Below are 104,202 nucleotides of genomic sequence, written 5' to 3'. Positions count from 1 at the left end.
AGCTCAAGCATTGGAAGCGAGGCGGGACCATCTACCGGGAACTCAAGGCGCGGGGGGCGACGCATGACGTTGCAAAGCAAGTGGCGGTCAACGGCCGTCGCTGGTGGCGCAACAGCAATGGGGTCATCAAGATCGTGCTGACGATTGCGTACTTTGACCGGCTGGGAGTGCCAAGATTGTCTTGACCTCAAGCTCTCGAACCGCCCGGTGCGGATCCGCATGCCGGGTGATGTGGCAGGGGTGCCTCCAAGAATGGAGGCCCCCTATGCCGATCCTATGGTTGGCGTGGACCGCGCCTGGGGGCATATCTACTGCCCGTACAACGATAAGGAGCTTCGCGATTCACGCATTTATTTGCTCTCTTCTAGCACTTTTTAGGCGTCGATACAAATGCGGTTGACGTGTTTGCAAAGCTGAAAAACCAAGTTCTCATCTGCGAGGGGGCTGCGCAGAATCTCGTCCTTAACGCTGCACCAGGGAGTTTGGGCTGCACATCCGGGATGTGCGGACGCCTTGGGAGAGCAAATTTTTGAGGATTTGGATATGGGTCTGCGCGGATTGGGGAAAGCAAGCTTGGTCAGCATGGTTGTGGGTCTTTTGGGCAGTGCGGCAGCGTATGCCGCCACCCCGGCAGCGGCGCCTATTCGTATTGGTTTGCTCGCGCCGCTGACCGGTAGCGGTGGCCCTTATGGCAAGGAAGAGGAAACCGCTGCGAAGTCTGCCGCGGCTTATATCAACGCCAACGGTGGTGTGCTGGGTCGCCAGCTGGAGATCGTGGTTGCGGACGATGAAACGACGCCGACTGCCGGTGTCTCTGCGGCGCGCAAGCTCATTGATGTGGATGGCGTGGTCGCCATCACCGGGGTCTGGAGCAGCGCCGTGGCGCTGGCGGTGCGTCCTGTCGCGCTGGAGAAGAATGTGGCCTTGCTTCCGGTGGGCTCGGCCGACGAGTTGACCGAAGGCGACAACAAGGGCCTGGTCTGGCGCTTCCAGACCAATGGCAAGAACTGGGGACAGGCCTTCGCCAATGTGGCGGCGAAGGATGGCGCCAAGACGGCATCCATCCTGGTGCTGCAGACGCCTTTCACGCTCAGCACCGTCAAGCCCTTTGCCGAGCGCTTCCAGAAGCTGGGCGGCAAGGTGATTGACACCATCTACTTCAATCCCAATCAGCCGTCGTACCGCGCAGAGGTGGAGAAGATCTTCAGCAAGAAGCCGGACGCCGTCTTCCTGCCGAGCTACATCCCCGAGTTCAGCGCAATCGTTCGCGAGATCTATCGCAGTGGCCACGAAAGCAAGCTCTACACATTCAGCCATGCCGCAGACAGCGGCGGCAAGTTCGTGCAGAACGTGGGCAAGGCCGCCGCCGAAGGCGTGAACCATGTGCAGGCCACGCCCGTGGGCAACAGTGATGCCTACAAGCTTTACCTCAAGCAGACGCAGCAGCCCGAGGGCACGATCGTGGCCTTTGGTGCCAACGTGTTCGATGAGATCAACGTGCTGGCGCTGGCCATAGAAAAGGCCAAGAGCGCCAAGGCCGTGGACTTCACCAAGGAAATTGCCAACGTCGTCAACGCCCAGGGCCCGAACGTGCATGACCCCGTGCAGGGTCTGAAGCTCATCCGTGAAGGCAAGCCTTTCCGTTACTCGGGCGCGACTTCCGATTTCCGCTTTGCGCCCAATGGCGACCAGGTGGATCTGGACTACGGTCACTACCGCGTGCTCAATGGGGTGAGCAAGCTGGTGGGAACCACCAAATGACACTGCAGACAGATGATTTACTCACTGTCCAGGATGTCAACGTAGGTTTCGGCGAATTCGTAGCGCTCGACGGTGCCCACCTGCGCATTGCGCGTGGCGGTATCACCGGCATTGTCGGGCCCAATGGCGCGGGAAAATCCACCCTGTTCAACGTCCTGGGCGGCCAGCAGGCCCACCAGGGCGGCAGGGTGATATTCGATGGGCGTGACATCACCCGCTTGTCGGTGCACCGCCGCGCCCAGGCCGGGCTGACCCGCACGTTCCAGATCTCGCGCGAGCTCGGTGCGCTCACCGTTCTGGAAAACCTGCTGCTGGCTGCGGCCGACCAGCCCGGTGAAAAGCTCTGGCATGCGTTGCTCAACAGTTCGGCATCTCGCCGCTGCGAAGAGCAGGCCATGGTGCATGCCCAGTCGCTGCTGGAGCGCGTAGGCCTGTGGCGCCTGGCGCATGACCGGGCCGACAGCCTGTCGGGCGGCCAGAAAAAACTGCTGGAGCTGTGCCGCGCCCTGATGCTCAAGCCGCGGCTGGTGCTGCTCGATGAACCCGCCGCCGGGGTGAACCCCGTGCTGGTGGGCGAGATTGCGCAGTTCATTCGCAGTCTGCAGGCCGATGGCATGAGCTTTGCGATCGTGGAGCACAACATGGACATGATTGCCGCGCTGTGCGACCCGGTGTATGTGCTTGCGCAGGGCAGCGTGCTCACGCATGGCAGCTTTGCCGAGGTGGCGGCCAACGCGCAGGTGGTCGAGGCGTATCTGGGGGGCGTGCAATGACGGGTGAACTTCGCCTCGAAGAGGTCGTCGCGGGCTATGGCGCGCGCGCCGTGCTGCATGGCGTGAGTCTGGATGTGGCGCCCAGCGCCAGCCTGGTGGTGGTGGGGCCCAACGGTTCCGGCAAGTCCACGTTGATGCGTGTGGTGACCGGGTTGATCCGCCCGCAATCGGGCCGGGTGCTGTGGGAAGGCCGTGACATCACGGCTGTCGATGCACCGGGCCGGGCGCGCCTTGGCATAGGCTACGTGCCGCAGGAGGCCAATGTGTTTCGCAACCTCTCGGTGCTGGACAACCTCAAGCTGGGCCATGAGTTCATCGCGCGTGGCGGCGCCAAGGCCTTGCGTGAGCGGCTCGATGCCGTGCTGGCGCTGTTCCCTGAAATCGAGCCCAAGCTGAAGGTGGCGGCTGGACTGCTCAGCGGCGGTCAGCGACAGATGGTGGCCATGGGCGCAGCACTCATGCCTTCACCGCGCCTGCTGGCGCTGGACGAGCCCTCGGCAGGGCTGTCGCCATTGAACGCATCGCGTCTGTTCGATGTGGTGCAGCGGGTGGCGCAGACCGGCGTCACGCTGTTCATGATCGAGCAGAACACCCGCCTGGGCCTGGATGCTGCCGACCAGGGACTGGTGCTGGTGGCAGGGCAGGTGCGTGCCCGTGCCGCGAGCCAGGAGCTGCTGGCGGACGGACAACTTCAAAGTCTTTATCTGGGGGCGCACTGATGCTGGCGCAGCTAATTTTCAATGGCCTGGTGTCAGGCCTTCTCATTGCCTTGCCGGCCTTGTCGGTGGCCTTGGTTTTCAGCGTGCTCAGATTCGCCAACTACGCCATCGGTGCCATGGTGACCATGGGCGCATATCTGGTCTACGTTTTCAACGTACCGCTCAACTGGCCCTTGCCCGCAGCGATGCTCGCGGGCATGGCGCTGAGCATTGGGCTGGCGCTGCTGCTGGACCTCCTGGTGTTCTCTCCCTTGCGCGGGCGCTCGGGCGTCACGCTGCTGGTGGCATCCATGGGCGTGGGCCTGATCCTGGAGAATGTCGTGCGCCTGGTGGCGGGCAATTCGCCGCGCGGCTTTGGCGTGGAAATAGCCCGCCCGTCGCGCCTGCTGGGCTTGCGCGTCAACCAGGAGCAATTCACGACGCTGGTGTGCGTGATCGCGGCGCTGGCCGTCGTGTGGCTGATCTTTCGCTGCACACGCCTCGGACGTGCGATGCAGGCCGTGGCGGACAACCCCGACCTGGCGGATGTGCGCGGCATCTCGCGCAAGAAGGTGAGGGCTGCCGTCTGGGCGCTGGCGGCTGCCATGGCATCGCTTTCCGGTGTGCTGATCGGGCTGGATTCGAATGTGGACCCGCAGATGGGCTGGAACTATCTGCTGCCCGTCTTCACGGCCGCCATTCTTGGCGGCATCGCCAGTCCGATGGCCGCAGTGGCCGGCGCCCTGTTGCTGGGCGTGACGGAGGAACTGGCGACGCTGATTCTTGCGCCGAACTACCGCACCATCGTGGCCTTTGTGGTCATGGCGTTGCTGTTGCTGCTGCGTCCGCACGGCTTGTTTGGCGCCAAGTGGGTGAGCAAATGACGAGTTACCTGATTGCAACCCTGGTGCTGGTGGTCATCGCGACCCTTTCGGGCCTGGCATTGAACCTGCAGTGGGGCCTGGGCGGCCTGGTCAATTTCGGCCTGTTCGGCTTCTACATGCTGGGAGCCTACGTCTGCAGTCTGCTGGAGAAGCAGGGCGTTGCGCCCCTGGCCGCCATGCTGCTGGCGATCGCGGTGACCGCGGCGGTGAGTGCGCTGGTCAGCCTGATCTCGGTACGGTTGAGTGAAGACTACCTGGCCATCGTCACCCTGGGTTTTGCCGAATCCCTGCGGCTGTTCATCAGTTACGAGGAATGGCTGACCCGTGGCACGCTGGGGATTCCGAACATCGCGCGGCCGTTTGCCCTGCTGGTGCCGCAGGCCTGGCGCGATGTATTCTTCCTGGGATTCTGTCTGCTCTGGCTGGCCATCGTGTTCGTGGTGCTGCAGCGCCTGGCACGCTCGCCCTTTGGCCGCATGCTGCGCGCCACGCGAGAAGACTCCGGCGTGGCCGAAGCCCTGGGCAAGAACCTGCTGTGCGTGCGCGCCAAGACGTTTGCCCTGGGCGGCGCCATATTGGGCGTGGCGGGCAGCCTGCACGCCTTCTATTACACCTACATCGATCCCACGCAGTTCACGAGCATCCTGACGGCCTATGCCTTCATGGCCGTCATTCTGGGCGGGCGCGGAAGCAATGCCGGCGTGGTCGTGGCGGGCTTCACGGTGATTCTTCTGCTGGAAGGAAGCCGCATGCTCGCGGGTGTAGTGCCCTGGCTCGATGGCTCGCAACTGGCCGCCATTCGCCTGTCGCTGGTGGGCGTGGTGCTGCTGGCGATGCTGATCTTCAAACCCAACGGGCTGCTGCCGGAATACCGGCTGGGCGCCCCTTCCAGGAGAACATGAAAATGTCCAGAATTACCCGCAAATCACGTGACGATCTGCCGCTCGCGCTGCAACCCCTGTGGGACCGCATGCTGGTGGCTGGAGACTATGCGGACCAGTCCGGCGTCATGGCACAACGGCTTCCCATCTTCTCGCATATCTGGAGCCTGCTGCTGCAACTGGGCGAGGAGGGCGTGCTGCCCAGGCGTTACCAGGAGCTGGCCATCGTGACCGTTTCGCTGCTCAATGAGTGCGAATACTGCGTCGATCACCACGCGCCCAAGCTGAAGGTGGAAGGCCTGTCGGAGCAAGGAATTCATGGCCTGCTGGACTATGCCCAACACCCCGAACTGGACGATGTGGACCGCCTGGTCGTGGAGTACGCCATTGCCGTGACCCGGAGCTGGAACCGCACGCGCGACGAAATCTTCGAGCGCCTGCACCAGCATTTCAGCGAAGAGCAGATCGTGGAGCTGACCTGGCGCACCGCACTGTGCGGCGCGTTCAATCGCTTCAATGACATCCTGCAGGTGGAAACCGCTGCGCTGAAGACAGCGGCACAAGTCTGATGGCCCAGGCTGCCAACGTGGCGGGTGACAGACAGGCATGAGCCGACAGTCCAGGCGCGAGCTGCGCCTCAATACTTTTCAAATGGCCGCGCCTTCCCACAATTGGGCAGGCCTGTGGAAGCACCCGCGCGACAACCAGGTGAACTACCACCAGCTCGCCTATTGGGCCGATATGGCCCGAACGGCAGAGCGCGGCTTGCTCGATGGGATTTTCATCGCCGATGTCTTTGGCATCTATGACGTGTATGGAGGCAATGCCGATGCGGCGCTGGCCGCGGGCGCGCAAGCGCCGCAGATGGATCCGAGCATGCTCGTCTCCGCGATGGCGCTGGTGACGCAGCACATAGGCTTCGGCGTGACCGCCAGCCTGAGCAATGACCATCCCTTTTCCTTTGCCCGGCGCTTCACCACGCTCGACCATCTCACCAATGGCCGCCTGGGCTGGAACATCGTGACCGGCTACCTGGAAAGCGGTGCCCGCGGCCTGGGCCAGCAGGCCCTGCGTGCCCACGATGAGCGCTATGACGTCGCCGAAGACTACATGGCTGCGCTCTACAAGTTATGGGAAGGCAGCTGGGAAGAAGGGGCGGCGGTGCGCGACAAGGCCGCAGGCATTTTCGCCAGGCCAGAGCGCGTACACGCAGTGGACCATGACGGTCCCTATTTCCGCGTGCATGGCAGGGCACTGGCCGAGCCCTCGCCCCAGCGCACGCCGCTGCTCTACCAGGCCGGCACTTCCGAGCGCGGCAGGGTCTTTGCGGGACGGCACGCCGAAGCCTGCTTCATCAATGGTCCCACGCCCGCATCGGCGGCACGGGCCGTACAGGCGCTGCGCGCGTGCGCGCTTGCGGCCGGGCGCGATCCCTATGACGTGCTGGCCTTGCTGGGCGCTACCGTCATCGTCGCGCCCACCGGCGCGCAAGCCCATGACTTGCGCGCGGAGTACCACCGCTATCTGGACACCGCGGGGCAACTGGCCCTGGTCTCGGGCTGGACCGGCATGGATCTGTCTCCATTGGATCTGGATGATGTTCTTCCATTCGCCAAAACCAACGCCATCCAGTCCACCGTGGAGCACCTCACGCGTAATATCCCGCAGCCACCCAAAGTGCGTGACCTTGTTGACTTCACTTCCGCGGGCGCCAGGGCCCCGGTCTTCATCGGCTCGGCGGTGGACGTGGCCGACCAGATGGAGCACTGGGTGCGCGAAACTGATATCGACGGCTTCAACCTCGTGCGCACCGTGATGCCCGAGAGTCTTGAGGCGATCGTGGACCTGCTGGTTCCCGAGCTGCAAAACCGGGGCCTGTTCAAGACGAGTTACCGGCAGGGCACATTGCGGGAAAAACTGTTCCCCGCCAGAGGGCGGCTTCTTGCGGGGGATCACCCGGGTGCGTCTTTCCGGCTGCAAGCGGGGATGACTTGACGCCGTTCCCGGGCACAGGCATCAAGAAGGATTGCACAACCCGCGCGGGTGTGCAGCGATCCCATGGCTGCATCGATGTCCGCGAGACGGGGAGTCGTTCTTGCGCCATCGGCGATGTCACCTGGGCCGTGCGCAGATAGGTGAACGATTGCCACGCACCGACGGAACAGATGAATTAGTTGTTAAGAATTGATTTTTTAGTTGTTTGTCTTTTAAGGTGTCGCTCCTACATTGAGGTCTATCGCCACCAATGGCGACAGCAAGATCAAGGAGAAGACGACATGTCAGTGGGAGTCGAAGAGATCAGTGTGCCGGCAGCGCTGGAGCAGGCGCAGGCCGAAGCCGCAGAGGCCGGGTGGTCGTATGCCGGCGGTGTTACGCCGCCCGTCGCCTGGCAACTGGTGCAGCAGGGCAGTGCGCTGCTGGTCGATGTGCGTTCGGGCGAGGAGCGCAAGTTCGTCGGCCATGTGCCGGGCAGCCTGCACGTGGCCTGGGCCTCGGGCACCGCGCTCACGCGCAACCCGCGCTTTGTGCGCGAACTCGAAGCCAAGGCGGCAGCGGCCGGCGGCAAGGAGGCGGTGGTGCTGCTGCTGTGCCGCAGCGGCAAGCGCTCGGCGCTCGCCGCCGAGGCGGCCGCCAAGGCGGGTTTCACGCATGTGTTCAATGTGCTCGAAGGCTTCGAGGGCGAGATCGACGCAAGCCAGCACCGCGGCGGCTCGGACGGCTGGCGTTTCCATGGACTGCCCTGGGTGCAGGACTGATCCGCGCCAGAACCGAAGCATCGCAGGAACCAACAGGGGAAGCCGAATGGCGAATTTCGAAGTGGGCGAGATCGTGCGCGCGCTGCGCGGCGTGCGTGACGAATGGCGCGATCTGCAAAAGCGCTCGCGCGAACCGGGCGGACGGGAGTTTCCGTCGCGCGATGCGCTGGGGCGCATTGTCGAAGGGCTCAAGGGCGCGTTGTTTCCCATGCGCCTGGGGCCGACCGACCTGCGCCACGAGAGCGAAGACTTCTATGTGGGCCATACGCTGGACGCCGCGCTGCAGGAGCTGCTGGGCCAGGCGCGGCTGGAGCTGAATTTCAACGCCCGGCATGCGTCGGTGCCGGCGCACGAGATCGAGGCCCAGGCCACCGAGGCCGTGCGCCAGTTTGCCAACGCGCTGCCCGCGCTGCGCCGCCTGCTCGACTCCGATGTGCTTGCCGCCTACCAGGGCGATCCGGCCGCACGCAGCGTCGATGAAGTGCTGCTGTGCTACCCGGGCGTGCTGGCGATGATCCATCACCGCCTCGCACATGCGCTCTACCAGCTTGGACTGCCGCTGCTGGCGCGCATCGTGGCCGAGCTGTCGCACGCGCAGACCGGCATAGACATCCATCCGGGAGCGGTGATAGGCGCGAGCTTCTTCATTGACCACGGCACGGGCGTCGTGATCGGCGAGACCGCGGTGATAGGCGAGCGCGTGCGCGTCTACCAGGCGGTGACGCTGGGCGCCAAGCGCTTCCCGACCGACAGCGACGGGCAGCTGAAAAAGGGCTTGCCGCGCCACCCGGTGGTGGAAGACGACGTGGTCATCTACGCGGGCGCGACGATTCTGGGCCGCGTGACGCTGGGCCGGGGCGCGACCATAGGCGGCAATGTCTGGATCACGGACGATGTGGCGCCCGGTGCCAGCGTGACGCAGGCCAGCCTGCAGAAAGCACCACGGGGCAGTACATGAAGGCCTTTGTTCAGGATTTCGGTCTGGCCGTGCGCCAACTGCGCGAAGCGCGTGGCTGGTCGCAGGAGCAATTGGCCGAGCGCTCCGACCTCAACCGTTCCTACGTGGGCGAAGTGGAGCGCGGCAGCGTGGTGCCGTCCATCGTCACCGCGCAAAAGCTCGCGCTGGCGCTGGGCGTGGACGGCGCCGGGCTGCTGGCGCACTGCGAACAGCTCGAGCAGTCGCGCGCGGCGCAGCGCATCCGTTTGGCGTCTATAGCCTGTTGAAGCAAAACCCCGGGTCGTCGGACACTGCGTGCCAGTCCCTTTCCTTTCCTGATACCCGGAGTTCTCCATGACCGCAACCGTCGGTGGTACCACCGCCCTGGGCGACCACGCCGCCCGCCAGCTAGCCAACGCCACCAAGACCGTCCCGCAACTCGAGACCATCAGCCCGCGCTGGCTGACGCATCTGCTGCAATGGGTGCCGGTGGAAGCGGGCATCTACCGCGTCAACAAGGTCAAGAATCCCGAGTCCATCCAGGTGGTCTGCACCGCCAAGGAAAGCGAAAACCAGCTGCCGCGCACCTTCGTCGATTACGAAGAGAATCCGCGCGAGTACTTCCTGAACGCCGTCAGCACCGTGCTCGACGTGCACACCCGCATCTCCGACCTGTACAGCAGCCCGCACGACCAGATCAAGGAGCAGCTGCGCCTGACCATCGAGACGATCAAGGAAAACCAGGAAAGCGAACTCATCAACAACCCGGACTACGGCCTGCTGGCCCAGGTGACCGACGAGCAGCGCATCTTCCCGCTGACCGGCGCGCCCACGCCCGATGACCTGGACGAGCTGCTGACCAAGGTCTGGAAAGAGCCTGCCTTCTTCCTGGCCCACCCGCTGGCCATCGCTGCATTTGGCCGCGAAGCCACGCGCCGCGGCACGCCGCCGCCCACGGTGAGCCTGTTCGGCTCGCAGTTCATCACCTGGCGCGGCATTCCGCTGATCCCGTCGAACAAGGTGCCGGTGGCCGACGGCAAGAGCAAGATCCTGCTGCTGCGCGTGGGCGACAAGCGCCAGGGCGTGGTCGGACTGTTCCAGCCGGGTCTTTCGGGCGAGCAGGGCCCTGGCCTGTCGGTGCGCTTCATGGGCATCAACAACCACGCGATCGCGTCGTACCTGATCTCGCTGTACTGCTCGCTCGCGGTGCTCACCACCGATGCGCTGGCCGTGCTCGACGATGTCGAGATCGGCAAGTACCACGACTATCCCGACACCTACAAGTAAGAAGCCGCGGTGAGCACACTACCCATACCGTCGTCGCTGGCGGGCGAGGCACCGTTCGATCCCCAGGTCCTCGCGCGCATGGCCAGCGCCATGTTCTCCGCTCTGCCGGGCACGCCGCCGTCGTCCATCCCGGGCGTGGCCAGCGCCCTGGTGCCGGGCGCGCAGTTCCCGTCCAACATCGCGCCGCCGGGCTCGCCGCTGGCCAGCCCGGCCGGCTTCGGGCCCGGCGTGCCGGGCACGCCCATTGCGCAGGGGCAGATCCCGGGAGCCAACCTGGTGCCCGCATCGCCCACCCAGCTGCCCTCGCTGGCCAATCGCGCGCCGGCCCTGCTGCCCCACGCTGTCGCAGGCAATGGCGTGCCGGATACGGTGTATTCCGTGGCGCCGGCCTTCGAGCCGCGTTCGGGCAGCTCCGTGCTGGGCGTGCCCCAGCAGGTGAATGCGCCGCTGGCGCCGCAGTCTGCCGCCGCCGCATCGCCGTTTTATTTCCTGAACAGCGGCTACGGCCATCCGTCGGCTTCGGCGTCGGTGCCTGCGGCATTGCCTGTGGAGCAGCCTTCGCTGCCGGCAGCGCTGCCTGTGCAGCAGGCCGCCGCGCCTTCGGCCGACCCGAAGTTCTACTTCGTCGATGCCGTGGTGCTGCCCAGCGGCTATGTCACGCCGGCCAAGCTGTCGCCCCATGGCGCTGCGCCCCTGGCCACCGAAGGCCAGCGCCAGCCCTTCGATGTCAACGCCGTGCGCCGCGACTTCCCCATCCTGCAGGAGCGCGTGAACGGCAAGCCGCTGGTCTGGTTCGACAATGCCGCCACGACGCACAAGCCGCAGTCGGTGATCGACCGCATCGCACACTTCTACGCGCACGAGAACTCGAACATCCACCGCGCGGCGCACGAACTCGCGGCGCGCGCCACCGATGCCTACGAAGGCGCACGCGAGCGCGTCAGGAAGTTCATCAACGCGCCCGACGTGAATGAAGTGATCTTCGTGCGCGGCACGACCGAGGCCATCAATCTGGTGGCCAAGAGCTGGGGCGGCCAGCATGTGGGCGAGGGCGACGAGATCATCGTCAGCAACCTGGAGCACCACGCCAACATCGTGCCCTGGCAGCAGCTCGCTGCCGCCAAGGGCGCGAAGCTGCGCGTGATCCCGGTCGACGATTCGGGCCAGGTGCTGCTCGATGAATACCGCAAGCTGCTCAACGACCGCACCAAGATCGTCGCCGTCACGCAGGTATCGAACGCGCTGGGCACCGTGGTGCCCGTCAAGCAGATCGTCGAACTCGCCCACCGCGCGGGCGCGAAGGCCCTGGTCGACGGCGCGCAATCGATTTCGCACATGCGGGTCGACGTGCAGGACATAGGCGCCGACTTCTTCGTGTTCTCCGGCCACAAGGTGTTCGGCCCGACCGGCATAGGCGTGGTCTGGGGCAGGCGCGAAGTGCTCGAGGACATGCCGCCCTGGCAGGGCGGCGGCAACATGATTGCCGATGTGACCTTCGAGAAGACCGTGTTCCAGCCGATTCCGAACAAGTTCGAAGCCGGCACCGGCAACATCGCCGACGCGGTGGGGCTGGGCGCGGCGATCGACTACGTCAACAAGATCGGCATAGAGAACATCGCGCGCTACGAGCACGAACTGCTGGTCTACGGCATGGCGCAGCTGCGCACCATCCCTGGGGTGCGCCTGATCGGCACGGCCGACGACAAGGCCAGCGTGATGTCCTTCGTGCTTGACGGCTACAGCACCGAAGAGGTGGGCCACGCGCTGAACGACGAAGGCATCGCCGTGCGCACCGGCCACCACTGCGCCCAGCCTATCCTGCGCCGCTTCGGCGTGGAGACCACGGTGCGGCCTTCACTGGCGTTCTACAACACTTTCGACGAAATCGATCGTCTGGTGGCCGTGGTGCGCGGGCTGGCGGGGCAGAGGCGAGTGGCGTAGGGGGCTGCGCCGGGCGCTTCAAGCGGGGAGTGCTTGGAGCGCCCCGGGGGGGGGAGGCTGATCGCCTGCTGATGATGAAGTGGGCTGGTATCCACCGCTATTCCTCCCAGCTAGGTCGTTCCTATCAGGCTGCCGGTGGTGCTCGAGGGGGGTGAAATCAGGCACTCTGGAAAGAACGCAGCTGTGCTGCTTCGCGTTCTGGGATGCGCTGGGGCGGCAGGAGATCCATGACGTCGCAAAACAGCGAGCGATTCTGCCAGTCGCTTCTATCGCCGATCACGTAGAAGCGTCGCTTGGCCCGCGTTGCCGCCACGTTCAAAAGGTTGGGCTCCGACACTGCCCAATCGCGCGCGCCCGAATCTTCCGTATTGCCGCCCAGCACCATGATGACGACCGGGGCCTCCTTGCCCTGCATGGTGTGGATGGTCCCGCAGACCATCTTGTTGCCTAACAGGCGCTTGAGATTCTCCTGTACGGCCTTGAAGGGGGTGATGACCGAAATGTCGCAGGCCTGCACTCCGTTCTCGCTCAGCAGCGAGAGCAGTGCCATCAGCGCTTTTTCTTCGGCCGGTACCCAGTTCCCTTCGGACGGTCCACTGGCGTGAATCCAGCCTGTTGGCAGACTGGCACGCGTTTCTTTGTCGGCGCGCGGTGCAATTGTTCCAAACACCATGGCGCCGTCGTAGGCGATACGGTTGGAAAGTTCATACATCGGCCTGTCACAACGCCGATGTACCGCCAAGGGCAACCCCACCCATGTCTTGCTGCCAGCCGGTCCTGCCATGTATCCCCACGGCGTGGCCTGGTCCGCCAGGGTCTGTGCGGACTGCCGGTTGGGAAGCCAATGCGCATCGACGCGGTAGTGCGTGCGCATGTGCTCCAGTACCGCATCGGATACGGTGACGATGGGCTTGAGTTGCAGGGGGTCACCGACCAGCAGCGCACGCCGGGAGCGCCATAGGGCGCCGACCGCCGCCTGGGGAGGCGCCTGCCCGGCTTCATCCACCAGCAGCCAGCCGATTTCGCTTGGACCTAATGAGCGGAACGAGCGGGAGAACGAGGCGAAGGTACTGCTGAGTACCGGAACGACCATGAACAGCGAGGCCCAGGCCGAGCGGATCGCATCGCGCGAGAACCCCTGCAAGTGGGTGTCGGTCAACAGCGCGTTGACCAGGAACAGGTTTGACCGCATCCGGAAGGCTTCCAGTTCCAAAAACGTCCGGTGCAGCTTCAGCGCCTGAATGAAAACGCGTGCGCGGGCCTGCCGCCAGCCGTCGATGCGCCATGGCTCCGCCAGTTCGATGGCATCACCGCGGCCGATGACCCCGCCGCCCAGCCATGCCAGCAGGTGGCCGGCTCGGCAGGCGCTGGCCAGTTCTGTGACTTCTTGTGTCTGGGCCTGATCTTTCGCCCGCCATTGCTGCAGGGGGTGGTGCGCATCAACGATCTGTTGTTCCAGCTTTTGGTTGACGGCCTCTAACTGCTTGGTGAGGCGTACGACCCGATCAAACTCGGCCTTGGTTTGATCGCGCTCGTCCTCCAATCGCTTCAGCGCAGTGTTCCAGGCGCGCGAAGCCCCCCATAGGCTGAGCATATTGGTCCAGAAACCAGGCTTGCCGACTTGATGCTGCCGGAGTGCGTCCAGGGCATGTTTGAACCCGGCATTGGAGCGCTGGCCTTCTTCGGCATCCAGTCGAGCCAGTTGTTCTGCTGTGTCTGCCAGGTGCTGTTCCAGCGCCTGCACTGCTGTGACAGCCTCCGCGACTTTCTTGCGCGTGTCTTGCAGGGGCTGCATCAGTCCGCGCAGGCGGTTGGCATCGGCGCATGCCGCGCGCGCCTGCACCTTGGCCACCTCATAGTCAGCGACAGCCTGTTGCCATAGTGCTTGACGTTGCTCCGGCGTGCGTTCCTTGTTGAGCTCGCTGTGTCGGCCAAGCCATGCCATCAAGCCTTCCGGCTCTTTCTCCTGCTGCGCCGTGGCTTTGTCGCCATCCATCTCAGCCGTGGTGACCGGGTTGGCGAACAGCGCATCGACGACACCCACATCGTCCTCATCCGGTTCTCCGTCGCCGTTCTCCTCCCCGTTCGTGTCTGCCTTGTCCTGGCTGGCGAAGGGACGTTGCCCGTAGAAATAGCGTTTTACGAACTTGCTGCGTCGCGCCTTGCTGCCCAGCGCCCCGGAAATCAGTCCCCAGGCCGGCTTTGTCGTGATGAGCTCGCCCAGGTCGGCGAAATACTCGGCCTCGGGCAGCCAGCTTTCGTCAATCTTGTCGCGCTGGGGCAGTTCGAGCGTGACGTTCTCCACGGCGCCGTTGTTGCTCGAAGCAATCACGATCTCGAACCCATAGAGCGCCGGATTGAGCTTGAAGGCTCCCTGCTCCTTGCCGCCATAGTTGCCGGCTTCGCGCGCATTGCTGGCGAAGCCGTCGGAGGCACGGCGCAGCGTGGCAAGAACATCGGCCCGGTTGGTGACGATGGCGGCGATCAAGTCGCGCAGCAGGGTGGTCTTGCCCGTGCCCGGCGGGCCGTTGACTCCGAGCAGCCCCTGTCCATCGGCAAGCGTGGACAGGATGGTGTTTACGGCCAGTTGCTGGGAATGCACCAGCCCCATGTGCCGTTCGGAAGGCCAGCAAGCATAAGGATAGGCCCCGGGCATCAGTCGGTCGATGATCGGCAGCGAAGCGGCGTCGGCGTCAATATGCAGATGCTTTTGCGGATCGTGGCGGCGCAGGTACTGGTTCAGCGGTTCGCTGCTCACCCCTTTGCCCAGACTGTTGGTGACGGTGGTCAGATCCTCGAGCAGAAAGCTGTTGAGGGGATCGTCTTCCGGCTCGGGCTTATTGGGTTTGACGGGCTGGGAACGAAAACGCAGCGACATGCGTTTCACATGGGCAAAGAAATCCGCCACGCCGAGAAATTGCAGCACCCACAGGGTCAGGTCACGCAGGGCATCGCCGGACACCTGTCCGTGGAGCAGCGTTTGCGCCTGCTCGGCGGCGGCCCGCTGATCTTCCTCGAATCCGCAGGTAAGGTCCTTTCCCGCCAGTACACGACCGAGAAACCAGGCCTCGCTGGAGAGAACGAAACTTCTCTCGATCAGCAGTCCTTCCATGCTGAACTTCGCGGCGAACAGTGCCGACTCCCGGTACTGTGGCTCCTGATAGCCCTGATCGGCACCATAAACCTCCTTGAGCTTGTCAGCGATGAGCCGGCTGTCGTACAGGTGGGCATAGAGCGTATGGCTCCACACGCGTTTGGGGGGCAATTCCTGCTTGCCGGCGATGCTTTCGGGTGCCCAGGGAGGAATCGGGCGCGCGATGGGCGTGTCGTGAAGGAACGCCCCATATATGTTGCTGCGCTTCTTGAGCTTGGGTGCCGGTTGCGGCTGTAGTAGCTCGACAGCATGCCAGTAGCGGACGATGTCCTCTTGCTCCATCTGATTTTTCGACACTTTGATCGTCACTTTTCTCTTGATTCGTTTCGCTGTGGCAGGCCTGAATTTCCATTCGCTTGCCTGGATTGCGAAAGTGATTTCGGCTTTGCATCCATCCGTGATGATGCGCAGTTCCTAATGATGGCATGCTGTGGCCGGACAATGGATGCGGTGATTCGCCATCACTTGCATCAGCGATGCAGTGTCCATGCAGCGTGTCAGGGCCATGCGCCGCCTGGGGCAATGAAGACAGGCGGCGTACCATGGCGCCATGTACCGCATCAAGGGTGCAACCCATCCCTTGCTGGGCAGCCAGCGCATTCATTTCATCGTTCCCGAGGCAGGCGCATCATGGCAGCACTGAATTTTCAACTGGAAAAATTCTCCACCCCGATAGGCCAGATGCTGCTGGTCAGCGACGAACAGCAGTGCGTGCGTGCCGTGGACTGGCATGACTATGAGGAGCGCATGCTGCTGTTGATGCGGCGCCAGTACAAGGGGGCCGCCCTGTCGCTGCGCGATGTCACCCAGGCGTCGCCGGCGCGTCACATCCTGCAAGCCTATTTCGAAGGCGAGCTGAACGGCATAGACGACATCCAGGTGGCCTTGGGTGGAACCGATTTCCAGCGCCAGGTATGGACGGGGTTGCGCGAGATCCCTGCGGGCCAGGTGCTCAGTTATCGGGATTTCGCGCTGCGTCTGGGCCGGCCTTCGGCCACCCGCGCGGTGGGATTGGCCAACGGCGCGAATCCCGTCAGCATCGTGCTGCCATGCCATCGCGTCATTGGCAGCAACGCCGCGCTGACCGGCTATGGCGGCGGGCTGCAGCGCAAGCGCTGGCTGCTCGAACATGAAAAAGCCATTCAACCGCTCTCGCTCACTCTGCCGGGATTCTGAAAGGGGCCTGCTGCGCAGCCAAACGCAAAAAAGCCCCGGCAAGCAGGGCTCGCCGGGGCTTTGTCATGTGCATGCCCTGCAGGCGCAGGGCATTTCGCTTTACATCGCCGAGATGTTCTTGTCCTTGGCGATCTTGCTCCAACGTGCGTAGTCGGCCGCCAGGCGCTTGCGCATGGTTTCGGAGTCCTGGTAGCTGGCCACGGCGCCGGCGCCGATCAGCTTCTTTTGCAGTTCGGGGTCGGCCAGGATGATCTTCAATTCGGCGTTCAGGCGGTCCAGGATGGCGCGGGGCGTGCCCAGGGGGGCGACCAGGCCGCCCCAGGTGTCGGCATCAAAGCCGGCAAAGCCCTGCTCGGCCACGGACTTGATGCCCGGCAGCAGCAGCTTGGCCTTGTTGGAGCTGCCAGCGATGGCGCGCAGCTTGCCGGCCTGGATGTGGGGCAGGGCGGCAACCACATCGGCGAACATCACGGGAATCTGGCCGCCGATCAGGTCGGTCACGGCCGGGGCGCTGCCGCGGTAGGGGATGTGCTGCATCTGGAAGCCGCCCAGGTCCTTGAGCTGCTCCATCGACAGGTGACCGAAGCTGCCGGTGCCCGAGCTGGTGTAGTTCAGCGGCGTTTCCGATGCCTTGGCGTGGGCGATCAGCTGCTGCAGGTTGGTCACGTCGGGCAGCACGCGCGGGTTGATGACGATGGCCATGGGCAGGTCATAGACCGTGGCCACGGGCAGGAAGTCCTTGCGCACGTCGTAGGCGTTGTTGTTGAACAGCAGGGGCGCAAGCAGCGCGGGCATGCCGAACATCGACAGGTTGTAGCCATCGGCGGGCGACTTGATGAACGCGGCCGTGCCGATCGAGCCCGAAGCGCCGGGGCGGTTTTCGACGATCATGGTCTGGCCCAGGCGCTCGCCGAGCTTTTGCGCGACGATGCGCGCTGCGGTGTCGGTGGGGCCGCCGGGCGGGAAGGCAACAACGATCTTCACCAGCTTGTTCGGCCAGGCCGGGTCGGCGGCGAAGCTGGTGCCGGTGGCGAGGGTCAGCGCGCCGGCGGCGCCAGCGGTCAGCAGGTGGCGGCGATTGAGGGAAGCTTGTGACTTTTGCATATCTTGTCTCCGGTAAAAAGTAATACTTAAATGATGTTGCTGGCGCGCAGTGCAGCAATGGCCTCGGGGGCCATGCCCAACTGCTCGCTCAGCACGGCGTCGGTATGTTCGCCCAGGTGGGGCGGGGGCATGCGCACTGGAAGGCGTTCGCCATCCATGGCGTAAGGGGGAGCGAGCACGGCTTGTGCGCCGGCTTCGGTGTCGTCATAGCGGTGCAGCAGGCCGGCGGCCTGCGTGCGCTCGGACTGCAGCGCGTCGAGCAGGCCCAGCACTTCGCCGCAGGGAATCTGCGCGGCCGTGAGCTGGGCGAGCAGCTGGGCACGGGGCTTTTGGCGCAGCGCCTCGTGGATCAGCGGCATGAGGATATGGCGGTGGGCCGAGCGCGCGGTGTTGGTCGCGAAGCGCTCGTCGGTCGCCCATTCGGGGTGGCCGATGATCTCGCTGCAAAAGCGCTGGAACTGGCCGTTGTTGCCCACGGTGATCACCAGCGGGCCGTCGGCGGCTTCGAACACGCCGTAGGGCACGATGGACGGGTGGGCATTGCCGAACTTCGGTGGGTCGCCGTCCTTGAGCAGGGCTTCCATGCCGTAGTAGCTGGTGATCATCAGGCCGCAGTCGTAGAGCGCCATCTGCACATGGCGTCCCTGGCCGGTGGTGTGGCGCTCGTACAGCGCGGCGAGGATGGCCTGGGCCGAATACATGCCGGTGAACATGTCCACCGCGGCCACGCCGAATTTGAGCGGGCCCTGGCCTTCGTCGCCGTTCATGGCCATCAGGCCGGCTTCGCCTTGCACCACCAGGTCGTAGCCCGGGCGCCTGGCTTCCGCGCCGGTGCGCGAATAGCCTGAAATCGAGCAATACACGAGGCGCGGGTTGAGGGCGCTGAGCTGCTCGTAGCCCAGGCCCAGCTTTTCGGCGCCGCCGACCTTGAAGTTCTGTATCACCACGTCGCTTTTCGCGGCCAGTTGCAGCGCGATCTCCTGGCCCTTGGGCGACTGCAGGTCCAGGCTGATCGAGCGCTTGTTGCGGTTGGCGCTGTTGAAGTACGAGGTGTTGCGGCTGCCCACGCGCACGCCCCAGTCGCGCGTGTCATCACCGCGGCTCGGGTGCTCGACCTTGATCACGTCGGCGCCCAGGTCGGCGAGCGACATGGCGCACATGGGCCCGGCGAGCACGCGCGAAAGATCGAGAACACGCAGACCAGCCAGCGGCTGGATGGGAAAAGAAGCGCTCATGGAAGAAGGGCCTTGTCCAACAAATCAACAACGAGGCACAAAGACCCCTCTATTCGACGGCGCGCGCAATCGCGCCCCAATCAGGTGCGTATTTTGATATGTTTAGAAAATTTAGCAATTGTGATAAAAATTGAACATTGTGTATCTGAGAATTTGACAATGAATTTGGTCACTCTGTCCCTGCTGGTGGACATCATCGACGCGGGCAATCTCAGCAAGGCCGCGGCGCGCCTGGGCGTGAGCCGGGCCAGCGTGAGCCAGCGGCTCAACCAGTTCGAGCGCGAGCTCGACCAGCAACTGCTGCGGCGCACCACGCGCCAGATCGAGCCCACCGAACTGGGCTGGAAGCTGTATGAACACGGCCGCACGATCCGCCAGGAGCTGCTGGCGGCCAACGAATCGGTGAGCAGCCTGGGCCAGAGCCTGCAGGGCACGGTGCGCCTTTCGGTGCCCAGCGGCTATGGCCAGCTGGCGATGTCGTCCTGGCTCACGGAATTCATGCAGCTGTACCCGGGCGTCACGCTGGAGGTGGTCTTCGACAACGACATAGAGGACCTGCTCGAAGGCGAGGTGGATTTCGCCATGCGGGTGATGACCGAACCGCCGGCCCATCTGGTCGCGCGCAACATGGGGCCGGTGCACTATGTGGTCTGCGCGGCGCCGGCCCTGGTGCAGGCCCATGGCATGCCGCGCAGCCTGGCGGACCTGCACCAGGTGCCGCTCATCACCTCGAACCTCACGGGCCAGAAGCTGCGCCTGGCCGGCTACCAGGTGGGGGGCAGCGGCGAACTGCGCATCAAGCCGCGGCTGATGTCGGCCAACTTCTACTTTCTGCGCGACGCCATTCTGAAAGGCCTGGGCGTGGGCGTCGTGCCCGACTACATGGTGCAAGAGCCGCTGCAGCGCGGCGACCTTGTGCGCCTGCCGTTCGCGCCGGGCAGCCTGGACTTCCTGGCAACGAACAAGTACCTGCTGTACATGCCCACGCGCTACCAGACCAAGGCGATTGCTACGTTGATCGACTTTTTGCTGGGCAAGGCGGCGCAGCAGGGCGAGGTCTTCTAGCGCCTAACACTTCTCTGGAGAGGTCGTCGCGCGTATGCGCGAACTTGTGCCTCCATCGCGTCCACAGTTCATCACCGTGCATCAGTAAGCGGCCCGCTAACGACCTTACAGTCAGTCTTGCGCCTAACGCGCCGACTGCCTTGGCTTTGCCCGCTGCTTGAACTTGGCCTTTTTTCGCATGCCAATCATGGAGTTCTGCATGGAGCATTAAAGCCCTCGTCCGAATTCATGGCGTCGTTGCAGCTAAAGTAATGATATGTCACAAAATGAAAATTTACTCCCCTCTCCGCCCAAGTCGTATTTTAGTGCAGCCACAGTACTCAGCTTATTCACTGCACTGATTGCATTAAGCACTGTAACCCTGCGCCTAATAGGAGACATTCGGCACAGGCAGTATCTTAACTACTGGGGTTTAGATGCTGATTTGTTCCCCAAGCCGACAGATTGGCTTGTAATTAATGGTTACTACGGTCTTTTTGAGCATTTTTTGCGATTTTTCTTTGCGTTGGTGGAAGAATCGCTTTGGTTCGGCGGTGCGATTGTAATCCTGAGTTTTGTCGTGTCTTTTTTCCGTTCACCCATGGGTATTATATGGGAGGAGTCAGCATGGTTTCAGAGGCGAACCGAATGGTTTAAACGACTGCTTCGAAATTTTTTTCTCACGACTATATTTTTATTTATAATTCTTTCTGCGATGTTTTTCTTGGCGGGGTTCATGGTGCTCCCGGCTGCGCTGGGTGACGCGTCGGGCAAAGCGGTAGCAGAAAGCGAGTTGGAGCACTACCGGAAAGGCTGCGCGGCCTCAAAAAAGCCATGTGTTGAGCTTAAAAGAGATGGTGAACTCATCGCAACTGGCTTCCTGTTAGACAGTTCACCGTCATACATCGCCATCCTCGATGAGCAATCGAAAAAAGCACGGGTCATTCCGTTTGACAAGATAGAGTTGGTTTCTGCCCGTTCGATGGAAGCCATCCGCAGTGGCTCTTCCAACTGAGCGAGGTAAGCGAGACGAAGTCTCGCCATGCATTATAAAAAAACAGCTAGAAATAGAGTTGCTGCTTCATTGAAGGCAGGTCGCTCATGGTGCGACGGGCGCGCCGAGCGAGGCTCACCACGAACGGTTTTCCACACTCGCCCTTTCTTGAAGTTTGGTTGATGGAGACCAAACCATACAAGCTTGTCGAAGGGTCGGTATTCTGAGAGAAGACCATTCATCGCCGCTGTTTTCTCAAATCGAGTGCTTTCCAGGCCATTGATTTACTTGATAAAAATCTGTTTCTTGAGAGCGTTGGTAAACAGCCACGGCCAATTAACCATCAGATTTCCTCACCATCCGCAGCAGCCCCATCTTGTCCGTGAGGAAATCGATAAAGGTGATGGTGGCGCGCGACTGGTAGCGGTTGGGCATGTACATCAGGTACATGTGGTTGCGGTTGATGCTGAACTGGTATTGGGCAAGCACGGCCACCAGCTCGCCGGCCTGGATGCGCGGCCGTGTCATGTAGTCGGGCAACAGGCCCACGCCCAGGCCGTTCAGAATGCAATCGAGCACAAAGGGGTAGCTGCGTGACATCAGCGTGGGAACGAATTCGATTTCTTCCTCTTGGTCATTCTGAGTGGCTGTCATGCGCACCCGGCCGCTGACCCCGCCCGAGGTAATGATGGGCGTGCGCCTGAGCTCGGTCAGCGTTTGCGGCACACGGTGCTGGGCAGCCCATTCGGCGGATGCGCACAAGGCATAGTGCACAGGCCCCAGATCCCGCGCCACGACCATGGGCGGCGGCTCCTGGGTGACGCGGATGGCGACGTCCACGCCGTCCTTGACCAGGTTGTCGATGAAGTTCTCCAGCCGCACTTCCAGAATGATGCCGGGGTACTTCTTCTTGAACTCTATGAGCCAGGGCCCCATGACCAGTTGCCCGAAACCGGTGGGCGCGCTCAGGCCGATTTTTCCTGTCAGTTGCTCTTCGTTGGCGCTCGCGCTCACGGCCTCGCGCATCAGCGCAGACTCGTGCACGATGTTGCGCGCATGCGCGTAGACCTGCTGGCCCATGCTGGTCAGCTCTATGCCCTGCGGCGTGCGGCGCAGCAGCTCGGCGTCCAGGGATTTCTCCAGCTGGGCGACGTGGTAGCTGACATTGGCGCGCGACATGTTCAACGCGCGCGCCGCCTGGCTCAGGTTTCCGCCGTCGACGATTTCCACAAAGATGGTCAATGCCTGCAGGTCCATCGGGGCGGGGTTCTTTCATGTCAAATATTCTTGACCATGATGTACATGGATGCCGTCGTTGTCAACGACCCTCTTGTTTGCAACAATGAACCAAAGCCCAGTCAATGGGATACGAAAAATGCACAAGCAAGGAGACAAAATGGCCATCACACGTTCAAAATTCTTACGCACCCCTGCGCTTGTCGCCGTGGGCCTGCTCATGGCTTTTCCCAGCCTGCAGGCGTCGGCCGCGGGCTGGCCCGACAGGCCCATCAAGCTGGTGGTGCCGTTCCCCGCGGGTGGCCCGACCGACTCCGCGGCGCGTGTCTATGCCGAGGCGCTGGGCAAGCGGCTGGGCCAAGCCATCGTGGTGGACAACAAGCCCGGCGCCTCGGGCGCGGTCGCGGCGGGCCAGTTCGTGAGCGCGCCGGCCGATGGCTACACGTTCATGATGATGGTCACGCCCACCATCCTCGCGCCGCATTTCTTCAAGACGGCGACGTTCAATCCCGCGACCAGTTTTGCGCCGGTCACCAAGATCTACGACCTGCCCAACGTGATCGCGGTCAACAGGAACTCGCTGCCCGACGTGACCGATCTGAAGTCGCTGTTCGCCCAATCCAAGGCCAGTGCGCAGGCGCTGATGTACACCAGCTCGGGCGCGGGCAGCTCGGGCCACCTGAGCATGGAGCTGATGAAGTCCAAGGGCTTCACCAATATGCAGCATGTGGCCTACAAGGGCAGCGCACCCGCGATGAATGACACACTGGGTGGCGTGGTGCCGGTGATCTATGCCGACATGGTCACGGCCCTGCCGCAGATCAAGGGCGGGCGGCTCAAGGCCGTGGCCGTGGGCACGCCCCAGCGCGTGAAGTCGCTGCCCGATGTGCCCACCATGGCCGAGCAGGGCTTTGGCGGCAACGAGGCATCGTCGTGGGGCGGCCTGGTGGCGCCGAAAAGCACGCCGCAGGCCATCATCGACCGCGTGAGCGAAGAATCCCGGCAGATCCTGGCCAGCGACGAGATCAACCAGCGCTTCGAGCAGATCGGCGTGCTTGCCGCCTACCTCCCTGCGGCGAAGACGCAGGCGCTGCTGCAGTCCGACTTCACGGGCTGGGGCAAGGTGGTCAGGGACAACCAGCTGACTCCCGAGTAAACCGTTTCACCTTCCGACAAAAATCAGCCCGCATGCGCGGGCGCGGGACAGCCGCGCCCGCGCATGGCGAACAACACCCCCGCACCATGAAGACACGTATCACAGAGCTGCTCGGCATCCGCTATCCCATCATTCAGGGCGGCATGCAGTGGGTGGCGCGCAGCCCGCTGGTGGCCGCGGTATCGAACGCCGGCGGCCTGGGCGTGCTCACGGCGCTGACCCAGCCCACGCCCGAAGACCTGCGCCAGGAAATTCTCACCACCCAGGCGCTCACGCGCGCGCCTTTCGCGGTGAATCTGACTTTCCTGCCAGCACAGAACAAGCCGCCGTATGACGCATTCATCGACGTCATCCTCGAAAGCGGCATACGCATCGTGGAGACCGCGGGCAACAACCCCAGGCAATACATTGGCCGGCTGCACCAGGCCGGCGTCAAGGTGATCCACAAGTGCACTTCGGTGCGGCATGCGCTTTCGGCGCAGAAGATCGGCGTCGATGCGGTGTCTATCGACGGCTTCGAGTGCGCGGGCCATCCGGGCGAGGACGATGTTCCTGGCCTGGTGCTGATTCCCGCCGCCGTGAAGGTGCTCGACATTCCCGTCGTTGCCTCGGGCGGCATCGCCACGGGCGCGGGCATGGCGGCTGCGCTGGCGCTGGGCGCCGAAGGCGTGAACATGGGCACGCGGTTCCTGGCCACGGTCGAATCGCCCGTGCACGATGCGCTCAAGCAGGCGCTGGTCAACGCCAGGGAAACCGATACCCAACTGGTGCTGCGCAGCCTGAACAACACCTCGCGCGCGCTCAGAAGCACCGTGACGCAGGAGGTGGTGGCGCTAGAGCGCCGCCCTGGCGGCAGCCCGTTCGAAGACTTGCGCCACCTCGTCACCGGACAGCGCGGCAAGGCGGCGCTGCAGTCGGGCGACATCGACGACGCCGTGATCGCCGCGGGCCAGTGCGTGGGCCTGATCGATGACGTTCCCACCTGCGAGGAACTGATAGACCGCATGTTGCGCGATTGCCGCGCGGCCTTTGCGCGCGGCTGCGGGCTGTTCCTTTCCTGAAGTCTCTGTCCATGTTTCAACCCCTAGGTCCCATACGCAGTCTCGCGGATATCGAAGCCATAGAGCAGACGCCGCTGGCTGCATTGATCGCGCCTCAGTCCACCCATGCGCTGTTCGAGGCTTCGGCCCGCGGCCATGGCGCAGGCGCGGCGCTGACTTTTCTCAAGACCGCCGATGGCTATGCCGACACCGAGCGCTATACCTACGCGCAGTTGCTGGGCAAGATCAACCAGACCGCCAATGCGCTGCATCGCCTGGGCCTGGGCAGCCAGGACACCGTGGCCATCATGCTGCCGGGCTGTGCCGAGTACCATTTCGCGCTGTGGGGCGGCGAGGCCGCGGCCATCGTGCAGCCCATCAACCCTTTGCTCACGGCAGAGAAAATTTCGTCGCTGCTCAACGCCACGCGTGCCAAGGTGCTGATTGCCTGGGCCGACGCCGACGATGCGGGCATCTGGCGCAAGGTGGCGCAGCTGGCCTGCGGCATAGAGCATGTGCTGTATGTGAGCCATGCAGGTGTCGCGCCGGATACGGCGGGCATAGGCGCACGCGTTCTGGGCTTTGCCGAGCGGATTGCGCGCGAGCCCGTGGACCGGCTGGTCTCGGGCCGCGTGATCCAGCCGGGCGATGTCGCCGCCTATTTCCATACCGGCGGCACCACCGGTTCGCCCAAGCTCGCGGCGCAGACGCATGGCGCCCAGGTCTATACCGCCTGGGCCAGCGTGCAGATGCAGGGGCTGACTTCGGGCGACCGCACCATCAACGGCTATCCGCTGTTCCATGTGGCCGGCGTGCTGCCGGGTTCGCTGGCCTGCTTTTCCGCGGGCGCGGAAGTCATCATTCCGACCACGGAGCTGTTTCGCAACAAGGGCGTGATCGCCAATTTCTGGCGGCTGGTCGAGCGCCACCGGCCCACGGTCATGTCCGCCGTGCCCACGGTGCTGTCCATGCTCTCGGACATCGATCTGGCGGGCGCCGACATCTCCTCGATACGCTATTTCCGCACCGGCGCCGCGCCGCTGAGCGAGGAAACCGCGCGCCGCTTCAAGCAGCACACGGGCCTGCATGTGCACGAAAGCCTGGGCATGACCGAGATGACCGGCATTTCGACGATCACGCCGCAAGGCGTGCATGCGGGCGTGGGCCATGTGGGTTTCAGGACGCCGCATGCGCGCATCCGCATAGGCAAGCTGGGCGCCAGCGGCAATCTCACGGCGGGTGATGCCGCGCCCGGCGAAGTCGGCATGGTGCTGTTCCAGTCGCCGAATCTGTTTGCGGGCTACCTGGGCGCGATAGAACGAGACAGCTACTTCACCCAGGACGGCTGGCTGATCTCGGGCGATCTGGGTTCGCTGTCGGCCGATGGCCTGCTCAAGCTGCAGGGGCGCTCTAAAGACCTGATCATTCGCAGCGGCCACAACGTGGATCCGCAGGTGATAGAACAGGCGCTGGAAAGACACCCGGCCGTCAAGGCCTGCGCCGCGGTGGGCGCGCCCGACCCCCATGCGGGCGAAGTGCCTGTGGCCTATGTGACGCTCAAGGAGGGGCAGACGGCGGATGTCGAATCGTTGCGCGCGTTCGCCGCGCGCAATGTCGATGAACCGCCCGCGCGTCCCCGATACGTTGAAATCCTGAGCGTGCTGCCGACCACCAATGTGGGCAAGGTCTTCAAGCCCGAGTTGCGCGCCATGGCCAGGCAGCGCTATCTGGAGAATGCGCTGGCGGCGGTCATGCAGCGCCTGCCGCAGCCCGCTTGCGTCTGGCCGCAAGTGCGTTTTGACGAGGCGCAGGGCTTTGTTCTGCGCGATCCGCATGGCTGTCTTTCGCACGCGCACCGGCAGGCGCTTGTGCAGCAGGTGCGGCTCATAGGCGCAGAACTGCGCGTCGAGGCCTGATGCGGCCCCGGCGCGGCCCTGTCAGAACTTGCCGCGCAGCGTCACCATCACGTTGCGCGGCTCGCCGTAGTAATTGCCCGATGCGGAGCTGCCCACGGTGCGGTAGTACGTCTTGTCAAACAGATTGTTGACGTTCAGCGTCATGGTCCACTTCGGATCGATGCGGTACTCGACCATGGCATTCCAGACCGCATAGCCGGACTGGCTGTAGTTGAAGGGAATGGCGGGGCCGTTGTAGAGACCGGTCTGCGTGTTCAGGCTGGCCGCCGTGCCCTTGACGTACTGCGTGCTCTGAATGGTGGCGCCGCCGCCTATCTTCCACTGCGAAGCTGCATCCGGCAGTTGCCAGGTGCTCCAGAGTTTGACCGAATGCCTGGGCGTGATGGTGCTGAACGCGGCGTTGACGGTCTTGTCCTGGTTGTTGTTGTAGGTGTAGCCCGCATAGACATTCACGCCGCGTGCGATTTCGCCATTGACCTCCACGTCCAGACCTTGGCTGATGACCTTGCCTGACCCCAGGTAGCAGCAGCTGCCCGCGTAGAGAATGGTCTGGAATTCGTAGCGTGGGTCGCGAATTGCCTTGCCTTCCTGCACGATGCGGTAAAGCGCAAGGGCGGTGTTGAGCTTGCCGTTGAGCAGTTCGCCCTTGAGCCCCAGTTCCGCGTTGGAGCCGCGCATGGGGGCCAGGCCCGTTCCCGGTTTCGGGCCGGCCTTCAGATTGGCCTGGGGCTTGTAGATTTCGGCGTAGCTCGCATAGGCCGACCATTCATGGTTGATGTCGTAGATCAGGCCGGCAAACGGCGTGACTTTCGTCGGTTCGCTGTAGCTGGTGGCCGAGGCCAGGCTCCAGGGGGCGGAGTAGTCGAAGTCGTCGTTGGCATCGACGCGTTCGCGGTAGACCTGGTCGTACTTGAAGCGGTTGACGCGCGCGCCCACGATCAGCTTGGTGTTGTCGGCAACTTCCATGCGCAAGGTGCCGTAGGCACCGACCTGCTTTTGCCTGTTGGGGTTGTAGTCGCGCACCCAGTTGGGCATGTCCGGACGCTCCCACAAGCCGGGATTGGGGGAGAAGATGTCGATGGGCAGCCCCGGCGGATTGACCGAATAGACCGAGCCCAGCCACTGGCTGGTCATGTCCTGGGTGTCTGCGCCGAACAAGGCCTCGTGGGTGCGTCCGAACAGGTCGAAGGCGCCGCTGATGTTCACGTCCAGCATGGTTTGCTGGTTCGAGCTGGTCGAGGGCGTGCCTATCCACGTGTGGCCTTGCAAGGTGGTCGGGTCCACCGCACCGAATCCCAGTGCGCCGATTCCCGTGGAATTTTGCCGGGCGTGGGTGGCGTTGGCCCGCAGTGTCCAGCGGTCGGCCAGCCGCCAGGTGAGTTTGCCGAAGACTTCCCTGGAGGTGCTGTCGAAATGCGCCCAGTCGGTGGTCAGGCCGGTATTGCGCGGCAAGCCCAGGTCGGCGCCATTGCTGTAGCGCGGCACCGAGGTGTTGGAGCCGCGTTCCTTGGTCTGCTCTTCCCGGGCACCGACGGCCAACACCGCATGCGGGCCCAGATCGGCTTCGAGCACGCCATAGAGCAGCGGCTTTTGTGTGGCGCGGCGGTCGGTGAAGTAGTTGCGGTCCACGTAGGCGGCAACCACCCGGCCGCGCAACTTTCCGTCAAAGGCCAGCGGGCCGGAGGCGTCCAGCTCCGTGCGGTAGTTGTTCCATCGGCCGGCCGACAGCTGCACATTGAGCTGGGGCGTGGAGGTGGGCATCTTGCGCACCAGGTTGACGGCGCCGCCGGGGTTGCCGGTGCCGTTGACCAGCCCGGCCGCACCGCGCATCAGTTCCACTCGGTCGTACTCGGCCAGGTCGAACACGATGCCGCTGTAAAAGCCCAGGCCCACGAACATCGGTGCCCCGCCATCGAGCTGCACGCTGTCGATCTCGAAGCCGCGCGAATAGATGGCCGACAGCCGGCTGTTGGTGTCCTGGACGGTGATGCCCACCGCCTGCGCGGCGGCCTCGTCCAGGCTGGTGAGTTTCTGGTCGTCCAGGCGCTGGCGCGTGACGACCGACACCGACTGGGGCAGTTCGCGCAGGGCCTGCGCCGTCTTGCCGATGGTGATGGCCTCGGTGGTGTACGAGTCGGTGCCTTCTGTTTCTCCGTCGCGCTTTCCGGTGACACGCACTTCGCGCAGCGTGTAGTTGCCGGCGGTCTCGGCGGCTGCCGTGTTGGCCGGTGCCTGGGCTGCCTTGCGCAGCGTGTAGCCGCCGCCTTCGCGGGGTACGGCTTGCAGGCCGCTGCCCGCCAGCAACTGGCTGAACCCGCTGCTCAAGGTGTGGCTGCCTCGCAGGCCCGCGGTGGTGTGGCCGTCCGTGAGGGCGGGGTCGAACGACAAGGTGATGCCTGCGGCTGCCGCGAAACGCAGCAGCGCGGCGCTGAGGGGGCCGGGCGGAATTTCCTGCGCAATCGTGCGCGCAGCGCTTGCGGGATCTTGCGTCGCAGGTGCCTGCTGCGCCATGGCAGCGCCGGCCGCGGCAAGTGCCAGTCCCAGGCACAGACCCCGGGTCGCCAGCGCCGCGGCGCTCAATTGCAGCGGCGCTGCGCAGTTCGGCAGGCGGCGGTCAAAAAAATCAAGCGCACGCGCAGGGCGCGTGCGGGGAGTACGTTCGAATGCCATGGATTTCCTCTGTTGTCGTTGCCGCACTCACAGCACGGCTCCATGGTCTGCCCGACGAGATGCAAAAAGGGGACACGGTTTACGGACTTTTTTTGCGCTGTGTCTTGTGGCCGTTGCTATGCCGGCACCACGGTGACCCAGAACCGGGTGCGCAGCACCACCTGCACCGGCAGCGTGGTGGCCAGCATGGTCAAGGCGTAGTCCGTGTCGCGCAGCTGGAACATGCCGGAGATGCGCAACTGCGCCACTTCGGGAGCGCAGCGGATCACGCCGGCCCGGTAACGCGCCAGCTCGGCGCAGAAGTCGTCCAGGCGCATGCCGTCGGCATGCAGGACGCCCTGGGTCCAGCCCTGTGCGGCGATGTCCACGGGCTGCGGCGCCTGCGCGCCCTCTGCGCTCAGCACCGTCTGCCGACCCGCGGGCAGTACCAGCGCCGGGCGGCTCGCACCCCATGGCGTGACTTCCACCGCACCCTCGATGACCGCCACATGAATGGGGCCGGGCTGGTGCGCATCGCCGTCCTGGCGCACGCTGAAACGCGTGCCCAGCGCCCGCAGCTGGCCCTGCGCGGTGTGCACGGTAAACGGCCGCTGCAGCGCAGGGGCAGATTGCGTGTCAGCTGCGGTGGTGGCCAGAATGGCGCCCTGGCGCAGCTGTACCTTGCGCTGATGGCTGTCGAACGTGATGTTGATGGCGCTGGCGGTGTCGAGCAGGATGGTGCTGCCGTCGGCCAAGGTGACCTCGCGGCGCTCGCCCACGGCGGTGCTGTAGTCTGCGGTCCAGACCTGCCAGGGTGCATGGCGCCAGCCCAGCCACGCCGTTGGCGCGGCCGTTGCCAGCAGCGCCAGCGTTCGCAGGGCCGCACGCCGGTTGGTGCGCTGGGTCTGCGGCCTGCCCAGTACCGGCACGCCGATGGCGGAGGGCACGGCGCCGAACTTCGCCGCCATGCGCTCGGCGCGTTGCCAGGCGTGCTCGTGCGCCGGGTGCTGGCTGCGCCAATGGGCGCAGGCCGCATGGTCCTGCGGCCCGGCTTCGCCCGAATGCAGGCGCACCAGCCACTGGGCGGCCTGGCGCAACACGCTGCGGTCGATGGAGGGTGTCGTGTTCATTCGACGAGAGCCAGGCAATGTTCGAAGCCCTGCGCCATGTAGCGCTTGACCGTGCGCTCGCTGATGCCGAGTTGGCCGGCAATCTGGGTGTAGGTGAGGCCTTCGAGCTGCGACAGCAGGAATGCCTCGCGTGCCTTGGGGGCCAGGCCATCGAGCATGGCGTCGATTTCGTCCAGCGTCTGCAGCAGTTCCAGCCGTTCCTCGGGCGACAGCGCCAGTGCCTCGGGGATCAGGGCCAAGGCTTCCAGGTACGCACGCTCCAGGGCCTGGCGGCGCCAGTGCTCGCTCACCACGCCCTTTGCCAGCGTGGTCAGGTAGGCCCGGGGTTCACGCAGCGTGGGCAGCACCTGCGGGCGCAGCAGCACCCGCAGGTAGGTGTCATGCGCCAGGTCGGCGGCGCTGTGGCTGCAGCCCAGCCGCCGACGCAGCCACGCCTGCAGCCAGCCATGGTGCTCGGCATACAGCGTCTGCACCGAATGGTGGGGGCTTGGGTTGGCGGAAGGCATGGCGTCGGGCCGGGTGGATGCAAGAAGAGGCAGGGCAGGTGTCGGCCCGGCAACATATTGCTGCAGTTGCGAATGAATCGCATTCTATAGCGAGTGCTGTTGCCGTTTGCTTCTGCTGCCCCGTTCTTCTCCGGTGCCATGCCTTGCCTGCCTTATCCATCCTCCGGTCTGGCATGCCCGGCCTGCGGCATGCGCGCGCCTCGCCGTCTGCCGGTGCTTGGGCGGTATGCCGCTATCACTCGGCCTGGATATTGGCTTCCTTGACCACCTTGGCCCACATGTCCCAATCGTGCTTGACCATGGCCCCCAGCGCCTTGCTGTCCTTGAAGTCGGCGGTCGCGCCCTGGTCCAGCGCCTTCTTCTGAAACGCGGGATCCCCCAGCATGTTGCGCACATCGGCTTCGAGCTTGCGCACAATGTCATTGGGCGTCTTGGCAGGCGCGAACAGCGCGAACCACGAGGTCGCGTTGACGCCCGGCAGGCCCGTTTCGGCCGTGGTCGGTACCTTGGCCAGGCTGGGCAGTCGCTCCTTGCCGGTCACGGCCAGCACCTTGAGCTTGCCCGACTGGATATGGGCCATGAACGGCGGCGCCGTGCCGAAAGTCAGGTCCACCTGGCCGCCCAGCAAGTCCTGCAATGCCGGGCCCGTGCCCTTGTACGGCACGTGCACCATGCGGATTCCCGCGGCTTGCTCGAGCTGCACGCCGGTCACATGCTGCAGCGAGCCATTGCCCGAAGATGCGTAGTTGAGTTTTGCCGGATTGGCCTTGGCATAGGCCACGAGCTCCTGCATGGTGTTCACGGGCAGATCGCTGCGTACCACGACGATCTGCGGTGCGGACAGCACGTTGGCCACGGGTACGAAGTCGGCCAGTTCCCAGGCGCTCTTGCCCAGGTGGGGCGAGATCACATGAAAGCCCGAGTACTGCATCAGCAGGTTATAGCCGTCGGCTTCGGCGCGCTTGGCCTGGGCCGCAGCGATATTGCCGTTGCCGCCGCCCTTGTTCTCGACGACGATCGATTGCCCCAGCACCGGGCCCAGGGCCTGGGCCGTCATGCGCGCGGCCAGGTCGGTCGTGCCGCCGGCGGCGGCCGGCACCACCATGTTGATGGGCTTGCTGGGGTAGTCGGAGCGCGCTGCCGCGGGGCCGGCGAAAGCGAGAGCCAGGCCGGTTGCGAGTGCGAACTGGCCGAATTGTTTACGGGTCATTGCCATTGGGAGTCTCCTGGGTTTTTGTAATGCGGGCTTCAAAGCCCTGGTTCCGCGGCCTGCAGCCGCTCCTGCGCGCGTGCGCGAACTTCTTGCAGCGATGCGGGAGCGGGGTGCAACTGGTGTACCGGTCCCGCTTTCACGATCGCACTTGGAATATCGTGGCCGATCTGCGCCGGCAAGGCAGCCGCCACCTGCGTCAGTGCCGCCAGATCCACGCCGGTGTCATAGCCCATGAGCTGCAGCGCGTGCACCAGTTCCTCGGTGCAGGCATTGCCGCTTGCGCCGGGCGCGTAGGGGCAGCCGCCCATGCCGCCCACCGACGCATCGAAGCGGTCCGCGCCAGCGTCTATGGCCGCAAGCACATTGGCCAGCGCCATGGCGCGCGTGTCGTGGAAATGCAGGGTCAACGTGGTCCGCGGCCAGCGGGTCTTGAACGCGGTCACCAGCGCATGCACCTGCGCCGGATGGGCCATGCCCGTGGTGTCGCACAAGGTGATGCCCTGCACGCCCAGATCGATGAAGCGCTGCGCCCAGTCGAGCACGACCTGCTCAGGCACATCGCCTTCCATGGGGCAGCCGAAGCTGCACGACAGCGAGACATTGACGGCCACCTGGCCCTGTTGTGCAACCGCAATCACTTCCTGCAAGCCGGCAAACGACTGCACTCGCAGCATGCGCAGGTTGCCGAGGTTATGCGTTTCGCTGACCGACATCACCAGGTTCAGCTCGTCCGCGCCCGCGCCCATGGCACGCTCGGCACCCTTGACGTTGGGCACCAGGCAGGTCATCACGGTGCCCGGTGGGCGCGCTATGCCGCGCAGCACCTGCTCGGCATCCGCGAGCGCGGGAATGGCCTTGGGCGAGACGAAGGCCGTCACTTCCACCTTGGCCATGCCGGCTGCCGACAGCGCGTCGACCATGGCGATCTTCTGCGCCGTGGGCACAAACACTTTTTCCATTTGCAGGCCATCGCGCGGGCCCACTTCCTGGATGTAGATGCGCCGGCCCGCGCCGTGCCAGACCTTGGGGGCGCTCACTGGATCACTCCCTGTTCGCGCAGCGCGGCAATCTGCGCGGGGCCCAGGCCCATGCCGGCGAGCACCGCGTCGGTGTCGTCACCGAGCCTGGGCGCGCTGGAGCGCACCGTGCCCGGCGTCGCCGACAGCTTGGGCACGATGCCGGGCACTTCGACGCTGTAGCCATCGCGCGTTTGCTGCTGCAGGATCATGTCGCGCGCACGGTAGTGGGGGTCTTCGCAAATGTCTTTCGCGGTGTAGACGCGGCCCGCGGGCACGCGCGCCGCGCCCAGTTGCTCGAGCACTTCGTTGATGCTGCGGGCCTGCGTCCACGCGGCAATCGCGGCATCGATTTCCTGCACGCGCGCCACGCGGCCGGCGTTGCTCGCGAAGTCAGGCGCATTGGCCAGGTCTTCACGCCCTATGGTCTGCATCAGGCGCTTGAAGATGCTGTCGCCATTGCCCGCGACCAGCACCCAGCCGTCGGCGCAGGGGTAGGCGTTCGACGGCGCAATGCCCGGCAAGGCGCTGCCCGCGGCTTCGCGCACCGCGCCAAACGCGCTGTATTCGGGCACCAGGCTTTCCATGACGTTGAACACCGCTTCGTGCAGCGCGACATCGATCACCTGGCCCTTGCCGCCATGGGCCTTGCGGTGATAGAGCGCCGTGAGCACGCCGATGGTGCCGTGCAGCGCCGCGAGCGTGTCGCCAATCGACACGCCCACGCGCACCGGCACGCGTCCGGGCTCGCCCGTGAGATGGCGCAGCCCGCCCATGGCCTCGCCTACGACGCCAAAGCCGGGCAGATCGCGGTAGGGGCCGGTCTGGCCGTAGCCGGAGATGCGCAGGATGATCAGACCGGGGTTGATCGCATGCAGCTCCTCGGGCGACATGCCCCAGCCTTCGAGCGTGCCGGGCCGGAAGTTCTCGATCAGCACGTCGGCTTCCTTGAGCAGCTGGCGCGCCAGGTCCTGGCCCTGGGGCTTGCGCAGATCGAGCGCCACCGATTTCTTGTTGCGCGACTGCACCTGCCACCATACCGAAGTGCCGTCCTTGATCATGCGCCAGTTGCGCAAGGGGTCGCCCATGCCGGGCGCTTCGATCTTGATGACATCGGCGCCGAATTCACCCAGGGTCTTGCCCGCAAAAGGGCCGGCGATGAGTTGCCCCATCTCGATCACGCGTACGCCCGTGAGTGCGCCAGCGTCCAGGGCCGGCATGTGTTCCAGAGTTTCCTGCATTCGTTTGTTCTCTCTTTGCCGCTCAGATATCGCAGCGTGATGCCGGCCATGATGCAAAAGAGTGGGCGTGGCGTAAAACGCTTTTTTGCGTCCATGCCATCGCGTTTTGGCATGGCCAAGTAAAAAATCAGTATTTACCCTTGGAAAAGTTGTTGAAGATTACGTAGCCTTGCCGTTTTGGCAAAGCAAAATGCGGGCATGCGATTGGACCCCCTCTCTTTGCGCCTGTTCGTTGCCGTCATGGAAGAGCAGGCGATCGCGCGCGCCGCGCTGCGTGAAAACATCGCCACTTCCGCCGCCAGCCGCCGCCTTGCCGAGCTCGAGGTCCAGCTCAAGGTGCAATTGTTCGAGCGCAGCAACCGCGGCATTGCGCCCACGCCGGCGGCCTACACCTTGCTGGGCCTGGCGCGCAGCGTGCTCGGCGAAATCGACGGCATTGCGCGGCAAATGCGCGAGTACGGCAGCGGCATGCGCGGCCATGTGCGCATGGTGGCCAACATCTCGGCGATCACGCAGTTCCTGCCGGCGCAGTTGCAGGGCTTCATGACGCAGCACCCCGAGGTGCAGGTGCATCTGCAGGAAAAAATCAGCAGCGAGATTGCACTGGCTGTCGCGCAGAACACGGCCGACTTCGGCATCCTGAATGCCGGCCGCTATGGGGGGGATCTGTCCTACCTGCCTTACCGCCAGGACGAGCTGATCCTGATTGCCCCGCATGGCCACCCGCTCACGCAGCTGGACCAGGTGGAGATGCAGCAGGCGCTCGCCTATGACTTTGTGGGTGCGCACCCCGGCAGCGCGATCAACGCCATGCTGACGCGCAGCGCCGCCCAGCTGGAAATGCCGTTGCGCCTGCGCATCCAGGTGACCAGTTACGACGCCATGTGCCTGATGGTCGCCGCCGGCCTGGGCGTGGGCGTGCTGCCGCGCCAGAGCGCGGCCTTGTATGCGGGCACGCTGGCCATCACCGCTGTGCGTTTGAACGAGCCGTGGGCACAGCGCCAGTTGGTGCTGTGCATGCGCTCGTTGGAAGCCTTGCCACCGGTTGCGCGTGCATTGGTCGAGCATCTGGTGCGGCCCTGACTTCGATGGGGCCCCTGCTGGGTATTTCGGCGCAACGTGACCACCCGTTTCGGCATCGTGACCACCCACTGATCTGAGTGGTATGCGGCCGGCCACTGGGCCCCATGCGCCTCAAAGCGCCAGCATCTCCTTGGCCACCATATGCATGCCCAGCACGATCAGGCTGGCCAGAAAGATTTTCCTGAACAGAACGGGAGAAAGCCTGTGGCGCAAATACTGCCCCGCCGCCATGCCCGCGAGCGCGGGCAGCAGCAACAATGCCGAGGCTCCCAGGCTGGCGCTGGAATACTGCGCGTTGAAGTAAAGCCCTGCCGCGAGTGCCGCGGTGGAGACCGTGAACGAAATGCCCATGGCCTGTATCAACCCATCGCGCTGCAGACCCAGGGCCTGCAGATAGGGCACGGCGGGAATCACGAACACGCCCGTGGCCGCGGTCACGAGGCCCGTCGCTGCGCCGATCAGCGGGCCCAGCCATGGTTCGCTCGATGGGCGAACGCACAGCCGCGCGCCCATGAGGCCCCAGGCCGCGTAGCCGATCAGCGCCACGCCCAGGCAGGCCGTGGCCCAGGCGCCCGCGGGCGCGCCGAGTGCCCAGGCACCGGCCAGCGTTCCCAGGCACACGCCGACTTGCATGGGCGCCAGGCGCCGCAGCAGGGGCACTAGCGCCGACCAGGGCCTGATCTGCCAGACATTGGTGACCAGCGATGGCACGATCAGCAGGGCCGCGGCCTGGGCGGGCGTCATCAGCAGCGCGAGCAGCGCCATGGCGATGGTGGGCAGCCCCAGGCCGACCACGCCCTTGACGAGGCCGGCGAGCACGAATACCAGCGTGACCAGCAGCGGCCCGACGGCATCGGAAAGAGCAAGGGATGGGGGCAAAGTCATGCCGCGATTCTGGGGACGACCGGGGCGGTGCGAAATGCGGAACTTGCGTAGCCAGCCTCAGGCGTTTCCTGAGCCTGGCTGTGGTACCTTGGCGCCCATGCGCCTTGACCTGACCGATCTGCGGCTGTTCCTGAACGTCCACGAGGCGGGGACGATCACGGGCGGCGCCGGGCGCAGCCATATGACGCTGGCTTCGGCGAGCGAGCGCATCCGCGGCATGGAAGATGCGCTGGGCGTGGCGCTGCTGCTGCGCGCGCGCCGCGGCGTGCAGGTCACGCCTGCGGGGCGCACGCTGGTGCACCATGCGCGCCTCGTGCTGCAGCAGATGGACCGCCTGCAGGGCGAACTCGCCGAATATGGTGGGGGGCTCAAGGGCCATGTGCGCCTGCTGTGCAATACCTCGGCGTTGAGCGAGCATCTGCCGCAGGTGCTGGGCAGTTTTCTCGCCCGGCATCCAGGCATCAGCGTTGATCTCGAGGAGCGGCCCAGCGGCGAGATTGTCGATGCGCTGCGCAACGCGGTCTGCGACATCGGCATGGTTTCCGACTCGGTGGACCTTGCCGGTCTGGAAACGTTCGCTTTCCGCGCCGACCCGCTGGTGCTGGTCGTGCCGCGCGCGCATGCGCTGGCACAACGCACGGCCATCGGTTTGTCCGAAGTCGTGGATATGGCGTTTGTCGGCCTGGTCGACGGCAGCGCGCTGCAGGCGCATATCACGCAGCATGCGCGCCGGCTGGGCAAGCGGCTGAGCTATCGCATACGGCTGCGCAGCTTCGAGTCCGTGTGCCGCATGGTGGGCGAGGGCATTGGCGTGGGCATTGTTCCGCAAGCGGTGGCGGCGCGCAGTGCGCGCGCGGCGAAGGTCAAGCGCATTGCCTTGACGGATGCCTGGGCCGCGAGAAATCTGGTGCTGTGCGTGCGCGATCTCGAGGCGCTGCCGGCCCCGGCGCAGCAACTGGTGCAGCACCTGCTGGCTGCGGCGCAGCGCACTCCACGGGCCAGGCCACGTTGATGTCACGATAGCCGGCGGTACTTGCGCACGAAGAAAAGCCCGCACGAGGCGGGCTTGGGTGGATCAGGCGCGTGTCAGGTGAGCAGCGCAATCAGGATGATGATGGGAATGGGAATGCCCAGCAGGAGCAGGAGAATGGAGCGCATAAGGTAGTCCTTCAAGTGGGTGGGCCAGCCGTCTTCGGCCGGTGGTGGGCAAAACAGTTCAGTAGGCGTCGCGTTGGCGGCCACCCCAGGTCGCGCTCAGGCTTGCGACGAAGGCACCGACCAGCAGCGCAACGAACAGCCACAGCAGCGAGTGCGCCGCCGCCTTGCGGGCGGTCTCGGCGGCTTGCTTGGCACTGTCTTCGGCTTCCTGGAGCTTGGCCTTGGCCTGTTCGATCTGCTGCTTTGTCTGCTCGAAGGACTTCTGCACGCGCTCCTGGGCCTGGGCCTGGGTCAGGCCCGTGCGTTCGGCGATCAGTTGCGCGACGTAGCGGGCATCCTCCTCAGGCAGTGTGCCGGTTTGCAGTGCGTGGGCGTAGATGCCCGTCACTTCCTTGGCCACATCGGCGGGCGAGCGCTGGCCTTGCGGCGCGGCGGCCGTCGAAGCATCTGCCGCCTCGGCAGGGCGGAACAGGCTGTCGACCCAATAGCCGAAGCGGTTGGCAGAAGCGCCCTGGCTGCCGTTGCTGCCTTCGGACGCTTCGGCCGCGCCGACTGCTAGCGCTGCCTGGCCCATGGCACTCACGCCGCCGCCGACAACCGTCGCGGCGCTCGATGCGACGGCGCCCGCGGCCTTGGCGGTACCGGAAATCGCGCTGCCCGCGACCGAGCCCATCAGGGCGACCATCATCAGTGTCGCGAGCGACCAGGCCAGGAAGCCATGGGCGGTGTCGCGAAAATAGACTTCGTCGACCTGCACGCCAAGCCAGCGCGTGCGCAGGCGGCCCGCAATGTAGCCGCCGACGCCTGCGGACGCGAGCTGGGTGAACGCAAACCAGGCGACTGCCGTCCAGCCAAAGGTTTCACCTTCGACGCCGCGGCCCGACCAGACAGAGATCGACGAAAGACCCAGGCCTATGCCGAGAATGAAGAGCAAAAGGGACAGGGCAGCCGCCGCGAGCGCGCCCGCGAAGATTGCGGCCCAGGAAACTCCAGCCCCCTCAATGGCCCGGGGGAGGGCGGAAGGCGCATTGGGATCGGACTGGGCGTATGTGGATGCCGTCATGGAGAGCCTTCCTGGAAGTTGCAAAGTCCCATTCTTGGTGCAGTGTTCTTGTATCGTGTGTAAGAAAAAGGGAGCAAACGACGCTCATCCAGGCTTCTTTCGCTGAAGGATTTCCTGCCCCTGCTTTGTGGGCGAGGATCAGGCTGGAGGATGAGGGCGCAATGCGCCTTTGGCTTACACGGCGTTGTGCGGCTTTGCCCAATGGTGAGGGTGGATGAACAAATACCAGCCACCCACCACTTGAGGCCCGCGATGAACAGAACCGCCAGCGAGGTAAAGACCACCAGGACGATTGCGCCCATGCAGGCCAGGCGCGCTGCGATCGCCAAGGCCAAGGCGATCGCCGTGAACGTGCCCGCGAATATCGGCAGCACGCCGGCAACGCGTTTTCGCGGCGACGCCGACATCTTCGGGCGGCTTGTCGAAGACCATGACCACCACCGCGCGCTGCTCGCCATGCTCAGTGCCACGCATGGCCATTCACCGGAGCGCGAGCGCCTGTTCGTCGAGCTGGTCAAGGAAATCAAGGGCCATGCGGCGGCCGAGGAGCAGGCCTTGTGGTCCAGCGTCATGCGCAACCCCGAGACCACCGAAGACGCGCGCCACGCGGTCGGCGAGCACAAGGAGATGGACAAGATGATGGCCGATCTGGCTGCGCGCGACATGGCTTCGCCAGGCTGGCTGCGGCGTTTCGCCAAGCTGCGCGACGAATACCTGCACCATATCCGCGAGGAAGAGCAGGAACAGTTCGTCGCGGCGCAAAAGCACCTGTCCGGCAGCGACATCCGCTACATGCGCCAGGTGTTCAATCGCCGCAAGAAGCAAGAGAAGGCGGGCGCCACGATCGAGAAGAAACTGAGCCGATAAGGCACCGGCTGCTCCCACGGTGGGAGCGCCTGTCTGGCCTGGCGCCCCCCTGTGCTGACCGCCAGCGCAGGGTCTGTTTTCCTGGCCCGCCGGACATCCTGTGCAGGGCCTTGCCCCTGTCACCCCTGTTCAGCCGCCGTCGCGTGACCCCTGTCGAGGTCAGCGCGAAGGCGGTTTTTTTCGTCTGTCGGAAACCCGATGTTCTTGGGTGTTTACCCTGAATATGATTGATAACTCATCAATGAATATTGACTCATTATTCATTGAGTCCTAATCTGGACCCACGTGCAAAAAATGTGGGAGATCCAGTGGATTACGCCAATACGCCTGAAACGACGCAGCTGCGAGACATGCTGCGCCGGTTTGTCGAAAAGGAAATGCCGCGTGAAGCGGCGCAGCGCTGGGACGCAGAGAATGTGTTTCCGCGCGACGTGTTCGAGCGGCTCGCGGCACTGGGCGTCATGGCCTTGACCGTGCCCGAGGAGTACGGCGGAGCCGGCCGCGACATCGTCTCGACCATGGTCGTGATCGAGGAGCTGTCGCGCCGTTCGTTGGCCGTGGCCGTGCCTTTCATCATGTCGGCCTGCTATGCGGGCATGAACCTCGCGGAGTTCGGTTCCGAAGCGCAAAAGCGCGAGTTGCTGCCGCGGGTCGTCGATGGCTCGCTGATGTTCGCCTATGGCTGGACCGAGCCCGACGTAGGTGCCGACCTGGCGAGCGTCAAGACGCGGGCCGAGCGCGTGGGCGACAAGGTCGTGGTCAACGGCTCCAAGCGCTTTTGCTCGGGCGCCGAAATCTGCGATTTCATCTTTGCGCTGGTGCGCAGCGGCCCCGAAGGCGAGCGCTACAGGAACCTGTCGATGGTGCTGATTCCTAAGGACGCGCCGGGCGTGACCATCACGCGCATCAACAGCATGGGCATGAAGGGCGCGGCCACGACCGATGTCGTGCTCGACAACGTCGAGATTCCCGCAGCCCATATTTTCGGCGGCGAAGCCGGCTGGAACCGCGGCTGGGAGATGCTGGTCGGCGCGGGGCTCGATGTGGAAAAGCTCGAAGTCGCGGCCGTGGCCGTAGGCGTCGCGACAGGCGCCTTCGAGGACGCCTGGACCTATGCGCACGAACGCCAGCAGTTCGGCAAGCCGATTGCCCATTACCAGTCCATACAGCACAAGCTGGCCGACATGAAGACCCAGCTGCATGCGTCCAAGCTGATGCTCTACCACGCTTCGGAGATGGCCACGCGGCACGAGCGCTGCGCGGTGGAAACCTCGATGACCAAGCTGTTCGCGGCCGAGGCCGCGAAGAACATCGCCCTCGAGTGCCAGACCATTTTTGGTGCCTATGGCTATGTGAAGGAAGTCGATACCGAGCGCTATGTGCGCGACGCGCTGCTGATTCCCATCATGGGCGGCTCGTCTGCCATCCAGCGCAACAACATCTACAAGTGGACCAACGCCGGCCTCTGACCCGCCTGCCTTTCAACGGAGAACACCATGCATTTCGAAGAGTACAAGACCATCCAGTTCCATCGTCGCGAGCGCGTGCTGTACGTGACGTTCAACCGTCCCGAGGTGCTCAACGCCGTCAACGAACTGATGCACGAAGAGCTCGCGCAGGTCTTTCATGACTGCTCCAAGGACCCGCACTCCGATGTCGTGGTGGTCACGGGCGCAGGGCGCGCTTTCTGTGCGGGCGGGGACATCGAATGGATGCAGGACGCGATCGACGTGCCCAGCCGTTTCGAGAAGACCGCGCGCGAAGCCAAGCAGATCGTTTATTCGCTGCTGGACTGCGAGAAGCCGGTGATTGCCAAGGTCAACGGCCACGCGACGGGCCTGGGCGCAACCATTGCGCTGTTCTGCGACGTGATCTTTGCTTCTGCCAAGGCCAAGATCGGCGATCCGCATGTGAGCGTGGGCTTTGTCGCCGGCGATGGCGGGGCGGTGATCTGGCCTCAACTGATCGGCTATGCGCGTGCCAAGGAGTACCTGCTGACCGGCGACCTGATGAGCGCCGAGAAGGCGGCGAGCATCGGGCTGATCAACCATGCATTGGCGCCCGAGGAACTCGATGCGGCGGTGGATGCCTTCGCCGATCGCCTGAACCAGGGCGCGATCAAGTCCATCCGCTGGACGAAGATGGCCACCAACATCGAACTCAAGAAAATCGCGCATTCGGCCATGGATGCATGCCTGGCCTACGAGTCGCTGTCGAATGTGACCAAGGACCACCAGGAAGCGGTGAATGCGTTCCGCGAAAAGCGCGCGCCGGTCTTCACCGGCGAATGAGCTGCGCCGAAAGCCGTACATGAAGGACACCGAAGACCTTCTCGCCCTGCGCCAGACGCTGGTGCGTTTCCTCGACAACGAGGTGCCGCGCGCGCTGGCGGCGCAGTGGGACCGGGACAATCACTTTCCCCGGGAAACGTTTCTCAAGCTTGCCGAACTGGGCGTGCTCGGGCTCACCATTCCCCAGGATTTCGGTGGACTGGGCCGTGATATCGTCGCGACCATGGCGGTGATAGAGGAACTCGCGAGCCGCAGTCTGGCTCTGGCGATTCCCTACATCAACGCCGCCTGCTACGCGGGCATGAACATCGTCGAGTGCGGCACCGAGGCGCAAAAAGCGCAGATTTTGCCGCGCGTCGTCGAGGGCCGGATGATCTTTGCCTACGGCTGGACCGAACCCGACTCGGGCTCGGACCTGGCCAGCATGCGCACCCGGGCACAGCGCGTGGGTGACACGGTGGTGGTCAACGGCGCCAAGCGCTTTTGCACGGGGGCGGGCGAGAGCGACTACATCTACACGCTGGTGCGCACCGGCCCCGAGCAGGAGCGCTACCGGAACCTGACGCTGCTGCTGATCCCGCCGAACCATCCCGGCGTGCATATCGAAGGCATCAACGGTCTGGGACTCAAGGGCTTTCCCACGACGGATGTGCGCTTCGACAACGTGGAGTTGCCGCTGACGGCCATCGTGGGCGGCGAGCAGGCGTGGAACCAGGCCTGGCCGATGGTGGTCGGGCCGGGGCTGGATGTCGAGAAGCTCGAGGTCGCGGCGATGGCGCTGGGCGTCGCCCGCGCGGCGCTCGAGGACGCCTGGAGCTATGCGGGCGAACGCCGCCAGTTCGGCAAGACCATAGGCAGCTACCAGTCCATCCAGCACAAGCTTGCCGACATGAAGACCCGGCTGCATGCGGCCCGCCTCGTGCTCTACCACGCCGCGCAACTGGCCAACGATGGCAGGCCCTGCACGGGTGAGACGTCCATGGCCAAGCTGTTTGCCACGGAAGCCTGCAAATACATCGCCCTCGAGTGCCAGACCATCTTTGGCGCCTATGGGTATGTCAAGGAGTTCGCGGTCGAGCGCTATGTGCGCGACGCCCTGGGCCTTCCCATCATCGGCGGATCTTCCGCCATCCAGCGCAACAACATCTACAAGTGGATGAAACGGCAATGACAAACACCAGCAACACAGTTTCCCTGGTTGGCAAGACCGCATTGGTCACGGGGGGCGCCAGCGGCATCGGCCTGGCGGCGGCGCAGCGCTTCAAGCAACTGGGCGCGCGCGTGCTGGTCGCCGATCTGGCCGAGAAGGCGCCCGCGGGCTTCGAGGACAGCTATGTGCGCACCGACGTCTGCGATGCGCAGCAGGTCGGGGAGATGGTGCGGCGTGCGGCGCCCGAAGGCCGGCTTGATGTCGTCATGTGCTGCGCGGGCATTGCGGACCAGATGATTTCGACGCTCGACCAGGACATCGACGTCTGGCAGCGCGTGATGGATGTGAGCCTGCGCGGCACCTACCTCACGTGCCGCGAGGCTGGCCGGGCGATGCTGGCGCACAAGGGCGGCTCGATCATCACCATTGCCTCGGTCACGGCGCTGGGTGGTTTCCCGCGGCGCAACGCCTATGGCGCGGCCAAGGCCGGCGTGGCGCTGATGACAAAGAACCTGGCCTGCGAATGGGGCGGCAGCGGTGTGCGTGTGAACTGTATCGCGCCGGGCTACATCGCCACGCCCATGGTCGAGCAGGTGTTCGAGCGCAGCAAGCTCAGCCATGAGCGCGTGACCCAGCGCACGCCCATGCTGCGCCTGGGCCAGCCCCAGGAAATTGCCAACGCCGCGGCCTTTCTGGCTTCGGACTGGGCGTCGTTCGTCACGGGCGTGGTGTTGCCCGTCGACGGCGGCTGGACGGCATTCGGCGGCGCCGGGGAGATCGCCACGGCGTGACCGGAGCGGGTGTGCGAGCACCCGGCAACTTGTGTAGAGAAAAAAGCTAACCAGATGGAGACAAATATGCAAGTCAATCGTAGACAGTGGGTCAAGTGGGCCGGTGCCGGCGCGGCGCTGGCGGGATCGGGCACGATGCTGGGCGGCATGGCGCAGGCCCAGGACAAGGGGCTGATCAAGCTCGGCTTCATCTCTTCCCTCACCGGCGCCCAGGCGCCGCTGGGCCAGCCCATGCTGCTCGGCGCCCAGATTGCCGTCGACCAGATCAACCAGGCCGGCGGCGTCAACGGCCGCAAGCTCGAGCTGGTGGTGCGCGATGACAAGGCCAAGCCCGCGGACGCCACCGTGGCCGCGCGCGAACTCGCGGGCAGCGGCGTCAATCTGCAGCTGGGCGTGGTGTCGAGCGCGGTCGCGTTGGCGCTGACCGCGATGCTGGAGCAGGAAAAGGCCGTGCTGATCACCTGCGCGGCCCATTCGGACAAGCTGACCAAGGAAAACTTCAACCGCCATTACTTCCGCGTGACCGATAACCCCTACATGAAGCTGCGTTTCATGTCCAAGGCGCTGGCGGAAAAATACAGCAATGTGACGGCATGGGGTGGACTGATTCCTGACCATGAATACGGGCGCACGACCTGGAACTGCTTCGAGGAAGGCCTGCGCGAGTACTACGAGGTGGTCAGCAAGAAGCAGCCCACGATTGCGCCGGCGATCAAGACCCAGTACGGCGCGACCGACTACCGCAATGTGATCGGCGCGGCGATGGGGCTGCCGGCCGAAGGCTTCTTTGTTTCGGTCTACGGCGGCGATGCCGTCACGCTGTTCAAGCAAGCCAGGCCCTACGGGTTCTTCGACAAGGCCAAGGTGATCGCCGATTCGGCCAACGAATTCATCGTCGCCAAGGCCATGAAGAGCGAATTGCCGGACATGTGGGTGGGCACCCACTGGTATTCGGGTGCTTTCACCGATGTGCCGATGAGCAACAAGGTGTTCGAGGAATACAAGAAGCGCAGCAAGGGTGACGAGTACGCCAATGGCTGGGTCGGCGAAGGACATGCGGCCGTGATGGCCTATGCCAAGGCGATCCAGGAAGCGGGCTCGACCGATACCCAGGCGGTGATCAACGCGCTGGAGTCGGTCAAGTTCGAGACCGTCTGCGGCACGCGCTACTTCCGCAAGGAAGACCACCAGGCGATGAAGCCGCTGCAGATGTACCGGCTGCGCGGCACGAAGAAGAACGCGGTCGGCTTCGAAGTGCTCGAGTACATCAAGATGCCCGCCGAGGACTTCGCCGATCCGGCCACGCCCGGCAAGCCATTGGCGTTCAAGTACGTCAAAGCCTGACAACGGACGCCATCCATGGACCAGTTGCTTCTTACCACGCTGAACGGCCTGTCCTGGGGAATGACCGTATTCCTCACGGCGGCCGGGTTGTCCCTGGTCTTCGGAATCCTCCATGTGCTGAATTTCTCGCATGGAGGCTTTCTGATGATCGGCTCCTACCTGTCCTACACCATCGGGAACCATCTGCAGGCCGACTCGATCTGGGTGTTTTTGTTGATTGCGGTTGCTTGCGCCGTCGTTGTGGGCGGGCTCGGGGCCGTGGTGGAGCGGCTGGTGTTTCGCCGGCTCAAGGGCGTGAGCGAAGCCTATTCGCTGATCGCCACCTACGCGCTGCTGATCCTGTGCCAGGGCGTGGTCAAGCTGATCTGGGGCATCGATGTGCTGAGCGTCGCGCCGCCCGAGGAGCTTGCCGGGGCCGCGCGTTTCGGCAGCTTCATCGCGCCGAGCTTCATCCTGTTCGTGATCGGCTGCGGGCTGGCGGTGTTCCTGGTGATGGACTATTTCCTGCACCGCACCGGCATCGGCAAGCGCGTGCAGTCGGTGGCCATAGACCCGACGATGTCCAACTGGGTGGGCATCAATGTGAACGCGGTGTTCATCTGGACGGTGATCGCGGGTTTTGCGCTCGCCGGCCTGGCCGGAGGGCTGCTTTCGGTGAACCAGAGCCTGTCGCCCGAAATGGGCAGCGCGCTGATCATCCAGGCGTTCGGCGCGCTGATCGTCGGCGGGCTGGGCAATATCCGCGGTGCTTTCCTGGCGTCCATCCTGCTGGGGCTGATCACCTCGTTCGGTGACCGCTTCGTGCCTGACGTGCCGGGGCTGTTCTTCTTTGTCGCATTGGCGGTGATCCTGCTGGTGCGTCCTCAAGGTCTGATGAAGGGGCTGCGATGAGCCAAGTGAACGATACGCGTGGCAGGAGCGTGGACCTGCTGCTGGGAGGGCTGCTGATCGCGGGATTCATCAGCGTGCCTTTCTGGGCCGACAAGGGGCTGGTGTTTCTCGCCAGTGTGGCGCTGGTGCACATCGTGTTCGCGCTGAGCTTCAACACCATCTTCGGGCTCTGCGGCATGGTGAGCTTCGGCCACGCGGCCTACTTCGCCTGCGGCGCCTACGCGTCGGGCCTGCTGCTGCGCAACTGGGAGGGCGTGTCCATCTTCACGGTGCTCGCCGCCGGCGGGCTCGCGGGCGGGCTGCTCGCGGTGTTGATCGCGCTGCTGGCGCTGCGCCGCGCGAGCGGCAACTACTTCGCGATCCTGACGCTGGCCTTTGCCGAGCTGCTGCATATCGTGATCGCCAAGTCCGAATGGTTCGGGCGCGAGGACGGGCTCACCGGCATCAAGCGCCCGACGCTCGAGTTGCCCGGCATGATGCCGATCGACCTGGGGCAAGGCCAGAACATGTTCCATTTCATCCTGGCCGTGTCCTGTGTGCTGGTGCTCGGCGCCTGGGTGGTCTGGCACAGCGGCTTCGGCCGGCAACTGGCGGCGATACGCCAGGAGCCCGATCGTGCGGCCTTCCTCGGTCTGAACATCCACCGCGCGCGGCTCTCGGCGTTCGCGCTCAGCGGCATAGGCGCAGGCTTTGCGGGTGCGATGTATGCGCCGCTGGCCCAGCTGCTCACGCCCGAGGTGGCCCACTGGAGCTTCTCGGCGCTGCCCATCCTGTTCTGTCTGCTCGGCGGCACGGCTATTTTCTGGGGGCCGGTCGCGGGTGTGCTGGTGTTCCTCGGGCTCGAGTATTCGACGCGAAACATCCTCGGGCTGTCGGAAGTGGTGATCGGCTGCACGCTGCTGCTGGTGGTGCTGGTCTTCCCCGGCGGGCTCGCCGGTGGCGTGGTCCGCATCCGCGACCTGCTGTGCAAGCCATCGGCGCGCCACGCCGCGCCGGCCCTGAATGCCGAAGTCCAAGGAGTGCGCCCATGAACATGACTACAGCCACCGCCATACCGGCGCTGCAGGCCCGGGCCGTCTACAAGAATTACGGCGAGATCAAGGTGCTCAAGGACGTCTCGCTCGACGTCGTGGCCGGCACCACGCACGCCGTCATCGGCCCCAACGGGGCGGGCAAGACCACCTTGTTCAAGGTGCTCAGCGGCGAAGTCTTCGCGAACGCGGGCGCGGTGCATCTCGAGGGCCGCGATGTGAGCCGCGTGCCCGGCCATGCGCGCGTTCGCCAGGGCATAGGGCGCACGTTCCAGGTGGCGCGGGTGTTCGCCGAAGACGATGTCATGGCCAACATGGCCATCGCCATCGAAAGCCGCAATGCGGGCCGCGACCGGCGCTTCTGGCGCAGCTTCAAGGTGCCGCTGGATTCCGGCGTGCAGGACGAAGCCGTGGAAATTCTCGCCACGGTCGGTCTTGCGCACCGCGTGCGCGAGCAGGCCGGCGTGCTCGCCTATGGCGAGCGCAAGCGGCTGGAGCTGGCCATGACGCTGGCGCTCAAGCCGCGGATGCTGCTGCTCGACGAACCCATGGCCGGCATGTCGCCCGGTGACCGGCAGGCCGCGGTCGAACTGCTCAAGCGCATCGCGCAGGAACTCAATATGTCCATCCTGCTGACCGAGCATGACATGAGCGTCGTGTTCGCGCTCGCCGACCATGTGACCGTGCTCAATTACGGCGAAGTGATTGCCAGCGGCACACCCGATGAAGTCAAGGCCTCGCCGCTGGTGCGCGAAGTCTATCTGGGACATTGACATGCTGGAACTCAAAAAAGTGAGCGCCTATTACGGCGATTGCCTGGCCTTGAACGACGTCAGCCTGCGGGTCAGGCCACGGCAGGGTGTCGCGGTGCTGGGCCGCAACGGCGCGGGCAAGAGCACCATGATGAAAAGCGTGGTCGGCGGCGGGCCGTCGGTCAGGGGCGAGGTCTGCCTGCATGGGCAGCCGCTGGCGAAGCGGCCTACCCATGAGCGCATTCGCGCCGGGCTGGCGTTCGTGCCCGAAGACCGGCGCATCTTCCCGCATCTGAGCGTGGCGGAAAATCTCGAGATCGCTGCGCACGGCGTGCGGCCTGGGCACGCCCCGCTGAGCGTGGCGCAAAGCTGCGCGCTGTTTCCGCTGCTCAAGGACCTGCTGGACCGCAAGGGCACCCAGCTCAGCGGCGGGCAGCAGCAGATCCTGGCCGTGGCGCGCGGCATGGTGGCCAAGCCGCAATACCTGCTGCTCGACGAACCCACCGAAGGCGTGGCGCCGCTGATCGTCGCGCAGATGGCCGAGCAGATCCGCGAGGCCTGCGCCCAGCAGGGCATTGCGCTGCTGGTGGCGGAGCAAAATGTCTGGTTCGCGCGCTACTGCAGCGATTATGTGTATGTGATGGATACGGGCCAGGTGGTGTTCGGCGGCACATGGGCGGAGTACGACGCCCAGCCCGAGATCGCCGAGAAGTACCTGGCCATCTGATCAACCCGATGGAACCCTCTTTGCATGAATCTCGTCGAACCGAAACTCCCTAAGGCCGCCACCAAGGCCGTTGCCAAGGCGCCGATCGCGCGCCGCAGCACCCGCCAGGAGCGGGCAGAGTCCCTGCGCCTGAAGATCCTCGCGGCCGCCGCCAAGGTGGTGGGCGAACACGGTTATGCGGAAGCGTCGATCGGCCGCATCACCGAGTCCGCCGATATCGCCCAGGGCACGTTCTATCTGTACTTCGAGTCGCGCCAGGCGCTGTTCGATGTGCTGCTGCCCCATGTCGGCCTGGACATGGTCCATTTCATCGGCCGCAAGGTCAAGGGCGCGGGCAGTTTCTACGCCGTGGAAGAGCAGGGCTTTCGCGCTTTCTTCGAGTACCTGCGGCTGAACCCCGGTTTCTTTCGCGTGCTCAACGAAGCCGAAGTCGCCGCACCCGTCGCCCATGCCGCCCACATGAAGCTGCTGGCCGAGCGCCACGTCAAATCGTTGCAGCGCAGCATCGACCAGGGCGATATCCGCAATTTCGAGCCGCAGGAACTCGAGACGCTGGCCTACCTTCTGCAGGCCGCGCGCAGCTATCTCTATCTGTGCCACATCAAGGGAAAGAGCCTCAAGAAGCTGCCCGACTGGGTGGTGCAAACGTACATGAAAGTGGTGCGTGGTGGCGTGAACTGAAGCCCGGTGCCCGGCCCGATCGCGTGATCAGTGAGAGGAGACAAGACAATGACCCCCGCAGAGTGGAAAAAGAGAACCGACAGCCCCGCGGCTCGCGACTACAAGGCGCGCGGCCTATGGGCCGGATTGACCACGGCCGACAAGGCGCAGCACTGCGTGCAGCAGTTCCCGCAGCGCACGGCGGTCGTGGACGGCGCGCACCGGCTGAGCTTTGCCCAGGTCTGGGCGCATGCGCGGCGCGTCGCCGCGGGCCTGCGTGACCTGGGCCTGCAGCCCGGGGATGTGATCAGTTTCCAGTTGCCCAACTGGTGGGAAACGGCCGTGATCAATCTGGCGGCAAGCCTGGGTGGCTGGGCAATCAATCCCATCGTGCCGATCTACCGCGACGCCGAAGTCGGCGCCATCCTCGCCGACTGCCGGGCAAAGGTGGTGATCGTTCCGGACCAGTTCCGCAGCATCGACTACCTCGAAATGCTCGGGCGATTGCGCGCGCAACTGCCCGAGCTGGCGAATCTTCAGGTGCTGACCGTGCGCGGCGAGGGAGCGGGCACGGCAAAGACGTTTGAAACCCTGGGCCGCGACAGCGCGCCCTGGCAGGACCCGCCGCGCGATGCCGACGCGCTCAAGCTGGTGCTCTACACCAGCGGCACCACGGGCCGGCCCAAGGGGGTGCTGCACAGCGCGAACACCATGCTCAGTGAACTGCAGGCCGTCGTCGATTTCTGGCGCATCGGTGCGCAGGACGTGTTCCTCATGCCGTCGCCCGTGACCCATATCACCGGCTACAGCTACGCGCTGGAAATGATGTTCCACGCAGGCATCAAGGTGGTGCTGATGGACCGCTGGGATGCGCACCAGGCGATGGACCTGATCGTGCAGGAACAGGCGACCATGACCGTGGGCGCAACCCCGTTCCTCGCGGAACTGACCGCGGCGGTCGAGTCCAGCGGCCGCAGTCTGGGTGGCTTTCGGCTGTTCGCGAGTGGCGGCGCCCCCGTGCCGCCGGACCTGGTGCGCCGCGCTGCTGCGGCCATGCCGCAGTGCCTTGTCTGCCGGGTCTATGGCAGCAGCGAATCGCCCACGGTGACGCTGGGCATCGACGGGCCGCAAGACCAGGAAAAGGGCGCAGTCACCGATGGCAAGGTCTGGAACAACGAAGTGCGCATTGTCGACCCGGTCACCGGCGCACCCCTGCCTGCGGGCGCGCAGGGCGAGATCGTGGTGCGTGGGCCCGAAGTGATGCTCGGCTATTCGCGTGAGCAAGATACCCGTGATGCGTTCAATGCCGAGGGCTATTTTCTGACCGGCGATCTCGGAACGCTGTCGGCCGACGGCTTCATCACGGTGACCGGCCGCAAGAAGGATCTGATCATTCGCGGTGGCGAGAACCTCAGCCCCAAGGAAATCGAGGATGTGCTGCATGCCCATCCCGATGTGCTCGAGGCCGCCGTCGTCGCGATGCCGCATGCACGGCTCGGGGAGACTCCCTGTGCCTATGTGGTGCTCAGGCCGGATGCTGCCATGGATTTCGCGGGCATGAGCGCCTATCTCGAATCGCGGCGGCTCGCGCGCCAGAAATTCCCGGAAAAGCTGGTGCTGGTCGACGCCATGCCCAAGACGGCTTCGGGCAAGATCCTCAAGCATGTGCTGCGCGCGCAGCTGCTGCAGGCTTGGGCCGCAGAGCCCGTCGCCTGCGGCAGGGAGGTTGCATGAGCAGCGCACTGTTTTCCCCGCTGACCCAGCGCGGCATCTCGCTGCGCAACCGGATTGCCGCCAGCCCGATGAGCCAGTACTCGGCCGTGGATGGCATGGCCAATGACTGGCATCTGGTCACGTTCGGCAAACTGGCGCAGGGCGGCGCAGGGCTGGTGATGATAGAGACTGCGGCGGTGAGCCCCGAAGGGCGCGGCACCCATGGTGATCTCGGCCTGTGGAACGATGCGCAGATCGCACCGCTGGCGCGCATCGTGGCCTTCATCGCGGCCCAGGGCGCCGTGCCGGCGCTGCAGATCGGCCATGCGGGGCGCAAGGCGTCGCTGCAGCGGCCCTGGGAAGGTTATGGGCGTCTGGGCGAGAAAGAGGCGGCCAGGGGCGAACTCCCCTGGCCCACGCTAGCGCCTTCGGCGGTGCCGATGTCGCCCGAGGACGCCGTGCCCGGCGCGCTGGACGAAGCGGGCATCGCGCAGCTTTTGCAGCAGTTCGAAACCACGGCCGCGCGCGCCGCACAGGCCGGTGTGCAGGTGCTCGAAGTGCATGCGGCCCATGGCTATCTGCTGCACCAGTTTCTTTCGCCCCTGTCGAACCTGCGCGATGACGCCTGGGGCGGTGACGCCCGGCGACGCATGGCTTTTCCTTTGGCGGTGCTGCGCCGCGTGCGCGCAGCGTGGCCGCAGGAGCGCCCGCTGTGGCTGCGTGTGTCGGCCGTGGATGGCGCTGAAGGTGGCCGAACGCTCGACGATACGTTGGCGCTGGCGCGCGCCGCGAAGGCCGAAGGCGTGGACCTGGTCGACTGTTCCTCGGGCGGCATTGCCGGGCTGGCGACGGCCGGCAGCCGCATTCCCCGCAGGCTTGGTTTCCAGGTGCCGTTTGCCCAGGCCGTTCGGGCGCAGGCCGGCATCGCCTCGATGGCCGTGGGCCTGATACTCACGCCGCAGCAGGCCGAGGACATCGTGCGCTCGGGCCAGGCCGACGTGGTCGCGCTGGGGCGCGAGCTGCTGAACAACCCCAACTGGCCCCTGCATGCGCGCCAGGCGCTGGTGCAGCCCGGGTTTGCGCAATGGCCGCCGCAGTATGGCTGGTGGCTGGAAAAACGTGCGGCCATTCTGCAGCAGCTCGATGGTGCCGCTGCGGCACAGCGGTAGCCGCCTATGCACATAGCAAGCATTGCTTCGACGGTGCCGCCGGGCTTTCGCGAAGTGCGCGGCGAAGCGTTCATGGAGACCGTCGGGCCGATCCACGCGCGCGACGCGGGCGACGGCACCTGGGACATAGGCTGCCGCGCGGGCCCGCAGCATGCGAACCGCTTCGGTGGTGTGCATGGCGGCATGCTGGCCACGCTGGTCGACTATGCGCTGGGCTTCAATCTGCTGGGAGAAGGCCATGAAGAAGCGCCGGCCATCCTGCTCAGCACGGTCAGCCTGAACATCGATTTTGTCAGCGGCGCGCGCATGGGCGAGTGGCTGGTGGTGAGCACGCGCATCGACAAGGCGCAGGGGCGCATTCGCTTTTGCCATTGCGAGATGCGCGCCGACGCAGGTCGCCTGGTGCTGCGCGCCAGCGGAGTGCTGTCGGCGGCGCCGTTGAAATCTGCGGCCTGAAGCCACCGGCCACCGGCCACAGACCACTTGAAAGGGGATGCGATGGACCTGTTTCACCGCCTGCATGGCAAGACCATTCCTGCCTGGCTGCATGCGCAGGCCAGGCGCTACCGGTTTCGCCTCGCGGCCTCATTGCCTTCGTGGCGCGGCCACCGGGATAGGCTCAGCTATGCCCAACTGGTGCGGCGCATGGACACACTCGCGGCCGCGCTGCATGCGCTTGGCCTGGCGCCGGGCCAGCGGGTGGCGCTGCTGCTGCCCAACCGCGCGGCGCGCGAAGGCGTGCTCACTGCGCTGGCGTGCTGGCGCCTGGGCGCGCTGGTGGCGCCGCTGAACTGCCGCAGCGCCGATCCCGAACTGCTGCATGCGATCGACCTGGTCGAGCCTGCGTGGATCGTGGTGACCGATGGGGCCGCTGCGCAGCGCCTGCGCGATCTGGGGCGTGGCGATGCGCGGGTGCTGCGTCTGGACGGCGCACCCGGCGCCGTCGACACCTGGCCAGAGCCCGAAGATAGCGGCGGCGTCGCGCAGCTTCCCGCAGGCCCGCTGTCGGCCCAGGAGCCGAGCTGCCTGCTGTTCACTTCGGGCACCACGGCGCACGCCAAGGCGGTGCTGCATACCCATTCATCCCAGTTGCATGCGGGAGCGGCCGTGGGCGGTGCGCTAGGCCTGACCGACGACGACACCTACCAGGGCGCGTTTCCGCTCTATACCAGCTCGGCGCTGAATCTGGCCTGCATGTCCGCCTGGGTGCACGGTGCGGGCGTGGTGCTGGAGGAGGACGGTCTGGACAATGCCCAGCGTCTGGCCCTGATCGCTGCCGAATGCACAAGTGTCTACCACGGCGTGCCGACGATACTGCACTATCTGGTCGATGCCTACGCCCAGGGCGGGCACGATCTGTCTTGCCTGCGGCGCATAGGCTACGGCGGCGCGCCCATGCCCGTGGAAGTCATCGCCAAATTCTCGCGCCATTGGCCGCATGTCGACCAGGTGCATATCTGGGGCATGACGGAAACCGGCCCCGCGGGCGTGGCCTTGCCGCCCTGGATGCTGCCGCGCAAGGCCGGCGCCATCGGCCTGCCCCAGCCGGGCTGCAGCATCCGCGTGCTGGCAGAAGGCGCCAGGGATGTGGCGTTGCGCGATGCGGCGCCGGGTGAGGTCGGCGAGATAGCGTTTGCCGGCCCCAGCGCTGCCCTCGGCTACTTCCGTCAGCCGCAGGCCACGGCGCAGACCTTCGTCGATGGCTGGGTGCTGACGGGCGATCTGGGGCAATTCGATGCGCAAGGCGTGCTGCATTACGTCGATCGCCGCAAGGATGTGATCAATCGCGGTGGCCTGAAGATCGCTTCCGCCGCGGTCGAAGCCGTGCTCCATCGCTGCGCGGGTGTTGCCGACGTGGCCGTGGTGGCCGTGCCGCATGACAAGCTCGGCGAGGATGTCGCCGCCTGCGTCGTGGCGCGCGCAGGCCAGGCGCTGGACTGGGTAGCGCTGCGCGCGGCATGCCGGGCCGAGCTCGCCGAACATGCCGTACCCCGGCATTGGTTTGCCGTGGAAAGCATGCCCCACAACGCGATGGGAAAGCTGCTCAAGAACGTGCTGCGTGCACAGCTGCAGCAGGGCGACTGGCCGGAAGTTCGCGTACCGTAAGCGGCGGGTCTGCGCCGCCCATAGGGAACGCCGAGGCATGAAAAATGGCCCCCACGCTCCCCTTGCTGCGCAAGGTCCGCTGCCCCCCAAGGGGGCTGCTTTTCATCTTGGGGCGGCCCGGCGATGAAAAATGGCCCCCACGCTCCCCACTGCGTGTGGTCGCGCTGGGGGGCTAAGCCCCCCAGACGCTTTTCATCTTGGGGCGGCCCGGCGATGAAATATGGCCCCCACGGTCCCCACTGCGTGTGGTCGCTGCCCCTAAAGGGGCGCTTTTCATCTTGGGGCGGCCCGGCGATGAAAAAAGCCACGCCCATCGATCGATGGCGTGGCTTTCAGCGATCGGCTGGCGCCTGATCAGTTCTTGTCGTTGCCCAGCTGCGGCAGCGCCGAGCCGCTGCCCATGGACAGCAGGCCGGTCTTGGCGTAGATGGCGAGCTTGTCGCGCGTGTCCATCAGGTCGAGGTTGCGCATGGTCAGCTGGCCGATGCGGTCGGCGGGCGAGAACGGTGCGTCCTCGACCTTTTCCATCGACAGGCGCTCGGGCTGGTACGTCAGGTTGGCCGACTCGGTGTTGAGCAGCGAGTAGTCGTTGCCGCGGCGCAGCTCCAGCGTCACGGTGCCGGTGATGGCGCGTGCGACCCAGCGCTGGGCGGTTTCGCGCAGCATGATGGCCTGGGGATCGAACCAGCGGCCCTGGTACAGCAGACGGCCCAGGCGCAGGCCGTTGATGCGGTACTGCTCGATGGTGTCTTCATTGTGGATGCCGGTCACCAGGCGCTCGTAGGCGATGTGCAGCAGCGCCATGCCCGGGGCTTCGTAGATGCCGCGGCTCTTGGCTTCGATGATGCGGTTCTCGATCTGGTCGCTCATGCCCAGGCCGTGGCGCCCGCCGATGCGGTTGGCTTCGAGGAACAGTTCGACGGGGTCGTCGATGCGCTTGCCGTTCAGGGCGACCGGGCGGCCTTCCTCGAAGGTCACCGAGACTTCTTCGGCCAAGACCTCTACTTCAGGCTTCCAGAATGCCACGCCCATGATGGGGTTGACGATGTGCATGCCGCTCGACAGCAGTTCCAGGTCCTTGGCTTCGTGGGTTGCGCCCAGCATGTTGGAGTCGGTCGAGTAGGCCTTTTCGGCGCTCATCTTGTAGCCGAAACCTTCCTTGGTCATGAAGGCCGACATTTCGGCGCGGCCGCCGAGTTCGTCGATGAAGGCCTGGTCCAGCCAGGGCTTGTAGATGCGCAGCGCGGGGTTGGTGAGCAGACCGTAGCGGTAGAAGCGCTCGATGTCGTTGCCCTTGAAGGTCGAGCCGTCGCCCCAGATGTGGACGTCGTCTTCCTTCATCGCGGCGACCAGCATGGTGCCGGTCACGGCACGGCCCAGCGGCGTAGTGTTGAAGTAGGTGATGCCACCGGTGGAGATGTGGAAGGCGCCGGCCTGGATGGCGGCAATGCCTTCGTTGGCCAGCTGCGTGCGGCAGTCGATCAGGCGTGCCTTCTCGGCGCCGTATTCCATCGCCTTGCGCGGGATTTCGTCGTAATCCGCTTCGTCGGGCTGGCCCAGGTTGGCGGTGTAGGCGTAGGGTACGGCACCCTTGTTCTTCATCCAGCGCAGCGCGGCGCTGGTGTCCAGCCCACCGGAGAAGGCAATGCCGACTTTGTCGCCGACGGGGAGGTTTTTGAGGATGGTTTCCATATCAGTGCACTCTGGGTAAGAGAAAGGGGGCGGGGGCGGTCTGGCGCGCCCGCCGCGGGGCTCACGCGTAGTGGCAGATGTAGTGGTAGGCCTCGGTCACGCGGATGTCGAACTTCGAATTCGCAGGGACATGAAACGAGTCGCCGGCCTGGGCGCTAAGCCATTGGTCGGTGCCGTCGAGGCGGTATTCGCATGCACCGCCCACGCACTCCATGATCTCGGCCGCAGCCGTGCCAAAGGTCAGCGTGGCGGGCAGGACCACGCCCACCGATTTCTTGGTGCCGTCGGCGAGGGTGAAGCTATGGCTCACGCACTTGCCGTCAAAGTAGACGTTGGCTTTGGTGGTGAGGGTAACGCCGGCGAAGGTTTCGGTGGTCATGGAAGAACGCGGTCCGTGAAAGTGGGCAAAGCATGGATTTTAGGCCAGCCAGCCAGCCCCGCGTTGCGCGCAGGGGCGTCGCCATGCAAAGCGCCCCTGAAACCGCAGCTTCAGGGGCGTATAAGGCATTGGCAACCAGATCAGCGGCTGCCCTGGCACCTAGAGCGGCTAACAAAACCCAGCAAATCGCAGATTTGCGGTTGAGGCTAGGCGCTGCGCCGCAGGCAGTGCGAGTAGCACGACAAGGCGAAGCAACGACGCCTCAAGGGTTGTGTTATGTCGCTCTTAACGGCGCCAGCCGCCGTGGTGGTGGCGTGGACGCTCGTAATAGCGCGGGCCGTTCCAGCGATCCCGGGGCCGCAGCACATAGTGCGCGCCGGCGGCAATCGTCGCACCCAGCAGTATGGGCGCGACATAGTCGGCGGCGCTGTAGCCCCGGTCTTCCGGAACGGTATGGACCTGCTGCGGCGTGGAATAGGTCACGGGCGGGTAGGACGGGCTGGAGTAGACATCCTGCGTGCCGTAGTAGCCCTGCGCCTGGGCCGGTTGCACGCTCAGCGCAATCCAGTCGCCCGGAGGGCTGGCGGTGCGCGTCGTGTACTGGCGGCCTGCATACTCGTAGACCACGTCGTAGCCGACGGCCTGGTTGCGGTAGAAGTTCTGCGTGGTGCAGCGGCGCACGGTCTGGTACTCGGCGGCACCATTGCCTTCGAGCTGGTTGCCCAGCATCGCGCCGCCGACCAGGCCTGCGCCGGTCGCTGCCGCACGGCCCGAGCCGCCGCCGATCGCGTTGCCCGCGAGCCCGCCGACCACGGCGCCCAGCACCGCGCCCGCGCCCGAACTGCGCTGGCGCACGGGAACGCTTTCATCGTGGCATACCTGCTGGGGCACGCTCACCTGCTGATGCACGGGGGAGACGGACAGCACGCGGCCTTGCTCCTGGGCCATTGCAGCGCCTGTCGACAGCGCGGCTGCGGCTCCGATCCAGATCATTCTTTTCATGGCTAAAGCTCCTTGGCTGACCGCGGCACTCATGCCCCGGCAATACCCGAAATTTTAGGCTCGGTCGGTGAAGCGCGTACTCCAGGGGGGTAAACGCCGGTAAGTGTTTGTATGCGGATCAGGCGCTTTCGCCCAGCCGCGCCGCCCAGGCGTCGGCCTGGAAGCCGACGCTGATGCTGCCGTCGGGCCACTCGACGACCGGGCGCTTGATGAGGCTGGGCTGGGCCTGCACCAGGGCGCTGGCGCTGGCCGCGTCCTGCACGCCGGCCTGGGCCGAGGCGTCGAGCTTGCGCCAGGTCGTTCCCTGGCGGTTGACGATCTTCTCCCAGCCCAGGGCGGCTATCCAGCGCGTCAGATGCTCGGGCGGTACGCCGAGCTTCTTGAAATCATGGAACGCATGTGCCTGGCCATGGGACGCAAGCCATAGCCGGGCTTTTTTGACGGTGTCGCAGTTGGGAATGCCGTAAACGATCATGAAGGGGATACTCCGGGTGAAGACAATCGAGCTGCCGCCGCTGGGCGACAATGCGCGCAGTATGCACACCACATTCCCCAATCTGGAAGCCTGGCTCTCTTATTGCGAGCGCCTGCACCCCCAAAACATCGCCATGGGCCTGGAGCGCGTGCGCGAAGTGGCCCAGCGCCTGGCGCTGCGTTTCGACTGCCCGGTGATCACCGTGGCCGGCACCAATGGCAAGGGCTCGACCTGCGCCATGCTCGAGGCCGTGGCCCTGCAGTCCGGCTACAAGCCCGGCGTCTATACCTCGCCGCATCTCGTGCACTTCGAGGAGCGTTGCCGCATCGGCGGTGAAATCGCCAGCGCCGAGCAACTGATGGGCAGCTTCGAAGCTGTCGAGGCCGCGCGCGTGCGCGGCGGCGATGAAGTCCAGCTGACCTATTTCGAGTTCACCACGCTGGGCATCATGCATCTGCTGAGCCAATCGGGCCTGGACGTGGCGATTCTCGAAGTCGGCCTGGGCGGGCGCCTGGATGCTACGAACGTGATCGACACCGACTGCGCGATCATCACCAGCATAGACATCGACCATACCGAGCTGCTGGGCAAGGACCGCGAAGCCATAGGCCGCGAAAAGGCCGGCATCATGCGCCCGGGACGGCCGGTGATCGTCAGCGACCCGGTCGCGCCGCAAAGCGTGATCGACCATGCGCATGCAATCGGCGCGCAGCTGTGGCAGTTCGGCCAGGATTTCAATTTCTCCGGCGACAAGCAGCAGTGGGGCTGGGCGGGCCGCGGGCGCCGCTATGCGGGCCTGGCCTATCCGGCGCTGCGCGGAGCGAACCAGCTGGTCAATGCCGCCGGCGCGCTTGCCGCGTTCGAGGCCTTGCGCGATCGCCTGCCGGTCACGGCCCAGGCCGTGCGCACCGGCATGGCCATGGTCGAGCTGCCGGGGCGTTTCCAGATCGTTCCGGGCCAGCCCACGCTGGTGCTCGATGTCGCGCACAACCCGCATTCGGTCGCGGCCTTGACAGCCAACCTCGATGCCATGGGCTTTTTCCCCACGACCCATGCGGTTTTTGGCGCAATGTCCGACAAGGACCTCGCGCCGATGTTCGCCAAGGTAGGCCCGCTGATCGACCGCTGGTACTTCTGCGACCTGCCCACGCCACGTGCCGATACGGCCGCGGGCCTGCAGCAGAAATGGAATGCGGTGCAGATGGTCGCCGGCGGACGGCGTGAAGTGGCCACCAGCCTGCACGCGACTCCCGAGTTGGCCTTGCAGGCCGCCGTCGCCGCAGCGGACCCCGCTGATAGAATCGTGGTCTTTGGCTCGTTTTATACGGTGGGCGGTGTGCTGCTTCATGGCACGCCGCGTCTGCAAGCCAAGCATCTGGGCGAATAAGCCTGAACGAGTCTGCACTTCATGGCATTTTTCAAGTTCTCTTGGCCTGGCAAAAAAGAGGCTGCTGACAAGTCCGTACCACGTTCGCGCGCTGCCCAAGTGGAAAGCGTGGACGTGATGCGCAGTCGCGCGCGCCATCGGCTGATCGGCGCGGCGGTGCTGGTGCTGGTCGGCGTGGTAGGTTTCCCGCTGCTGTTCGACACCCAGCCCCGGCCGATTCCGGTCGATATTCCGATTGAAATTCCCGACCGTGGCCATGTCGCGCCGTTGATGGTGCCGGGCGAAACCGCGGCGCAGGCGGGCCAGACCGGCACTTCGAGTTCCGTGGCGACGCATGCGTCGCTGGACCAGGGGGAAGAGATTTTCGAGCCCCAGCCTTCGACGCCAGTGGCGCCGCCGCGTGCGGCAGTCTCCCCCGTGCCCATGCCGCCGGTGCCGCCCCAGATCGCCCCGGCCGCGCCCAAGCCGCCCGCCAAGGTCGAGCCTGCCGCGCCCAAGCCGCCGGTCAAGACCGAGCCGCCCAAGCCTCAGCCCGTGCCCAAGGTGGAAGCGCCGGCCAGGCCCAAGCCTGAACCGAAACCCGAAGCCAAGCCCGACGAGGCGGCGCGCGCGCGCGCGCTGCTCGAAGGCCGTTCGACGGCCGACGCCGGCAACGAGCGCGTCGTGGTCCAGGTGGGCGCGTTTGGCGATGCGGACAAGGCGCGTGAAGTGCGCGCCAGGCTCGAAGCCGCGGGCCTCAAGGCCTTTACCCAGACGGTGACGACCAAGGATGGCCAGCGCACCCGGGTGCGCGTAGGCCCGTTCAACAGCCGGGCCGAAGCCGACAAGGCCGCGGCGCGCGTCAAGGGTCTGGGCTTGCCGGCCTCGGTGATCAAGCCCTGATGCGGATCATGGCTGTGTGACCATGGGCGCTGTCGACTGGATTTTTCTGGCCGTGGTGCTGGGTTCGCTGCTGCTGGGGGCCTGGCGTGGCCTGGTGTATGAACTGCTGTCGCTGGTAGGGTGGCTCGTGGCCTTCGTGGCGGCGCGCCTGTGGGCTGAGAAAATAGGCGAGTGGCTGCCGCTGGCCAACAGCGATGTGTCCCTGCGCTATGCAGCAGGGTTTATCGTGGTGTTTATCGCGGTGGCGTTTATCTGGGGCCTGGTCTCCGGGCTCGCCAAGCGACTGATTGATGGCGTGGGTCTGCGGCCTGTGGACCGCACGCTGGGTGCGGTATTTGGTCTGCTGCGTGGCGGTCTGCTGCTGGTCGTCGTGACCCTGGTGGTGGCTTACACGCCTTTGCAGCAGTCCGAGTGGTGGCGGCAATCGCTGATTGCGCCGCAGCTCGGCGGCCTGTTGCTGGACTGGATGCCGGCGCTGCCGCAGGAATTGGGAAGGTATTTGCCTTCAAGATGAGGGCAGGGCGGCCCTACCCGGGCGGCCTTGCAAGAATGGCGGGACTTTTCCCGCGGATGGATGGAACGCAACTATGTGTGGAATCGTCGGTGTAGTCAGCACTGCACCCGTGAATCAGCTGATCTATGACGCGCTGCTGCTGCTGCAGCACCGCGGCCAGGATGCGGCAGGCATCGTGACCCAACAGGAACGCAAGTTCTACATGCACAAGGCCAAGGGCATGGTGCGCGATGTTTTCCGTACGCGCAACATGCGCGCGCTGCCGGGCAATATCGGCCTGGGGCAGGTGCGCTACCCCACGGCCGGCAATGCAGCCAGCGAAGAAGAGGCCCAGCCTTTCTACGTCAATGCGCCGTTCGGCATCGTCATGGTGCACAACGGCAACCTGACCAACGCCAAGCAGCTGCGTGCCGAACTCGCCGATACCGACCATCGCCACACCAATACGGACAGCGATTCGGAAGTGCTGCTCAACGTGCTGGCCCACGAACTGGCCCGTGCCACGAGCGGCGCGCCGCTGCAGAGCGCGGACGTGTTCAAGGCCGTGCGCGCGGTGCACAAGCGCGTGCGCGGCTCGTACGCGGTGATCGCGCTGATCGCCGGCTACGGCCTGCTGGCCTTCCGTGACCCCTACGGCATCCGTCCGCTGTGCATGGGCCGCGGCGCCGACGGCAGCGTCATGCTGGGCAGCGAATCGGTGGCCCTCGAAGGCAACCTGTACTCGCTCGAGCGCGATGTCGCTCCGGGCGAAGCGGTCTACATCGGCACCGACGGCAGCGTGCGCGCCGAGCAATGCGCCGAGAAGAGCGAACTGCACCCCTGCATTTTCGAATACGTCTACCTGGCCCGGCCCGACTCGGTCATGGACGGCATTTCCGTCTACCAGGCGCGTCTGAACCTGGGTGAATCGCTGGCCAAGCGCGTGATCTCCACGGTGCCGCCCAACGAGATCGACGTGATCATCCCGATTCCCGAATCGAGCCGCCCGAGCGCCATGCAGCTCGCCCAACTGCTGGGCCTGCCCTACCGCGAAGGCTTCGTGAAGAACCGCTACGTGGGCCGCACCTTCATCATGCCCGGTCAGGGCGCGCGCAAGAAATCGGTGCGCCAGAAGCTCAATGCCATCGGCAGCGAGTTCAAGGGCCGCAATGTGCTGCTGGTCGACGACTCCATCGTGCGCGGCACGACGTCCAAGGAAATCGTGCAGATGGCGCGTGATGCCGGTGCCAACAAGGTCTACCTGGCGAGCGCCGCACCGCCGGTGCGCTTTCCCAATGTCTACGGCATCGACATGCCGACCAAGAGCGAGCTGGTCGCGCACGACCGCACGGTAGAGGAAATCCGCCAGGTGATCGGTTGCGACGCGCTGATCTACCAGGACGTCGACGGCATGAAGAAAGCCATTGGCGCGCTCAACCCTGACGTGCACGGCTTCGAGGCCTCGTGCTTTGACGGCGTCTATGTGACCGGTGACATTTCCGAAGGCGATATCGCGGCGCTCAACGCGGGCCGCACTGGCGCCGCGGAAGAGGGCGATGTCGATACCTCGCGCCTGTCGCTGCCCAACGCCCAGGACGCCTGAGAGCGGCGAACACAACCCTTGATGCGTCGTTGCGTTGCCTTGCCGTGCTACTCGCACTGTCTGCGGCACCGCGCCTAGCCGGCCGCGCCTCGCCTCAACCGCAAATCTTCGATTTGCTGGGTCGTGTTAACCGCTCTAAGAGCGTTACAGTAAGAACGATTGCAAGCAATGAAGCGGGGCGCAGCGTGCGCCACCGGCTTGGCTGTCATGGAAAAGAGCTAAAAACGCGGAAGGTCAGGTCTTGCAACCTGTCTGACCCAGCGGGTTTGGCTCATTTTTCTTTGCGCCGCCAGCACCGGCCTGCCTCCGCTGGACAACCAGGAATTCCACCGTGACCGAACGAACCCTTCCCGCCGGCCTGCACCCCGATACCCTCGCGGTGCGCGAATCCGTTGAACGCAGCCAGTGGGGCGAGCACAGCGAAGCGCTGTATCTCACCAGCAGCTTTGTGCAGCCCGACGCGGCCACGGCCGCGCGCCGTTTCGCCAACGAGGAACCGGGCTATACCTACAGCCGCACCTCGAACCCTACCGTGACCAGCTTCGAGCGCCGCCTGGCCGCGATGGAAGGCACCGAAGCCGCGGTCGCGACGTCCACCGGCATGGCCGCCATCCTGCTGGTGGCCATGACCATGCTCAAGGCCGGCGACCACATCATCTGCTCGCAGTCGATGTTCGGCTCGACGATCAAGCTGCTGGGCAGCGAGATGGCGCGCTTTGGCGTGAGCACCAGCTTTGTCTCGCAGACCGATGTCGCCGCCTGGAAGGCCGCGATCCGCCCCGAGACGCGCCTGCTGTTCGCCGAAACCCCGACCAACCCGCTGGGCGACCTGTGCGACATCGCGGCGCTGGCCGAACTGGCCCATGCGCATGGCGCCTTGCTCGCGGTCGACAACAGCTTCGCGTCGCCGGTGCTGCAGCGTCCCGTGGAATTCGGCGCCGACCTGATCGTGCATTCGGGCACCAAGCTGCTCGACGGCCAGGGCCGGGTGATGGCGGGGGCGGTCTGCGGCCCCAAGGCGCTGGTCGAAGACAAGATGGGCGCCTTCATGCGCACCGCCGGCCTCAACCTCGCGCCGTTCAACGCCTGGGTCGTGCTCAAGGGCATGGAAACGCTGTCGCTGCGCGTCAAGGCGATGAGCGCGGCCGCGCTCGAGATGGCGCATTGGCTCGAAGCCCACCCCAAGGTCGCGCGCGTGCACTACCCCGGCCTGCCCACGCACCCCCAGCATGCGCTGGCCATGCGCCAGCAGTCGAGCATGGGCGGCGGCGTGCTGGCCTTCGACGTGATCGGCGACACACCCGAAGCGCTGCGCGCCAACGCGTTCGCGGTCATCGACAGCACGCGCGTGTGCAGCATCACCGCCAACCTGGGCGACGTGAAGACCACCATCACCCACCCGGCCAGCACTTCGCATGGCCGCCTTTCCGAAGACCAGCGCCAGGCCGCCGGCATAGGCCAGGGCCTGATCCGACTGTCGGTCGGCCTCGAACATCTTGAAGACATCAAGGCAGATCTCTGCCGTGGACTGGACACCCTGTCATGAGCACCAAAGTACGTACCCGTTTCGCCCCTTCGCCCACGGGCTTCATCCACCTGGGCAACATCCGCTCGGCGCTCTACCCCTGGGCGTTTGCGCGTGCCAATGGCGGCGACTTCATACTGCGCATCGAAGACACCGACCTCGAGCGCTCGACCCAGGCGTCGGTCGACGTCATCCTCGAAGGCATGGAGTGGCTGCAGCTCACGCCCGACGAAGGCCCGTTCTATCAGATGCAACGCATTGACCGCTACAAAGAGGTGCTGGCGCAGTTGCAGGAAAAGGGAATGGTCTATCCCTGCTATATGAGCATGCAGGAGCTGGACGCGCTGCGCGAGCAGCAGATGGTCAGCAAGGAAAAGCCGCGCTACGACGGCACCTGGCGCCCCGAGCCGGGCAAGCAACTGCCGCCCGTGCCCGAAGGCGTGCAGCCCGTGCTGCGCTTCAAGACCCCGCAGGGCGGGGTCGTGGCCTGGGAAGACAAGTGCAAGGGCCGCATCGAATTCCAGAACAGCGAACTCGACGACCTGGTGATCGCGCGCCCTGACGGCACGCCCACCTACAACTTCTGCGTCTGCGTAGACGACATGGACATGCAGATCACCCATGTGATCCGTGGCGACGACCATATCAACAACACGCCGCGCCAGATCCATATCTTCGAAGCGCTGGGCGCCCAGGTGCCGGTGTTTGCCCACCTGCCCACGGTGCTCAACGAACAGGGCGAGAAGATGAGCAAGCGCAACGGCGCCAAGGCCGTGACGCAGTACCGTGACGAAGGCTATCTGGCCGACGCCATGGTCAACTACCTCGCGCGCCTGGGCTGGAGCCACGGTGACGACGAAATCTTCAGCCGTGCGCAGTTCCTCGAATGGTTCAACCTCGACCACCTGGGTCGCAGCGCGGGCCAGTTCGACGAAGCCAAGCTGCGCTGGGTCAATGCCCAGCACCTCAAGGCCATGGACGACCAGGCGCTGGCCGCGCAGGTCAAGCCTTTCCTGGAGAAGCGCGGCATCTCGGCCGCCGAACTCGATGCGGGCGACCAGCTGGTGCGCATCTGCGGTCTGTTCAAGGACCGCTGCGACACGCTGGTGGCGCTGGCCGACTGGGCCCAGGTCTTCTACCGTGACGTCACGCCCAATGCCGAAGAGCATGCCAAGCATGTGACCGAAGCCGTGCAGCCCGCGATTGCCGCACTGGCCGCGGCGCTGGCGACCTGCGACTGGACGCGTGAAGCGATCTCGGCGGCCTTCAAGGAAGTGCTCAAGGCCCAGGGCCTGAAGATGCCCCAGCTGGCCATGCCGGTGCGCGTGCTGACGGTGGGCTCGGCGCACACGCCATCGGTCGATGCAGTGCTTGAATTGCTCGGTCGTGAAAAAATTGCTGCGAGATTGCAAAACGTCTAAAAACCTGTCTATAATTCGAGTCTTCAACGACACACAGCAAGAAATTGATTGTGTTGTCAAGAGGGGGTATAGCTCAGCTGGGAGAGCGCTTGCATGGCATGCAAGAGGTCATCGGTTCGATCCCGTTTACCTCCACCAAATGTTGAAGCGCGCCGAAAGGCGCGTGAGTTGAGGCGCTCTGAAAAGAGCAGAGTTAGAGAACGGAAGTTCCAAGGTTTTGACCCTATCGTCTAGAGGCCTAGGACATCACCCTTTCACGGTGAGTACCGGGGTTCGAATCCCCGTAGGGTCGCCAAGTTTGAAGCACTTGGGTTTGGCAAAAATATTTGCCGAATTACAAAGCTTTCTGCCAGGAGTGGTAGTTCAGTTGGTTAGAATACCGGCCTGTCACGCCGGGGGTCGCGGGTTCGAGTCCCGTCCACTCCGCCACAGTTTACGGGTTCATGCCTTATAGCACGAATCCATTGGGGGTATAGCTCAGCTGGGAGAGCGCTTGCATGGCATGCAAGAGGTCATCGGTTCGATCCCGTTTACCTCCACCAAGAAATCAGAACGGAAGTTCCGTAGGTTACGACCCTATCGTCTAGAGGCCTAGGACATCACCCTTTCACGGTGAGTACCGGGGTTCGAATCCCCGTAGGGTCGCCAAGTTTGAAGCACTTGGGTATGGCAGATTTATTTGCCGCACCACAAAGCTTTCTGCCAGGAGTGGTAGTTCAGTTGGTTAGAATACCGGCCTGTCACGCCGGGGGTCGCGGGTTCGAGTCCCGTCCACTCCGCCACAGTTCATGGAAGTGTGCATTTGCATGGCTCCAATTGGGGGTATAGCTCAGCTGGGAGAGCGCTTGCATGGCATGCAAGAGGTCATCGGTTCGATCCCGTTTACCTCCACCAAAAAATTGAGAACGGAAGTTCCAAGGCTACGACCCTATCGTCTAGAGGCCTAGGACATCACCCTTTCACGGTGAGTACCGGGGTTCGAATCCCCGTAGGGTCGCCAAGTTGAGCGCTTGGCCTGTATCAAGTACAGGCAAAAAGCTTGTCTACCAGGAGTGGTAGTTCAGTTGGTTAGAATACCGGCCTGTCACGCCGGGGGTCGCGGGTTCGAGTCCCGTCCACTCCGCCATAGTTTGTGAATTGACGTTTGCGTTGATTTCGCTTATTACGAAAAAGGCACTGTGTTTTGCACAGTGCCTTTTTTCGTTGATCAATTGAAACGCCCGCTGCGCGGCCTGGGCCGGCCCTTGCGCGGGTGAACCGGATCCGTTCGGGCTGGGCTTCCCTCGGCGGGCCCGTTGAAGCCCTGGTATCCCACAGATTCAGTGCGAACGGTCTGAGCGAAGAGCCGGTTTGCAATTTCTCGAACGGCATCTGCACGCCGGGCGATTTGGCCGAGCGCGCAATCTCTTCCGGAATCAATGTGCCACCGCGGCCATGCGCCGCGCAGCGCCCGCCGAGTGCGGCCAACGCGACGACCGCAGACCATCGCGGTCAACGCCTGCGAAAGAGGCCTTACGGCCCGACCAAGGGCTTTGAAGCGGCCGGTTGGATGCGTGGTGTGCCCCGGGCGTCCTGATCACCCCGCTGAAAGCGGCAGGCGGCTGCCATTTTTCTTCGTTTGGCGCAAAACTGCGGGTGGCGCCGGGCGCACCGCAGGAGTTCTCGGCGCTGATCCAGCCGGAGATCACGCTGTGCAGGGGCAGCATCGAACACATGAAGTTCGAAAAAATCCGCCAGTAAAGAAGCGCGCCTGGCAACTACGGGTTCGAGTGCATCCACCATTTTGTTCTGCGCCATGAACCCGGGAGAACGGCTGCCGGGGAGAGCAGCCATGCGTGGTCACACGCAGCATTGCGTCGACTGTCTGCAGTAGTGCCCGGGCTGCGGTGGGCGTAGTGTCTGGACAGGTGGTGTTCGACCCGAGCGGGCCGACAGACAGGGGCCATGGACGACATGGTTCGTCGCAGTCCGCTCGGGCGTCATGGGCGCCCGCAGGTGCTGCTGCCGGACAGGTCGTTTTGTACTGATTTTTAAAGTGTATAGACTTGAATTTTGGATGGGCTGGAGGTAATTGCATCGATCGTGACTGCATCTTCTGTCAAAAAAGTGGGTTGCAATGATCTGGATATCGGGCTAGTCTAAAAAAGGACAAGGCATTGAGACCTTGTTCTGTCGGTTTGCTGTGACGGCTTTCACGCCTTTTTGCAGCGAAGCCGATGATCGTTCAACGGCCTGTGGGTCGCTTGAGTTCTTTTGTAGGCCTGTGCATGCACAGGCCGGCCAGCCGCGGTGCCCGCCCTTGTGGCGTTGACGTGGTGTGGCATGTTCAAGTGCGATGTGCGCACGGGAGCGTGTCACCAAGACAACCCAGTGCATGACCAATATGCCCGTCGAGAACACGACAGCACCTGCTATTTCCATTCACTTTCGCGCAGCCCAGCCCCATGACGGCGCCGACCTGTGGCGCTTGGCACAGGCCACGCGCACCCTGGAAGTCAACTCGGCGTACTTCTACCTGGTATTTGCCACCGACTTCGCAGGCACCTGTCTGGTGGCCGAGCATGCCGGGCGGGTGGTCGGCATGGTGCTCGGCTACCAACCTCCCCAGGATCCTCGCTCGGCTTTCGTCTGGCAGGTCGGCCTGTTGCCCAAGTACCAGGGGCGGGGCCTGGGTCTGCAGTTGCTCGAACACTGGCGTGCGTTGCCGGCGCTTTGCCACTGCGCTTTCGTGACCGCCACCGTGGCGGACGACAACATCGCATCGCAGGCGCTTTTCCGGCGGCTTGCGCGCACGCATGGCGTGGCTTGCGAAGTGCGCCCCCATTTCACGGCCGAAATGTTTCCCGATGGACATTCACCGGAACCTTTGTTCCGGGTTGGCCCTTTTCAGCGCGGCGACTCGTCGCCCGCTTGATTCAAAGGCGCCGGTCGGCGCTCTTTTCCGTGCGTGTTGTCGAGCGGCCCCAGGCCGCGGCGCGCAGCCCCATCCAATAATCAGGAGGACAACAAGATGAATACGTTTGAACGACTCGAATCCGAAGTGCGAGGCTATTGCCGCAGCTTTCCGGCCGTCTTCAGCAGCGCCAAGGGCGCGTGGATGACCGATACGTCGGGAGAGCGGTATCTGGACTTCTTTGCGGGCGCAGGCGTTCTCAACTACGGACATAACCCTGACGGCATCAAGCAGGCCCTGTTGAATTACCTGATGCGCGACGGCATCACCCACACGCTGGACATGTACAGCGAGGCCAAGCAGCACTTCATCGAACGCTTCCAGCAAGTGATTCTCGAGCCCCGTGGGCTCAGCTACAAGTTCCAGTTTCCCGGCCCCACGGGCACGAACGCGGTCGAAGCGGCACTCAAGCTGGCGCGCAAGGTCACGGGCCGCGAGCAAGCGGTGGGTTTCACCAATGCTTTCCACGGCATGACGCTCGGTGCGCTGGCAGTGACCGGCAACAGTTTCAAGCGCGCTGGTGCGGGTGTGCCGCTGGGCCACAGCGCTTCCGTGCCTTTCGACGGCTACCTGGGCCAGGATGTCGACACCCTGGACTACTTCGAAGCCATGCTGCACGACGGCGGCAGTGGCATGGACAAGCCGGCTGCGGTGATCGTCGAAACGGTGCAGGCCGAAGGCGGTGTCAACGTGGCCAGCAATGACTGGCTGCGGCGCCTGCGCCAGATAACGACCGAGCATGGAATCGTGCTGATCGTCGATGACATTCAGGTCGGCTGTGGCCGCACCGGCGCGTTCTTCAGCTTCGAGGAAGCGGGCATCGTGCCGGACATCATCACGCTGTCGAAGTCCTTGTCGGGGTATGGACTGCCGCTGGCGCTGGTGCTGATCAAACCGGAGCTTGACCAGTGGGCACCGGGCGAGCACAACGGCACTTTCCGCGGCCACTGCCCGGCGTTCGTCACCGGGGCCGCCGCGCTGAAGTTCTGGGAAGACGGGCAACTGCAACAGACCGTGGCCCGCAGCGGGCGCCTGGTGCAGCAGCACCTGGAGAAGATGATTGCCAAACGCGTGCCCTGCGCCAGGCTGCGCGGGCGCGGCCTGATCTGGGGCGTCGAGTTCAGTGACAGCACCCTGGCCACCCGCGTCTCCAAGGCCTGCTTCGCGCGCGGACTGATCATCGAGACCGCTGGCATCGACGACCAGGTGCTCAAGATCCTTCCCAGCCTGACCATCACCGAAGAGGAGCTGCGCCAGGGCCTCGAAGTGATCGATGCAAGCCTGTGCGCGGTGTTGAGCGGCGTGGACGAACTGCCCAGCGAAGAAGCTTGCGCGCTGGCCGAGGCCGCCTGAGCGCATCCCGCCCCTCGCATTTTCTGAAAAAAAAGGAGATTTTTGAATGATCGTGAAACACCTCGATGATGTTCTCGGCACCGCAGCCGATGTGGACGCCGAAGGCTGGACCAGCCGCCGCCTGATCTACAAGGACGCGGGCATGGGCTATTCGGTCAATGACACCATCATCAAGCAAGGCGCTGAACTGGTGATGGAGTACAAGAACCATCTGGAAACGGTGTATTGCATCGAAGGCGCGGGCGAGATCACCGACCTGGCCACCGGCGTGACGCATCCCATCCGCACGGGCACGCTGTACGCGCTCAACCAGCACGACCGCCATGTGCTGCGCGCCAACCAGGGAACGCACATGCGCATGGTGTGCGTGTTCAATCCGCCGTTGACGGGCCGTGAAGTGCACGATGCGACCGGCGCATACGCGCTGACGCAATGATGGCGGGGGAGGGCATGACTGGCATGGGCGCGACGGCCCAACCCGTTCTTTCGTCGCCGCGCGCGGACGATCGCTACCCTTCGCGCTTCGGTGCGAGGGGCCTGATCAAGGACAGGCACGACCCGGTGGTGTGGGGCACGCCCGAACAAGGCCCCTTGTGCGACAGCCAGCTGCTTTTCTATGCGGGCAACGGCTATCTGCACTTCGACGCCTTGCTCGCGCCCGCCGAAGTGCAATCCTGTCTGGAGGCACTTTCACAGTTGCGCGCCGACGAGGCGCTCAAGCAGGCCGATGAAGCGGTGATCGAGCCTGGCAGCCGTGAGCTGCGTTCGCTGTTTGCGGTGCACCAGAGCAACGCGGCGCTGAAGGCGCTGTGCCAGCACCCCAAGCTGGTGGCGATTGCGCAGCAGCTGTTGGGCAGCGAAGTCTATATCCACCAGTCGCGCATCAACTACAAGGGTGGATTTCGCGGCAAGGAGTTCTATTGGCATTCGGATTTCGAAACCTGGCACGTCGAGGACGGTGTGCCAGCCATGCGCCTGTTGAGCTGCTCCATCGCGCTGACTGCCAACACGCCCTACAACGGACCGCTGATGCTGCTGCCTGGATCGCACCAGCGCTATGTGCCGTGCGCAGGTGTCACGCCCCAGGACCATTACCGGGCCTCGCTCAAACAGCAGGAGCTGGGCGTGCCCGACGATGACGCGTTGGCGCGGCTGGTGCAGGACTTCGGCATCACGGCGCCCACGGGGCTGGCAGGCTCGGTCACGTTCTTCGATTGCAACGTGATGCACGGCTCCAGCTCCAACATCACGCCACTGCCGCGCAGCAATGTGTTTGTGGTCTACAACAGTCTGCACAACACACCGGTTGCGCCTTTCTGCGGACTGCCCCCACGCCCCAATTTCATCGCAGAGCGGCGCGATTTCACGCCTGTCGCGCTGCGCTGAGCCTGGCGGCCAGACGCGCGGTGCCCGCCCGCCGCATGGCTGGCGGGCACTGCCTTGTCCGTCAGCGCGGCGCGAGGCGGATTGCGCCGTCGAGGCGAATGACTTCGCCGTTGAGCATGTCGTTCTCGAAAATATGGCGTGCCAGCTTGGCATAGTCCTCGGGCGTGCCCAGGCGGCTGGGGAAGGGCACGCCGGCGGCCAGCGCGTCCTGCACTTCCTGGGGCATGCCAAACAGCATGGGCGTGCCGAAGATGCCGGGGGCAATGGTCATGTTGCGAATGCCGTTGCGCGCCAGATCGCGGGCGATCGGCAGCGTCATGCCGACGATGCCGCCCTTGGACGCCGCATACGCGGCCTGGCCGATTTGGCCGTCATAGGCGGCGACGCTGGCCGTGGAAATCATCACGCCGCGCTCGCCCGTGGCTTCGGGCTCGTTCTTGCTCATGGCTTCGGCGGCCAGGCGGATCATGTTGAAGCTGCCGATCAGGTTGACGCTGATGGTCTTGCTGAACACCGACAGCGCATGTGCGCCGTTCTTGCCCACGGTCTTTTCGGCGGGCGCGATGCCCGCGCAGTTGACCAGGCCCATGAGCTTGCCCAGCTGGGTGGCCTGATCGACGACGGCCTGGGCATCGGCTTCGTTGCTCACATCGCAGTGCACAAAGGCGCCGCCGATGTCCTGGGCCACCGCACGGCCCTTGTCGTCCTGCATGTCGGCGATCACCACCGTGGCGCCCTGGGCCGCGAGCATGCGCGCCGTGCCTTCGCCCAGGCCCGATGCGCCGCCCGTCACAATGAATACCTTGCCTGCGATGTCCATGGTTTGTCTCCTTGATTGACGTTGACGTAAACGTCCATTATGGCGAGAAACCCTGGGTACGGACTGTCGCTGGCGCTACCCAGGTGCGGATTGCAGGCAAAAAAAGCCCGGCCAGGAGGCCGGGCGTTTGTGGCGAGCGCTCAGCGATCAGTTGAAGCCAGCACGGTCAAGCATCTGCTGGACCTTGGTCATGTTGGCACCGACAGCGCTGATGGGAATGGTTTCGCTCTTGAACGGCTTGTCATTGGTCATGGCCTTGAGCGCCGGGTTGTCGATCTGCACGCCCTTGGCCGCGGGCCACTCGTTGTTGCCGCTGGCGAAGTAGTTCTGCGCCGCAGGGCTGGCGAGGTACTCGAGGAACTTGACCGCGTTGGCCTGGTTCTTGGTGTGGCGGGCGATGGCGCCGCCGGCGATGTTCATGTGCGTGCCCCAGGATTGCTGGTTGGGGAACACCACGCCGACCTTGTTGGCCACGGCCTGGTCTTCGGGCTTGCTCGAGCGGATCATGCGCGCCAGGTAGTAACTGTTGGTCACGGCGATATCGCATTCGCCCGAAGCCACGGCCTTGATCTGGTCGGTGTCGCCGCCCTTGGGGGCGCGCGCCAGATTGCCGGCCACGCCCTTGAGCCAGGTTTCCGCCTGCTGCTCGCCCATGTGCTCGGTGACCGCACCGAACAGGCTCAGGTTGTAGGGGTGCGAGCCCGAGCGGATGCACAGCTTGCCCTTGAACTTGGGGTCGGCGAGCGACTCGTAGTTCTGCACGTCCTGGGGGTTGACCTTGACCTTGTTGTAGACGATCACGCGCGCCCGGGTGGACAGCCCAAACCAGGAAATGCCGCCATCCGCCTCAGGCTTGCTGCGCAAGTTGGCAGGAATGGCGTCTTCGAGCACTTTCGAGCGGATCGGCAGGAACAGGCCGTCGACTTCGCCGCGGTACAGGCGCGCTGCATCCACGAGCAGAATCACGTCGGCGGGCGAGGCCGTGCCTTCGGCCTTGAGGCGGGCCAGAATGCCGGCGTCATCCGCATCGACGCGGTTGACCTTGATGCCCGTGGCCTTGGTGAAGCCGTCGTACAGCGCTTCGTCCGTGCTGTAGTGGCGCGCGGAGTACAGGTTGACGACGCCATCGGCATAGGCCGCGCCGGCAGCTGCCACAGCGCAGGCGGCGATCAAGGTGTGAAGAATCTTGGTCATGGCAAATCAGTGTGAAATGGGATCTGCCGATAATACGCCAAACGCGAATTGTTCTTAATATTGCCCTTGCATAATCGCATGCCACCGCCTGCAGGCGGGCAAAAAAAAGCCCGGTCGAGACCGGGCTTGAAAGGATCCAGGAAACGGGGGTTTCGAGAGGATCCAAGGAGACAACTGGTGATTTTGGCTTTCACCAAAACAATGAAGTCATTATGCGGGTATTCCCTGGATTAGGGAATACCTCAGGCAAAAAACTTTGGCCTATCAGCCTTGTTGCGTGCTGCTCTTGACTGCATCGGCCACATTCTTCGAGGCGGTCTGCAGGTTGGCTTGCGCCAGGTCGGACGCTTGCTTCACGGCTTTTTGCACCGATTCGGCGGCGTTGTTGGCGGCGGAGAACGAGTTCTTCAGCACGGCCACTGCGGCTTCCGTGCCCGGAGGCGCATTCTTGGTGGCGCTGTCGATCAGGTCGGTCAGGTTCTTCTGGGCTTCGGCGGCGCGCGCTTCGACGGTCTGGGCAATTGCCGAACCCGTGCCGTTGGCGATGTCGTACAGGCTGCGGCTGTAGGCGGCAGTCTTTTCGGCCAGGGGCTGGAACCACTGGGCTTGCAGTGCCAGCAGTTGCTGCGCATCCTTGACGCTCAGCAGTTGCTGGCTGTGGTTGGCGGCATCCGACAGCGCGGCACGCGAGGCCGACACGTTGAGTTCCACCAGCTTTTCCACGCCGTCAAAGGCTTTCTGGGTCAGGCCGAACAGGGTTTCCAGGTGGGTCTTTTGGGCGTTCAGGATGGTTTCGGGGGTCAGCGTCATATGATTTCTCCTTGAGTAGCGTTATGGAATGAACCAGGCTTGCGAGATATCTGCGCTGAGGGCCCCAAGGCCATGTTGCAGTGCAGCATAAGTTGAATTCTAAGCCTTTCGTGCAGCGATGCAAGTCTTTTGTTGCAATGCAACAAATTTCCCCTGGATGCTGGTCCGACATCGCGCTGACATCTGTGTGGCGCTGGGGAATACGGGTTCGCAGGGAGCGACAGCCATACGCGGGGTCGGCACAATCGCGCCCTATGTCTGAAGCCGCTTCTTCCCCTGCCGTCCCTTCCACCGGCGCTGCCCCGCGTGCCGCGCCGCAGCCGCGATCGTCCTATCGTGCCTTTCGCAGCATTTCCACCCGCTGGTCCGACAACGACGTCTATGGCCATGTGAACAACGTCGTCTATTACAGCTGGTTCGACACCTCCGTGAATGCCCACCTGATGGAGCAGGGCGCGCTCGATATCGAGCACGGGGAGACCATAGGCCTGGTGATAGAGACCCAGTGCAATTACTTTGCGCCGCTGGCGTTTCCGCAGACCGTCGAGGCCGGCATCCGCGTGGCGCGCGTGGGCAGCTCCAGCGTGCGCTACGAAGTGGGGCTGTTCGCGCAGGGCGAGGCGATGACGGCCGCGGCCGGGCACTTCATTCATGTCTACGTGGACCGTGCCACGCGCCGGCCTTGTGCCTTGCCCGCGCGGCTGCGTGAAGTGCTGCAGGCCCTGGCCGTGGCCTGACACCGTCTGCAGCGGCACACGCTGGCCGGCAATGGCAAGGGGATCGCCTACACTGTAGGACGCCAGCCACTGCCGGCTCGGGCCCCGTCCCCTGTCTTGCCCATGATCATCACCAGTTTGCTCGACACCGACCTGTACAAGTTCACCATGATGCAGGTGGTGTTGCACCAGTTTCCGAGTGCGCAGGTCGAATACCGCTTCAAGTGCCGCAATCCGGGCGTGCAACTGGCGCCCTATGTGAACGAGATCCGCGAGGAAATCCGCTGCCTTTGCGATCTGCAGTTCCGCGACGCGGAGCTCGCCTATCTCAGCGGCCTGCGCTTCATCAAGAGCGACTTCGTCGATTTCCTGGGCCTGTTTCGCCTCAATGAGAAATACATTGAAGTGACCGGCCTGCCCAATGGCGAGATCGACATCACGATACGCGGGCCCTGGCTGCACACCATCCTGTTCGAGATTCCGGTGCTGGCCATCGTCAACGAGGTGTATTTCCGCAATACGCAGAAAGTGCCCGACTTCCCCGAAGGCCGCCGGCGCCTCGAGGAGAAGGTATTGCAGTTGCAGGCGCCGGGGCTCGAGCCGCTGAAGATCGCCGATTACGGCACGCGCCGGCGCTTCAGCCGCGCCTGGCACGAGGAAGTGCTGCGCGTGCTGTGCGCGCGCCTGGGCACGGGCGAGCGCAGCGCGGGCTCGAGCCGCCTCGAAGGCCAGTTCGCCGGCACCAGCAATGTGCTCTATGCGATGAAGCTGGGCGTGACGCCGCTGGGCACCATGGCCCATGAATACCTGCAGGCCTGCCAGGCGCTGGGCCCGCGGCTGCGCGACAGCCAGGTCTTCGGCTTTGAATCCTGGGCGCGCGAATACCGCGGCGATCTGGGCATTGCGCTGTCGGACGTCTACGGCATGAGCGCCTTTCTGCGCGACTTCGACCTGTATTTCTGCAAGCTGTTCGATGGCGCGCGCCACGACAGCGGCGATCCGTTCAGCTGGGGTGAGCGCCTGCTCGAGCATTACCGCATCAACCGTGTCGACCCGCTGACCAAGACGCTGATCTTCAGCGACGCGCTGACCATTCCGCGCACCATCGCGCTGTTCGAGCGCTTTCGCGGGCGCTGTCTGCTGGCCTTCGGCATAGGCACCAATCTGACCAACGACCTGGGCTACGAGCCCTTGCAGGTGGTGATCAAGATGAAGCGCTGCGCAGGCCAGCCCGTGGCCAAGCTGTCGGACTCGCCGGGCAAGAGCATGTGCGATGACGAGAAGTACCTGGCCTACCTGCGCCAGGTGTTTGAAATCGCTCCGTCAAACTGAACCAGGACTTTTTCCATGAAACTCGTGCGTGCTGCAGCCCTGGCTGCATTGGCGGCCCTGCCGGGCTGGGCGTTGGCGGCGGACATCGACGGCAGCGCGCTGTCTGTATGGTGGGGCGTGCCGTTTGCCGGGCTGCTGCTGTCGATCGCGCTGATGCCGCTGTTCGCGCCGTTTTTCTGGCACCACCACTTCGGCAAGCTCACGGCGGGCTGGGCGCTGGCGTTTGTGCTGCCGTTCGGGGCGCTGTTCGGTGTGGGCGCCGTGGGCGTGAGCCTGGTGCATGCGCTGCTGGCCGAATACCTGCCGTTCGTGATCTTGCTGCTGGCGCTGTTCACGGTTGCGGGCGGCATCTACATCCGCGGCAACCTGCGCGGCACGCCGGCGCTCAATGCGGGCATCCTGGCCACGGGCGCGGTGCTCGCGAGCTTCATGGGCACGACCGGCGCGTCGATGCTGCTGATCCGGCCGCTGATCCGCGCCAATGAAGGGCGCAAGCACACGGCGCACATCGTGGTGTTCTTCATCTTCATCGTCTCCAACGCGGGTGGCTCGCTCACGCCGCTGGGTGATCCACCGCTGTTCCTGGGCTTTCTCAAGGGCGTGGATTTCTTCTGGACGCTGCAGCAGATCTTGCCGCAGACGCTGTTCCTCGTGGGCACGCTGCTGGTGCTGTTCTTCGCGCTCGACAGCTGGTTCATGCGCAGCCCCGGCGAATGCACGCTGCCCGTGACGGCAGCCGCCGACAGCACCGAGCGTTTCGGCTTCGACGGCAAGGCGAATTTCGCGCTGCTGGGCGTGGTCGTCGCGCTGGTGCTGCTCAGCGGTTTCTGGAAATCGGACGTGGCGTTCGACATCGCCGGCACGGCCGTGGGCCTGCCGGGCCTGGTGCGCGATCTGGGGCTGCTGGCCGTGGTCTGGGTGTCGTTGCGCATCACGCCCGTGGATGTGCATCGGCGCAACCAGTTCGGCTGGGCGCCGATGGCCGAAGTCGCCAAGCTGTTCGCCGGCATTTTCCTGACCATCATTCCCGTGATCGCCATGCTCAAGGCCGGCGTCGACGGGCCGTTCGGCGCCATCGTGCGCGCGGTCACGCGCGCCGACGGCTCGCCCGACCCGGCGATGTACTTCTGGGCCACGGGCGCGCTGTCGTCGTTCCTCGACAATGCGCCGACCTATCTGGTGTTCTTCAACACCGCGGGCGGCGACCCGCAGCAGCTCATGACCACGCTGGCGCCTACGCTGGCGGCGGTTTCCGCCGGGGCGGTGTTCATGGGCGCGAACACTTACATCGGCAATGCACCCAACCTGATGGTCAAGGCGATTGCCGAGGACCGCGGCGTGAAGATGCCCAGCTTCTTTGGCTACATGCTGTGGTCGGGCGGCATCCTGCTGCCGCTGTTCGTGCTCATGACATGGATCTGGTTTCTGTGACGGCACTGGATGCAGTGACGCCACAGAGCGCAGATAATCTGCGGGCATCGTGCGCAAGCACGCACGGGCACGCACTATGGCGTGGCGGGCGGCCGGGCTGACCGGGTGCCCGTCCTTGGCGTTCCGGAGCGCTGCGCGGCGCCCCTCTTTTTTTGAAGCATCACTTTGTCCCTCGAATCCCTTGTCGTGCTCGCAGCCCTGGCGCTGGTGGTGGTTTTGCAAATCCTGGCCTTGCTGCGCCGCCAGGACAACGGCGCGCAAGATCTCGCGGATCTGCAAAGCCAGCTACAGGCGCTGGAGCGCAGCATGCAGGCCACGCAGCTGGCGATTGCGAGAAACGATGGCGCGCTCGAAAGCATGGGGCAGCAACTGCGTGCGCAACTGGCCCAGGCCCGCGTCGATGCCGATGCGACGCGCGCCACGCTGGGCGAGGCGCTTGCGGGCTTTCGCAGCGAACTGACGGCGACCACGGCCGCGCTCACGGGTGAAAGCACGCGCTCACGCCAGGCCATGGCCGACAGCGCAAGCCTGTTCGAGCAGCGCATACAGCAGCGCTTCGAGGCCCTGGCTGAAGCCACGCGCGGCACGCTCGACTCGCTCAAGGGCGATGTGCAAAGCCAGCTCACGGCCATGTCGACGGCGCTCAGGGACCAGCTCGAGGGCAATGGCCACCAGATCCGCCACCAGTTCGGTGTGCTGCAGGACGCCGTGACGCAGCAGCTCTCGGGCCTGGTGCAGGGCAGCCAGAGCAGCGCCGAGCAGCTGCGCAGCGCGCTCAACGAGCGGCTCGCGGCCATCCAGGCCGACAACTCGGCCAAGCTCGAGGAAATGCGCCGCACCGTGGACGAAAAACTGCATGCAACGCTGGAGCAGCGCCTGGGCGAATCCTTCAAGCTGGTCAGCGACCGGCTCGAGCAGGTGCACAAGGGCCTGGGCGAGATGCAGACGCTGGCCGGCAGCGTGGGCGACCTCAAGCGCGTGATGACCAATGTGAAGTCGCGCGGCACCTGGGGCGAAATGCAGCTGGGCGCGATCATCGAGAACGTGCTCACGCCCGCGCAGTACGCGCGCAACGTCAAGACCGTGCCGGGCAGCGACGAACTCGTGGAGTTCGCGATCCGGCTGCCGGGCCAGGCCGACGACCAGCCGGTCTGGCTGCCCATCGACGCCAAGTACCCGGTCGAGCATTACCAGCGGCTCATGGACGCGCAGGACGCGGCCGACAAGGCGCTGATGCAAAGCGCGGGCCTGGCCTTCGAGACCTCGATGAAGTTCGAGGCGAAGAAGATCTACGCCAAGTACGTGTCGCCGCCGCACACCACCGATTTCGCCATCCTGTACCTGCCTACCGAAGGCCTGTTCGCCGAAGTCATGCGCCGTCCCGGCCTGGTCGAAGCAATCCAGAACGACTGCCGCGTGATGATCACCGGGCCGGCCAATCTCGCGGCCATGCTCAACAGCCTGCAGATGGGCTTCAAGACGCTGGCCATCGAGCAGCGCTCTTCGGAAGTCTGGGGGCTGCTGGGCGCGGTCAAGACCGAGTTCGCGAAGTTCGGCGAAGTGGTCGCCGCGACCAAGAAATCGATCGATGCCGCGGCGCGCAAGTTCGATGAAGTGGGCGTGCGCACGCGCGCCATCCAGCGCAAGCTGCGCGACGTGCAGGACCTGCCCGTGCCCCAGGCCCCGACCATCGCGGTGCTGGGCCTGTCCGACACGGACGATATCGAGACCGACGCCGAGCTGCCGGGCAGCTCGCAATGAACGCTGCGCTGTTCAAGGTCATCGGGTCGCAGGTCCTGGTGCACGCCACCATGGCCGGCGTGCGGCTGGCCGCGCCGCTGCTCGCGCTCAAGCAGGGCTATAGCGCACCCGCAGTCGGCGTGCTGCTGGCGCTGTTCGCGCTGACCCAGGTGTTTCTCGCGCTGCCCGCGGGCCGGTTTGCCGACCGCCACGGCCTGCGCCGGCCGTTCTTCATCGGCATGCTGATGGCCAGCGCCGGCTGCGCGGCGGCCATGCTGTTTCCAAGCTTTCCCGTGCTGTGCTTCGCGGCGCTGTGCACCGGCGGCGGTTCGGGCATTGTGGTGATCGCCGTGCAGCGCCATGTGGGCCGCGCCACGCACGAGCCCGCGCAGCTCAAGAGGGTCTTCAGCTGGCTGGCCATAGGGCCGGCGTTCGCCAACTTCGTCGGGCCGTTCTTCACGGGCCTGATGATCGACCATGCGACATTCGGGGACAGCCCGATCTCGGGGTATCGCGTGGCCTTCGGCCTGCTCGCCCTGAGCCCGATCTGTGCCTGGTTCTGGATCCGCAAGACCGCGGAAACGCCGCGCATGCCCGCGCCCGCGCAGCCCAGCGGCCAGCGCGCCTGGGACCTGCTCAACGACCCGGCATTCCGTACCGTGCTGGTCGTCAACTGGGTGCAGTCCGCGAGTTGGGATGTGCACACTTTCGTGCTGCCGCTGCTGGGCCACGAACGCGGCATGAGCGCCTCGGTCATCGGCACGCTGCTGGGCCTGTTCGCCGTGGCGGCCGCTGCCGTGCGCCTGCTGATGCCGCTGATTGCCGACCGCCTGCGCGAAGGCGCGGTGATCGCGTCGGCGATGGCGGCCACGGCCTGCATCTTCGTGATCTACCCGTTCATGCAAAGTCCGCTGACCATGGGCGTGTGCTCGGTGCTGCTGGGCTTTTCGCTGGGCTCGGTCCAGCCCATGGTGATGAGCATGCTGCACCAGATCACGCCCCAGCATCGCCAGGGCGAGGCGCTGGGGCTGCGGCTGATGGTGATCAATGCCTCGAGCGTGGCCATGCCCATGCTGTTTGGTGCGGCCGGTGGCGTGATCGGCATCTCGGCGCTGTTCTGGACCGTGGGCGCGGGCGTATGCTGCGGCGTGCGCGCGGCCTGGCGCATGGGTACGCCGTCCCTCGTGGACGACACGCCGCCACAATTGCCGCGCTAGTGTTTCGCGCGCAGCCATGAAACTGGCGTGCCCCAGCGCGGGGACAGCGAGCAAGGGCCGCCCCGCAGCGAGGCTGTCGCCCCTAGCCAGGCGCCCCCCTCCACCGAAGGGTGAGAGGGGGAAGCCGGGGCCCGCCCAGGGCGAAGCGGCTCAGGGGGGGGTTACGTTTTCTCGCCGATCTCGTAGTGCTTCTTGATCAGCGCCCAGGCTTCGGCCGGGTCGTCCGTGTAGTGGAACAGGGCCAGGTCCTTTCTGGAGATCGTGCCCTCCTCGATCAGCAGTTCGAAGTTGATCAGCTTCTTCCAGAACTCGCTGCCGAACAGGATCACGGGCACGCCCCGGCTCTTGCTGGTCTGCACCAGCGTGAGCACCTCGAACAGCTCGTCGAGCGTGCCAAAGCCGCCGGGGAAGGCGACCAGCGCCTTGGCGCGCATCATGAAATGCATCTTGCGCAGCGCAAAGTAGTGGAACTTGAAGCTCAGGTCGGGCGTGATGAAGCGGTTGCCGTTCTGCTCGTGGGGCAGGGCGATGTTCATGCCGATGTTGGGCACGCCGACGTCGTGGGCGCCGCGGTTCGCGGCTTCCATGATGCCCGGGCCGCCGCCGGTGCAGATGTACAGGCGTTCCTGCGGCAGCTGCTTGAGGCTGTCGGTGGCGACAATGCGCGCGAACTGTCGCGCCTGGTCGTAGCGCTGGGCGTTGCGCACGGCCTGGCGGGCCTGGGCAATGCGCTCGGCGTCGCCGCTGGCCTGCGCCTCCTCGAGCTGGCTTGCGGCCTGTTCGGGATCGACGAAGCGAGCGCTGCCGTAGACCACAATCGTGTGTTCTATGCCGCGCTCTTGCTGCGCGACGTCGGGCTTGAGCAGTTCGAGCTGCATGCGGATGCCGCGGGTTTCGCGCCGGAACATGAATTCCGGGTCGGCAAAGGCCAGCCGATGGGAGTTGGCTTGCAGGACCGCACCGTTGTGCGCCTGGTCATGCAGCTGGGCCCAGGCATCGGCGAGGTCGGTTTCAGACAGGGGATTGGAAATTTGCATGTAGCCTCGAGCGAAGTAAAAGCGCGGGTGGCGTCGGACACCACGATGAAGTCCGCAGCGTGCATGCTGCTGGATCCACTATACGCTCACAAACTCATAGCTTTGGGCTGGCTGCAGCAATCAGGCAGCGCGCGGCCACAGTGCCTGGGCGCTGGCCAGGCCGGCCACCGTCATTGCCAGCGAACCGAGCATGTGCAGGCTGGTCCAGCCCAGTGCCGCGCCATAGCGCTGGTGCTGCAGCATGGCGACGACTTCGGCCGAGAAACTCGAGAAAGTGGTCAGCGCGCCAAGGAAGCCGGTCACCAGGGCCAGCCGCCAGGCCGGATCGAGGTGCGGCAGTGCATCGAAGGCGGCGATGCACACGCCTATCAGGTAGCCGCCGATGAGGTTGGCGGCCAGCGTGCCCCAGGGCAGGCCATGCGGCACACTGAGCCACAGGCCCAGACGCCAGCGGGCCAGTGCGCCTAGGCAGGCGCCGATGCAGATCGCAAGAACAGGCAGCATGGCCGCAAATCTGCCGGGCAGAATCAATAACGGTTTTCGACGTTGTCGGCCGGGTCGCTGGAGACCACGCGGCTCACGGCCGGCGGCACGTTCTGGGCGGTGCGGCGCGCGCGAAACAGCGCAGCGCGCATCAGGAAAATCGTCGTGATCGGCACGGTCACCGAAATGAACACGGCGATCAGCAGTGCGTGCAGCGCCAGGCGCTGCTCCATCACCGAGAAGAACAGCACCGTCGCGTGCATGATGCACCAGCAGGCCAGCGTGGCGATGATGGACGGCGAGTGCACGCGCTCGAAATAGCTCTTGAGCCGCACCAGCCCGAGCGCGCCGAGCAGCGCGATCATGGCGCCGGCGACCACCAGCACGCCGACGATGGCCTGGGCCCACAGCGGAATCATCACTTCGTTCATTCGATGACTTCCCCACGCAGCAGGAACTTGGCCATGGCCGTCGAGCTGATGCAGCCGAACAGCGCGATCAGCAATGCGGCCTCGAAGTAATCGGTGCTGCTGTACATGATGCCCAGCACCAGCATGGCGAGCATGCCTATGGTGTACATGCAGTCGAGCGCGAGCACGCGATCCTGGGCCGCGGGCCCCTTGAGCAGGCGGTACAGCGCACAGAGCATGGCCGTGACCAGCAAAAACAGCGCCAGGGAAAGCGCCCAGACGAAATACGGGCTCATTCAAAAATCTCCATCAGGGGGCGCTCGTAGCGGGTCTTGATGTGGTCGATGATTTCCTGGGCATCACCGACTTCGAGCGCATGCAGCAGCAATACCGAGCGATCGCGCGACAGCTCGGCCCAGGACGTTCCGGGCGTGATGCAGACGATCATCGCCAGCACGGCCAGCGCGTTCGGGTCGCGCAGCTCGAGCGGAATGTGCACGAAATCCGCGCTGTGCTTGCGAAACGACGGAAACAGCAAAAAGCGCACCACCGTGAGATTGGACACCGAAGTGTCATAGACCACGGTGAAGGCCAGCCGCAGAATGGTCAGCGGATGGCGGATGCGCACCGGCAGGGGCCGCAGGCCGCGCAGCAGCACGGGAATCAGCAGCCCGAGAATGGCGCCCAGCAGGATATGGCCTGCACCGAGCGACTGGTTGAGCAGCAGCCAGAGCAGGAACAGTGCCACGGACAGCAGTGGCGCGGGCAGCAGGCGTTTCATGGCTGCTCCTTGGGCAGAATGGGCGCGGGATTGGGCACGGGCGGCTGCGTGAGCACGCCGTGGATATAGGTGCCCGGCGAATGCAGCGCATCGGCCGCGTTTTGCATGTAGCGCATCACCGGGCCGGCCTGCACCGTCATGGCAACGCAGCACAGCAGCAGCGCGGCGATCGGCAGGCCTTCGGCCACGCGCAGTTGCGGCGTGTTGCGGTCGTGGCTGGCCCAGAAATGGCGCATGCCTACGCGGATCAGTGCGATCGAGCCCACAAGGCCGGTGGCTATCAGCAGCGTCAGCAGGGTCCAGCCCCAGACGTCCGGCTGGTAGCCTGCGGAGGAGCCTACGCCCAGCGGGTTCAGCAAGGCATTGAGCATCGCGATCTTGCCGACGAAGCCCGACAGCGGCGGCAGGCCGGTGATGACCAGCGTACAGACCATGAATGCCAGGCCCAGGAAAGCCGCGGCCGCGGGAATGACCCGGCCGATCAGCACTTCCTCGTCCTCGTCGAGGTTCAGGCCGGTGGTCGGCACCAGTTCGGCGTTGAGGAACGGCGCTTCGTCATCCTCATAGGGCGCGGTGCGCGCGCCCGCATTGCGCCAGCGGTCGATCAGGTCGGCGAGCAGGAACAGTGCAGCCACGGCCAGCGTCGAGCTGGGCAGGTAGTAGAGCACTCCGGCCGTCAGCAGGTTCTGGCCAAAGCCCGCTGCCGCGAGCAGGGTACCCGAGGACAGAATGGCGGCATAGCCGGCCAGATTCGTCAGCCGCTGCGAGCCCAGCATGCCGATGGCGCCGAAGACCATGGTCAGCATGCCGCCGCACATCAGCCAGACGCTGCCAAACAGCGCGGAATCACCGGCCTGGCTGCTGAACATCAAAGTCCACAGACGCAGCACCGTGTAGACGCCGAGCTTGGTCATCAGCGCAAACAGTGCGCCCACGGGGGCGGTGGCCGCGCTGTATGCCGGCACCAGCCAGAAGTTCAGCGGCCACATCGCGGCCTTGATCAGGAACGCCATCGCCAGAATCGACGCAGCTGCGTGCAGCAGCCCGCGATCGGCGGCATCGACATGCGGAATGGCGCTGGCCAGGTCGGCCATGTTGAGCGTGCCGGTGATGCCGTAAAGCATGGACACGCCGATCAGCAGCAGCGACGACGCGGCGAGGTTGATCGCGATGTAGTGCAGGCCCGACTGGATGCGCGCGCGGCCCGAGCCGTGCAGCAGCAAGCCATAGGAGGCTGCGAGCGTGATCTCGAAAAACACGAACAGGTTGAACAGGTCGGCCGTGAGGAACGCGCCTGCGAGACCCATCAGCTGGAACTGGAACAGCGGGTGGAAGTGCACGCCGGCGCGGTGCCAGCGCACGGCGGCGAAGACGATGGAGGCCAGCGCGACGATGCTGGTCACCAGCAGCATCATCGCCGACAGCCGGTCGAGCGCCAGCGAAATGCCGAACGGCGCGGGCCAGTTGCCCGGCAGGTACACGCCCATGGTCACCGGCGCGCCGGCCTGGTCGGTCCAGCCGAGCAGGGCGATGGCGATCAGCAGTCCGACCAGGGTCGACAGGATATTGAGGCCGAGCTTGAGGCGCTGCTGTTCTTCGCGCATCAGCAGCATTACCGCTGCGGTCAGCATGGGCAGCGCAATGGGGGCCAGCATCAGGTGCGGCATGAGCAGGCTGGCGATGTCCGTCATGGCATCTCCTGCACGTCACGCGAATGCGCACCATCCACATGGTCGTTGCCCGCGGTGCCGCGCAATGCGAGCAGCACCACCAGGAACAGCGCGGTCGAGGCAAAGCCGATCACGATGGCCGTGAGCACCAGGGCCTGGGGCAGGGGATCGGCGTAGTTCACCAGATCCGGGGGGATGCCGGGCTTGAGCACCGGCTCCTTGTCGATGGCCAGCCCCTGGCGGCCCATGCTGAAGATGAACAGGTTGACGGCATAGGCCATCAGCGACAGCCCCATGATGATCTGGTAGGTCCGCGGGCGCAGCAGCAGCCAGACGCCCGAACCGGTGAGAACGCCGATGGCAATGGCAAGTACGATTTCCATCAGTGCGCCCCCTCGTTTTCGTCGAGATGCTCGTCATCAAGCAGGCGCGCGTGGTAGCGGTGGCCGCGTACGGATTGGTGGGCAATGGCTGTCAGTATCAACATCGTGGAACCTACGACCAGCGCGAACACGCCCAGGTCGAAGAAGGTGGCGCTGGCCAGGTGGATTTCTCCCACCAGTGGCAATGTGAAGTGGAAGCTATGGCTGGTCAGGAAGGGGTAGCCGACGGCGATCGAGCCAAAGCCGGTGAACAGTGCGAGCAGCAGGCCGGCCGCAATCCAGCGGCGCGGGAACAGCGCGAAGTGGGCTTCGACCCACTGGGTGCCGGAAATGATGTACTGCAGCAGCAGCGCGACCGAGAACACCAGGCCGGCGATGAAGCCGCCGCCGGGTTCGTTGTGGCCGCGCATGAACAGATAGATGGAGACCAGCGTGGCAAACGGCAGCAGCAGTCGCACCAGCACCGCGGGCACCATCAGGTAGCCCACCGCGGTATCGCTTGCATGGCGGGGATTGAGCAGGTCGGTTTGCAGGTCGCCCGGCACAAAGCGCTGCTGTTCGGGCAGATCCATGGTTTCGCGCGCCGGGCGGAAGCGCCGCAGCAGCGCATACACGGTCAAGGCGACGATGCCCAGCACCACGATTTCGCCGAATGTATCGAAGCCGCGGAAGTCGACGAGCATCACGTTCACCACGTTGGTGCCGCCGCCAGCGGTCAGCGCATTCTCGAGGAAGAACGTCGAGGTGCTGTCGTGGAATGGCCGGCTCATCATCGCAAACGCCAGCCAGGCCATGCCGCCACCCGCGGCCACGGCCAGGCCGAGGTCGCGCAGCCGGCGCGCGCGTGCCCGGCCCTGTGTCGACAGCGCGGGAATGCGCATGTTCTTGTCGCGCTTGGGCAGCCAGCGCAGGCCCAGCATGATCAGCACCGTGGTCACGACCTCCACCACCAGCTGCGTCAGTGCCAGATCGGGCGCCGAGAACCAGAGGAAGGTGATGCACACGCACAGGCCGCTGACGCCGAGCATGATCAGCGCGGCCATCCGGTGGTACTTGGCTTTCCAGGCCGCGGCCAGCGCGCAGGTGCAGCCCAGCACCCACAGCAGCACGAATGCGGGCGACAGCGGCAGCGTGCCGCGGTTGCCCAGCTGCAGGTCACGCGACCACAGCGGCAGGATGCCCGCCGCCAGCGCCAGGCACACCAGCCACAGCATCTGCCACTGCAGGCGCATGGTGCTGAGCAGGCGGCGGCCGCTGCGCGCGCCGGCTTGCAGCCGTGCCAGCAGGACTTCGAAGAAGCGGCGGCCATCGAAGTGGCGCGCGATCGGCGCGGCTTCGGCATGGCCGGCATTGCGCAGCCAGCGCAGCAGGCAATGGATGGCAATGCCGCCGAGCAGCGCCAGGATACTCATGATGAGCGGCGCGTTCACGCCATGCCAGACGGCCAGGCTGAACGCGGGCAGCGTGCCGCCGACGACCGGCGTGGCCGCGGCGCGCAGGAAGTCGCCCATCGCCCAGGCCGGGAAAATGCCGACCACGAGGCAGGCCAGCACCAGCAATTCGACGGGCACGCGCATCCAGTGCGGCGGCTCGTGCGGCGTCAGCGGCAGGTCGGTGGCCGGCGGGCCGAAAAACACATCGGCCGTGAAGCGCAGCGAATAGGCCACGCTGAACATGCCGGCGAGCGTCGCCGCGACCGGCAGCCAGGAGCGCACCCAGGGCGCGGCATCGAGGTAGACGGTCTCGGCAAAGAACATTTCCTTGGAGAGAAAGCCATTGAGCAGCGGCACGCCGGCCATGGCCGCGCTCGCCACCATGGCCAGCGTGGCGGTCACGGGCATCATGCTGCGCAGTCCCGACAGACGCCGGATATCGCGCGTGCCGCTTTCGTGGTCGACAATGCCCACGGCCATGAACAGCGAGGCCTTGAAGGTCGCATGGTTCATGATGTGGAACACCGCAGCCACCGCAGCCAGCGGGCTGTTGAGGCCCAGCAGCAGGGTGATCAGGCCCAGGTGCGAAATCGTCGAATACGCGAGCAGCGCCTTGAGGTCGTTCTGGAACATCGCCAGATAACCGCCGAGCAGCAGCGTGCACAGGCCGGCGCCGCCGACCAGCCAGAACCAGGCTTCGGTGTCGCCGAGCACGGGCCACATGCGCGCCAGCAGGAATACGCCGGCCTTGACCATGGTCGCCGAGTGCAGATAGGCCGAGACGGGCGTGGGCGCCGCCATCGCGTGGGGCAGCCAGAAGTGGAACGGGAACTGCGCGCTCTTGCTCAGCGCGCCGAGCAGGATCAGCACCAGTGCCGTGAGGTAGAGGTGGTGGTCGCGGATCTGCTGGCCCGCGGCGAGGATATGGTCGAGGTCATAGCTGCCCACGATGTGGCCCAGCACCAGCATGCCGGCGAGCATGCACAGCCCGCCCGTGCCCGTGACCGTCATCGCCATGCGCGCACCCTGGCGCGCGTCCTTGCGGTGGTGCCAGTAGCCGATCAGCAGGAACGAGAACAGGCTGGTCAGTTCCCAGAAAAAAGCCAGCTGGATGACATTGCCCGAGAGCACCACGCCCATCATCGCGCCCATGAACGCGAGGAAGAACGAGAAGAAGCGCGGCACGGGATCGGCGGGCGACATGTAGTAGCGCGCATAGAGCACCACCAGCGAGCCTATGCCCAGCACCAGCATGCAGAACATCCAGGCGAAACCGTCCATGCGCACGATGAGGTTCATTCCCAGCGCGGGAATCCACTCTATTTCCTGGCGCAGCACGCCGCCATCGGCGACCTCCGGAAACAGCATCGCCACCTGGATGGCGCAGCCCAGCGCAATCAAGCCGGCCAGCGTGGACTCGGTATTGCGGGCATTGGTCGGCAATACGGCAGCCAGAAGGCTGCCGAGGAAAGGCAGAATAATGAGGAAGATCAAGGGCATGTGCGGTGCATTTTACGGGCAAGCTGCGCGATTTCGCTATGAAAATCTGAGCATGTTTTCAATTAGGGTTATGGGGCGGCCATAAAAAAAGCCGCCTAAGCGCTAGTGGCTGAGGCGGCGGTTTGGGCCAATGCTCAGGGAGAGGCCGGCGGCGGGGCTTTGAGCGCCGGCCCGGGCGGCGCGATGCGGCCCTGGAGCGCAGGCCCGCCCTGGTAGTTCTTGCCGTTGACCGTGAGGCCCTCGGCGGAGAGCTTGGCCGCGGAGGCGTTGCCTATGCCATGCACCCGGTTGATCAGGTCCGCCCAGTCGACGAAAGCCGCTTTCTGGCGCTGGGAGACGATGCGTTGCGAAAGCGCGGGCCCTATGCCCTTGACCGTATCGAGTTCGCTTTGCGTGGCATGGTTGGCTTCTACACCCGCAAAGGCACAGGCAGCGTAAAGCAAAGCGGAAATGGTCAGAATTTTCTTCAGCATTGCGCCTTCCTTGGGTCCGGTCGTACTTTTCACGCCAGTGTGAACAGGCGTGAGCCGCGCCAGTCGTGGCGCTTCGATTGCAAGCCCTGTTCAGTGAATCGTACGGTAGGGCGATGCATCGCATGAATCAGGGTAAACCCTGGTCATTGTGATGCTGCGCCGCTTGTCCACGGCGCTTGGCGCCGTTCACCGCCCATGGCACTGGCGGGGGCCAGCGCAGGGGGGGGCTCAAAGTTCCTCGACGCGGCGCGCGGGATAGCTGTCCCAGCTCTGGCAGCCCGGGCAATGCCAGAAATGCTGGCGTGCCTCGAAACCGCAGGCCGCGCAGCGGTAGCGCGTCAGCGGCTTGCTCGCATGCTCGAGCGCGCGCTGCACCGCGGGGTGGTGCTGCTCTTCGGCGAAAGCTTCGTCGGCGAGCCAGCGCGTCGCCGCAACCAGTGACGGCTCCTTGCCCAGATGGGCGACATAGCGCTGCCGCCCGGGTGCCTGGGTTTCGCCGCTGTCGGCATCGAGTGCGACCAGCGCCTGCAGCAGATCCAGCGAAGGCGTGCGCAGGTATTGGGCTTCGAGCCAGGGCTGGATAGGCGCGCCATCGAGCTTTTTGGCGATCTCGGGCAGCAGGGCCGCGGCCAGGGGTAGGGCGCTGGGGCTTTTTTCGGCCAGTGCCTGCAGTGTGCTCCAGGCCTGCGCGGGCTGGCCCAGGCGCAGTTGCAGCCGGGCGAGATCAATCTGCGCGCGCGCGGCGTTTGGCGCGATCAGCAGCGCCTGCTGGTGTTGCGCCATGGCGGCTTCGAGCTGGCCGCTCGCGGCAAGCACGTCGGCTTCTTCGCAGAGGTAATGCGCCAGACGCACGCTGAAATCGCCTTGCTGCGCAGTCTGCATGCGCTGGGCGATTTCGCCCGCCTGCTTCCAGTCGCGCGAGCGCTCGTAGATGGCCAGCAGGGCCAGCCGGGCCTCGGCCTCGAAATGCGTGCCTTCGAGGCGGCGCAGCGCGTCTTCGGCGCGGTCGAGCAGGCCGGCCTTGAGAAAGTCGAGCGCGAGCGCGTGCTGTGCGCGGTCGCGGTCCGGACGGCTCAGATCGCCGCGCGACAGCAGGTGTTCGTGCACCCGCACCGCGCGGTTGTATTCGCCGCGGCGGCGGAACAGGTTGCCCAGCGCAAAGTGCAGCTCCGAGGTGTCGGGGTCGTTCTGCACGGCTTCGATGAAGGCATCGATGGCCTTGTCCTGCTGCTCGTTGAGCAGGAAATTGAGGCCTTTGAAATAGGCTTTCGGGGCGCTGCGGTTTTCCGCGCGCATCTGCCGGGCATCGAAACGTGAAGCCAGCCAGCCCAGCACGAACGCCAGTGGCAAGCCCAGCAAAATCCAGTTGAGATCAAATTCCATGAAGGTCGTGTGGAGGCAGGGAAGGTGCGGGCGGCGCCGAATCCGGCGCTGCGCCAGTCGCTGGCGCGGGGGCAGCGGCTGCTTCAGGCTGGGCCGCGCGCTGGGCGGCGCTGCGGTGCTTGAGCCAGCGCGGCACCATGCCGAGCACGCCCACGACCAGGCCGGCGGCAAAGGCCGTGAGTACGACCAGCACCAGTGGCGCCGTCCATTGGGTGCCAAAGAAGAAGTGCACCGTGGCGTTTTGCTGGTTGTTCAGCGCAAAGGCGAACAGCGTAAAAAAAATGGCCGCCTTGAGCAGCCACAGGATGTATTTCATGCGACCCCTTGTGTGACCGCCTGATTCTATAGGCCTTGATTCACCCGCGGAGCGTGTCGGCTCAAGGCTGGGGGCGTTGTCCCGGGGCAATCGTTCGACTGGCCCGGGGTGAAGCGAGTGAACGCGGCGCTGTTATTTCTTTTCGGCCAGCAGCAGTGCCTGTGCGCCGCCGAGTTCGGCCGTGCGCTGGTCCACGGCTTCGCGCAGGGCCTTGCCGGGCTTGAAGTGGGGGACGCGTTTTTGCGGAATGTGTACGGCTTCGCCACTGCGCGGGTTGCGGCCCATGCGTGCGAGGCGGTGGTTGACGGAAAAGCTGCCAAAGCCGCGGATTTCAATGCGTTGCCCGCGCACCAGGGCATCGCCCACGGCATCCAGAATGGTTTTGACAGCGAGCTCGGCGTCGCGTTGCGTCAATTGACCGAAGCGGGCGGCCAGTTCTTCGACAAGATCAGAACGGGTCATCGAAAGCGAATCCAGTTAGAACGGGTAAAAACCAGTTTTGAAGAAAAAACGGCGGGCGCCTGAAGCGCCCGCCGCATCCAACTCAAGCCAAGCGGGTCAGCTTACTTGTCGGAGTTGTCCAGCTTGGCGCGCAGCAGGGCGCCCAGGCTGGTCGTGCCGGCGCTTTCGCGCGACGATTGTGCCGACAGCGAAGCCATGGCTTCCTGTTGGTCGACCATGTCCTTTTGCTTGATGGACAGCTGGATGTTGCGGGTCTTGCGATCCACGTTCAGCACCACGGCAGTGACTTCGTCGCCTTCCTTGAGCACCGAGCGGGCATCTTCCACGCGGTCGCGGGAGATTTCCGAAACGCGCAGGTAGCCCAGGATGTCTTCGCCGAGGTCGATTTCAGCGCCACGGGCGTCCACGGTCTTGACCTTGCCGGTCACGATCTGGCCCTTGTCGTTGACAGTCGCGAAGGTGGTGAAGGGATCGCTGTCCAGCTGCTTGATGCCCAGGCTGATACGTTCGCGTTCCACGTCCACGGCCAACACGATGGCTTCGACTTCCTGGCCCTTCTTGTAGTTACGAACCGCGGCTTCGCCGGTTTCGTTCCACGACAGGTCGGACAGGTGAACCAGGCCGTCGATGCCGGCAGCCAGGCCGACGAACACGCCGAAGTCGGTGATCGACTTGATCGGACCCTTGACGCGGTCACCGCGCTTGGTGTTCTGCGCGAATTCTTGCCATGGGTTGGCCTTGCATTGCTTCATGCCCAGGGAGATGCGACGCTTGTCTTCGTCGATTTCCAGAACCATGACTTCGACTTCGTCGCCCAGCGACACCAGCTTCGAAGGCGCAATGTTCTTGTTGGTCCAGTCCATTTCGGAAACGTGCACCAGGCCTTCGATGCCGGGTTCCAGTTCCACGAATGCGCCGTAGTCGGCGATGTTGGTGACCTTGCCGAACAGGCGGGTGGCCGAAGGATAGCGGCGCGAAACGCCCATCCACGGGTCGTCGCCCATTTGCTTCAGGCCCAGGGACACGCGGTTCTTTTCGGTGTCGAACTTCAGGATCTTGGCCGTGATTTCCTGGCCAGCCGTCACCACTTCCGAAGGGTGACGCACGCGACGCCATGCCATGTCGGTGATGTGCAGCAGACCGTCGATGCCGCCCAGGTCAACGAACGCACCGTATTCGGTGATGTTCTTGACCACGCCTTGAACGATGGCGCCTTCCTTGAGCGTTTCCATCAGCTTGGCGCGCTCTTCGCCCATCGAGGCTTCCACGACAGCGCGGCGGCTCAGCACCACGTTGTTGCGCTTGCGGTCGAGCTTGATGACCTTGAATTCCAGGGTCTTGTTTTCGTAAGGCGTCAGATCCTTGATCGGGCGCGTGTCGATCAGCGAACCGGGCAGGAATGCGCGGATGCCGTTGACCAGAACCGTCAGACCGCCCTTGACCTTGCCCGAAGTGGTGCCGGTCACGAATTCGCCGGATTCCAGGGCCTTTTCCAGGGCCAGCCAGGAAGCCAGACGCTTGGCGGTGTCGCGCGACAGGATGGTGTCGCCGTAGCCGTTTTCGATGGAGCCAATGGCCACCGACACGAAGTCACCGACTTGGACTTCGACTTCGCCCTGATCGTTCTTGAACTCGTCGAGCGGCACGTAGGCTTCGGACTTCAGACCAGCGTTGACCACCACGAAGTTGTGTTCGACGCGAACGACTTCAGCGGTGATGACTTCGCCAGGACGCATTTCCGTGCGTTGCAACGATTCTTCAAAAAGGGCGGCAAAAGATTCAGACATGTATTTCCTTGGCCGCAAACAGGTTTCCGAAAGCACTATTGCTGACGTTTTTAAGGCTGCTTGCGGAGGTTTCTTGCGGACGAATCCGCGGGCTATAGTTCAATAACCCTCTGCCATTCGCTAGCCAGGGCGAAAAACAGGCAGAGGGACCGGTGTCAGCCCTTCAGGACGGACTTGAAGGGCTGTCGCTCTTGCCACCAGTGAAGCACCTGCGTGACCACCTGTTCGATGGAGAGCGTGGAGCTATCGAGGGACAAAGCGTCTGGTGCGGGCTTGAGCGGCGCCACGCTGCGCGACATGTCGCGGGCGTCACGGGCTTCAAGGTCTGCACGAAGCGCCGTGATATTAGCTGAAATCCCGTTGGAAATCAATTGTTTATACCTTCTCTCAGCACGGCATTCGGCCGATGCGATCAGGTAGACCTTGAGCGGCGCGTCGGGAAAGATCACCGTGCCCATGTCGCGGCCGTCGGCCACGAGGCCCGGCAGGCGCTGAAATCCGAGCTGCAGCGCGACCAGCGCTTCGCGTACCGCGGGCAGGGCGGAAACGCGTGAAGCATCCATGCCGGCTTCCTCGCTGCGTATCGCCTGGCTGATGTCTTCATCGTCGAGCAGGATCTGCTGCGTGGCGGTGAAGCGGATCGGCAGCGCGCGCACCAGCGCGGCAATTTCCCCCTCGTGCGCAGGGTCGATGGCAATGCCGGCGCGGTGCGCGGCCAGGCCGGCAATGCGGTAGAGCGCGCCCGAGTCGAGGATGCCATAGCCCAGACGGCGCGCGACTTCGGCGGCGATCGTGCCCTTGCCCGACGCGGTCGGGCCGTCGATGCAGATCACCGGAATCCGTTCGCGCGGTGTCTCGCAGACGGAAAACAGCGCTTCGAAATAGTCCGGGAAGGTCTTGGCCACGCACTGCGGGTCTTCGATGCGCACCGGCAGTTGCTGGGGGTTGAACGCGGCGAGCGAAAAGCACATCGCCACGCGGTGGTCGTCATAGGTGTGGATGCTCGCCGCGCGCCAGTCGGCGGGCCGGGCCGGCGGCGTGACGCGCAGGTAGTCCGCGCCTTCTTCCACGGTGGCACCGAGCTTGCGCAGCTCGCAGGCCATGGCCGTGATGCGGTCGGTTTCCTTGACACGCCAGCTCGCGATATTGCGCAGCGTGGTCGTGCCTTCGGCGTACAGCGCCATCACGGCCAGCGTCATCGCTGCGTCCGGAATGTGGTTGCAGTCGAGGTCTATGGCTTGCAGCGGCCAGCGGCCGCGCCGCACCTGCAGCCAGTTCGGCCCGCTGTCGACCTGCGCACCCATGGCCTGCGCGGCTTCGACAAAGCGGATATCGCCCTGGATGGACTGCGCGCCCACGCCCTGGATGCGCACGCCCGCGGCGCCTTCGGCCGCGATTGCGCCCAGCGCAATGAAATAGCTCGCCGACGACGCGTCGGCCTCGACGTGGATGTCGCCCGGCGAGCGGTAGCGGCTGCCCGCGGCAATCGTGAAGCGCTGCCAGTTGTCGTTGTGCACCGCGATGCCGAAGCGCGCGAGCAGCTCCAGCGTGATGTGGATGTAGGGCTTGGAGATCAGTTCACCGACGACTTCGATGTGGATGTCCTGCTGCGCGGCGCGCAGCGGCAGCGCCATCAGCAGCGAAGTCAGGAACTGGCTGGAGACATCGCCGCGCACCTGGATCGGTGCCTGTGCTTCGGAGGAAACATCGGCGGGCGTGATGCGCAGCGGCGGAAAGCCCGCATTGCCCAGATAGTCGATGCGGCAGCCGATCTGGCGCAGGCCGTCGACCAGATCGCCTATGGGCCGCTCGTACATGCGCGGCACGCCCAGCATGGTGAACTCGCCGCCGAGCAGCGAAAGCGCAGCGGTGAGCGGGCGCATGGCCGTGCCCGCATTGCCCAGGAACAGTTCGGCCGCCGTGCCCGCGGGCAAGGCACCGGCAATGCCCGTGATGCGCAGGGTGCTGGCGCCGCGTTCCAGCACGCAGCCGATCTGCTCGAGCGCGGTCAGCATGACGCGCGTGTCGTCCGAGTCGAGCAGGTCGTGCACCGTGGTCGTGCCTTCGCTGAGCGCGGCCAGCAGCAGAACACGGTTGGAAATGCTTTTCGAGCCGGGCAGGCGGACTTCGCCACCGGCGGTGGCGAGTGCGGGAATGTCGAGGAATTCGGTCTGGAACATGGCGCGGTTTCAGCGTGCGGGCTCAGGCGCCCTGGAGGTCTGGAGGAGTGGCGCTGGCGCGCGCCGCAGTGGGGGTGGGACCCTGGCGCCAGTGGGCGCGGGCGGCGCTGGCGAGCGTGATCCGGTCCTGCAGGCCCTGGCCGTCGCCCTGGACAAGCAGTTCTTCGAGGTTTTCCAGGGCCTGGCGGAACTGGCGCGACTGCGCGAGCACCTGTTCGCGGTTGGCAAGCAGGATGTCGCGCCAGATCTGCGGGTTGCTGGCCGCGATGCGCGTGAAGTCGCGAAACCCCGGGCCCGCCAGCGCGAGCGTGGCGTCGGCGTCGGGCTGGGACAGCACGCTTTGCATCATCGCGAACGCCAGCAGATGGGGCAGGTGGCTCACCGTGGCGAGCGTCGCGTCATGCGCTTCGGGCGACATGCTGTGCACCTCGCAGCCCAGCGCCTGCCAGATCTGGCGCGCCTGCTCGAGCTGCACCGTGAGCGTGCGTTCGGTGGGCGTGAGCACCACATGGCTGCCCACATACAGATTGGCGTCGGCGTGCTCGACGCCCGCGACTTCCTTGCCCGTGATGGGGTGGGCCGGCACGAAGGAGCCTATCCTGTCGCGCAGCCCCGAGCGCGCGGCCTGCACCACGTCGGTCTTGGTCGAGCCCACGTCCATGATCAGCATGCCCGGCGTGACCAGGTGCTTGATGGATTTGAGCGTCGCTTCGGTCGCGGCCACGGGCACGGCCAGCAGCACGATGTCGGCACCTGCCGCGGCGAGCAGCGCCGACGGCGCCTCGACATCGATCACGCCCAACTGGCGCGCGCGTTCGGTGGTGGAAGGGGACTTGCTGTAGCCGACCACGCGCTTGACCAGGCCGGCTTTTTTCAGCGCCAGCGCAAACGATCCGCCCATCAGGCCGCAGCCTATGAGCCCCAGTTGTTCAAACATCCACAGACTCCGACGGCAGAAAAAGACCAGGTATTGCAGGCATCAGGCAGGTATTACGCAGATATCACGCAGGCGTGGGGTAGGCGCCCAGCACCTTGTAGAAGGCGCACAGGCCTTGCAGCTCTTCGAGTGCCTTGGCCACATGGGGCTCGGACGGGTGGCCTGCGAGGTCGATGTAGAAGTAATACTCCCACTGGCCGGTGCGCGCGGGGCGCGACTCGAAGCGCGTCATCGACACGCCATGGGTCTTGAGCGGCACCAGCAGGTCGTGCACGGCGCCGGGGCGGTTGGGCACGGAAATGATCAGGCTGGTCGAATCCTTGCCGGTGGCCTGGGGCATGGCCAGCGTCTGCGGCAGGCAGATGATCGCAAAGCGCGTGCGGTTGTAGGCCTCGTCCTGGATTGCATGGGCGACGGTGTGCAGGCCGAACTGCTGGGCTGCGCGGTCGCCGGCCAGGCCAGCCCAGGTCGGGTTGATCGACGCCAGGCGCGCGCCTTCGGCGTTGCTGTCGACCGGCCGGCGCTCGGCATGCGGCAGGTGCTTGGACAGCCAGCCCTGGCACTGGGCCAGCGCCTGCGGGTGGGCCGCGACCACTTCGATGTTGTCCAGCGAATCGCTCAGGCGCAGCAGGTTGTGGCGGATCAGCAGGCTGACTTCGCCGACCACATGGCAGGGCGTGTGCAGGAACATGTCGAGCGAGCGCGTGACCACGCCTTCGGTCGAGTTTTCCACGCCGACCACGCCGTACTGGGCGCTGCCCGCGGCCGTCGCATGGAACACTTCGTCGAAGTTGGCGCAGTACATCAGGTCGGCCGCACCGCCGAAGTAATCGACCGCGGCCTGCTCGCAGAACGTGCCCGCGGGGCCGAGCACGGCCACGCGCTGGGGCGACTCGAGCGCCAGGCAGGCCGACATGATTTCGCGCCAGATCGCCGACACATGGGTGTTGCGCAGCGGGCCGGGGTTGGCGGCTTCGATCTTCTGGATCACCTGGGCCACGCGGTCGGGCCGGAAAAACGGCGTGCCTTCGCGTTTCTTGACCTCCCCGACCTGCTCGGCAACCCGGGCGCGCTGATTGACCAGCGACAGCAACTGCTGGTCGATGCTGTCGATCTGTTGGCGCAGGTCCGAAAGATCAGGCGAAGCTTGGGGCTTGTTCATGGCGGAAAGTCTCTCAGGCGTGTTGTTGTTCGAAAGCGTGCAGGTAGTCGACCAGCGCCTGGACTCCGGCCAGCGGCATGGCGTTGTAGAGGCTCGCGCGCATGCCGCCCACCGACTTGTGGCCCTTGAGCTGCAGCAGGCCGCGCTCCTTGGCGCCGGTCAGGAAGGCGTCGTTGAGCGCCTCGTTGCGCAGGAAGAACGGAATGTTCATGCGCGAACGGCAGTTCGGCGCGACCTTGTTGAGGTACAGCTGCGACTGGTCGATGCTGCGGTAGAGCAGTTCGGCCTTGGCGATGTTGCGCTGCTCCATCGCGGCGATGCCCGTGAGCTCGCCTTCGCGCTGGCGCTTGAGCCACTGGAACGTCAGGCCGGCGATGTAGATGCCCCAGGTCGGCGGCGTGTTGAACATCGACTGGTTGTCGGCGACGATCTTGTAGTCGAAAGCGCTGGGGCAGGCCGGCAGCGCATGGCCCAGCAGGTCTTCGCGCACGATGACGATGGTCAGTCCGGCCGGGCCGATGTTCTTTTGCGCGCCGCCAAAGGCCAGGCCTACGCGGCTCCAGTCGACCGAGCGTGATGCCACATGCGACGAGAAGTCGATGACCAGCGGTGCGTCGCTGCCCAGCGCCTTCAGGTCGGGCAGTTCATGGAATTCGACGCCATGGATGGTTTCGTTGCTGCAGATGTGCAGATAGCTCGCGCCCCGGCTCAGCTCCCAGCTGGCCGCGGGCGGCAGGCTGGTGAACTGGCCGCTTTCGCCGCTGGCCGCGACATGCGCCTGCGCCGCATACTTGCGCGCTTCCTTGAGCGACTTCTGGCTCCAGCTGCCCGTGAGCACGAAGTCCACCGTGCCGGCATGCGACAGGTTCAGCGGCACGATGGCGTTTTCCGCCAGGCCGCCGCCCTGCATGAACAGGATCTTGAAGTGCGCGGGCACGGCTAGCAGCTCGCGCAGGTCGGCTTCGGCTTGCTCGTAAATCGAGATGAACTCCTTGCCGCGGTGGCTCATTTCCATCACCCCCATGCCGCTGCCATGCCAGTCCAGCATTTCGGCCGCAGCCTGTTCCAGAACCTCGGCAGGGATGGCCGCAGGGCCGGCGGAGAAGTTGTAGGGGCGATTCATGGTGTCTACCGGAAGGGGAAAGGGGCAGGGCGGCCTCGGCCGCGCGTTGGGTGGAACTGTAAACGAGCACGCCGGCATTGCCGGCGTGCTCGGAAGGGGCGGGGCTCAGGCCTGGGGCGCTGCGTCGCTGCCGTCGGCCGCGGTCAGGTCGGCGGACTCGGCGTCGTCGGCCACTGCCTGGGCATCGTTTTCGGCGATGCGCTGCAGGCCGCTGAGCTGGGAGCCGTCGTCGAGCGCGATCAGCGTCACGCCCTGGGTGGCACGGCCGAGTTCGCGGATTTCCGCAACCCGCGTGCGCACCAGCACACCCTTGTCGGTGATCAGCATGATCTCGTCATCGGCGCGCACCAGCGTGGCGGCAACGACCTTGCCGTTGCGCTCGGATTGCTGGATGGCGATCATGCCCTTGGTGCCGCGGCCGTGGCGCGTGTACTCGGCAATGCTGGTGCGTTTGCCGTAGCCGTTTTGCGTCGCCGTGAGCACGCTTTGCGGGTTGGTGTCGGAGTCCTCGGCCACCAGCATCGCGATCACGCTCTGGCCATCTTCCAGCATCATGCCGCGCACGCCGCGTGCCTGGCGGCCCAGCGGACGCACGTCGTTCTCGTCGAAGCGCACGGCCTTGCCGCCGTCGCTGAACAGCATCACGTCGTGCGCGCCATCCGTGAGCGCGGCGCCGATCAGGTAGTCGCCGTCGTCGAGGTTGACGGCAATGATGCCGGCCTTGCGCGGGTTGCTGAATTCGTTGAGCGCGGTCTTCTTCACCGTGCCCATGCTCGTGCCCATGAACACATAGCGGTCTTCAGGGAAGGTGCGCATGTCGCCGGTGAGCGCGAGCACGACGTTGATCTTCTCGCCTTCCTGCAGCGGGAACATGTTGACGATGGGGCGGCCGCGCGAGCCGCGCGAGCCCGCGGGCACTTCCCAGACCTTGAGCCAGTACAGGCGGCCGCGGTTGGAGAAGCACAGCAGGTAGTCGTGCGTGTTGGCGATGAACAGCTGGTCGATCCAGTCGTCTTCCTTCGTCGCCGTGGCCTGCTTGCCGCGGCCGCCGCGCTTTTGCGCACGGTATTCGGACAGCGGCTGGCTCTTGATGTAGCCGGTGTGGCTCAGCGTGACCACCATGTCGGTGGGCGTGATCAGGTCTTCGGTGGACAGGTCTTGCGCGCTGTATTCGACGCTGCTGCGGCGCGCGCCTATCTTGCTCTGGCCGAACTCGGTCTTGAGGGCCGTGAGCTCTTCGCCAATGATCACCGAGACGCGGCCGGGCTTGGCCAGGATGTCGAGCAGGTCCTCGATCACCGCCATCACGTCCTTGTACTCGGCGACGATCTTGTCCTGCTCCAGTCCGGTCAGGCGCTGCAGGCGCATCTGCAGGATTTCCTGGGCCTGGGTTTCGGACAGGCGGTAGAGGCCGTCCTGGCCCATGCCGAACTCGACTTCCAGGCCTTCGGGGCGGTAGTCGTCGGCGCTCACAACGCCGCCATCTTCGCGGGTGCGGGTGAGCATCTCGCGCACCAGCTTGCTGTCCCAGGCGCGCGTCATCAGCTCGGCCTTGGCCACGGGTGGCGTGGGGGCGTTGCGGATGATGGCGATGAAGTCGTCGATGTTGGCCAGCGCCACGGCCAGGCCTTCGAGCACATGGCCGCGGTCGCGCGCCTTGCGCAGCTCGAACACCGTGCGGCGCGTGATCACTTCACGGCGGTGCTGCAGGAAGACCGCGATCAGTTCCTTCAGGTTGCACAGGCGGGGCTGACCGTCGATCAGCGCCACCATGTTCATGCCGAAGGTGTCCTGCAGCTGGGTCTGCTTGTACAGGTTGTTGAGCACCACTTCGGGCACTTCGCCGCGCTTGAGCTCGATCACCAGGCGCATGCCGGACTTGTCCGATTCGTCCTGGATGTGGCTGATGCCTTCGATCTTCTTCTCGTGCACCAGCTCGGCCATGCGCTCCTGCAGCGTCTTCTTGTTGACCTGGTAGGGCAGCTCGTCGACGATGATCGCCTGGCGCTGGCCGCGGTCGATGTCCTCGAAATGGCACTTGGCGCGCATTACGACGCGGCCACGGCCCGTGCGGTAGCCGTCCTTCACGCCGTTGATGCCGTAGATGATGCCGGCCGTGGGGAAGTCGGGCGCGGGCACGATTTCCATCAGCTCGTCTATCGTCGCGTCGGGGCTTTGCAGCAGGTGCAGGCAGGCGTCGACGACTTCGCCCAGGTTGTGCGGCGGAATGTTGGTCGCCATGCCCACGGCAATGCCCGAGGAGCCGTTGACCAGCAGGTTGGGCAGGCGGCTGGGCATGACCAGCGGCTCGCGTTCGCTGCCGTCGTAGTTGGGCCCGAAATCAACGGTTTCCTTGTCGATGTCGGCAATCATTTCATGCGCGATCTTGGCCAGGCGGATTTCGGTGTAACGCATCGCCGCGGCGCTGTCGCCGTCGACGGAGCCGAAGTTGCCCTGGCCATCGACCAGCATGTGGCGCAGGGAAAAATCCTGGGCCATGCGAACGATGGTGTCGTACACAGCGGAATCGCCGTGCGGGTGGTATTTACCAATCACGTCACCGACGATACGTGCGGACTTCTTGTAGGGGCGGTTCCAGTCGTTGTTCAACTCATGCATGGCATAGAGGACACGACGGTGCACCGGCTTGAGGCCATCGCGTGCATCGGGCAGCGCGCGGCCCACGATCACGCTCATGGCGTAATCGAGATAACTGCGACGCATCTCCTCTTCAAGGCTGATGGGCAGAGTTTCTTTGGCAAACTGGGTCATGGACTGCGACTTTGACGGCAAGGGAGGCTCATTTTAGAGTCATTGGGCTGTAGTTGCTGCGCAACATATCCCGTGAATTACGCTTTTGTCGTGCCGACCCCACCGCAGGGCCCGGGTCATTCGCATGTTACGTATGGCACAATCATTTCCAACGTTCTTGGTGATGGCCACTAATGACGTCCACAAATTCGCAGCGCGGCTGCGGCTTTTTCCCCAAGAGGAGAACCATGAAGAAACTGAACAAAGTTGCGATGTTGTTTGCCTGCGCCGCACTGGCTACGGCTGCCGGCGCTCAAGTCAAGGCTGCCAATGGCGGCAACGTGATCGACAACTGGAAAAACGGTACCAACGAGCTGGTCTGGAAGAACGGCACGAACGAACTGTGCTGGCGCGATGCCAACTGGACCCCCGCAACGGCTGCTGCCGATTGCGACGGTGCCCTGAAGCCCGCACCCGTGGCTGTTGCTCCCGCTCCTGCAGTGGTCGCTCCCGCACCTGCACCTGCACCCGCTCCTGCTCCTGCAGTCGCGACCAAGGTGACCTACGCTGCCGACGCGTTCTTTGACTTCGACAAGTCCGTTCTGAAGCCAGCTGGCAAGGAAAAGCTTGACGACCTGGTCTCCAAGGTCCAAGGCGTGAACCTGGAAGTCATCATTGCCGTGGGTCACACTGACTCCATCGGCTCCGATGCCTACAACCAGAAGCTGTCGGTGCGTCGTTCGGAAGCCGTCAAGGCTTACCTGGTGTCCAAGGGCATCGAAAAGAACCGCGTCTACACTGAAGGCAAGGGCGAAAAGCAACCCGTCGCCGACAACAAGACGGCCGAAGGCCGCGCGAAGAACCGTCGCGTGGAAATCGAAGTGGTGGGCACCCGCGCCGCTCAGTAATCTCCGGATTACCCTGAAAAGCCCCGGAGACGGGGCTTTTTTTATGCCCTATCCATTTCAGCGTGAAGGAAAAGCACCGATGCAAGACGCCATCAACGTCGACCCGGCCGAACTGGCCAAGTTCTCCGATCTGGCCCACCACTGGTGGGATACGGAAAGCGAATTCAAGCCGCTGCACCAGATCAACCCGCTGCGCCTGGAATGGATCAACGGCATTGCCCCGCTGCATGACTGCGACGTGCTCGACGTGGGCTGCGGCGGCGGCATCCTGGCTGACTCGATGGCGCGCAAAGGCGCCGTGGTGACCGGCATCGACCTGGCGACGAAGTCGCTGCGCGTGGCCCAGTTGCATGCGCTCGAGGCCGAAACCCCGCGCATACGCTACGAGGAAGTGGCCGTCGAAGCGCTCGCCGAACGCCAGCCCGCGAGCTTCGATGTGGTGACTTGCATGGAGATGCTCGAGCATGTTCCCGACCCCGAATCGGTGGTCAGGGCCTGCGCAGAGCTCGTAAAACCCGGTGGATGGGTCTTTTTTTCGACCCTGAATAGAAACGTTAAATCTTTTGCGCAAGCAATTGTTGCAGCCGAATACTTGCTCAACCTGCTGCCACGTGGTACGCACGAATACGCAAAAATGATACGCCCTAGCGAACTCGCCGGTTTTTGCCGCGCCGCCGGCCTCAACGTGCTGCACGCCAGGGGCCTGCAGCACAACCCGCTCACGGGCCGTTATTGGCTCAGCGCCGACACCAGCGTCAACTACATGATCGCCACGCAAAGGCCCGAGGAATGAGCATGGCGTTCAAAGGCATCCAGGCTGTATTGTTCGACCTCGACGGCACGCTGATCGACAGCGCTCCCGACCTCGGCGCCGCCGCCGACCAGATGCGCACCGCGCGCGGCCTGCCGTCGCTGCCCGCCGAGCACTACCGCCCCATGGCGGGTGCGGGCGCACGTGGCATGCTGGGCGTGGCATTCGGCATCACGCCCGAAACGCCCGACTACGACACGCTGCGCGAAGAGTTCTTCCGCAACTACGAAGCGCGCATGACGCAGACCACCTACGCCTTCGACGGCGTCGCCCAGTTGCTGGCCGACATCGAAGCGCGTGGCCTGCTCTGGGGCATCGTGACCAACAAGTCGTCGCGCTTCACCGACCCGCTGACGCGCGCCATGCCCTTGTTCAGCGGCGCCCGGGCCGTGGTCAGCGGTGACACCACGCCGCACCCCAAGCCGCACCCCGCGCCGCTGTTCGAAGCCGCCAGCCGCCTGGGCCTGCCGCCGCAAGCCTGCATCTACGTCGGCGACGACGAACGCGACATCGTCGCCGGCCGCGCAGCCGGCATGAAAACCGTCGCCGCCCTCTACGGCTACCTCGGCGCCGTCGACGCCACCGCGCACTGGGGAGCCGACGCTGCAATTAAATACCCACATGAGCTCTTGCAATGGCTCGATGTAGCCTAAAATGTGCTTCATGGGGCTGTCCTGGTTTCGACGTGGGTTCGGAGCCGGTGTGGTGCATGTCGAGCTTGAGTGACGCTCGTAAATCTCCATTCAACAAAACTAACTGCAAACGACGAACGTTTCGCACTCGCCGCTTAATCCGGTGAGCTTTGCAACAGCACGTTGATGGGCTGGGCAAGGGGGTCGCAAGACTTCCAGGCTGCAAAGGAATCTTCATCAACTGGTTCTGTGCCGGGTACCTTGGTATGGAACAAGAAAATAGGGTACTGGCTTTGTTCACAGCGTGTGCCTGCGCGGTGACCGAGGCGAGATTCAAATCAGAGCACTAAACATGTAGATCTGCCCGGTAAAGGCTTGCGGACGCGGGTTCAATTCCCGCCAGCTCCACCACCCAACCACCGCCCTGCACTAGGTAAAGCCCAGTGCAGGGCGGTTTTTTTTGTGCCCAGATGGTGTGGATTGGTGCACAGGAATGCACGGGAAATGCACCGAAAATGCACCGATGCATTTCAGGTCACGGCATGCAGCACGGCCTTGGGCTTCTGGTAGTCCTCACGGATGAACTTGCCATAGGTGCGAAACACCATCTCCACGTCCTCATGGCCCAACTGCTGGGCGACATACCAGGGGTTGCCGCCTGCGGTCAGCAGGGTAGAGGCATAGGTGTGCCGGATTTGGTACGGGTTGCGGTAATCGAGGCCTGACCTGGCCATGATCGGCAGCCAAGCCGTCTTGCGCACCTGGGCATCTGTAGCCCACGGCAGCAGCGTTCGCGGGTTGAGCCAGATCCGCTGCCCGCGCAGCTGGCTCATGGGCTTTTGCGCGCGCAGTGCTTCCATGGCTTCGGGGTTGAGGTCTAGCGTCCGGATACCCGCAGCAGTCTTTGGCGCCTTGAGTACCCCAACCACCTGATTCTGCTCAATGCGAGCGGTCGCCTTTTCCCAGTCGATGTGTCGCCACTCCAGAGCCTGAAGCTCGCCAGGTCGCAGGCCGGTGTTGAGCCAGAACTGAAACATGGGGCGCTCATCAAGCCGGCAGGCCTGCAGAAGGGTCTCGCGCTCCGCCTGTGTGAAGGGCTGGATCACGTAATCGCTGGCCTTGCTGGTCTGTCGGATCAGCTTCACCAGGGCGATGCGGTCAAAGGGGTTGAACTCGATGAGGTCATCATTCAGGGCGTCTTCCATGACCGATCGGAGTGGAATCAGCATGTTGCGGATTGCCTTGCTAGTGCAGTCCATCTCGCCCACCCAGTCGCGCAGGGCGCTGGGCGTGACCTCATCTAGCCTCCAACCATACCAGTGACGCATGCGCTCGCCGGTGATGCTCTTGGCGTAGCCACGGTAGGTGGCCGGGCTCATCTTGCCGTTGGCGACCTGTTTTTCGTACAAGGCCAGCTGCTTGGCCAGCATGTCCTCCATGAGGGATGTGCCCGGGGCGGGGCGCTTTGCCTTGGGGCTGTCGGGAAAATAGCTGCCATATTCAAACGTGCCATCGGCAATCTTGCGCCGAATTTCATTGCGCAGATTGGCCGCATATTGGATGGCATTCTTGGTAACTTGGCCTTCAGGCATGAGTTCGCGGCATTGCTCACCACCATAGGTGAAAAATATCTGCAGCCGCGGTCCTGACTTCATTTCCCGGATGGTTACCCCCGGTGGGGTTGTGTGGCCTGTCTTGCGATCCATGCGTCTGCTTCCTTAATATTGACGTGCAACCGATTTGCGACGGTGGCAATGTGTTTCCCAGCCAGCCACCAACCTTTCTTGCGGTAGTGACGGACGGTTTCGACGGGCGTGCCGGTCAGCTCGAAATACTTCTCGGCGCGCACCCAAACTGGTTCGATAGCCTGCACGGTAGTGCCCGCAGGTGCTTGCTATGTAACTTTGTGTTTCATGATTTGGGCCTAAAAAAGCCCGCTTGCTGGGCGGGCTGGTCAAAGTCGGGGGTGGGGGCGCGGCGCTGGCGCTGCGTGCGCTTGCGCCGGCTCATGGGGTGGCCTGGCGGTTGTGGATGCGCTTGAAGTCGATCACCCACACCCAGGGGCTGGCGGCCCAGTCGCCACCGGTGGATTCCCAGAGGAGCTGGAAAGCGTTTCGCGGCGTGCGTCCGTGCAGTGCTGCGCCGGCTGCAACATTGCCGGTCCACCAGCACCCGCGCTCTGCCGCCTGATGTGGCAACTCGCTGATGCCCTCTGCAATGCAGTCGGCTTCGCTGATGTCCTGCAGGCGCTCCACGCGCACGCCGGTGATTTCCAGCCAGATGCGGGCCAGCGCCTTGGGCATGTGGATTGCCGGTTTCCATGGCCGCAGGTCTGCGTGGTCGCCGTCAGCGCGATAGAA

The 104,202-nt window shown here is 64.6% G+C and carries 92 protein-coding genes, 9 tRNA genes, 1 other RNA gene and 2 pseudogenes; 65 read left to right on the top strand and 39 right to left on the bottom strand.

The genetic code is table 11. From position 1 onward, the window contains the following. From GVL12_RS26600 to GVL12_RS15830, 13 genes and pseudogenes are all read left to right on the top strand, one after another. Positions 1-185, top strand: a pseudogene (locus GVL12_RS26600) (group II intron reverse transcriptase/maturase); the annotation flags it as partial. A gap of 397 nt (positions 186-582) precedes the next feature. Further along, the gene (locus GVL12_RS15885; protein WP_159915740.1) at positions 583-1,761 is read left to right on the top strand and encodes an ABC transporter substrate-binding protein; all 1,179 of its coding nucleotides are present in this window, start codon (positions 583-585) and stop codon (positions 1,759-1,761) included. After that, positions 1,758-2,534, top strand: a complete 777-nt coding sequence (locus GVL12_RS15880; protein WP_159915738.1) for an ABC transporter ATP-binding protein — start codon at positions 1,758-1,760, stop codon at positions 2,532-2,534. Before GVL12_RS15885 ends, GVL12_RS15880 begins: the two co-directional genes overlap by 4 nt. Further along, entirely contained in the window at positions 2,531-3,253 is a 723-nt protein-coding gene (locus tag GVL12_RS15875) for an ABC transporter ATP-binding protein (RefSeq protein ID WP_159915736.1), read from the top strand. Before GVL12_RS15880 ends, GVL12_RS15875 begins: the two co-directional genes overlap by 4 nt. After that, the gene (locus GVL12_RS15870) at positions 3,253-4,116 is read left to right on the top strand and encodes a branched-chain amino acid ABC transporter permease (RefSeq protein WP_306770603.1); all 864 of its coding nucleotides are present in this window, start codon (positions 3,253-3,255) and stop codon (positions 4,114-4,116) included. The genes GVL12_RS15875 and GVL12_RS15870 overlap by 1 nt, the downstream gene beginning before the upstream one ends. Beyond that, complete coding sequence (locus GVL12_RS15865; RefSeq protein WP_159915734.1) at positions 4,113-5,018, top strand: branched-chain amino acid ABC transporter permease; 906 nt, start codon at positions 4,113-4,115, stop codon at positions 5,016-5,018. The genes GVL12_RS15870 and GVL12_RS15865 overlap by 4 nt, the downstream gene beginning before the upstream one ends. A 2-nt stretch (positions 5,019-5,020) precedes the next feature. Then, positions 5,021-5,566 carry a carboxymuconolactone decarboxylase family protein gene (locus GVL12_RS15860; RefSeq protein ID WP_159915732.1) on the top strand — a complete coding sequence of 182 codons (546 nt, stop codon included), beginning with the start codon at positions 5,021-5,023 and terminating at the stop codon, positions 5,564-5,566. Between the two features lie 37 nt (positions 5,567-5,603). Further along, positions 5,604-6,992 carry an LLM class flavin-dependent oxidoreductase gene (locus tag GVL12_RS15855; RefSeq protein ID WP_159915730.1) on the top strand — a complete coding sequence of 463 codons (1,389 nt, stop codon included), beginning with the start codon at positions 5,604-5,606 and terminating at the stop codon, positions 6,990-6,992. 281 nt (positions 6,993-7,273) lie between these two features. After that, on the top strand, positions 7,274-7,753 hold the full coding sequence (locus tag GVL12_RS15850) for a rhodanese-like domain-containing protein (RefSeq protein WP_159915728.1): 480 nt from the start codon (positions 7,274-7,276) through the stop codon (positions 7,751-7,753). Positions 7,754-7,799: 46 nt separating this feature from the next. After that, entirely contained in the window at positions 7,800-8,711 is a 912-nt protein-coding gene (gene epsC, locus GVL12_RS15845; protein WP_159915726.1) for a serine O-acetyltransferase EpsC, read from the top strand. Continuing rightward, positions 8,708-8,977: a helix-turn-helix transcriptional regulator gene (locus tag GVL12_RS15840; RefSeq protein WP_159915724.1), complete on the top strand. Its 270-nt coding sequence runs from the start codon at positions 8,708-8,710 to the stop codon at positions 8,975-8,977. Before epsC ends, GVL12_RS15840 begins: the two co-directional genes overlap by 4 nt. 67 nt (positions 8,978-9,044) lie before the next feature. After that, entirely contained in the window at positions 9,045-9,977 is a 933-nt protein-coding gene (locus tag GVL12_RS15835; RefSeq protein ID WP_159915722.1) for a family 2A encapsulin nanocompartment shell protein, read from the top strand. 9 nt (positions 9,978-9,986) lie between these two features. Next, on the top strand, positions 9,987-11,918 hold the full coding sequence (locus tag GVL12_RS15830; RefSeq protein WP_306770602.1) for a family 2A encapsulin nanocompartment cargo protein cysteine desulfurase: 1,932 nt from the start codon (positions 9,987-9,989) through the stop codon (positions 11,916-11,918). 157 nt (positions 11,919-12,075) lie between these two features. On the opposite strand, the gene GVL12_RS15825 is transcribed toward GVL12_RS15830, so the two are convergent. Next, entirely contained in the window at positions 12,076-15,381 is a 3,306-nt protein-coding gene (locus GVL12_RS15825) for an ATP-binding protein (RefSeq protein ID WP_200843803.1), read from the bottom strand. Positions 15,382-15,753: 372 nt separating this feature from the next. On the opposite strand from GVL12_RS15825, the gene GVL12_RS15820 reads away from it, so the two are divergent. After that, positions 15,754-16,248, top strand: a complete 495-nt coding sequence (locus GVL12_RS15820) for a methylated-DNA--[protein]-cysteine S-methyltransferase (RefSeq protein ID WP_159915720.1) — start codon at positions 15,754-15,756, stop codon at positions 16,246-16,248. Between the two features lie 99 nt (positions 16,249-16,347). Here GVL12_RS15820 and GVL12_RS15815 read toward each other — a convergent pair whose 3' ends face one another. Further along, positions 16,348-17,352 (bottom strand): tripartite tricarboxylate transporter substrate binding protein, encoded by a 1,005-nt coding sequence (locus GVL12_RS15815; protein ID WP_159915718.1) that lies wholly within the window; start codon positions 17,350-17,352, stop codon positions 16,348-16,350. A 26-nt stretch (positions 17,353-17,378) separates the two neighbouring features. Next, entirely contained in the window at positions 17,379-18,587 is a 1,209-nt protein-coding gene (locus GVL12_RS15810) for a CaiB/BaiF CoA-transferase family protein (RefSeq protein ID WP_159915716.1), read from the bottom strand. A 159-nt stretch (positions 18,588-18,746) separates the two neighbouring features. Here GVL12_RS15810 and GVL12_RS15805 point away from each other — a divergent pair, with 159 nt between their 5' ends. Beyond that, positions 18,747-19,652: a LysR family transcriptional regulator gene (locus GVL12_RS15805; protein ID WP_159915714.1), complete on the top strand. Its 906-nt coding sequence runs from the start codon at positions 18,747-18,749 to the stop codon at positions 19,650-19,652. Between the two features lie 256 nt (positions 19,653-19,908). Then, a complete protein-coding gene (locus tag GVL12_RS15800; RefSeq protein WP_159915712.1) occupies positions 19,909-20,646 on the top strand; it encodes a hypothetical protein in 738 nt (245 codons plus the stop codon). A 315-nt stretch (positions 20,647-20,961) separates the two neighbouring features. On the opposite strand, the gene GVL12_RS15795 is transcribed toward GVL12_RS15800, so the two are convergent. Next, entirely contained in the window at positions 20,962-21,882 is a 921-nt protein-coding gene (locus tag GVL12_RS15795; RefSeq protein WP_159915710.1) for a LysR family transcriptional regulator, read from the bottom strand. Positions 21,883-22,021: 139 nt separating this feature from the next. Between GVL12_RS15795 and GVL12_RS15790 the strand changes: the two genes are divergently transcribed. The 3 genes from GVL12_RS15790 to GVL12_RS15780 all read left to right on the top strand — a co-directional run bounded on the left by GVL12_RS15790 (position 22,022) and on the right by GVL12_RS15780 (position 25,973). Then, complete coding sequence (locus tag GVL12_RS15790) at positions 22,022-23,017, top strand: tripartite tricarboxylate transporter substrate binding protein (protein ID WP_159915708.1); 996 nt, start codon at positions 22,022-22,024, stop codon at positions 23,015-23,017. Positions 23,018-23,103: 86 nt separating this feature from the next. Continuing rightward, the gene (locus GVL12_RS15785) at positions 23,104-24,078 is read left to right on the top strand and encodes a nitronate monooxygenase family protein (RefSeq protein WP_159915706.1); all 975 of its coding nucleotides are present in this window, start codon (positions 23,104-23,106) and stop codon (positions 24,076-24,078) included. A gap of 11 nt (positions 24,079-24,089) precedes the next feature. Beyond that, positions 24,090-25,973: an acyl-CoA synthetase gene (locus tag GVL12_RS15780; protein WP_159915704.1), complete on the top strand. Its 1,884-nt coding sequence runs from the start codon at positions 24,090-24,092 to the stop codon at positions 25,971-25,973. 21 nt (positions 25,974-25,994) lie between these two features. On the opposite strand, the gene GVL12_RS15775 is transcribed toward GVL12_RS15780, so the two are convergent. The 6 genes from GVL12_RS15775 to GVL12_RS15750 all read right to left on the bottom strand — a co-directional run bounded on the left by GVL12_RS15775 (position 25,995) and on the right by GVL12_RS15750 (position 33,728). Continuing rightward, positions 25,995-28,643 carry a TonB-dependent siderophore receptor gene (locus tag GVL12_RS15775; RefSeq protein ID WP_159915702.1) on the bottom strand — a complete coding sequence of 883 codons (2,649 nt, stop codon included), beginning with the start codon at positions 28,641-28,643 and terminating at the stop codon, positions 25,995-25,997. Between the two features lie 116 nt (positions 28,644-28,759). Next, positions 28,760-29,752, bottom strand: coding sequence for a FecR domain-containing protein (locus tag GVL12_RS15770; RefSeq protein WP_159915700.1), 993 nt, complete (start codon positions 29,750-29,752; stop codon positions 28,760-28,762). After that, a complete protein-coding gene (locus GVL12_RS15765) occupies positions 29,749-30,258 on the bottom strand; it encodes a sigma-70 family RNA polymerase sigma factor (protein WP_159915698.1) in 510 nt (169 codons plus the stop codon). The genes GVL12_RS15770 and GVL12_RS15765 overlap by 4 nt, the downstream gene beginning before the upstream one ends. A 235-nt stretch (positions 30,259-30,493) precedes the next feature. Next, entirely contained in the window at positions 30,494-31,468 is a 975-nt protein-coding gene (locus GVL12_RS15760) for a tripartite tricarboxylate transporter substrate binding protein (RefSeq protein ID WP_200843801.1), read from the bottom strand. Positions 31,469-31,506: 38 nt separating this feature from the next. Next, entirely contained in the window at positions 31,507-32,508 is a 1,002-nt protein-coding gene (locus GVL12_RS15755; protein ID WP_159915694.1) for a hydroxymethylglutaryl-CoA lyase, read from the bottom strand. Further along, the gene (locus GVL12_RS15750; RefSeq protein ID WP_159915692.1) at positions 32,505-33,728 is read right to left on the bottom strand and encodes a CaiB/BaiF CoA-transferase family protein; all 1,224 of its coding nucleotides are present in this window, start codon (positions 33,726-33,728) and stop codon (positions 32,505-32,507) included. Before GVL12_RS15750 ends, GVL12_RS15755 begins: the two co-directional genes overlap by 4 nt. Positions 33,729-33,926: 198 nt before the next feature. Between GVL12_RS15750 and GVL12_RS15745 the strand changes: the two genes are divergently transcribed. After that, complete coding sequence (locus tag GVL12_RS15745; protein WP_159915690.1) at positions 33,927-34,811, top strand: LysR family transcriptional regulator; 885 nt, start codon at positions 33,927-33,929, stop codon at positions 34,809-34,811. 111 nt (positions 34,812-34,922) lie between these two features. Here GVL12_RS15745 and GVL12_RS15740 read toward each other — a convergent pair whose 3' ends face one another. Then, positions 34,923-35,696, bottom strand: coding sequence for a sulfite exporter TauE/SafE family protein (locus GVL12_RS15740; protein ID WP_159915688.1), 774 nt, complete (start codon positions 35,694-35,696; stop codon positions 34,923-34,925). Between the two features lie 97 nt (positions 35,697-35,793). Here GVL12_RS15740 and GVL12_RS15735 point away from each other — a divergent pair, with 97 nt between their 5' ends. After that, the gene (locus GVL12_RS15735; RefSeq protein WP_159915686.1) at positions 35,794-36,708 is read left to right on the top strand and encodes a LysR substrate-binding domain-containing protein; all 915 of its coding nucleotides are present in this window, start codon (positions 35,794-35,796) and stop codon (positions 36,706-36,708) included. Positions 36,709-36,912: 204 nt separating this feature from the next. Here the strand turns inward: GVL12_RS15735 and GVL12_RS15730 are convergent, their stop codons facing one another. Beyond that, the gene (locus tag GVL12_RS15730; protein ID WP_159915684.1) at positions 36,913-37,917 is read right to left on the bottom strand and encodes a hypothetical protein; all 1,005 of its coding nucleotides are present in this window, start codon (positions 37,915-37,917) and stop codon (positions 36,913-36,915) included. Between the two features lie 252 nt (positions 37,918-38,169). Between GVL12_RS15730 and GVL12_RS15725 the strand changes: the two genes are divergently transcribed. The 15 genes from GVL12_RS15725 to GVL12_RS15655 all read left to right on the top strand — a co-directional run bounded on the left by GVL12_RS15725 (position 38,170) and on the right by GVL12_RS15655 (position 53,409). Further along, positions 38,170-38,784, top strand: coding sequence for a hemerythrin domain-containing protein (locus GVL12_RS15725; protein ID WP_200843800.1), 615 nt, complete (start codon positions 38,170-38,172; stop codon positions 38,782-38,784). A 308-nt stretch (positions 38,785-39,092) separates the two neighbouring features. Then, complete coding sequence (locus GVL12_RS15720; RefSeq protein ID WP_200843799.1) at positions 39,093-40,253, top strand: acyl-CoA dehydrogenase family protein; 1,161 nt, start codon at positions 39,093-39,095, stop codon at positions 40,251-40,253. A 27-nt stretch (positions 40,254-40,280) separates the two neighbouring features. Continuing rightward, positions 40,281-41,075 carry an enoyl-CoA hydratase/isomerase family protein gene (locus tag GVL12_RS15715; RefSeq protein ID WP_159915682.1) on the top strand — a complete coding sequence of 265 codons (795 nt, stop codon included), beginning with the start codon at positions 40,281-40,283 and terminating at the stop codon, positions 41,073-41,075. Positions 41,076-41,094: 19 nt separating this feature from the next. Next, positions 41,095-42,246 (top strand): acyl-CoA dehydrogenase family protein, encoded by a 1,152-nt coding sequence (locus tag GVL12_RS15710; protein ID WP_159915680.1) that lies wholly within the window; start codon positions 41,095-41,097, stop codon positions 42,244-42,246. Then, complete coding sequence (locus GVL12_RS15705; RefSeq protein ID WP_159915678.1) at positions 42,243-43,016, top strand: SDR family NAD(P)-dependent oxidoreductase; 774 nt, start codon at positions 42,243-42,245, stop codon at positions 43,014-43,016. Before GVL12_RS15710 ends, GVL12_RS15705 begins: the two co-directional genes overlap by 4 nt. A 66-nt stretch (positions 43,017-43,082) precedes the next feature. Further along, complete coding sequence (locus GVL12_RS15700) at positions 43,083-44,360, top strand: ABC transporter substrate-binding protein (RefSeq protein ID WP_159915676.1); 1,278 nt, start codon at positions 43,083-43,085, stop codon at positions 44,358-44,360. A gap of 15 nt (positions 44,361-44,375) precedes the next feature. Continuing rightward, complete coding sequence (locus GVL12_RS15695; RefSeq protein ID WP_159915674.1) at positions 44,376-45,251, top strand: branched-chain amino acid ABC transporter permease; 876 nt, start codon at positions 44,376-44,378, stop codon at positions 45,249-45,251. Next, on the top strand, positions 45,248-46,282 hold the full coding sequence (locus GVL12_RS15690; protein ID WP_159915672.1) for a branched-chain amino acid ABC transporter permease: 1,035 nt from the start codon (positions 45,248-45,250) through the stop codon (positions 46,280-46,282). Before GVL12_RS15695 ends, GVL12_RS15690 begins: the two co-directional genes overlap by 4 nt. Beyond that, positions 46,279-47,055 carry an ABC transporter ATP-binding protein gene (locus tag GVL12_RS15685; protein ID WP_200843798.1) on the top strand — a complete coding sequence of 259 codons (777 nt, stop codon included), beginning with the start codon at positions 46,279-46,281 and terminating at the stop codon, positions 47,053-47,055. Before GVL12_RS15690 ends, GVL12_RS15685 begins: the two co-directional genes overlap by 4 nt. 1 nt (position 47,056) lies before the next feature. Next, on the top strand, positions 47,057-47,761 hold the full coding sequence (locus GVL12_RS15680) for an ABC transporter ATP-binding protein (protein ID WP_159915670.1): 705 nt from the start codon (positions 47,057-47,059) through the stop codon (positions 47,759-47,761). Between the two features lie 24 nt (positions 47,762-47,785). Next, the gene (locus GVL12_RS15675) at positions 47,786-48,442 is read left to right on the top strand and encodes a TetR/AcrR family transcriptional regulator (protein ID WP_159915668.1); all 657 of its coding nucleotides are present in this window, start codon (positions 47,786-47,788) and stop codon (positions 48,440-48,442) included. Positions 48,443-48,490: 48 nt separating this feature from the next. Then, entirely contained in the window at positions 48,491-50,155 is a 1,665-nt protein-coding gene (locus GVL12_RS15670; RefSeq protein ID WP_159915666.1) for an AMP-binding protein, read from the top strand. Beyond that, complete coding sequence (locus GVL12_RS15665) at positions 50,152-51,303, top strand: NADH:flavin oxidoreductase/NADH oxidase (protein ID WP_159915664.1); 1,152 nt, start codon at positions 50,152-50,154, stop codon at positions 51,301-51,303. The genes GVL12_RS15670 and GVL12_RS15665 overlap by 4 nt, the downstream gene beginning before the upstream one ends. 6 nt (positions 51,304-51,309) lie before the next feature. Beyond that, entirely contained in the window at positions 51,310-51,759 is a 450-nt protein-coding gene (locus GVL12_RS15660; RefSeq protein ID WP_159915662.1) for a PaaI family thioesterase, read from the top strand. Between the two features lie 42 nt (positions 51,760-51,801). Continuing rightward, positions 51,802-53,409, top strand: a complete 1,608-nt coding sequence (locus GVL12_RS15655; protein WP_159915660.1) for a class I adenylate-forming enzyme family protein — start codon at positions 51,802-51,804, stop codon at positions 53,407-53,409. Between the two features lie 354 nt (positions 53,410-53,763). On the opposite strand, the gene argG is transcribed toward GVL12_RS15655, so the two are convergent. From argG to GVL12_RS15635, 4 genes are all read right to left on the bottom strand, one after another. Continuing rightward, entirely contained in the window at positions 53,764-55,101 is a 1,338-nt protein-coding gene (argG, locus tag GVL12_RS15650; RefSeq protein WP_159915658.1) for an argininosuccinate synthase, read from the bottom strand. A 61-nt stretch (positions 55,102-55,162) separates the two neighbouring features. After that, positions 55,163-55,480 carry a pyrimidine/purine nucleoside phosphorylase gene (locus tag GVL12_RS15645; RefSeq protein ID WP_159915656.1) on the bottom strand — a complete coding sequence of 106 codons (318 nt, stop codon included), beginning with the start codon at positions 55,478-55,480 and terminating at the stop codon, positions 55,163-55,165. Between the two features lie 285 nt (positions 55,481-55,765). Continuing rightward, positions 55,766-56,482, bottom strand: a complete 717-nt coding sequence (locus GVL12_RS15640; protein WP_200843797.1) for a glycine zipper 2TM domain-containing protein — start codon at positions 56,480-56,482, stop codon at positions 55,766-55,768. A gap of 118 nt (positions 56,483-56,600) precedes the next feature. Then, a complete protein-coding gene (locus GVL12_RS15635) occupies positions 56,601-56,957 on the bottom strand; it encodes an arsenate reductase (RefSeq protein WP_159915654.1) in 357 nt (118 codons plus the stop codon). A gap of 16 nt (positions 56,958-56,973) precedes the next feature. Between GVL12_RS15635 and folC the strand changes: the two genes are divergently transcribed. From folC to thpD, 20 genes are all read left to right on the top strand, one after another. After that, entirely contained in the window at positions 56,974-58,344 is a 1,371-nt protein-coding gene (folC, locus tag GVL12_RS15630) for a bifunctional tetrahydrofolate synthase/dihydrofolate synthase (RefSeq protein ID WP_200843796.1), read from the top strand. 117 nt (positions 58,345-58,461) lie between these two features. Continuing rightward, positions 58,462-59,226, top strand: a complete 765-nt coding sequence (locus GVL12_RS15625) for an SPOR domain-containing protein (protein ID WP_235033883.1) — start codon at positions 58,462-58,464, stop codon at positions 59,224-59,226. Between the two features lie 22 nt (positions 59,227-59,248). Continuing rightward, positions 59,249-59,740, top strand: a complete 492-nt coding sequence (locus GVL12_RS15620; protein WP_159915642.1) for a CvpA family protein — start codon at positions 59,249-59,251, stop codon at positions 59,738-59,740. Between the two features lie 73 nt (positions 59,741-59,813). Then, positions 59,814-61,322 carry an amidophosphoribosyltransferase gene (gene purF, locus GVL12_RS15615; protein ID WP_159915640.1) on the top strand — a complete coding sequence of 503 codons (1,509 nt, stop codon included), beginning with the start codon at positions 59,814-59,816 and terminating at the stop codon, positions 61,320-61,322. A 331-nt stretch (positions 61,323-61,653) separates the two neighbouring features. After that, positions 61,654-62,868 (top strand): O-succinylhomoserine sulfhydrylase, encoded by a 1,215-nt coding sequence (locus GVL12_RS15610; RefSeq protein ID WP_159915638.1) that lies wholly within the window; start codon positions 61,654-61,656, stop codon positions 62,866-62,868. Then, positions 62,865-64,268 carry a glutamate--tRNA ligase gene (gene gltX, locus GVL12_RS15605; protein WP_159915636.1) on the top strand — a complete coding sequence of 468 codons (1,404 nt, stop codon included), beginning with the start codon at positions 62,865-62,867 and terminating at the stop codon, positions 64,266-64,268. The genes GVL12_RS15610 and gltX overlap by 4 nt, the downstream gene beginning before the upstream one ends. A 62-nt stretch (positions 64,269-64,330) precedes the next feature. After that, positions 64,331-64,406: transfer RNA gene (locus GVL12_RS15600), tRNA-Ala, on the top strand. Between the two features lie 81 nt (positions 64,407-64,487). Beyond that, positions 64,488-64,563, top strand: a tRNA-Glu gene (locus GVL12_RS15595). Positions 64,564-64,620: 57 nt separating this feature from the next. Further along, a tRNA-Asp gene (locus GVL12_RS15590) sits at positions 64,621-64,697 on the top strand. A gap of 37 nt (positions 64,698-64,734) precedes the next feature. Continuing rightward, positions 64,735-64,810, top strand: a tRNA-Ala gene (locus tag GVL12_RS15585). A 30-nt stretch (positions 64,811-64,840) separates the two neighbouring features. Next, positions 64,841-64,916, top strand: a tRNA-Glu gene (locus GVL12_RS15580). 57 nt (positions 64,917-64,973) lie between these two features. Continuing rightward, positions 64,974-65,050 (top strand) — tRNA-Asp (locus GVL12_RS15575). Positions 65,051-65,086: 36 nt separating this feature from the next. Next, positions 65,087-65,162 (top strand) — tRNA-Ala (locus tag GVL12_RS15570). Positions 65,163-65,192: 30 nt separating this feature from the next. After that, positions 65,193-65,268: transfer RNA gene (locus GVL12_RS15565), tRNA-Glu, on the top strand. Positions 65,269-65,317: 49 nt separating this feature from the next. Beyond that, positions 65,318-65,394, top strand: a tRNA-Asp gene (locus tag GVL12_RS15560). 419 nt (positions 65,395-65,813) lie between these two features. After that, complete coding sequence (locus tag GVL12_RS15555; RefSeq protein ID WP_159915634.1) at positions 65,814-66,008, top strand: hypothetical protein; 195 nt, start codon at positions 65,814-65,816, stop codon at positions 66,006-66,008. Positions 66,009-66,642: 634 nt separating this feature from the next. Beyond that, positions 66,643-67,182, top strand: coding sequence for a diaminobutyrate acetyltransferase (gene ectA / locus GVL12_RS15550; RefSeq protein WP_200843794.1), 540 nt, complete (start codon positions 66,643-66,645; stop codon positions 67,180-67,182). A 96-nt stretch (positions 67,183-67,278) separates the two neighbouring features. Further along, positions 67,279-68,574 (top strand): diaminobutyrate--2-oxoglutarate transaminase, encoded by a 1,296-nt coding sequence (ectB, locus tag GVL12_RS15545; protein WP_159915632.1) that lies wholly within the window; start codon positions 67,279-67,281, stop codon positions 68,572-68,574. Between the two features lie 46 nt (positions 68,575-68,620). Beyond that, entirely contained in the window at positions 68,621-69,010 is a 390-nt protein-coding gene (locus tag GVL12_RS15540) for an ectoine synthase (protein WP_159915630.1), read from the top strand. A 14-nt stretch (positions 69,011-69,024) separates the two neighbouring features. Then, positions 69,025-69,960, top strand: coding sequence for an ectoine hydroxylase (thpD, locus tag GVL12_RS15535; protein ID WP_235033879.1), 936 nt, complete (start codon positions 69,025-69,027; stop codon positions 69,958-69,960). Positions 69,961-70,021: 61 nt separating this feature from the next. Here the strand turns inward: thpD and GVL12_RS15530 are convergent, their stop codons facing one another. The 3 genes from GVL12_RS15530 to GVL12_RS15520 all read right to left on the bottom strand — a co-directional run bounded on the left by GVL12_RS15530 (position 70,022) and on the right by GVL12_RS15520 (position 72,784). Continuing rightward, complete coding sequence (locus tag GVL12_RS15530; RefSeq protein WP_159915628.1) at positions 70,022-70,780, bottom strand: 3-hydroxyacyl-CoA dehydrogenase; 759 nt, start codon at positions 70,778-70,780, stop codon at positions 70,022-70,024. A 147-nt stretch (positions 70,781-70,927) separates the two neighbouring features. Continuing rightward, positions 70,928-71,974 (bottom strand): extracellular solute-binding protein, encoded by a 1,047-nt coding sequence (locus tag GVL12_RS15525; RefSeq protein ID WP_159915626.1) that lies wholly within the window; start codon positions 71,972-71,974, stop codon positions 70,928-70,930. A gap of 264 nt (positions 71,975-72,238) precedes the next feature. Beyond that, entirely contained in the window at positions 72,239-72,784 is a 546-nt protein-coding gene (locus tag GVL12_RS15520; RefSeq protein WP_159915624.1) for a phasin family protein, read from the bottom strand. Between the two features lie 254 nt (positions 72,785-73,038). Between GVL12_RS15520 and GVL12_RS15515 the strand changes: the two genes are divergently transcribed. The 5 genes from GVL12_RS15515 (at position 73,039) to GVL12_RS15495 (ending at position 79,220) form a co-directional block, all read left to right on the top strand. Further along, a complete protein-coding gene (locus tag GVL12_RS15515) occupies positions 73,039-73,521 on the top strand; it encodes a thioesterase family protein (protein WP_159915614.1) in 483 nt (160 codons plus the stop codon). Positions 73,522-73,623: 102 nt separating this feature from the next. Continuing rightward, positions 73,624-74,832, top strand: coding sequence for a nicotinate phosphoribosyltransferase (gene pncB / locus GVL12_RS15510; protein WP_159915612.1), 1,209 nt, complete (start codon positions 73,624-73,626; stop codon positions 74,830-74,832). A 15-nt stretch (positions 74,833-74,847) separates the two neighbouring features. Continuing rightward, the gene (locus GVL12_RS15505; RefSeq protein WP_159915610.1) at positions 74,848-76,263 is read left to right on the top strand and encodes a sodium:proton antiporter; all 1,416 of its coding nucleotides are present in this window, start codon (positions 74,848-74,850) and stop codon (positions 76,261-76,263) included. A gap of 165 nt (positions 76,264-76,428) precedes the next feature. Continuing rightward, entirely contained in the window at positions 76,429-78,024 is a 1,596-nt protein-coding gene (rmuC, locus tag GVL12_RS15500) for a DNA recombination protein RmuC (protein ID WP_159915608.1), read from the top strand. Continuing rightward, positions 78,021-79,220, top strand: coding sequence for an MFS transporter (locus tag GVL12_RS15495; protein WP_159915606.1), 1,200 nt, complete (start codon positions 78,021-78,023; stop codon positions 79,218-79,220). The genes rmuC and GVL12_RS15495 overlap by 4 nt, the downstream gene beginning before the upstream one ends. Before the next feature lie 161 nt (positions 79,221-79,381). Here GVL12_RS15495 and GVL12_RS15490 read toward each other — a convergent pair whose 3' ends face one another. The 18 genes from GVL12_RS15490 to gyrA form a co-directional block, all read right to left on the bottom strand. Beyond that, the gene (locus tag GVL12_RS15490) at positions 79,382-80,257 is read right to left on the bottom strand and encodes an LOG family protein (RefSeq protein WP_159915604.1); all 876 of its coding nucleotides are present in this window, start codon (positions 80,255-80,257) and stop codon (positions 79,382-79,384) included. 120 nt (positions 80,258-80,377) lie between these two features. Then, entirely contained in the window at positions 80,378-80,761 is a 384-nt protein-coding gene (crcB, locus tag GVL12_RS15485; protein WP_159915602.1) for a fluoride efflux transporter CrcB, read from the bottom strand. 23 nt (positions 80,762-80,784) lie between these two features. Beyond that, entirely contained in the window at positions 80,785-81,171 is a 387-nt protein-coding gene (gene mnhG / locus GVL12_RS15480; protein WP_159915600.1) for a monovalent cation/H(+) antiporter subunit G, read from the bottom strand. After that, positions 81,168-81,446, bottom strand: a complete 279-nt coding sequence (locus GVL12_RS15475) for a K+/H+ antiporter subunit F (RefSeq protein WP_159915598.1) — start codon at positions 81,444-81,446, stop codon at positions 81,168-81,170. Before GVL12_RS15475 ends, mnhG begins: the two co-directional genes overlap by 4 nt. Next, positions 81,443-81,931: a Na+/H+ antiporter subunit E gene (locus GVL12_RS15470; RefSeq protein WP_159915596.1), complete on the bottom strand. Its 489-nt coding sequence runs from the start codon at positions 81,929-81,931 to the stop codon at positions 81,443-81,445. The genes GVL12_RS15475 and GVL12_RS15470 overlap by 4 nt, the downstream gene beginning before the upstream one ends. Next, positions 81,928-83,622 (bottom strand): monovalent cation/H+ antiporter subunit D, encoded by a 1,695-nt coding sequence (locus GVL12_RS15465; RefSeq protein WP_159915594.1) that lies wholly within the window; start codon positions 83,620-83,622, stop codon positions 81,928-81,930. The genes GVL12_RS15470 and GVL12_RS15465 overlap by 4 nt, the downstream gene beginning before the upstream one ends. Further along, positions 83,619-83,984, bottom strand: coding sequence for a Na+/H+ antiporter subunit C (locus GVL12_RS15460; protein ID WP_159915592.1), 366 nt, complete (start codon positions 83,982-83,984; stop codon positions 83,619-83,621). Before GVL12_RS15460 ends, GVL12_RS15465 begins: the two co-directional genes overlap by 4 nt. Beyond that, the gene (locus GVL12_RS15455) at positions 83,984-86,917 is read right to left on the bottom strand and encodes a monovalent cation/H+ antiporter subunit A (protein ID WP_159915590.1); all 2,934 of its coding nucleotides are present in this window, start codon (positions 86,915-86,917) and stop codon (positions 83,984-83,986) included. Before GVL12_RS15455 ends, GVL12_RS15460 begins: the two co-directional genes overlap by 1 nt. Positions 86,918-87,051: 134 nt before the next feature. Next, positions 87,052-87,390 (bottom strand): helix-hairpin-helix domain-containing protein, encoded by a 339-nt coding sequence (locus GVL12_RS15450; RefSeq protein ID WP_159915588.1) that lies wholly within the window; start codon positions 87,388-87,390, stop codon positions 87,052-87,054. Between the two features lie 228 nt (positions 87,391-87,618). After that, positions 87,619-88,773 carry a lipopolysaccharide assembly protein LapB gene (gene lapB, locus GVL12_RS15445; RefSeq protein WP_159915586.1) on the bottom strand — a complete coding sequence of 385 codons (1,155 nt, stop codon included), beginning with the start codon at positions 88,771-88,773 and terminating at the stop codon, positions 87,619-87,621. After that, the gene (locus GVL12_RS15440) at positions 88,763-89,089 is read right to left on the bottom strand and encodes a lipopolysaccharide assembly LapA domain-containing protein (protein ID WP_159915584.1); all 327 of its coding nucleotides are present in this window, start codon (positions 89,087-89,089) and stop codon (positions 88,763-88,765) included. Before GVL12_RS15440 ends, lapB begins: the two co-directional genes overlap by 11 nt. A gap of 132 nt (positions 89,090-89,221) precedes the next feature. Further along, the gene (locus GVL12_RS15435) at positions 89,222-89,551 is read right to left on the bottom strand and encodes an integration host factor subunit beta (RefSeq protein ID WP_159915582.1); all 330 of its coding nucleotides are present in this window, start codon (positions 89,549-89,551) and stop codon (positions 89,222-89,224) included. A gap of 101 nt (positions 89,552-89,652) precedes the next feature. Beyond that, on the bottom strand, positions 89,653-91,338 hold the full coding sequence (gene rpsA, locus GVL12_RS15430) for a 30S ribosomal protein S1 (RefSeq protein WP_159915580.1): 1,686 nt from the start codon (positions 91,336-91,338) through the stop codon (positions 89,653-89,655). Positions 91,339-91,493: 155 nt separating this feature from the next. Further along, positions 91,494-93,518, bottom strand: coding sequence for a bifunctional 3-phosphoshikimate 1-carboxyvinyltransferase/cytidylate kinase (locus tag GVL12_RS15425; protein WP_159915578.1), 2,025 nt, complete (start codon positions 93,516-93,518; stop codon positions 91,494-91,496). Between the two features lie 22 nt (positions 93,519-93,540). Beyond that, on the bottom strand, positions 93,541-94,455 hold the full coding sequence (locus GVL12_RS15420) for a prephenate dehydrogenase (protein WP_159915576.1): 915 nt from the start codon (positions 94,453-94,455) through the stop codon (positions 93,541-93,543). Between the two features lie 64 nt (positions 94,456-94,519). Next, positions 94,520-95,617 carry a prephenate dehydratase gene (gene pheA, locus GVL12_RS15415; RefSeq protein ID WP_159915574.1) on the bottom strand — a complete coding sequence of 366 codons (1,098 nt, stop codon included), beginning with the start codon at positions 95,615-95,617 and terminating at the stop codon, positions 94,520-94,522. 13 nt (positions 95,618-95,630) lie between these two features. Further along, positions 95,631-96,740 carry a 3-phosphoserine/phosphohydroxythreonine transaminase gene (gene serC / locus GVL12_RS15410; RefSeq protein ID WP_159915572.1) on the bottom strand — a complete coding sequence of 370 codons (1,110 nt, stop codon included), beginning with the start codon at positions 96,738-96,740 and terminating at the stop codon, positions 95,631-95,633. 105 nt (positions 96,741-96,845) lie between these two features. After that, a complete protein-coding gene (gyrA, locus tag GVL12_RS15405; RefSeq protein ID WP_159915570.1) occupies positions 96,846-99,512 on the bottom strand; it encodes a DNA gyrase subunit A in 2,667 nt (888 codons plus the stop codon). A gap of 227 nt (positions 99,513-99,739) precedes the next feature. Between gyrA and ompA the strand changes: the two genes are divergently transcribed. The 4 genes from ompA to ssrA all read left to right on the top strand — a co-directional run bounded on the left by ompA (position 99,740) and on the right by ssrA (position 102,253). Beyond that, complete coding sequence (gene ompA / locus GVL12_RS15400) at positions 99,740-100,399, top strand: outer membrane protein OmpA (RefSeq protein WP_159915568.1); 660 nt, start codon at positions 99,740-99,742, stop codon at positions 100,397-100,399. Positions 100,400-100,478: 79 nt separating this feature from the next. Next, entirely contained in the window at positions 100,479-101,192 is a 714-nt protein-coding gene (gene ubiG, locus GVL12_RS15395; RefSeq protein WP_159915566.1) for a bifunctional 2-polyprenyl-6-hydroxyphenol methylase/3-demethylubiquinol 3-O-methyltransferase UbiG, read from the top strand. Positions 101,193-101,194: 2 nt separating this feature from the next. Further along, a complete protein-coding gene (locus GVL12_RS15390) occupies positions 101,195-101,863 on the top strand; it encodes an HAD-IA family hydrolase (RefSeq protein ID WP_159915564.1) in 669 nt (222 codons plus the stop codon). A gap of 12 nt (positions 101,864-101,875) precedes the next feature. After that, positions 101,876-102,253: a transfer-messenger RNA gene (gene ssrA / locus GVL12_RS15385) on the top strand. Between the two features lie 119 nt (positions 102,254-102,372). On the opposite strand, the gene GVL12_RS15380 is transcribed toward ssrA, so the two are convergent. Both GVL12_RS15380 and GVL12_RS15375 read right to left on the bottom strand, forming a co-directional pair. Then, positions 102,373-103,548, bottom strand: a complete 1,176-nt coding sequence (locus GVL12_RS15380) for a site-specific integrase (RefSeq protein WP_159915562.1) — start codon at positions 103,546-103,548, stop codon at positions 102,373-102,375. A gap of 300 nt (positions 103,549-103,848) precedes the next feature. Beyond that, a pseudogene (locus GVL12_RS15375) lies at positions 103,849-104,202 on the bottom strand (hypothetical protein); the annotation flags it as partial.

The organism is Pantoea sp. 18069 (genome assembly GCF_902706035.1).
In the GTDB taxonomy this organism is placed as follows: Bacteria; Pseudomonadota; Gammaproteobacteria; order Burkholderiales; family Burkholderiaceae_C; genus Comamonas.
This window is presented reverse-complemented; position numbering and strand designations above follow the sequence as displayed.

Coding starts and splice junctions, on each gene's coding strand:
- GVL12_RS15740 (WP_159915688.1), bottom strand. CDS start 35,696: ATGACTTTGCCCCCATCCCTTGCTCTTTCCGATGCCGTCGGGCCGCTG.
- GVL12_RS15775 (WP_159915702.1), bottom strand. CDS start 28,643: ATGGCATTCGAACGTACTCCCCGCACGCGCCCTGCGCGTGCGCTTGAT.
- GVL12_RS15455 (WP_159915590.1), bottom strand. CDS start 86,917: ATGCCCTTGATCTTCCTCATTATTCTGCCTTTCCTCGGCAGCCTTCTG.
- GVL12_RS15680 (WP_159915670.1), top strand. CDS start 47,057: ATGCTGGAACTCAAAAAAGTGAGCGCCTATTACGGCGATTGCCTGGCC.
- GVL12_RS15420 (WP_159915576.1), bottom strand. CDS start 94,455: ATGTTTGAACAACTGGGGCTCATAGGCTGCGGCCTGATGGGCGGATCG.
- crcB (WP_159915602.1), bottom strand. CDS start 80,761: ATGCTGCCTGTTCTTGCGATCTGCATCGGCGCCTGCCTAGGCGCACTG.
- GVL12_RS15805 (WP_159915714.1), top strand. CDS start 18,747: ATGAATTTGGTCACTCTGTCCCTGCTGGTGGACATCATCGACGCGGGC.
- GVL12_RS15795 (WP_159915710.1), bottom strand. CDS start 21,882: ATGGACCTGCAGGCATTGACCATCTTTGTGGAAATCGTCGACGGCGGA.
- GVL12_RS15495 (WP_159915606.1), top strand. CDS start 78,021: ATGAACGCTGCGCTGTTCAAGGTCATCGGGTCGCAGGTCCTGGTGCAC.
- GVL12_RS15475 (WP_159915598.1), bottom strand. CDS start 81,446: ATGAGCCCGTATTTCGTCTGGGCGCTTTCCCTGGCGCTGTTTTTGCTG.
- GVL12_RS15705 (WP_159915678.1), top strand. CDS start 42,243: ATGACAAACACCAGCAACACAGTTTCCCTGGTTGGCAAGACCGCATTG.
- GVL12_RS15815 (WP_159915718.1), bottom strand. CDS start 17,352: ATGCAAAAGTCACAAGCTTCCCTCAATCGCCGCCACCTGCTGACCGCT.
- GVL12_RS15840 (WP_159915724.1), top strand. CDS start 8,708: ATGAAGGCCTTTGTTCAGGATTTCGGTCTGGCCGTGCGCCAACTGCGC.
- GVL12_RS15835 (WP_159915722.1), top strand. CDS start 9,045: ATGACCGCAACCGTCGGTGGTACCACCGCCCTGGGCGACCACGCCGCC.
- GVL12_RS15470 (WP_159915596.1), bottom strand. CDS start 81,931: ATGAAACGCCTGCTGCCCGCGCCACTGCTGTCCGTGGCACTGTTCCTG.
- GVL12_RS15640 (WP_200843797.1), bottom strand. CDS start 56,482: ATGAAAAGAATGATCTGGATCGGAGCCGCAGCCGCGCTGTCGACAGGC.
- GVL12_RS15645 (WP_159915656.1), bottom strand. CDS start 55,480: ATGACCACCGAAACCTTCGCCGGCGTTACCCTCACCACCAAAGCCAAC.
- ompA (WP_159915568.1), top strand. CDS start 99,740: ATGAAGAAACTGAACAAAGTTGCGATGTTGTTTGCCTGCGCCGCACTG.
- GVL12_RS15635 (WP_159915654.1), bottom strand. CDS start 56,957: ATGATCGTTTACGGCATTCCCAACTGCGACACCGTCAAAAAAGCCCGG.
- GVL12_RS15855 (WP_159915730.1), top strand. CDS start 5,604: ATGAGCCGACAGTCCAGGCGCGAGCTGCGCCTCAATACTTTTCAAATG.
- mnhG (WP_159915600.1), bottom strand. CDS start 81,171: ATGAACGAAGTGATGATTCCGCTGTGGGCCCAGGCCATCGTCGGCGTG.
- GVL12_RS15380 (WP_159915562.1), bottom strand. CDS start 103,548: ATGGATCGCAAGACAGGCCACACAACCCCACCGGGGGTAACCATCCGG.
- lapB (WP_159915586.1), bottom strand. CDS start 88,773: ATGGAATTTGATCTCAACTGGATTTTGCTGGGCTTGCCACTGGCGTTC.
- GVL12_RS15790 (WP_159915708.1), top strand. CDS start 22,022: ATGGCCATCACACGTTCAAAATTCTTACGCACCCCTGCGCTTGTCGCC.
- GVL12_RS15450 (WP_159915588.1), bottom strand. CDS start 87,390: ATGCTGAAGAAAATTCTGACCATTTCCGCTTTGCTTTACGCTGCCTGT.
- GVL12_RS15435 (WP_159915582.1), bottom strand. CDS start 89,551: ATGACCCGTTCTGATCTTGTCGAAGAACTGGCCGCCCGCTTCGGTCAA.
- GVL12_RS15730 (WP_159915684.1), bottom strand. CDS start 37,917: ATGACGGCATCCACATACGCCCAGTCCGATCCCAATGCGCCTTCCGCC.
- GVL12_RS15540 (WP_159915630.1), top strand. CDS start 68,621: ATGATCGTGAAACACCTCGATGATGTTCTCGGCACCGCAGCCGATGTG.
- rpsA (WP_159915580.1), bottom strand. CDS start 91,338: ATGTCTGAATCTTTTGCCGCCCTTTTTGAAGAATCGTTGCAACGCACG.
- GVL12_RS15765 (WP_159915698.1), bottom strand. CDS start 30,258: ATGCCTTCCGCCAACCCAAGCCCCCACCATTCGGTGCAGACGCTGTAT.
- GVL12_RS15735 (WP_159915686.1), top strand. CDS start 35,794: ATGCGCCTTGACCTGACCGATCTGCGGCTGTTCCTGAACGTCCACGAG.
- GVL12_RS15660 (WP_159915662.1), top strand. CDS start 51,310: ATGCACATAGCAAGCATTGCTTCGACGGTGCCGCCGGGCTTTCGCGAA.
- GVL12_RS15505 (WP_159915610.1), top strand. CDS start 74,848: ATGAAACTCGTGCGTGCTGCAGCCCTGGCTGCATTGGCGGCCCTGCCG.
- gltX (WP_159915636.1), top strand. CDS start 62,865: ATGAGCACCAAAGTACGTACCCGTTTCGCCCCTTCGCCCACGGGCTTC.
- GVL12_RS15685 (WP_200843798.1), top strand. CDS start 46,279: ATGAACATGACTACAGCCACCGCCATACCGGCGCTGCAGGCCCGGGCC.
- GVL12_RS15665 (WP_159915664.1), top strand. CDS start 50,152: ATGAGCAGCGCACTGTTTTCCCCGCTGACCCAGCGCGGCATCTCGCTG.
- GVL12_RS15515 (WP_159915614.1), top strand. CDS start 73,039: ATGTCTGAAGCCGCTTCTTCCCCTGCCGTCCCTTCCACCGGCGCTGCC.
- serC (WP_159915572.1), bottom strand. CDS start 96,740: ATGAATCGCCCCTACAACTTCTCCGCCGGCCCTGCGGCCATCCCTGCC.
- GVL12_RS15490 (WP_159915604.1), bottom strand. CDS start 80,257: ATGCAAATTTCCAATCCCCTGTCTGAAACCGACCTCGCCGATGCCTGG.
- GVL12_RS15770 (WP_159915700.1), bottom strand. CDS start 29,752: ATGAACACGACACCCTCCATCGACCGCAGCGTGTTGCGCCAGGCCGCC.
- GVL12_RS15520 (WP_159915624.1), bottom strand. CDS start 72,784: ATGACGCTGACCCCCGAAACCATCCTGAACGCCCAAAAGACCCACCTG.
- GVL12_RS15390 (WP_159915564.1), top strand. CDS start 101,195: ATGGCGTTCAAAGGCATCCAGGCTGTATTGTTCGACCTCGACGGCACG.
- ectA (WP_200843794.1), top strand. CDS start 66,643: ATGACCAATATGCCCGTCGAGAACACGACAGCACCTGCTATTTCCATT.
- gyrA (WP_159915570.1), bottom strand. CDS start 99,512: ATGACCCAGTTTGCCAAAGAAACTCTGCCCATCAGCCTTGAAGAGGAG.
- GVL12_RS15800 (WP_159915712.1), top strand. CDS start 19,909: ATGTCACAAAATGAAAATTTACTCCCCTCTCCGCCCAAGTCGTATTTT.
- epsC (WP_159915726.1), top strand. CDS start 7,800: ATGGCGAATTTCGAAGTGGGCGAGATCGTGCGCGCGCTGCGCGGCGTG.
- GVL12_RS15745 (WP_159915690.1), top strand. CDS start 33,927: ATGCGATTGGACCCCCTCTCTTTGCGCCTGTTCGTTGCCGTCATGGAA.
- GVL12_RS15875 (WP_159915736.1), top strand. CDS start 2,531: ATGACGGGTGAACTTCGCCTCGAAGAGGTCGTCGCGGGCTATGGCGCG.
- GVL12_RS15690 (WP_159915672.1), top strand. CDS start 45,248: ATGAGCCAAGTGAACGATACGCGTGGCAGGAGCGTGGACCTGCTGCTG.
- GVL12_RS15710 (WP_159915680.1), top strand. CDS start 41,095: ATGAAGGACACCGAAGACCTTCTCGCCCTGCGCCAGACGCTGGTGCGT.
- GVL12_RS15880 (WP_159915738.1), top strand. CDS start 1,758: ATGACACTGCAGACAGATGATTTACTCACTGTCCAGGATGTCAACGTA.
- GVL12_RS15465 (WP_159915594.1), bottom strand. CDS start 83,622: ATGACGGACATCGCCAGCCTGCTCATGCCGCACCTGATGCTGGCCCCC.
- GVL12_RS15785 (WP_159915706.1), top strand. CDS start 23,104: ATGAAGACACGTATCACAGAGCTGCTCGGCATCCGCTATCCCATCATT.
- GVL12_RS15670 (WP_159915666.1), top strand. CDS start 48,491: ATGACCCCCGCAGAGTGGAAAAAGAGAACCGACAGCCCCGCGGCTCGC.
- GVL12_RS15625 (WP_235033883.1), top strand. CDS start 58,462: ATGCGCAGTCGCGCGCGCCATCGGCTGATCGGCGCGGCGGTGCTGGTG.
- GVL12_RS15865 (WP_159915734.1), top strand. CDS start 4,113: ATGACGAGTTACCTGATTGCAACCCTGGTGCTGGTGGTCATCGCGACC.
- GVL12_RS15885 (WP_159915740.1), top strand. CDS start 583: ATGGTTGTGGGTCTTTTGGGCAGTGCGGCAGCGTATGCCGCCACCCCG.
- GVL12_RS15655 (WP_159915660.1), top strand. CDS start 51,802: ATGGACCTGTTTCACCGCCTGCATGGCAAGACCATTCCTGCCTGGCTG.
- GVL12_RS15440 (WP_159915584.1), bottom strand. CDS start 89,089: ATGAAATACATCCTGTGGCTGCTCAAGGCGGCCATTTTTTTTACGCTG.
- GVL12_RS15425 (WP_159915578.1), bottom strand. CDS start 93,518: ATGTTCCAGACCGAATTCCTCGACATTCCCGCACTCGCCACCGCCGGT.
- GVL12_RS15850 (WP_159915728.1), top strand. CDS start 7,274: ATGTCAGTGGGAGTCGAAGAGATCAGTGTGCCGGCAGCGCTGGAGCAG.
- thpD (WP_235033879.1), top strand. CDS start 69,025: ATGACTGGCATGGGCGCGACGGCCCAACCCGTTCTTTCGTCGCCGCGC.
- GVL12_RS15525 (WP_159915626.1), bottom strand. CDS start 71,974: ATGACCAAGATTCTTCACACCTTGATCGCCGCCTGCGCTGTGGCAGCT.
- GVL12_RS15810 (WP_159915716.1), bottom strand. CDS start 18,587: ATGAGCGCTTCTTTTCCCATCCAGCCGCTGGCTGGTCTGCGTGTTCTC.
- GVL12_RS15530 (WP_159915628.1), bottom strand. CDS start 70,780: ATGGACATCGCAGGCAAGGTATTCATTGTGACGGGCGGCGCATCGGGC.
- pheA (WP_159915574.1), bottom strand. CDS start 95,617: ATGAACAAGCCCCAAGCTTCGCCTGATCTTTCGGACCTGCGCCAACAG.
- GVL12_RS15695 (WP_159915674.1), top strand. CDS start 44,376: ATGGACCAGTTGCTTCTTACCACGCTGAACGGCCTGTCCTGGGGAATG.
- GVL12_RS15700 (WP_159915676.1), top strand. CDS start 43,083: ATGCAAGTCAATCGTAGACAGTGGGTCAAGTGGGCCGGTGCCGGCGCG.
- GVL12_RS15760 (WP_200843801.1), bottom strand. CDS start 31,468: ATGACCCGTAAACAATTCGGCCAGTTCGCACTCGCAACCGGCCTGGCT.
- GVL12_RS15460 (WP_159915592.1), bottom strand. CDS start 83,984: ATGGAAATCGTACTTGCCATTGCCATCGGCGTTCTCACCGGTTCGGGC.
- ubiG (WP_159915566.1), top strand. CDS start 100,479: ATGCAAGACGCCATCAACGTCGACCCGGCCGAACTGGCCAAGTTCTCC.
- GVL12_RS15675 (WP_159915668.1), top strand. CDS start 47,786: ATGAATCTCGTCGAACCGAAACTCCCTAAGGCCGCCACCAAGGCCGTT.
- GVL12_RS15620 (WP_159915642.1), top strand. CDS start 59,249: ATGGGCGCTGTCGACTGGATTTTTCTGGCCGTGGTGCTGGGTTCGCTG.
- GVL12_RS15715 (WP_159915682.1), top strand. CDS start 40,281: ATGCATTTCGAAGAGTACAAGACCATCCAGTTCCATCGTCGCGAGCGC.
- argG (WP_159915658.1), bottom strand. CDS start 55,101: ATGGAAACCATCCTCAAAAACCTCCCCGTCGGCGACAAAGTCGGCATT.
- GVL12_RS15780 (WP_159915704.1), top strand. CDS start 24,090: ATGTTTCAACCCCTAGGTCCCATACGCAGTCTCGCGGATATCGAAGCC.
- GVL12_RS15870 (WP_306770603.1), top strand. CDS start 3,253: ATGCTGGCGCAGCTAATTTTCAATGGCCTGGTGTCAGGCCTTCTCATT.
- GVL12_RS15725 (WP_200843800.1), top strand. CDS start 38,170: ATGAACAGAACCGCCAGCGAGGTAAAGACCACCAGGACGATTGCGCCC.
- pncB (WP_159915612.1), top strand. CDS start 73,624: ATGATCATCACCAGTTTGCTCGACACCGACCTGTACAAGTTCACCATG.
- GVL12_RS15860 (WP_159915732.1), top strand. CDS start 5,021: ATGTCCAGAATTACCCGCAAATCACGTGACGATCTGCCGCTCGCGCTG.
- GVL12_RS15750 (WP_159915692.1), bottom strand. CDS start 33,728: ATGCAGGAAACTCTGGAACACATGCCGGCCCTGGACGCTGGCGCACTC.
- GVL12_RS15820 (WP_159915720.1), top strand. CDS start 15,754: ATGCTGCTGGTCAGCGACGAACAGCAGTGCGTGCGTGCCGTGGACTGG.
- ectB (WP_159915632.1), top strand. CDS start 67,279: ATGAATACGTTTGAACGACTCGAATCCGAAGTGCGAGGCTATTGCCGC.
- purF (WP_159915640.1), top strand. CDS start 59,814: ATGTGTGGAATCGTCGGTGTAGTCAGCACTGCACCCGTGAATCAGCTG.